General features: G+C 66.3%; 79 protein-coding genes, 3 tRNA genes and 1 pseudogene (1 of these 83 cut by a window edge). 64 read left to right on the forward strand and 19 right to left on the reverse strand.

Annotated features, from left to right (window positions below; genetic code table 11):
• Positions 1 to 994 carry the 5' portion of an alkaline phosphatase gene (locus tag RYM47_RS08835; RefSeq protein WP_315387277.1) on the reverse strand. 710 nt of this gene lie to the left of the window's left edge, so the window shows 994 of its 1704 coding nt (coding positions 1-994); it begins with the start codon at positions 992 to 994; the stop codon falls past the left edge of the window.
• A 151-nt stretch (positions 995 to 1145) separates the two neighbouring features.
• Here RYM47_RS08835 and RYM47_RS08840 point away from each other — a divergent pair, with 151 nt between their 5' ends.
• From RYM47_RS08840 to RYM47_RS08870, 7 genes are all read left to right on the forward strand, one after another.
• Positions 1146 to 2477: a dicarboxylate/amino acid:cation symporter gene (locus tag RYM47_RS08840; protein ID WP_315387279.1), complete on the forward strand. Its 1332-nt coding sequence runs from the start codon at positions 1146 to 1148 to the stop codon at positions 2475 to 2477.
• Between the two features lie 336 nt (positions 2478 to 2813).
• Positions 2814 to 3311, forward strand: a complete 498-nt coding sequence (locus tag RYM47_RS08845) for a hypothetical protein (protein ID WP_315387382.1) — start codon at positions 2814 to 2816, stop codon at positions 3309 to 3311.
• Positions 3308 to 3946 carry a hypothetical protein gene (locus RYM47_RS08850; RefSeq protein ID WP_315387281.1) on the forward strand — a complete coding sequence of 213 codons (639 nt, stop codon included), beginning with the start codon at positions 3308 to 3310 and terminating at the stop codon, positions 3944 to 3946. Before RYM47_RS08845 ends, RYM47_RS08850 begins: the two co-directional genes overlap by 4 nt.
• Before the next feature lie 43 nt (positions 3947 to 3989).
• Complete coding sequence (locus RYM47_RS08855; RefSeq protein WP_315387283.1) at positions 3990 to 5534, forward strand: adhesin; 1545 nt, start codon at positions 3990 to 3992, stop codon at positions 5532 to 5534.
• A gap of 139 nt (positions 5535 to 5673) precedes the next feature.
• Positions 5674 to 6375 (forward strand): C39 family peptidase, encoded by a 702-nt coding sequence (locus RYM47_RS08860; RefSeq protein WP_315387285.1) that lies wholly within the window; start codon positions 5674 to 5676, stop codon positions 6373 to 6375.
• A gap of 8 nt (positions 6376 to 6383) precedes the next feature.
• Complete coding sequence (locus tag RYM47_RS08865; RefSeq protein ID WP_315387287.1) at positions 6384 to 7277, forward strand: hypothetical protein; 894 nt, start codon at positions 6384 to 6386, stop codon at positions 7275 to 7277.
• Positions 7278 to 7319: 42 nt separating this feature from the next.
• On the forward strand, positions 7320 to 8630 hold the full coding sequence (locus RYM47_RS08870) for a transporter (RefSeq protein WP_315387288.1): 1311 nt from the start codon (positions 7320 to 7322) through the stop codon (positions 8628 to 8630).
• A gap of 264 nt (positions 8631 to 8894) precedes the next feature.
• On the opposite strand, the gene RYM47_RS08875 is transcribed toward RYM47_RS08870, so the two are convergent.
• The 3 genes from RYM47_RS08875 to RYM47_RS08885 form a co-directional block, all read right to left on the reverse strand.
• Positions 8895 to 10232 carry a sigma-54 dependent transcriptional regulator gene (locus RYM47_RS08875; RefSeq protein WP_315387290.1) on the reverse strand — a complete coding sequence of 446 codons (1338 nt, stop codon included), beginning with the start codon at positions 10230 to 10232 and terminating at the stop codon, positions 8895 to 8897.
• 243 nt (positions 10233 to 10475) lie between these two features.
• Positions 10476 to 11240 (reverse strand): C40 family peptidase, encoded by a 765-nt coding sequence (locus RYM47_RS08880; RefSeq protein ID WP_315387383.1) that lies wholly within the window; start codon positions 11238 to 11240, stop codon positions 10476 to 10478.
• 146 nt (positions 11241 to 11386) lie between these two features.
• Complete coding sequence (locus tag RYM47_RS08885) at positions 11387 to 11920, reverse strand: C40 family peptidase (RefSeq protein WP_315387292.1); 534 nt, start codon at positions 11918 to 11920, stop codon at positions 11387 to 11389.
• Positions 11921 to 12037: 117 nt separating this feature from the next.
• On the opposite strand from RYM47_RS08885, the gene RYM47_RS08890 reads away from it, so the two are divergent.
• The 6 genes from RYM47_RS08890 (at position 12038) to RYM47_RS08915 (ending at position 18007) form a co-directional block, all read left to right on the forward strand.
• Entirely contained in the window at positions 12038 to 12517 is a 480-nt protein-coding gene (locus RYM47_RS08890; RefSeq protein WP_315387294.1) for a peptidylprolyl isomerase, read from the forward strand.
• Between the two features lie 88 nt (positions 12518 to 12605).
• Positions 12606 to 13823: a DUF418 domain-containing protein gene (locus tag RYM47_RS08895; RefSeq protein WP_315387295.1), complete on the forward strand. Its 1218-nt coding sequence runs from the start codon at positions 12606 to 12608 to the stop codon at positions 13821 to 13823.
• Positions 13824 to 13882: 59 nt separating this feature from the next.
• On the forward strand, positions 13883 to 15238 hold the full coding sequence (gorA, locus tag RYM47_RS08900) for a glutathione-disulfide reductase (RefSeq protein WP_315387297.1): 1356 nt from the start codon (positions 13883 to 13885) through the stop codon (positions 15236 to 15238).
• Between the two features lie 13 nt (positions 15239 to 15251).
• Positions 15252 to 15623, forward strand: a complete 372-nt coding sequence (locus RYM47_RS08905) for an MGMT family protein (protein WP_315387299.1) — start codon at positions 15252 to 15254, stop codon at positions 15621 to 15623.
• A 34-nt stretch (positions 15624 to 15657) separates the two neighbouring features.
• Entirely contained in the window at positions 15658 to 16326 is a 669-nt protein-coding gene (locus RYM47_RS08910) for a rhomboid family intramembrane serine protease (RefSeq protein WP_315387301.1), read from the forward strand.
• Between the two features lie 25 nt (positions 16327 to 16351).
• Positions 16352 to 18007: a DUF4166 domain-containing protein gene (locus RYM47_RS08915; protein WP_315387302.1), complete on the forward strand. Its 1656-nt coding sequence runs from the start codon at positions 16352 to 16354 to the stop codon at positions 18005 to 18007.
• 84 nt (positions 18008 to 18091) lie between these two features.
• Here RYM47_RS08915 and RYM47_RS08920 read toward each other — a convergent pair whose 3' ends face one another.
• The gene (locus RYM47_RS08920) at positions 18092 to 20098 is read right to left on the reverse strand and encodes a M13 family metallopeptidase (protein ID WP_315387303.1); all 2007 of its coding nucleotides are present in this window, start codon (positions 20096 to 20098) and stop codon (positions 18092 to 18094) included.
• 222 nt (positions 20099 to 20320) lie between these two features.
• Complete coding sequence (locus RYM47_RS08925) at positions 20321 to 22435, reverse strand: M13-type metalloendopeptidase (RefSeq protein WP_315387384.1); 2115 nt, start codon at positions 22433 to 22435, stop codon at positions 20321 to 20323.
• A gap of 193 nt (positions 22436 to 22628) precedes the next feature.
• Between RYM47_RS08925 and RYM47_RS08930 the strand changes: the two genes are divergently transcribed.
• The gene (locus RYM47_RS08930) at positions 22629 to 24224 is read left to right on the forward strand and encodes an NAD(P)/FAD-dependent oxidoreductase (protein WP_315387304.1); all 1596 of its coding nucleotides are present in this window, start codon (positions 22629 to 22631) and stop codon (positions 24222 to 24224) included.
• Between the two features lie 82 nt (positions 24225 to 24306).
• On the opposite strand, the gene RYM47_RS08935 is transcribed toward RYM47_RS08930, so the two are convergent.
• Together RYM47_RS08935 and RYM47_RS08940 are read right to left on the reverse strand one after the other, a co-directional pair.
• The gene (locus tag RYM47_RS08935; RefSeq protein ID WP_315387306.1) at positions 24307 to 26337 is read right to left on the reverse strand and encodes a prolyl oligopeptidase family serine peptidase; all 2031 of its coding nucleotides are present in this window, start codon (positions 26335 to 26337) and stop codon (positions 24307 to 24309) included.
• A gap of 95 nt (positions 26338 to 26432) precedes the next feature.
• Entirely contained in the window at positions 26433 to 29402 is a 2970-nt protein-coding gene (locus RYM47_RS08940; RefSeq protein ID WP_315387307.1) for a TonB-dependent receptor, read from the reverse strand.
• Between the two features lie 431 nt (positions 29403 to 29833).
• Here RYM47_RS08940 and apbC point away from each other — a divergent pair, with 431 nt between their 5' ends.
• Both apbC and dcd read left to right on the forward strand, forming a co-directional pair.
• Positions 29834 to 30730 carry an iron-sulfur cluster carrier protein ApbC gene (apbC, locus tag RYM47_RS08945; protein ID WP_315387309.1) on the forward strand — a complete coding sequence of 299 codons (897 nt, stop codon included), beginning with the start codon at positions 29834 to 29836 and terminating at the stop codon, positions 30728 to 30730.
• 42 nt (positions 30731 to 30772) lie between these two features.
• Entirely contained in the window at positions 30773 to 31345 is a 573-nt protein-coding gene (gene dcd, locus RYM47_RS08950; RefSeq protein WP_068853484.1) for a dCTP deaminase, read from the forward strand.
• Between the two features lie 76 nt (positions 31346 to 31421).
• On the opposite strand, the gene RYM47_RS08955 is transcribed toward dcd, so the two are convergent.
• From RYM47_RS08955 to RYM47_RS08965, 3 genes are read right to left on the reverse strand one after another with little or no spacing between them, the layout of a single operon-like run.
• Positions 31422 to 31589, reverse strand: coding sequence for a DUF5668 domain-containing protein (locus RYM47_RS08955; RefSeq protein ID WP_093533394.1), 168 nt, complete (start codon positions 31587 to 31589; stop codon positions 31422 to 31424).
• Positions 31590 to 31605: 16 nt separating this feature from the next.
• Complete coding sequence (locus RYM47_RS08960) at positions 31606 to 32028, reverse strand: HIT family protein (RefSeq protein WP_315387318.1); 423 nt, start codon at positions 32026 to 32028, stop codon at positions 31606 to 31608.
• Complete coding sequence (locus RYM47_RS08965; RefSeq protein WP_315387319.1) at positions 32025 to 32696, reverse strand: dienelactone hydrolase family protein; 672 nt, start codon at positions 32694 to 32696, stop codon at positions 32025 to 32027. The genes RYM47_RS08960 and RYM47_RS08965 overlap by 4 nt, the downstream gene beginning before the upstream one ends.
• A gap of 210 nt (positions 32697 to 32906) precedes the next feature.
• On the opposite strand from RYM47_RS08965, the gene rimO reads away from it, so the two are divergent.
• Both rimO and RYM47_RS08975 read left to right on the forward strand, forming a co-directional pair.
• Positions 32907 to 34274, forward strand: coding sequence for a 30S ribosomal protein S12 methylthiotransferase RimO (gene rimO / locus RYM47_RS08970; RefSeq protein WP_315387320.1), 1368 nt, complete (start codon positions 32907 to 32909; stop codon positions 34272 to 34274).
• 59 nt (positions 34275 to 34333) lie between these two features.
• Entirely contained in the window at positions 34334 to 35146 is an 813-nt protein-coding gene (locus RYM47_RS08975) for a DUF3025 domain-containing protein (protein WP_315387385.1), read from the forward strand.
• A gap of 162 nt (positions 35147 to 35308) precedes the next feature.
• On the opposite strand, the gene greB is transcribed toward RYM47_RS08975, so the two are convergent.
• Together greB and RYM47_RS08985 are read right to left on the reverse strand one after the other, a co-directional pair.
• Positions 35309 to 35815, reverse strand: a complete 507-nt coding sequence (greB, locus tag RYM47_RS08980; RefSeq protein ID WP_315387321.1) for a transcription elongation factor GreB — start codon at positions 35813 to 35815, stop codon at positions 35309 to 35311.
• A complete protein-coding gene (locus RYM47_RS08985; RefSeq protein WP_315387322.1) occupies positions 35815 to 37320 on the reverse strand; it encodes a helicase HerA-like domain-containing protein in 1506 nt (501 codons plus the stop codon). Before RYM47_RS08985 ends, greB begins: the two co-directional genes overlap by 1 nt.
• A 135-nt stretch (positions 37321 to 37455) precedes the next feature.
• Here RYM47_RS08985 and RYM47_RS08990 point away from each other — a divergent pair, with 135 nt between their 5' ends.
• On the forward strand, positions 37456 to 39066 hold the full coding sequence (locus RYM47_RS08990; RefSeq protein WP_315387323.1) for a transglycosylase SLT domain-containing protein: 1611 nt from the start codon (positions 37456 to 37458) through the stop codon (positions 39064 to 39066).
• Positions 39067 to 39083: 17 nt separating this feature from the next.
• Positions 39084 to 39446 (forward strand): ribonuclease E inhibitor RraB, encoded by a 363-nt coding sequence (locus tag RYM47_RS08995; RefSeq protein WP_315387324.1) that lies wholly within the window; start codon positions 39084 to 39086, stop codon positions 39444 to 39446.
• A gap of 69 nt (positions 39447 to 39515) precedes the next feature.
• Here the strand turns inward: RYM47_RS08995 and asd are convergent, their stop codons facing one another.
• Positions 39516 to 40358, reverse strand: coding sequence for an archaetidylserine decarboxylase (gene asd / locus RYM47_RS09000; RefSeq protein WP_315387326.1), 843 nt, complete (start codon positions 40356 to 40358; stop codon positions 39516 to 39518).
• Complete coding sequence (locus tag RYM47_RS09005; RefSeq protein ID WP_315387328.1) at positions 40355 to 41005, reverse strand: SCO family protein; 651 nt, start codon at positions 41003 to 41005, stop codon at positions 40355 to 40357. Before RYM47_RS09005 ends, asd begins: the two co-directional genes overlap by 4 nt.
• 129 nt (positions 41006 to 41134) lie before the next feature.
• On the opposite strand from RYM47_RS09005, the gene prmB reads away from it, so the two are divergent.
• The 12 genes from prmB to RYM47_RS09065 all read left to right on the forward strand — a co-directional run bounded on the left by prmB (position 41135) and on the right by RYM47_RS09065 (position 58763).
• Positions 41135 to 42064, forward strand: a complete 930-nt coding sequence (prmB, locus tag RYM47_RS09010) for a 50S ribosomal protein L3 N(5)-glutamine methyltransferase (protein ID WP_315387330.1) — start codon at positions 41135 to 41137, stop codon at positions 42062 to 42064.
• A complete protein-coding gene (aroC, locus tag RYM47_RS09015) occupies positions 42061 to 43164 on the forward strand; it encodes a chorismate synthase (protein WP_315387331.1) in 1104 nt (367 codons plus the stop codon). Before prmB ends, aroC begins: the two co-directional genes overlap by 4 nt.
• Entirely contained in the window at positions 43157 to 44206 is a 1050-nt protein-coding gene (locus RYM47_RS09020; RefSeq protein ID WP_315387332.1) for a D-glycerate dehydrogenase, read from the forward strand. The genes aroC and RYM47_RS09020 overlap by 8 nt, the downstream gene beginning before the upstream one ends.
• A 113-nt stretch (positions 44207 to 44319) precedes the next feature.
• On the forward strand, positions 44320 to 45345 hold the full coding sequence (locus tag RYM47_RS09025; protein WP_070207204.1) for an aspartate-semialdehyde dehydrogenase: 1026 nt from the start codon (positions 44320 to 44322) through the stop codon (positions 45343 to 45345).
• Positions 45346 to 45398: 53 nt separating this feature from the next.
• Entirely contained in the window at positions 45399 to 47294 is a 1896-nt protein-coding gene (locus RYM47_RS09030) for a FimV/HubP family polar landmark protein (protein WP_315387337.1), read from the forward strand.
• A gap of 2 nt (positions 47295 to 47296) precedes the next feature.
• Positions 47297 to 48070, forward strand: coding sequence for a tRNA pseudouridine(38-40) synthase TruA (truA, locus tag RYM47_RS09035; protein WP_315387338.1), 774 nt, complete (start codon positions 47297 to 47299; stop codon positions 48068 to 48070).
• Positions 48067 to 48723: a phosphoribosylanthranilate isomerase gene (locus RYM47_RS09040; RefSeq protein WP_102944514.1), complete on the forward strand. Its 657-nt coding sequence runs from the start codon at positions 48067 to 48069 to the stop codon at positions 48721 to 48723. The genes truA and RYM47_RS09040 overlap by 4 nt, the downstream gene beginning before the upstream one ends.
• Before the next feature lie 137 nt (positions 48724 to 48860).
• Positions 48861 to 49511 carry a hypothetical protein gene (locus RYM47_RS09045; protein WP_315387339.1) on the forward strand — a complete coding sequence of 217 codons (651 nt, stop codon included), beginning with the start codon at positions 48861 to 48863 and terminating at the stop codon, positions 49509 to 49511.
• A complete protein-coding gene (locus tag RYM47_RS09050; RefSeq protein ID WP_315387341.1) occupies positions 49508 to 51523 on the forward strand; it encodes a hypothetical protein in 2016 nt (671 codons plus the stop codon). The genes RYM47_RS09045 and RYM47_RS09050 overlap by 4 nt, the downstream gene beginning before the upstream one ends.
• Positions 51524 to 51552: 29 nt before the next feature.
• Positions 51553 to 56922 (forward strand): DNA repair ATPase, encoded by a 5370-nt coding sequence (locus RYM47_RS09055; protein ID WP_315387342.1) that lies wholly within the window; start codon positions 51553 to 51555, stop codon positions 56920 to 56922.
• Positions 56919 to 57623 carry a hypothetical protein gene (locus tag RYM47_RS09060; protein WP_315387344.1) on the forward strand — a complete coding sequence of 235 codons (705 nt, stop codon included), beginning with the start codon at positions 56919 to 56921 and terminating at the stop codon, positions 57621 to 57623. The genes RYM47_RS09055 and RYM47_RS09060 overlap by 4 nt, the downstream gene beginning before the upstream one ends.
• Positions 57624 to 57662: 39 nt before the next feature.
• Entirely contained in the window at positions 57663 to 58763 is a 1101-nt protein-coding gene (locus RYM47_RS09065) for a toxic anion resistance protein (RefSeq protein ID WP_315387345.1), read from the forward strand.
• Positions 58764 to 58932: 169 nt separating this feature from the next.
• Here the strand turns inward: RYM47_RS09065 and RYM47_RS09070 are convergent, their stop codons facing one another.
• A complete protein-coding gene (locus RYM47_RS09070) occupies positions 58933 to 59820 on the reverse strand; it encodes a LysR family transcriptional regulator (RefSeq protein ID WP_315387346.1) in 888 nt (295 codons plus the stop codon).
• Between the two features lie 95 nt (positions 59821 to 59915).
• Here RYM47_RS09070 and trpB point away from each other — a divergent pair, with 95 nt between their 5' ends.
• The 5 genes from trpB to glmM all read left to right on the forward strand — a co-directional run bounded on the left by trpB (position 59916) and on the right by glmM (position 65046).
• Entirely contained in the window at positions 59916 to 61142 is a 1227-nt protein-coding gene (gene trpB / locus RYM47_RS09075; RefSeq protein ID WP_315387347.1) for a tryptophan synthase subunit beta, read from the forward strand.
• Positions 61139 to 61822: a hypothetical protein gene (locus RYM47_RS09080; RefSeq protein WP_315387349.1), complete on the forward strand. Its 684-nt coding sequence runs from the start codon at positions 61139 to 61141 to the stop codon at positions 61820 to 61822. The genes trpB and RYM47_RS09080 overlap by 4 nt, the downstream gene beginning before the upstream one ends.
• Position 61823: 1 nt before the next feature.
• Positions 61824 to 62633, forward strand: coding sequence for a tryptophan synthase subunit alpha (gene trpA, locus RYM47_RS09085; RefSeq protein ID WP_315387351.1), 810 nt, complete (start codon positions 61824 to 61826; stop codon positions 62631 to 62633).
• 167 nt (positions 62634 to 62800) lie between these two features.
• Positions 62801 to 63679, forward strand: coding sequence for an acetyl-CoA carboxylase, carboxyltransferase subunit beta (accD, locus tag RYM47_RS09090; RefSeq protein ID WP_315387352.1), 879 nt, complete (start codon positions 62801 to 62803; stop codon positions 63677 to 63679).
• The gene (glmM, locus tag RYM47_RS09095) at positions 63679 to 65046 is read left to right on the forward strand and encodes a phosphoglucosamine mutase (RefSeq protein ID WP_315387353.1); all 1368 of its coding nucleotides are present in this window, start codon (positions 63679 to 63681) and stop codon (positions 65044 to 65046) included. Before accD ends, glmM begins: the two co-directional genes overlap by 1 nt.
• A 54-nt stretch (positions 65047 to 65100) precedes the next feature.
• Here glmM and RYM47_RS09100 read toward each other — a convergent pair whose 3' ends face one another.
• Genes RYM47_RS09100 through RYM47_RS09110 form a run of 3 tightly spaced genes read right to left on the reverse strand, consistent with a single transcriptional unit; the run spans position 65101 to position 68995 of the window.
• Positions 65101 to 65955, reverse strand: a complete 855-nt coding sequence (locus RYM47_RS09100; RefSeq protein WP_315387354.1) for a polysaccharide deacetylase family protein — start codon at positions 65953 to 65955, stop codon at positions 65101 to 65103.
• A complete protein-coding gene (locus RYM47_RS09105) occupies positions 65942 to 67093 on the reverse strand; it encodes a glycosyltransferase family 4 protein (RefSeq protein WP_315387355.1) in 1152 nt (383 codons plus the stop codon). The genes RYM47_RS09100 and RYM47_RS09105 overlap by 14 nt, the downstream gene beginning before the upstream one ends.
• 33 nt (positions 67094 to 67126) lie before the next feature.
• Positions 67127 to 68995, reverse strand: a complete 1869-nt coding sequence (locus tag RYM47_RS09110) for a sulfatase-like hydrolase/transferase (RefSeq protein ID WP_315387357.1) — start codon at positions 68993 to 68995, stop codon at positions 67127 to 67129.
• A 204-nt stretch (positions 68996 to 69199) separates the two neighbouring features.
• On the opposite strand from RYM47_RS09110, the gene RYM47_RS09115 reads away from it, so the two are divergent.
• The 27 genes and pseudogenes from RYM47_RS09115 to RYM47_RS09245 all read left to right on the forward strand — a co-directional run.
• Positions 69200 to 70135: a 2-oxoglutarate and iron-dependent oxygenase domain-containing protein gene (locus tag RYM47_RS09115; RefSeq protein WP_315387359.1), complete on the forward strand. Its 936-nt coding sequence runs from the start codon at positions 69200 to 69202 to the stop codon at positions 70133 to 70135.
• Positions 70136 to 70283: 148 nt separating this feature from the next.
• The gene (gene tpiA / locus RYM47_RS09120; RefSeq protein WP_315387360.1) at positions 70284 to 71039 is read left to right on the forward strand and encodes a triose-phosphate isomerase; all 756 of its coding nucleotides are present in this window, start codon (positions 70284 to 70286) and stop codon (positions 71037 to 71039) included.
• Between the two features lie 32 nt (positions 71040 to 71071).
• Positions 71072 to 71515, forward strand: coding sequence for a preprotein translocase subunit SecG (secG, locus tag RYM47_RS09125; protein ID WP_315387361.1), 444 nt, complete (start codon positions 71072 to 71074; stop codon positions 71513 to 71515).
• Positions 71516 to 71585: 70 nt separating this feature from the next.
• Positions 71586 to 71670, forward strand: a tRNA-Leu gene (locus RYM47_RS09130).
• A gap of 112 nt (positions 71671 to 71782) precedes the next feature.
• Positions 71783 to 72139, forward strand: coding sequence for an NADH-quinone oxidoreductase subunit A (locus RYM47_RS09135; protein ID WP_008265012.1), 357 nt, complete (start codon positions 71783 to 71785; stop codon positions 72137 to 72139).
• Positions 72130 to 72684, forward strand: coding sequence for an NADH-quinone oxidoreductase subunit B (locus RYM47_RS09140; RefSeq protein ID WP_005410463.1), 555 nt, complete (start codon positions 72130 to 72132; stop codon positions 72682 to 72684). Before RYM47_RS09135 ends, RYM47_RS09140 begins: the two co-directional genes overlap by 10 nt.
• Before the next feature lie 33 nt (positions 72685 to 72717).
• The gene (locus tag RYM47_RS09145) at positions 72718 to 73467 is read left to right on the forward strand and encodes an NADH-quinone oxidoreductase subunit C (RefSeq protein WP_010486428.1); all 750 of its coding nucleotides are present in this window, start codon (positions 72718 to 72720) and stop codon (positions 73465 to 73467) included.
• The gene (locus RYM47_RS09150; protein ID WP_057499470.1) at positions 73464 to 74771 is read left to right on the forward strand and encodes an NADH-quinone oxidoreductase subunit D; all 1308 of its coding nucleotides are present in this window, start codon (positions 73464 to 73466) and stop codon (positions 74769 to 74771) included. The genes RYM47_RS09145 and RYM47_RS09150 overlap by 4 nt, the downstream gene beginning before the upstream one ends.
• Positions 74772 to 74868: 97 nt before the next feature.
• On the forward strand, positions 74869 to 75396 hold the full coding sequence (gene nuoE / locus RYM47_RS09155) for an NADH-quinone oxidoreductase subunit NuoE (RefSeq protein ID WP_006381132.1): 528 nt from the start codon (positions 74869 to 74871) through the stop codon (positions 75394 to 75396).
• A gap of 4 nt (positions 75397 to 75400) precedes the next feature.
• Positions 75401 to 76741: an NADH-quinone oxidoreductase subunit NuoF gene (nuoF, locus tag RYM47_RS09160; protein ID WP_005410459.1), complete on the forward strand. Its 1341-nt coding sequence runs from the start codon at positions 75401 to 75403 to the stop codon at positions 76739 to 76741.
• Positions 76738 to 78972, forward strand: a complete 2235-nt coding sequence (gene nuoG / locus RYM47_RS09165; RefSeq protein WP_049437080.1) for an NADH-quinone oxidoreductase subunit NuoG — start codon at positions 76738 to 76740, stop codon at positions 78970 to 78972. The genes nuoF and nuoG overlap by 4 nt, the downstream gene beginning before the upstream one ends.
• Positions 78969 to 80063, forward strand: a complete 1095-nt coding sequence (gene nuoH / locus RYM47_RS09170) for an NADH-quinone oxidoreductase subunit NuoH (protein WP_006381129.1) — start codon at positions 78969 to 78971, stop codon at positions 80061 to 80063. Before nuoG ends, nuoH begins: the two co-directional genes overlap by 4 nt.
• 3 nt (positions 80064 to 80066) lie before the next feature.
• Positions 80067 to 80555: an NADH-quinone oxidoreductase subunit NuoI gene (gene nuoI, locus RYM47_RS09175; protein WP_006381128.1), complete on the forward strand. Its 489-nt coding sequence runs from the start codon at positions 80067 to 80069 to the stop codon at positions 80553 to 80555.
• A gap of 9 nt (positions 80556 to 80564) precedes the next feature.
• Entirely contained in the window at positions 80565 to 81221 is a 657-nt protein-coding gene (locus tag RYM47_RS09180; RefSeq protein ID WP_049437083.1) for an NADH-quinone oxidoreductase subunit J, read from the forward strand.
• Positions 81218 to 81523: an NADH-quinone oxidoreductase subunit NuoK gene (gene nuoK, locus RYM47_RS09185; protein WP_006381125.1), complete on the forward strand. Its 306-nt coding sequence runs from the start codon at positions 81218 to 81220 to the stop codon at positions 81521 to 81523. Before RYM47_RS09180 ends, nuoK begins: the two co-directional genes overlap by 4 nt.
• A gap of 7 nt (positions 81524 to 81530) precedes the next feature.
• Positions 81531 to 83702 (forward strand): NADH-quinone oxidoreductase subunit L, encoded by a 2172-nt coding sequence (gene nuoL, locus RYM47_RS09190; protein ID WP_315387368.1) that lies wholly within the window; start codon positions 81531 to 81533, stop codon positions 83700 to 83702.
• A 23-nt stretch (positions 83703 to 83725) separates the two neighbouring features.
• On the forward strand, positions 83726 to 85234 hold the full coding sequence (locus RYM47_RS09195; protein ID WP_049437087.1) for an NADH-quinone oxidoreductase subunit M: 1509 nt from the start codon (positions 83726 to 83728) through the stop codon (positions 85232 to 85234).
• Positions 85235 to 85249: 15 nt separating this feature from the next.
• Positions 85250 to 86710, forward strand: coding sequence for an NADH-quinone oxidoreductase subunit NuoN (gene nuoN, locus RYM47_RS09200; RefSeq protein ID WP_315387369.1), 1461 nt, complete (start codon positions 85250 to 85252; stop codon positions 86708 to 86710).
• A gap of 109 nt (positions 86711 to 86819) precedes the next feature.
• A tRNA-Met gene (locus RYM47_RS09205) sits at positions 86820 to 86896 on the forward strand.
• Positions 86897 to 87077: 181 nt separating this feature from the next.
• Positions 87078 to 87154: transfer RNA gene (locus tag RYM47_RS09210), tRNA-Met, on the forward strand.
• A gap of 367 nt (positions 87155 to 87521) precedes the next feature.
• Positions 87522 to 88112, forward strand: a complete 591-nt coding sequence (rimP, locus tag RYM47_RS09215) for a ribosome maturation factor RimP (protein ID WP_019660578.1) — start codon at positions 87522 to 87524, stop codon at positions 88110 to 88112.
• Between the two features lie 4 nt (positions 88113 to 88116).
• Positions 88117 to 89628 (forward strand): transcription termination factor NusA, encoded by a 1512-nt coding sequence (gene nusA, locus RYM47_RS09220; protein WP_006458580.1) that lies wholly within the window; start codon positions 88117 to 88119, stop codon positions 89626 to 89628.
• 92 nt (positions 89629 to 89720) lie between these two features.
• Entirely contained in the window at positions 89721 to 92366 is a 2646-nt protein-coding gene (infB, locus tag RYM47_RS09225) for a translation initiation factor IF-2 (RefSeq protein WP_315387371.1), read from the forward strand.
• Between the two features lie 57 nt (positions 92367 to 92423).
• Entirely contained in the window at positions 92424 to 92834 is a 411-nt protein-coding gene (gene rbfA, locus RYM47_RS09230; protein WP_315387392.1) for a 30S ribosome-binding factor RbfA, read from the forward strand.
• 82 nt (positions 92835 to 92916) lie between these two features.
• The gene (truB, locus tag RYM47_RS09235) at positions 92917 to 93825 is read left to right on the forward strand and encodes a tRNA pseudouridine(55) synthase TruB (protein ID WP_315387372.1); all 909 of its coding nucleotides are present in this window, start codon (positions 92917 to 92919) and stop codon (positions 93823 to 93825) included.
• Between the two features lie 163 nt (positions 93826 to 93988).
• Positions 93989 to 94249: a 30S ribosomal protein S15 gene (rpsO, locus tag RYM47_RS09240; RefSeq protein WP_315387373.1), complete on the forward strand. Its 261-nt coding sequence runs from the start codon at positions 93989 to 93991 to the stop codon at positions 94247 to 94249.
• Positions 94250 to 94398: 149 nt separating this feature from the next.
• Positions 94399 to 95221 (forward strand): annotated as a pseudogene (locus RYM47_RS09245) (polyribonucleotide nucleotidyltransferase); the annotation flags it as partial.

Below are 95221 nucleotides of genomic sequence, written 5' to 3' on the forward strand. Positions count from 1 at the left end.
CGATGGCGGCCTTGGTCAGCTCGGCCAGGCTCGGCTCACCGGACGGGTCGTCCTTGCGCTCGATCTCGTAGCGCATGTGGTCCGGCTCGAACAGGCCCAGCAGCGCCGGCGCATTGGCTGCCGCCTTCAGCTGTTCGGCGTTCCACACATACGCGCCCTGCGGGTGCGCCTGCTTCCACTCGCTGACCAGGCTGCGGCCGTCCAGGCGCAGGCCCACCTTGTCGTCGTACTCCGGGTCGGTCTCTTCCACGGTGGTGAACTGCGCACGGCCACCGCCGAGCGCGACCAGCGGACCCTGGCCGTAGCGCGAGGTGGACAGCAACTGCTGGGCGATGTCCTGGCAGCCGGCCGCCTTGGCGGCTTCCGGCAGGTCGGTGTCGTTTTCCCAGTTGCGCTCGGGCGAATGCGCATAGGTAGCCGCCGGTGTGGCATGGGTCAGGCGCGCAGTGGAGACCATGCCGGTCGCCATGCCGGCGCTGTCGGCCAGCTGCAGCCAGGTCAGCAGGCCCTTGTCGAGGCTGTCTGCGCAGTCGCTGCGGGTGCCCGCGCTGACCCCGATCGCGCCCATGTGGGTCTTCACGCCGGTGGTGATGGCGGTCATGGTGCCGGCCGAGTCGGGCGTCTGCGAATCGGTGTTGTAGGTCTTGCTGAACGCGGTGGCCGGGAAGCGCTCCCACGACAGCAGGTTCTCTTCACCCGGATTGCCGTTGCGCTGGCCTTCGAAGATGCGCGCGGCCGCCACGGTGGTCAGGCTCATGCCGTCGCCCAGGAACAGGATCACGTTCTTCGCGCGACCGTCCATCGCGCCGCTGCCGGCAGCGCGGGCGGCACCGCTGCGGTACCACCACTGCGGGGTCTCACCGGCCGGGTGAGCCACCGTCGGTACATCGACCTGAACGGTGCCGGTGGCGCGGGAGGAAGAGGCGGGAGTGGCGCAGGCGCCGAGCAGCAGGGTGGTGGCGACGGCCGCCAGCAAAGGGGTGGAACGGGGCATGGACGCGCGGATCTCATGAATGAAACGGGCATTCATTATGCCCAACGCCGCAAGGCACGCCGATGACACGCTGATTCCCCCTGTACGCCTCGTTCCGGAAGGCCTCTTGGGCTAAGGTGATCTGCTGTATCACTCTCTTCCTGGAATGCTCATGACGCTGGTATCTGCCTGGCTGCGGATCCCGTTCTGGCAGCGTGTACTCGGCGGTTTCGTGCTGGGCGCGCTGGCCGGTTGGCTGCTGGGTCCTGCGGCCGAGGTCTGGTTCGGCCCGCTGGGCGACCTGTACGTGACCCTGATCAAGATGATCGCGGTGCCGCTGGTGTTCTTCGCGGTGATCAACGCGATCTCCTCGCTGCACGGCCAGAAGTCGGTGGCCGCGCTGGGCGGGCGCACCTTCCTGTGGTTCATCATCACCGCGGCACTGGCGGTGGGCATCGGCCTGCTGGTGGGCACGGTGATGCAGCCGGGATCCGGCGCGCTCAGCCTGAGCATGGACCACGGCTACACCCCGCGCGAAGTGCCGAGCGTGGTCAAGGTGTTGATGGACGTGGTGCCGTCCAACGTGTTCTACGCGCTGACCGGTATCGGCACCCGGGTCAACGCGGCGGGCGAGACCGTGCTGGCTGCGGGCCGCGGCTCGATCCTGCCGGTGATCTTCTTCGCCGGCCTGCTCGGCTTTGCCATGGTCAAGCTGGGCGACAAGGTCGCCGAGGCGCGCAAGCTGACCGGGCAGATGAGCGACATCATGATCCAGGTCACCCGCTTCGTGCTGGAGATGACTCCCCTGGGTACCTTCGGCCTGATCGCCGGGCTGGTCGGCAGCTATGGTTTCGAGAAGCTGCTGCCGCTCGGCAACTTCGTGCTGGCGCTGTATGTGGCCTGCGCGCTGCACATCTTGCTGGTCTACGGCAGCCTGCTGCTGGTGCATGGGCTGAACCCGCTGAAGTTCTTCCGTGGCGCCGCGCCGGGCATGCAGGTCGCGTTCGTGAGTTCGTCCAGCTTTGCCGCTATGCCGGCGGCGATGCGGTCGATCACCCACAACCTGGGTGTCAACAAGGACTACGCCTCGTTCGCGGTGCCGCTCGGTGCCAGCATCAAGATGGACGGCTGCGGCGCGATCTATCCGGCGCTGTGCGCGGTGTTCATCGCGCAGTACACCGGCGTGCCGCTCACCCCCGAGCAGTACGTGGTGGTGCTGATCGCCTCGGTACTGGGCAGCTTCGGCACCGCCGGCGTGCCGGGCACGGCGGTGGTGATGGCCACGGTGGTGCTGAGCGCAGCCAACCTGCCGCTGGAGACCATTGGCTACCTGTACGCGATCGACCGCATCCTGGACATGATGCGCACCATGACCAACGTGACCGGCCAGATGCTGGTGCCGGTGCTGGTGGCGAAGGAAACCGGGCTGCTCGACCGCGAGGTGTATGACAACCCCTCGACCAACCTGGGCGTGGACGAAGGCGACGAACCGGCGGCACGCTGAGTTTCTTCGACGCTGCTGCACTGACGGGCCGGCCATGCCGGCCCGTTTTCATTGTGCTGACTGTGTACTGTGACAGCTGTATCGCCGGGTGTAACAGCACTGATACACCCAACTGTGAAGCAAGTGTTATCAAGGTTCTCGCCAATGCGGGTCGTGTTCATGTGATGTGAACATCGACGCCGGTGTAACACCTGCGTTCCAGGCACGGCGCCGGACGGTGCGCAAAGGCCCATGAAACGGGCCTTTCGAAGTTGGCACGATTGCTGCTCCATCCCTCCCGCATCTTGACGGGAGGTCGCAATGGACAGCGTTCGCGTATCAGGCAAGGCAACCACGATGGCATGGCTGGTGGCAGCAGCGGTGCTGTTGGTGCCGGCAGCGGTACAGGCGTCGGGCGCCCGCCAGGGCGTGAAGGCGCAACCGGGCGAAATGGTGCTGTTGCGTGATGTCTCCGCACGGCCGGCCTACCGGCCCGCGCCCCCGGGCGTGGCGTTGATCGCCGACCCGTCCCCGCGCCGCGAAGTGGACGGCGCGCTGGGTACCTCCAGCGGCATGGACGAACTGAGCGACGACGATTACGCCTCGCTCGGCTCCAACGCCGGCATCGCATCGAGCCACCACCAGACCACGGTCGAACGGGTCACTACCGGTACGGTCAACAACACGCTGGGTCGCGCCACCACCAGTGGCGTGCTCTCCGGCAACACGCTCGGCCGCGCCATCGGCGGCCCGATGGGCGCGGTGGGCAATACCACCCGCGGCATCGGCGACCAGGTACGCGGCGCACTGGCCCAGTTCCCGCTGGGCCAGCCTGCAGGTGGGACCGGCAAATGAAACGCGCACCGGTTCTGCTGTTGCTGGGCATGCTGTCCGCACTGCCACTGCCGCTGTTCGCGCAGCAGGCCGATGACTACGCGGGCATGCTCGGCTACCTCAACCACACCCGACTGGACGGCCGTGCGCTGAGCAACGCCGATGGTGCGGTGACGGTCAACATGGCCGCCGGTGACCTCAACCTGCAGGGCAACCTGATGGGCATTGCCAGCGGCGACAACGCGCAGGTGCAGATCGACGCGCGCCAACTGCATTCCAACAACCGGGTGCGCGCCAATGGCGCACTCGACGCCAGCGCCAGCATCGGCGGACAGGCACTCAGCGGCGCCCGCGGCGTCGCCATGATCAACCAGGCCAGCGGCATCGGCAACGCGACGCTCAACATCGTCACGGCCACGCTGGCGCAACAGGGCATACGCGAGACGAACGACGAGGCCCTGGCCGCGTCGGGGGCACTCGCGTCAGCAGGGGGGCAGGGCACCGCAGCACGCGGTGGTTCCGCCGGTACCCGCAGTGTCGCCGTGGAGGACACCGCACTGCAGGGATTCGACGGCGTTCTGCAACTCAATCAAATCGCGGGTTCCGGAAACATCACCGCCAACCAGTTGGGCATATCGGTGCAGTCCACCCCGTGATCTGTTTCATCCACCCGATTGATCCGTGAAGAGAGAGGGCATCATGAACACCATGAACAAGACGGTACTGGCGCTGGCCATCGCTGTAGCGGCTACCGCATCTGCTTCCGCTCAGGACAACCAGAACGCGAGCGCTTTCATCAACCACATCCACAACGTGTGGGAAACGCGCACCAACCTCAACACCAACGCCAACACCAACCTCAACACCGACGTCGACACCAACATCGACACCAACATTGATACCGACGTTGATACCAACATCAACACCGATATCAACACCGCCATCGATACCGACATCGATACCAACATCCGCAACGACTGGGATTCGCGTACCCGCGTACGCAACAACAGCACCACCAATACCAACACCGACACCAACACCCGCACCACCACCAAGAGCTATAGCGACACCAGCGACGTCAATCACACCCGCAATGTGACCGTGAATGAGAACGTCGAGAAGAACAGCAACATCCAGGCCGACGAGCGCAAGGAAAAGAACAACCACGGCGTCGACGTGAACCTGGAATCGGACCTGCAGGTGGGTGCGGACGTCCAGTTCCGCGGCCGTCCGACCGTGTCGGGTGACCTGGAAGTCGACTCGGCGGCGATCGCCATCATCGACAACCGCCAGTCGGTCACCGACAACCACGGCGACAACGAGCTGTTGGACAACAACTCCTCGATCAGCGAGAACACCGCGCAGGACGCCTCGGGCAACCTGGGCTTCAACACCGCCGCCGGTGACAACAACGCCCAGGACAACGCCGCCGCGCTGTCCGCCGCCGATGCCTCGTTCACCTTCGGCATGTCCGACGCCCAGGTGTACGTGAACCAGTACGGCGCGGGCAACCGCACCTACAACGACGGCGTGGCCAACAACTCCAGCCTCAGCGGCAATGCCTTCCGCGGCGCGACCGGCAACATTGGCGTGAACAGCGCGGCCGGCAACAACAACGAGCAGAAGAACGCGCTGGCGGCGTCGGTCTCGACCGCGCGCATGGCCACTGCGAGCATCAGCTCGAACCAGGTGTCCACCGACAACACCGTGTCCAACGAGGGCTACACCAAGGCCATGCGTGACACCACCCAGGTCACCCTGCGTGGCACGGTCCGTGGCGGCACGGCAGCCATCGGCGTCGGCGGCTATCGCGGCGAAGGTGCGGCTTACCAGCAGTCCAATCTGTATGCGGACAGCTGGGAAGGCGAGCGTCACTCCGGCGGCGACTCCACCGGGCACATCGACTACGACAACCAGACCCAGGGCGCGGTACAGAACCCGAACCGCGAAGGCGTGGGCGGCTTTGCCTTCGACACCGAAGAGCAGGGCGTCCTGGCCTACGGCGAAGTCGGCTATGCCGATCTGCACGCAAGCCTGAGCGGTACCGTCTCGTCCACCCAGTGGATTGTCCAGAAGGCCGAAAACAACGCCTCGCTGTCCGGTGACGCCTTCCGTGGCGCCAGCGGCAACATCGGCGTGAACGTTGCGGCCGGCACCGGCAACCTGCAGGCCAACAGCCTGGCCTTGGCCGTGGCCCAGCCGTCCACCGGCGGCGGCACCCCGGGCGGCGGTGGCGGCGAGTAACTGTCCGTTTTCGCAGGCAACACGCGTTGAGCGCAACAAGCCCGGTCATCCGCCAATGGCCGGGTTCCCCCGGGAGCCCCTGTCCCATCCTCCCCCTTTGGGGCAGGGGCTCCTTCCTCAGCTTCCGGAGCCTTCGCCGATGTGGTCGACCCGAGCCCTTTGCTGCCTGATGTCGCTGCTGCTGTTGCCTGCAGGCGCTGCACGCGCCGGTGACGTGGCCTTCAGCGGCGTGCTGCCCAACGGCGCGGTGTTCACCCAGAAGGTGGAGAGCATGCAGGAACGGCGCTTCCGCAACATGGTGCGCCAACACACCGATTACAGCTGCGGCGCGGCCGCACTGGCCACGATCCTGCGTTACGCCTACCACCTGGACGCGGACGAAGGCACGGTGATCGAAGGCATGATGGGGGTCTCCGACCCCGAACTGGTCCACCAGCGTGGTTTCTCGCTGCTGGACATCAAGCGGTACGTGGAATCCCTGGGCATGCGCGGGCGCGGTTACCGCGTCGACGAGAACCGCCTGCGTTCAATGCGCATCCCCGGACTGGTGTTGATGGATGTACGCGGTTTCCGCCACTTCGTGGTCCTCAAGCAGGTCCGTGACGACGTGGTGGACGTGGCCGACCCGATCCTGGGCAACCGCAGCATCCCCCTCAACGAATTTCTCGAGTCATGGCCGTCGCGCGCCGTGTTCGTCGTGATCGGTAGCGATTTCGACCGCAACACCGTGCTGCTGCAGCCCGGCGAACGGCCCAGCGCACGTTCGCTGTATGCCCGGCAGGGGCCGATCACCGACGCGGAACTGGTCGACTTCGGTTTTGCCCACGCCGATCTGTTCTAGGAGGCAACATGAACATCGCACCATGGACGCCCGCTGCACTGCTGCTTGCCCTGGCAGGCATCTCCCCGACCTACGCGGCCAACGCCGCCGACGCGCCGAAGGCAGAGCAGGGGCGCCCCGGCAAGGGATTGAACGAGATCCCCGATCCGGAACTCAATCTGATGCGCGGCCGCTACACGGTCAACGGCAACTCCGTGGCCTGGTTCGGCGTGACCATGATTTCGCAGTGGCAGGCCGGCAACCAGTCGGCGCAGGCCGCGCTGACCCTGGGGATGGACTTCCGCAACAGCACCAGCACCCCGAAGGTCACGTTTGCTCCCAGCGTCACTGTCACCGCGGCCGACGCCCCGATGCCGGTTACGCCGGGACGCAACGTCGACTCCAGCGGCCTGCAGAACGTAGCGGGCCTCAACCAGAGCGTGCAGGTTGCCGGCGACAGCAACGTGGCCAGCAACTCGACTCAGTTGAACGTGCGTGACGGCAGTGCGCCGCCCGCTACCGAAACGCCCGCAGCGCAGCCGGCGGTCGCGCAGGCGGCCACGCAGGAGGCCACGGTCCAGCAGCCCGCTGCACAGCCGGCGAGTGTCGAGCAGGTTGCCGCACAGCAGGCGCCCGCCCAACAGGCAACCGCGCAGCAGGGCGGCGTCAGCGCCGTGGCCCAGCAGGACGGCAACAGCGCCAGCGTGAAGCTGGACATCCAGGGCGTGGGCCAGGTCCAGCAGTGGATCCGCAACGGCAGCGTCGGACAGAGCATCGCGATCAGCAGCGACGGACAGGCGGTCCGCAACCGCATGCAGATCGACCTGGTCCGGCAGACGCTGGCCAGTGGTGCATCGTTGAAACAGAACGTAGCCCAGGCGATGAACCTGGTGCGCGGTGTTGGCATGGGGCCCGGCCAGTAACCCTGGCCGGTGGGGGAACGACACAGAACTCAGGGCAGGGACATGCACACCTCGATACGTAGAACCCCGCTGGCGCTGGCGGCGCTGGCACTGATGGCATCGGCCAGCGCAGGCGCGCAGAACGCCCCGGCCACGCCGACCGACGAAGCCGACGTCAAGGCACTCATCCAGCAACTGGAACTGCTCAAGGCCAACTACGCCCAGGAAGTGCGCAGGCTGCGCGAACTGGACATGCAGGTGCAGGCCATGCAGGCCCGCCTGAGCGGCAAGACCGCGCCGCTGGCCGGCGCCGCGCCCGCCGCGCCGCAGCCGTCCAGCGCGCCGGCCGCACCGCCCAGCGGTGACGGCTATGCCAGCACCGCCTCCGAAGCACAGGAGGCCAAACAGGCCTCACGGCGCAGCGTCGACGACGTCAAACAGCAGACCTCCACGCTGTTCACCCGTCGCTTCACCCTGGAAAACAGCCTCACCTACGCGCGGTACGACCGCAAGCAGCTCACCCTCAACGGCTTCCTCGCGCTCGACGCGATCTTCCTGGGCAACATCGCCATCGAAAACGTCGAGTCCGACACCCTGACGTACAACCTTGCCGCCCGCTGGGGCCTCACCCCGCGCCTGGCATTGAACCTCGACGTTCCCTACCTGGCCCGCAAGACCGTGTTCCAGAAGGGCGGCGCCGGCGGCGCGGCCGCGGCCATCGCCCAGGAAGAAACCACCGGCAACGGCATTGGCGACGTCAGCGTCAGCGCGAACTACAAGCTTTTCTCCGAACAGGGGCGCTGGCCCGAAACCGTGCTGACCGTGGGCGCTACCGCACCCACCGGCCGCGAGCCCTACGGGCTGGACTGGAAGGTGTTGCAGCGCGACGACGACGACTTCATCCGCTTCGCGGTTCCCGCCGAACAGCCCACCGGCAACGGCGTCTGGCAGGCCAACGTCGGCCTCTCCGCCGTCAAGACCGCCGACCCGGCGATCCTGTTCGCCAACATCGGCTACATCCACTCTTTCGAACGCAGCTTCGACGACCTCGACGCCAACCCCGACACCATCAACCCGGGCGATGTGAAGCTGGGCGGCTCGTACTACTTCGGTGCAGGTGTGGCGTTCGCCTTCAACGAACGCACCAGCCTGAGTATTTCCTTCAGCGACAAGCTCAGCGCACGCGCATCCACCCGGTTCCAGGGCGGGCAGTGGGTGAAGATCGTGGGGAGCGATGCGAATGCAGCGACGTTGAATCTGGGCATTACGTATGCGTTGAACCAGAGGACGACGCTGGTGAGTTTGCTGGGGATTGGGCTGACGCCGGATGCGCCAGATTTCACGTTGGCGTTCAAGGTTCCTTACATGCTGTGAGCTGACACGCGTGGCGTGTCACTACGCGGTTGCCGACATCCCCCGACGTTACCGACGTTACCGAGGAGCCGGGCAGAGCCCGGCTCTACCGCGTTTGAATGACTGACCGACGCGCTATCGGAGGGTCGGCGGGGGTGGGTTTGTGGGGGAATGAGCCGCATGGATGCGGCGACTTAGCCCCCATGGATGGGTTTACGGCGTCCCCCACAAACCCACCCCCGCCGGCCCAAGCCAGGCGGACCCCGACGAGTAGGGCTTTTGCTTTCAACGCAACTCAGGCAGAGCCAACTGGTGCTTGCGGCACAGCCGATAAACCGTAACGCGAGAAACCTGCATGGTCCGAGCACACGCCGTAATGTTGAACGCGTTGTCGCGCAGGGCCTGCAACAACGCATCCCGCTCCGCCGCCTGGCGTGCGTCGTGCAGCATCCGCTGCGGCATCTCCACCTGCGGCGGCAGCAGCTCCAGATCGGCCACGCTGATCAGTTCCGCCTCGCTCACGATCGCCGCGCGCTGCACCCGGTTCAACAGCTCGCGCACATTGCCCGGCCAGTTGAAACGCTGCAGCGCCCGCGCCGCCTCCGTGCTGAACCCCCGCGCCCGCGTCACATGCCGGCGGCGGAAGCTCGCCAGGAAATGCTCCGCCAGCAACAGGATGTCCGTCCCGCGCTCACGCAGCGGCGGCATCGGCAGACGCAGCACATTGAGCCGGTAGAACAGATCGCGGCGGAACTGCCCGCGCTCCACCGCCAGCTCCAGGTCCACATGCGTCGCCGCCACAACCCGTACATCCACCGACACCGGATGGTTGCTGCCCACCCGCTCGATCGTGCCCTCCTGCAGCACCCGCAGCAGATTGGTCTGCGCGTCCAGCGGCAGGTCCCCGATCTCGTCCAGGAACACCGTCCCGCCCGTCGCCGTCTCGAACAATCCCAGGCGCCGCGTCGCCGCTCCCGTGAAGGCCCCGCGCTCGTGCCCGAACAGTTCCGACTGCACCAATGCCGCCGGAATCGCACCGCAGTTCACCGCCAGGAACGGACGCCCATGGCGCGGCGACAGCGCATGCAGCGCCTGCGCCGCCAGCTCCTTGCCCGTACCCGTTTCCCCGGTGATCAGCACCGGCAGCTCCACCGGCGCGAACTTGCGCAGCGCCGCCCGTGCCACCTGCAGGACCGCGCTGTCGCCCACCAGCGCCTGCGCACCGGCAGACTGCCCCGCCGCATCGCCATCGGCCAGCTGCTGCAGCCGCAGCACCAGCCCGGTTACGTCCAGCGGCGCCGTCCAGGTCTCCACGCAGCAGGCCACCAGCGCCTGCAGCACCGTATCGGCCGGCAGTAGACCGGCCGGCAGGATCGCCAGCAGCCGCATGTGCCGATGCTGCTCCAGCAGGCCCTGCAGATGATCAAGGTTACGGGGGGGCGCGCCGCGCAGGTCCAGCAACCCGACCACCAGGTCGTTGCTGCGCATGCCGATCGACACGCACTGGTCGCTCGCGACCCCGCGGACCTGCCAACCTTCCGCTGCAAGGGCGGCCCGCTCGGCCGCGTGGGGGTGCCCAAACCAGATTACACACCGGGCCGGAAATTCAGGGACTGCCGCCATGCGTCACCTTTGAGGAAAACATCCCGGGCGGTGTCTACTGGTCGGCGCGCCCCGGCGGGCCGCCCCCCACCGGGATCAACAGACCCTGCCGACCCCGGCCGGGACTGGTCGCGTGCAAAGCGATTTGCTCGAACGACAGTAGGGACAACGCCGGTTGCCGCCCACACCGGCCACCGGCGGCCCCAACGAAAAAGGCCGCTGCAGGGCAGCGGCCTTCACGGCAGGCGGGTCAGTCGGGTCGGCTCAGAGCTCGACGCGGCGGGCCTGCATGAACTTGCCGCCCCAGTAGCCCGAGACCAGGCTGTCCACGCGGACGTCCTTGCCGGTGCTGGGGGCGTGCAGGAAGCGGCCTTCGCCCACGTAGATGCCGACGTGGTCGACCCGGCCCTTGCGGCCGAAGAACACCAGGTCGCCCGCGGCCAGCGCGTTGCGGTCATTGATCAGCTGCGCTTCGCCATCGTGGGCCATTTCGCGCGACACACGCGGCAGCTCGATGCCCAGCGCGGTCTTGAACACATAGCCCACCAGGCCGCTGCAGTCGAAACCGCTGTCCGGCGACGTGCCGCCCCAGCGGTACGGCGTGCCCAGCAGGGTCATCGCGCGGCGCAGCAGCGACTGGACCTTGCCGTTGTCGGCCTCACCGCCGACCACGGCGCCGTTGGCGCCGGTGCTGGCATCGTAGTTGGCCAGCAGGCGGCTCAGGTCGCCGGCGAACATCGCCGAGCGGTCCATCAGCGGAATGGTGTCGTTGGCGGCCAGGTGCGGCAGCAGGGCGGCGAGGGTGGCGCTGGCAGCGGCATCGGCCTTGCTGCGGGCCGGCGCTTCAGCCTTCGGCTTGGCGGCGGAGGGTGCTTCGGCGACGGCGGCAACGGCAACCGGCACGGCATCGACGACGGTCGTCGGTGCGGTCTGGGCCCAGGCCGGAACACTGGCCAGGCAGAGGGCGAAAGCGAGAAGAGCGGGGCGGGCAGTGCGCCGGAAAGTGGCGGTCTGGCCTTGGCACGTCAGGTCGGCTGTCGTCACGCGGCGGTCACTGAATAAAAACGATGGGTGATGATGCCGTGTAAGTCGTGTGATTTGGTACAAATTCCGTTAAATGTTCGTTAAGAACAACGTGATTCAAGTCACATTTTTACACCTTTGCCCCATTCATTTCAGTGAAGTACGCGTTTCGCTCCCGTGTAGTGCTGCTTCCAGTACGTCCCGGCCAGCGAGTCCAGCCGCACCGTTCCGCCGGTGCTCGGCGCGTGGACGAAGCGACCTTCACCTACATAGATGCCGACGTGGAACACGTTGCCGCGGTCGCCGAAGAACACCAGGTCGCCCGGTGCCAGCCGCTGCGGGTCGATTTTCGGGCCCTGCACGGCGGCCAGGTCGCGCGACGTGCGCGGAAGCTTCAGGTCGAGCATTTCCCGGTACACATAAGCGACCAGCCCGCTGCAGTCGAAGCCCGACTCCGGCGTGTTGCCACCGTAGCGGTAGGGCGTGCCGACCAGTCCGATCGCGCGTATCAGCACGGCATTGGCCGCCTGCGGATCGTTCGGTATCACCGTCGGCCAGGCCTGGGTGGAGGCCGTCGGCGCGCTCGGGCGGGTGGTCCTGCCACCGCCGCAGGCGGCCAGCAGGGCCAGGCAGAGCAGGGCGGCAACCCGGGCGAACGGGCCGATCAGGCGCGGAACTGGCGTCATGTGCGTGATGTCCGGATAATGCGCGACCTCAGAAGGCCGTCATGATGGCGGCGTATCCGGCGGGCGACAACCCGTCCCACCCGTCTGCCCTGGCAGCCTCAGAACAAGAGTTCCCGCATGAAGATCGAAAAAGACCGCGTCGTCCGCTTCCACTACACCGTTGCCGAGCAGGGCCAGGAGCCGATCGAAAGCTCGAAGGACCGTGACCCGCTGGCGATCCTGATCGGCCACGGCAACATCATTCCGGGCCTGGAAAACGCCATGATGGACAAGGAAGCCGGCGCGACCTTCGAGGTCGACGTCAAGGCGGCCGATGCCTATGGCGAGCGCCGCGAAGGCCTGACCCAGCGCGTGCCCAAGAAGCACTTCGGCAACACCAAGCTGATCCCGGGCGCCCAGGTCGTGCTGCAGACCAACTTCGGCCCGCGCGCAGTGACGGTGCAGAAGGTCGGCATGAGCGTGGTCGACGTCGACCTGAACCATCCGATGGCCGGCAAGGACCTGCACTTCTCGGTGGAGATCGTGGATGTCCGCGAAGCCAGCCCGGAAGAAATCGAGCACGGCCACGTGCACGGCGACGGCGGCCACCAGCACTGAGTGCAGGCTACCGCGTAAGACCGACGGCCCGCTTCGGCGGGTCGTTGCGTGTCTGCCCCATACTGTCCGCCCCATTCGCGAGTCGCCTGTGAAGCCTGCCACCCAGTCGCTGCAGCCCTTGGCCGGTGGCGACCGCATTGAAGTCATCGACATCCTGCGCGGGGTCGCGCTGCTCGGCATCCTGTTGATGAACATGGAAGCGCTGAGCGGTCCGCTGGACCTGGCCTTCACCGGGATCGACCCGCACTGGACCGGCCTGGACTACTGGGTCGACGCAGCGGTGTACGTGCTGGTGCAGGGCAAGTTCTTCACCCTCTTCTCGCTGCTGTTCGGCGCCGGCTTTGCGATCATGGCGCAGCGTGCCGAAGCCGCGCGTCGCGACTTCACCCCGTTCTACCTGCGCCGCAGTGCTGGCCTGCTGGCCATCGGTCTGTGCCATGCGCTGCTGGTCTGGTCCGGCGACATCTTGGTGATCTACGCGCTGGTTTCGCTGCCGCTGCTGGCCACCCGCGAAGCGCCGCAGCGCTGGCTGCCGGCCATGGGGGTGCTTACCTATCTGTGCGCGGCCGCCATGATGCTGCTGCTGGGCGCCGTGGTCGGCCTGGCCGCGCAGGCGCAGGGCGAAGGCGGCAGCATGGCCAGCGCCATCGCCCAGGGCCAGCACACCGTTGAGCTGCAGCGGCAGGCCTATGGTCATGGCACCTTTGCGCAAGCCGTGGCGCAACGTGCCAGCGATCTGGGTACCGCCCTGTCTGGCGCCCTCATCATCGGCCCGGAAGTGCTGGGCATGTTCCTGCTGGGTAGCTGGTTCGCGCGCAGTGGCGCGCTGGCCGAGCCGGATCGCTTCGAACGGTTGTACCGCAGGCTTCGCCTCGTCGCGTTGCCGGTCGGGCTGGGGTTGATGCTGCTAAGCGCCCTCTGGGTGCCGTATCTGGCACCGGGTACCTTCACCCCGACCACGGGTGCGGCCTACGCGCTGTCGTCGCTGGCGAGCCTGTTGATGTGCCTGGGCTACCTGGCGTGGATCGTGCACTGGCACCAGCGCCTGCGCGTGCTGGCGCCGATGGGGCGCATGGCACTGACCCAGTACATCCTGCAGTCGCTGGTCTGCACCTGGCTGTTCTACGGCTATGGGCTGGGCGCGTTCGAAACGCTGCCACGCGTCTGGCAGGTTCCCTTCGCGCTGGCGCTGTTCGCGCTGCAGGTGCTGCTCAGCCATGTGTGGCTGCGCCACTTCCGCTTCGGCCCGCTGGAATGGGTGTGGCGTGCGATGACCTACGGACGCTGGCCAGCGTTGCGGCGGTGAGACGCAATTTGCCGCATCCTCACGCCTGAGGCGCAGGCGGGCGTGGCATGCTTGCGCCCATGACTACGCACTTTGATTACGACCTGATCGTGCTCGGCGGCGGCTCCGGTGGACTGGCTGCCGCGTTCCGCGCCGCGCAGCACGGCAAGCGGGTGGCGATGCTGGAACCGGGTGAACTCGGCGGCACCTGCGTCAACGTCGGCTGCGTGCCGAAGAAGGCAATGTGGCTGGCTGCCGACCTGTCCAGCCGGGTGACGCTTGCGGCGGCAATGGGCTTCGACGTCCCCACCCGGCCCACGCTGGATTGGAAGGAACTGGTGGTGCACCGCCAGGGCTATATCGCCAACATCCATGCCAGTTACCTCAAGCGCCTGAACGACACCGGCGTAGTGCGCGTGCCGCGCAGGGGCCGGCTGATCGACGCACACACGGTGGAATGCAGCGACGGCATCCGGATCAGCGGCGAGCACATCCTGCTGGCCACCGGCGCGCACCCGCAGCGCCCGGACATTCCCGGTGCCGAACTGGGCTCGGTGTCCGACGATTTCTTCAATCTGTGCAGCGCACCGGAGCGCGTGGCGATCGTCGGTGGGGGTTACATCGCGGTCGAGCTGGCGGGCTTGCTGCAGGCGCTGGGCAGCCGGGTCACGCTGCTGGTGCGAGGCGAGCGCCTGCTCGAACGCTTCGATGCCGAATTGACCGCGCAGCTTGGCGAGAACCTGCGCCACCACGGCGTGCAGCTGCACTTCAATTACCGCCTGCGTGAGCTGCGCCGCGATGGCGACGACGTCATTGCGTATGGCCACGACGGCCCGACGGAACCGCGTTTCGACCAGCTGTTCTTCGCCACCGGCCGACGTGGCAACAGTGCCGGACTGGGTTTGGAAGCGCTGGGGATCGTGGTGGGCGAGAAGGGCGAAGTGGAGGTCGACGACTGGCAGACCACCGCAGTGCCCAGCGTGCACGCGGTCGGCGACATCGCCGGCAAGGTCGGACTGACTCCGGTGGCGATAGCGGCTGCGCGCAAGCTGATGGACCGCCTGTTCGGTGGCAAGCCGCAGGCGAAAATGGACTACGAGAACATCGCCAGCGTGGTCTTCTCGCACCCGGCGCTCGGTGCGGTAGGCCTGACCGAGCAGGAGGCGCGCGAGCGCCACGGCGACGTGCGCGTGTACTGCACCAATTTCCGGCCGATGGCCCAGGCACTGGCCGACGGCTCCCAGCGCAGCCTGTTCAAGCTGGTGTGCGTAGGCGAAGACGAGCGCGTGGTCGGCGTGCACCTGCTCGGCGAAGCCGCCGACGAGATCCTGCAGGGCTTTGCCGTGGCGGTGAAAATGGGCGTGACCAAGGCGCAGCTGGATGACACGGTGGCCATCCATCCGACTTCGTCCGAAGAAATCGTGCTGATGCGCTGAGGAGGCGCTGCACATGAAAAAGTCGAAGCCCGGTGCCGACGACGCGACCGATGCCGCAGCACAGGCGCGTGCGCGGATCCTGGCGGTGATCCGCGCGATTCCCCGCGGCCAGGTGATGGGCTACGGCCAGGTCGCGGCCGAGGCCGGCCTGCCGGGTCGGGCCCGGCTGACCGCGCGGGTGCTGGGCATGAACGACGACCCCGACCTGCCCTGGCACCGGGTGCTGCGTTCGGACGGACGGATTGCCATGCCGGAAGGCTCGCGCGGCTGGCGCGAGCAGAACCAGCGGCTGCGCGCCGAGGGTGTGGTGATGGAGCGCGGCCGGGTCAAGCACATGTCCCGGGCCGAAGACGACCTGGATGCTGCGGTGTGGGGCCCGACCTGACGTTATGATGGGCCCGGTTCCAAAGGATGCCCCCATGTTTCCGCGACTGCCCACCGTTACCAAGGCACTGTTGATCGCCAACATCGTGCTGTTCCTGCTGCAGCAGCCCTTCCTGCTCGGCAACGGCACCTTCGAGCCGTTCATGCTGCAACCGCTGCGCGGTGACTTCGATCCGTTCTCGCCGGGTGGCAACTTCCAGCCGTGGCAGCTGCTCACCTATGGCTTCCTGCATGGCAGCTTCGGCCACCTGTTCTTCAACATGCTGGCGCTCTTCATGTTCGGCGCGCCGCTGGAGCAGACCTGGGGCGAAAAGCGCTTCCTCACCTATTACCTGGTCTGCGTCGCCGGCGCCGGCCTGTGCCAGCTGCTGGTCGGCGCGATGCTGACCGACCCGGCCACCGTGCTCGGTGCCTCCGGTGGCGTGTTCGGCCTGTTGCTGGCCTACGGCATGCTGTTCCCAAACCAGCGCGTGATGCTGCTGTTCCCGCCCATTCCGATGAAGGCACGCACCTTCGTGATCGTGTTCGGCGTAATGGAACTGGTGCTCGGCGCCACCGGCTGGCAGCCGGGCGTGGCCCATTTCGCGCACCTGGGCGGCATGCTGTTCGGCTGGCTGCTGATCCGCTACTGGCGCGGCCAACCGCCATTCAAGCGGCGCCCGCCGGGCGGACCGAAGCGACCCAACCACCTGCGCAGCGTCTGACATCAACGCCAGGGATGGCACACCCATGAAAATTCTGATCCTCGGCGGTTACGGGGTGTTCGGTGGCCGACTTGCACGCCTGCTGTCGGACCTGCCCGGCTTGGAGCTGCTGATCTGCGGGCGCAGCCTGGTCGCTGCGCAGCGTTTCTGCGCGGACTACCGCGGCGCGCCGCTGGTTCGCCCTCTGGCGGTGGACCGGCGTGACATCGAGGGCGTCCTGCAGGCCGAGCGACCGGATCTAGTGGTGGATGCGTCCGGGCCTTTCCAGGACTATGGCGACCGCAAATACAACGTGGTCGAAGCCTGTATCGCGCTGCGCATCGACTATCTCGATTTTGCCGACGCCGCCGACTTTGTTTTCGGTGTGGCCCGGTTCGATGCGGAGGCGAAGGCGGCAGGCATTTTCGTCCTATCCGGCGTCAGCAGCTTTCCGGTACTTACTGCCGCTGTCCTGCGCGAAATGGCGCAGCGCATTACGCTGGTATCGGTGGATGGTGGCATCGCGCCTTCGCCATACGCGGGCATCGGACTGAACGTGATGCGGGCCGTGGTGGGGTATGCCGGCGCACCGGTGAAGCTGCAGCGCGGTGGCGCCCCCGGGCATGGAGTGGGACTGGCGGAGACGCGCCGTTTCACCGTCGCCGTTCCGGGCCGCCTGCCGTTGCGCAACCTGCATTTCTCGCTGGTGGAAGTACCGGACCTCCAGGTCATTCCGCCCGAGCATCCTTCCCTGACCGACATCTGGATGGGCGCCGGTCCGGTGCCGGAGGCGCTGCACCGGGTGCTGAACCTGCTTGCCCGTGCGCGTGCCCGGTTCAAGCTGCCCTCGCTGGAGCCGTTGTCGCCGCTCTTCTACCGCGTGCTCAACCTGATGAAATTTGGCGACCATCGCGGCGGCATGTACGTGCGCGCGCGCGGCCTGCGCGACGGGGTCGAAACCACCCTGAGCTGGCACCTGCTCGCCGAGGGCGACGACGGCCCGTACATTCCGTCGATGGCGATCGAAGCGGTGGTGCGCAAGCTGCTGGCGGGCTCCCGCCCAGCTGACGGCGCACGCCCGGCCACGCACGCATTGGAACTGGCCGACTACCAGACGCTGTTCGCCGGCCGCGACATCCACACCGGGTTCCGCCACGACGATCCCACCGCCAGCCTGTACCGGCAGGTCCTCGGCAGCGCCTTCGATGCGCTGCCACCGCAGGTGCAGGCGCTGCATGAGGCGACCGGCGCACGGCAGTGGAGCGGCGTGGCCCGGATCCGGCGCGGTACGGGGCTGTTGTCGCGGCTGGTGGCGGCGGTGATCGGATTCCCGAAGGCGGCAGAACAGGTGCCGGTAACGGTCGCCTTTACGCCGGAGCGCGGCGGGGAACGCTGGACACGCAGCTTCGCGGGCAGGCGCTTCACGTCGTGGCAGCGTCGTGGGGCAGGACGAAACGACGCGTTGCTGGTCGAGCGGTTCGGTGCGATCGACGTCGCCCTGGCACTGGTGGTGGACGGCGACCGGCTCACGCTGGTGCCGCGCCGCTGGTCGTGCCTGGGCATTCCCCTGCCGAACGCGCTGCTGCCGAAGGGCACGACGTTTGAAACCGAGGTGGAGGGGCGCTTCGTGTTCGACGTGGAGATCGCCGCGCCGATCGTCGGATTGATCGTGGCGTATCGGGGGGCGTTGTTGCCGGATTGAAACGCAGAACAAAAAAAGCCGCGATCATGATCGCGGCTTTTTTCATGGTGCAGCCGGGCAGAGCCCGGCGCCATGGCGTTGCGGTCAGCGCCAGACCTTGATCTGGTCGCCTTCCACGCGCTGCATCGGCTGGCCCGGCTTGCAGCTGTAGGTGGCACCGAACGACGGCAGGTTCGACAGCGGACCATTGGTGCGCCACTTGCCCGGCGCCATGGTGTCCGAGGTCAGACGCTGCGCGGCTTCGTTCGGCGACAGCTGCTGAGGCCACAGGGCAGCCCAGGCGCGGAAGAATCCCTGCTGGGTGGCCGGCTTGGCGCCCGGCTCCACGGCGTTGTAGGCGGCCCACGCCAGTTCCAGCCCGGCCAGGTCGGCCAGGTTTTCTTCGCGGGTCAGTTCGCCGTTGACCTTGGCACCCTTGACGCCGGGGAACTCGTAGCCGCTGAACTGCGCGGCCACGCGGTTGCCCAGCAGGTTCCAGGCGGTCTTGTCGGCCGGCGTCCACCAGCTGCGCAGCTCGCCCTTGGCATCCACCAGCGAGCCCTTGGCGTCGATCGCACGGGTCAGCTCATGCGCCACCAGCGCGCCGTAGCTGCCGTACTTGTCGGCGGTATCGGCCTTGGCGTTGAAGATCGGACCCTGCAGCGCGGCGGCGGTCACGATCAGGCGGTTCTGCGCGATGTCGTACGCGAGCGCCGGCTGCTGCGGCAGCACGTCCCAGCGACGGTCGGCGTTGCCCTTGCCGATCCGCTTCATTTCTTCGCGGTGGCGCCAGGTCGAGGCGATCAGCATGTTGCTGCCGAAGCTGCCGCGGCCCATCGGCTGCACGCTGTAGTCCAGGTCGCGCAGCGGGGTGCCGATCTCGATCTTCATCGCGGCCAGCTTGGCCTGCGCTTCGGTCTTGGCTTCGGCGCTCAGCCAGCTGTTGGCCTTGACCGCTTCGATCTGGGTTTCGCGGATCTGGTCGGCGATCACCGCGGCCTGGCGGCGGTCTTCGGCCGACAGGTGGCGCGCCGCGTATTCGCGGCCCACCATCGGGCCGGCGGCCACGTTGATCGCGTCCAGCACCTGCTCCCAGCGCGCCGGGGCGATGGTTTCGCCACGGATCACGCGGCCGCGGAATTCGAATTCGGCGTCGCGGTAGGCCTTGGACAGGTACGGCGCCATCGCATCGCCCACGCGCCAGCGCAGGTAGGCCTTCCACTGCTCCGGCTTGATCCGGGTGACCATGCCGTCGAGCGTCTTGAACAGCGCCGGGTCGGACAGCGAGACCAGGTCGTCATTGACGCCCTGCGCCTTCAGGAAGGCGTCCAGCTGCAGGTTGCGGTAACGGCTGTTGAGCTCCTTGGTGGAGATCGGCGCGTAGTTGTTGAACGGGTTGTTGATGCCGGCCAGCGACTGCGCATTGCGTGCCAGCTCGGTTTCCAGCGCGATCACCGCCTGCGACTCGGCATCCAGCTTGGCCGCCGGGGTGCCGGTCAGCGCCAGGATCTGCTTGACGTAGTTGCGGTAGCGGCCCATCAACGCCACGGTGTCGGCGTCGGTGCGGGTATAGAACGCCGGGTCCGGCAGGCCCATGCCGCCCTGCATGAAGTAGCCGATGTGACGGTCCAGCGCCTTCAGATCGACGTCCGGGCCGAAGTTGAATGCCACCGGGATGCCGACCTGGTGCAGTGCGGCGATCGACGCCGGCACATCCTTGGCCTTCTTGATGGCATTGATGCGGGTCAGCAGCGGGGCGATCGGGTTGGAGCCGTCTGCTTCCACGGCAGCTTCGTCCAGGCCGCTGGCCCAGAAGTCACCCAGCAGTTTCTGCACGTTGCCCTGCGGCGCTTTCATCGCGGCGTCGAGCAGTTCACGCTGCTGCTGGCGGCTGCGGTCGACCAGCTGGCCCAGCGCGGTGGTGGCGCCGGTCTGCGGCACCGGGTTGGCCTTCAGCCAGCCTGCATTGGTGGCGTCATAGAAGTCGCTGCACTGGGCACTGACAGCCGGGGCACGCGCGGCCTTTTTCTTGGCAGCGAACGCGTCGTGGGTCGGGACCAGGGTCGCCAGGCTGATGCCCAGGGCGATGGCAAGCGGACGGAAGTTGGGCATGTGGAACGAATCCGTGATGGATTGAGGGCGCGCGCACTATAGCAAGCCGGGCATCGACGCGGCATGCACGCGTCGCGGTGCATTCGCCGACCAAGGTCGGCAGCTACCGGGGAGCGCCGGGATCAGTAGATCCACGCCATGCGTGGATGAAAGACACCCCAGAAAAACAAAGGCCCGGGAATTCCCGGGCCTCTGCAGGTCTGCCTTGGCGTCAGCCGTGGCTTACCAGATCACCACCTGCTGCTCGCCAGTGCGGGCCATCGGCGAACCGGCCTTGCACTGGAATGCCGCGGCGAAGGTCGGCAGGTTCGACGGCGCCCCCATGGCGCGGAACTGCGCCGGCGCGTGCGGGTCGGTCGCGAGGCGGACCTTGGCGTTTTCCGGGGTGTACTTGGTGCGCCACACGGTAGCCCAGTTGAAGAAGAAGCGCTGGTCACGGGTGAAGCCATCGACCTTTGCATCTTCCTTGCCGGCGGAGGCCTTCTGCAGCGCGTCGTAGGCGGTAGCCAGGCCACCCAGGTCGGCGATGTTCTCGCCCAGGGTCAGGTGGCCGTTCACGGCCTGGCCGTCGACCTTGTACTGGTCGAACTGCTTGACCAGCTTGCCGGTGAGGCCTTCGAAGTTCTTCTTGTCAGCGGCGGTCCACCAGTCTTCCATGTTGCCGGTCGGCCCGAAGCGTGCGCCCTGGTCGTCGTAACCGTGGGTCATTTCGTGGCCGATCACCGCACCGATGCCGCCGTAGTTCAGCGCGTCGTCGGCCTTCGGGTCGAAGAACGGCGGCTGCAGGATGGCGGCCGGGAACACGATCTCGTTCTGCAGCGGGTTGTAGTAGGCGTTGACCGTCTGCGGGGTCATGCCCCACTCGGTCTTGTCCACCGGCTTGCCGATCTTGGACAGGTTGAACTTGTAGTTGAACTCGCTGGCCGCGCGCACATTGCCCAGGTAGCTGTCGCGCTGGGTCTGCAGGCCCGCCCAGTCACGCCACTTGTCCGGGTAACCGATCTTCGGGGTGAAGGTTTCCCACTTGGCGATGGCCTTGGCCTTGGTTTCATCGCTCATCCAGGTCAGGCCCTGGATGCGCTCCTTGAGGGAGGCGGCCAGGTTCTTGACCAGCTCTTCCATCTTGGCCTTGGATTCGGGCGAGAAGGCGACCTTGACGTACAGCTGGCCGAACGCTTCGCCGGCATCGTTTTCGATGGTGCCCAGCACGCGCTTCCAACGCGGCTTCATTTCCTTCTGGCCGTTGAGGGTCTTACCGTAGAACTGGAAGTTCTGGTCGGCGAAGGCGTCGGACAGGTACGGCGAGGCGCCGTCGATGGTGCGGAAGCGCAGGTAGGAACGCCACACCGACGGGTCGGTGTCGCCCAGCGCCTTGCTCACTTCCTGGTGGAAGCTCGGAATGGCCAGCGAGAACTTCTCCGGCGCAACGATGCCCTGCGCCTTGAAGAATTCGGTCCAGCTGAAGTTCGGGGTGAGCTTGTCGGCGTCGGCAACGCTGACCGGGTTGTAGTACAGCGACACGTCGCGCGAGAGCTGCTCGCTCGACTTGGAGGCCTTGGCCAGGCGGGTTTCGAACTTGACCACGTCCGCAGCCTGCTTGGCGGCGTCTTCAGCGGTCGCGCCGGAAAGTTCCAGCACCTTGGCCACGTGCGCCTGGTAGGCCTTGAGCTTGTCGGCGTTCTTGGCGTCGGTGTAGTAGGTGGTGTCGGGCAGGCCCAGGCCGCCCTGGCTGGCGTAGGCGATGTTCTGCGAGGAGTTCTTGAAGTCCGCTTCCGGACCGAAGCCGAACAGCACGTTCTCGCCCTTGGCCGCGCTGGTGCGCAGGTAGTTGGCGATGGCGTCCTTGTCCTGCAGGCCGTCAATCGCGGCCAGGTCGGCCTTGATCGGCTCGATGCCCTGCGCGTTGATCTTGGCCTCGTCCATGCCGGTGGCCCAGAAGTCGCCGACGATCTTTTCGATGCCGGTCGGGTTCTTCACCGCCGCGACCTGTTCGGCGAGCTGGTGCTGCACGGCGACCGAACGCTCGTCCAGGATGGTGAAGGCGCCCCAGCTGGTGCGGTCGCCCGGGATTTCATTGGCGGCCAGCCACTTGCTGTTCACGTAGTCGCCGAACGCGGTGCAGGCGTCCAGGCTCTTGTCCAGGTCGGACGGATGGAAGGCGTTGTAGGCCGGCAGCTTGCTTTCGTCGAGCTTGAACTCGGTGGCGGCCGGGGCAGCGGCGGTCGGGGTGGCGGTGGAGGCCGCGCTGTCCGTAGCCGGTGCTTCGTTCTTGCCGCAGCCGACCAGCGCGGCCGAAACGGCCAGGGTCAGCAGAATCATTTTGGGAGTGCGAGAGATCACGTGTTGGCCTCCGGGCCGAAGAATCTTTCAGGATGGCCCCACCGGGGCCGTGGGCCAGACGATACGCCGCTGGACCAGCCTGCAAGGGTGTCGAAGGTCATGGCCGAAGGCAAGCCGCCACCGCGTGAGAGGTCTTCACAAGGCTGCTACCGCAGGACAAGTCGCCGCGCGCCGGTGTATACAACCGTCCATGGGCACTTCCAACGCGCGTGGGTGGGATGCGGTCATCATTGGCGGCGGGCACAACGGCCTGGTCTGCGCGGCCTACCTGGCCCGGGCCGGGCGCCGCGTGCTGGTGATGGAGCGGCGGGGCGTGGTCGGTGGCGCGGCGGTCACCGAGGAATTCCACCCCGGGTTCCGCAACTCGGTGGCCTCTTATACGGTGTCGCTGCTGCAGCCGCGCATCATCCAGGAGCTGGCACTGGCCGACCATGGTCTGCGCGTGGTTCCCCGCCGGATCAACAACTTCCTGCCGCTGCAGGGCGACTACCTGCTGGCTGGTGCCGGGCTGACCCAATCCGAGGTCGCGCGCTTCTCCGCGCGCGACGCCGAGCGCCTGCCGGCGTTCGAACGGCGACTGGAAGCCTTTGCCGATGTGCTGCGCGACCTTGCGCTGCAGGCGCCGCCGAACGTGGGTGATGGTCATTGGCTGACCCAGCTGCCGGCGTTGTGGCAGGCCGGGCAGCTCGGCCGACGCCTGCATGGGCTGCCGCCCGCGCTCCGCCAGGAACTGCTGGACCTGTTCACCATTTCCGCAGCGGAATACCTGGACCGCTGGTTCGACAGCGAACCGATCAAGGCGCTGTTCGGTTTCGATGGCATCGTCGGCAACTACGCCAGCCCGGAGGCAGCAGGGACTGCGTATGTGTTGCTGCACCACGCGTTCGGCGAGAGCAACGGGGTCAAGGGCGCCTGGGGCCACGCCATCGGCGGCATGGGTGCGATCACCCAGGCGATGGCGCGGTCTGCCATCGCTGCCGGTGCGGAGATACGCACCGACTGCGGGGTGGCGCGGGTGCTGGTCGAACACGGCCGTGCCGTCGGAGTGGAAACCCTGCAGGGCGAGGTGATCCACGCGCGTGCAGTCGTCGCCAACGTCAACCCGAAGCTGCTGTACGAACAGCTGTTCGCGCCGGACCAGGTGCCGATCGCCACGCGCGAACGCATGGCCAACTGGCGCTGCGCATCCGGCACCTTCCGCATGAACGTGGCGCTGTCGGCGCTGCCGTCGTTCAGCGTATTGCCCGGGGCAGGGGACCACCTCACCGCCGGTATCATCATTGCGCCGAGCCTGGCGTACATGGAGCGCGCCTACACCGACGCGCGCCAGTTCGGCTGGTCGCGCGATCCGATCGTGGAAATGCTGATTCCCAGCACCCTGGACGACTCGTTGTCACCGCCCGGGCAGCATGTAGCAAGCCTGTTCTGCCAGCACGTGGCACCGGTGCTGCCGGGTGGGCGCAGCTGGGATGAGCATCGCGAAGAAGTGGCGGACCTGATGATCGCCACCGTGGACAAGCACGCGCCCGGGTTTGCCGATCTGGTGCTGGGGCGGCAGGTGCTGAGCCCGCTCGACCTGGAGCGGACGTTCGGCCTGATCGGCGGCGACATCTTCCATGGCGCGCTGAGCCTCAACCAGTTGTTCAGTGCGCGGCCGATGTTGGGGCAGGCGGACTATCGCGGGGCGCTGCCCGGGTTGTATCTGTGCGGGGCGGGCACGCATCCCGGTGGTGGGGTGACCGGTGCGCCCGGGCACAATGCGGCGAAGGTGATTCTCTCGGGCTGAAATGACATCGGCCACCCGAAGGTGGCCGATGTTGGGTCCGCGAGGACACGCCACGCGTGTCCCACGGGTACCAACCGGCGCCTTAAAGCCCGCCGCCGCCGCAACCCTTGCCGAGGTAATCGTCGATCAGCTTGAGCTGGTCGCCCATGATGGCGCGGGTCCAGGCCGGGCCGTGCGCGTAGTCGGCGATGGCGTGGTATTCGACCGGTTGGCCAGAGGACTTGGCCTTGGCCACGAACCATTCGGACTGTTCGATCGGCACGGTGCGGTCGCGGTCGCCGTGGTAGACCATCAGCGGGATCTTCATCTCGCCGGCCTTGTCCAGCGGATTCAGGCCGTCCACGGTCTTGGCCTGGGCCTGGCGGAAGAACGGGTTGGTGTAGAACCGCGACCAGATCTTCTTGATGTCCGACACGCCGGCACCGGCAATGGCGCACTTGTACAGGCCATTGGGGCGAACGGACGCGGCAAAGGCCGAATAGCCGCCATAGGAGAAGCCGAACATGGCGATGTGGCCGGGCTGGGCGATCTTCTGATCGATCATCCACTTGGCGCCATCGTCCTTGTCATCCTGCATCTTCTGGCCCCACTCGGCGTCGCCGGCCATCCAAAGCTTGCGGCTCCAGTCGGCCGAACCGCGGAATTGCGGGCGCAGCACCGCCATGCAGCGCGAGGCCATCAGCGGCACCCACATCGAACCGTCGAAATCCATGCCGTCGCGTGCCCAGGGGCCGCCATGCGGATGCACCACCGCCTTCCACGGGCCGGCACCGCACAGCTCGGTGTTCGGGGTGGTCAGGAAGGCCGGGATGTCCAGGCCATCGCGGGCCTTGTAGTACACCAGCTTGGTGGTGCCCAGCGCGGCAGGGTCGATCTGGGGGTAGGTCTTGGCCAGCTCGGTCAGCTGACCGTTGTTGAACAGGTAGTAGACCGGCGGGTTGGACGGGCCGGAGACCGAGACCAGGAAGGTCTTGAGGTCGGCGCTGTAGTCCAGCAGGCGGATGGACTTGCCGCCGTCGAGCTGGGTGGTGGCGTGCTGGCCGGTGGCCGGGTCAACCAGGTTCACCGTGCTGGACTGGATGCCCAGCGCCTGGCGCAGGCCCTGTTCCAGCGACTTGAAGGCCGGATTGGTCCACTGGATTTCGTTCTCGCGCGGACCGCTGTAGCCCACCCCGAGCAGGGCACCAAACGGCACGCCCTCCACGTTCCTGTAGCGGTTCATCACAACGCTGCCGGCGTTGAAGAACTTGTGCTCGAACAACACTTCCTTCTGCTTGCGGGCGTTGATGTCGTATTCGTAGATGATGGTCTTGTCGCGGCCGACGTTGCTCTGGATGAAGGCGATGTTCGGGTCATCGGCGAAGCCGACCACCTGGGTGACGTCGCGATCCTTCACGTACGAGCGGAAGTGCTCTTCCCAGGTGTTGGTGGCCGGGTTGCGGAACTCGGTGGCGACGTACGCGCCGGTGCCATCCACGTCCTGGCGCAGGCGTGCGCGCAGCTCGCTGTTGAGGTCGGTCACATAGCCGGCCACGCGCTCTTCGGTTTTCTGGATGCGCTGGGACGTAAAGCTGCGCAGGTTGACCTTGTACACGTCACCGGAGTTGCTCCCCGACCCGTTGACCACCAGGATGTGATCCGGGTCGTTGGGCAGGGTGTCGAGTACCGTCGAATTGGAAAGCGCCTGTTCCAGCTCCTCGTTGCGGCTGGTGGCGCGCGGCAGGGAGATCGGTTCCTTCCACTGCTTGCCTTCGGTGTCGGTGATCAGGAACTTGCTGATGAAGGTTTTGTTGATCCGGTCCGTGCGCAGGTCGTACGGCTGCCACAGTGTGACCGCCAGCAGGCCGTTCTTGATGAAGCTCACACTCTGGAACTTCATGCGCCCGGCGCCGATCACGGTCGGCGCCTTGTTCAATGCGTTGGTGTCCCAGACCACGATGTTGCGCTCTTCACCGTCGGCGCGGAGCCCAGCGATCTGCTTGCCGTCGGGCGACAGGGTCAGGCTGGAAACGGCCGGGAACGCGGCCATCTGTTCGATGGTGGGTGCCACCGGCGCGGCATGCAGCAGGGAAGAAGCACTGGCCAACGCGGCCAGGAGAAGAATCCGTTTCATTCATTGACCTCTGTTCGTGGTACGGGCCGGCCACCGGTTTACCAGCGCCGGAAACGAAACCGCCGCCCCGAAGGGCGGCGGCTCGTGAAGCGCTATCAGAAGTTGTAGCTGACGTTCATGAAGTAGCTGCGACCGAAGTAGTCATAGCCACTGTACAGCGGGGCATTGCCGACGGTGTTGTACACACCCTGCGAAATGGTCGGCGGCGCCTTGTCGGCCAGGTTGCGTACGCCACCGGTGACCGACCACTTGTCGGCGTCGTACTGCACCGAGAGGGCCTGCAGGAAGTAGTTGGGCGTGTACAGCTTGTACTGCGAGGTCGCCGGATCGAACAGGCCCGGGTTGTTTTCCTCGTAGTAGTCGTAGCTGTCGGTCTTGTCGATCCAGTCCAGGCCGTAACGGACCTGCCAGTTCTTCCACTTGTAGGCCAGATCCAGGGTGGCGGTGTTCTGCGGCGAACGGATCATGCCCACCGAGTCGACCTTCGGATCTTCCGGGAACAGCTGGTCGGTCTGCTCGATGTAGTGGGTGACCTGCAGGGTGGAACGCAGTTCACCCGGGCCGACATCGCGGACATAACGCAGGGTGAAGTCGACGCCACGCACGTGCTCGGTAGCCACGTTGATGAAGCCGTTGGTCACGGTCAGTGCGTTGTTGTCCGGGTTGCGCGAGATCAGGCGGCAGACGCCGTTGCCTGCCGCGAAATCGGCGGCCGAGCTGTTGTAGCAGTTGGTCAGGATCGCTGCACCGCCGGCATCACGCACGCCGTTCTCGACCTTGATGTCGAAGTAGTCGATCGCCGCGGACAGGTCGCCGAACGCGCCCAGCTCCGGCTGCAGCACGATACCGGCGGTCTTGGCCTTGGAGGTCTCAGCCGACAGGCCGGTTTCCGCGCCGCCCTGGGTGATGACGGTCACGCCGGAGGTCTGGATGAACTCCGGGTCGAAGCCCTGCGAGGCGCAGTTGATGTAGCGCATCGAGTTCGGGCTGGCTTCGATGTAGGTGTCGCACGGATCGGCCGCGGCGGACAGGAAGCCGGTGGTGCCACCGAGGAACTGTTCGAACAGCGCCGGAGCGCGGTAGGAGGTGCCGTAGGAGGCGCGGAACGACAGCCACTTCACCGGGGTCCACAGGCCGCCGATCTTGTAGGTTTCATCCGAACCGTACGAGTCGTAGTCGGTGTAACGACCGGACACGTTCATGGTCAGTTCTTCGGCGCCGGTGACGCCGGAGAGCAGCGGCAGTTCCAGTTCGCCGTACGCTTCGAACACCGAGTCCTTGCCGCGGGTCGGGGCAGAAGCGGTCAGGTTGAACAGGTCCTGGTCGATCGAGTACGGCGACGGGGTGTCGTCGATCTTGGCACGACGGTATTCCACGCCGAAGGCGCCACCGGCCGAGCCGTAGGGCATGTCGAACAGCGGACCGTTGACGTTGAAGTTGAAGGTCGACTCTTCATACACGGTGTTGCCGGTGACCGGCACGAACACCCAGTTCTTCCAGTCCTGCGGCAGGCGGCCACCGATGGTGTTGCTGTTCAGCGCCGGCGCTGCGACGCAGCCGTTGGACGGGTCGACGCAGGAGTAGCCGCCTGCACCGTTGGACACCACGTTCAGGCTCTGCGCCAGGCGGCTGGTCAGGAAGCTCTGGAAGGTGTAGTCGGCGTCGCTCTTCGAATGCATCGCATTGAAGTCGTAATTCCATTCCGAGCCCAGGTGGCCACGCAGGCCAGCGTTGAAGCGCAGGAAGTCGACGTTCTGCTTGCTCTGGTCATTGCCGAAGCCAATGAAGGCGCGCACGCCCATCGGCTGGCCATTGGTCAGGTTGGTGGCCGAGCCGGCAACACTGTCGCGCAGGTTGGCCGGGATCAGCGGGCTGCCCACGGCGTAGTCCAGCGACAGCTGGCGGTAGCCGGTCTGGGTCGACTTGCGCTTGTTGCCCAGGAACTCGTAGTACAGCTCGGCATCACCCAGCACGCCGGTGTCGAAGCCGCCCTGGAAGTACAGGGTGTGGGTGTCGGCGGGCGAGATCAGCGACTGGTTCAGCATCGCGTCGTCGAAGGTGTCGCGCGACCAGGTGTTGACGCCTTCATAGCCGACCAGGCCGGTGGTGACGGCGGCATTCGGACGCCAGCGGTTGAAGCGCGTGCCGGTGGTGCCCGGCGCGGCCACGCCGGTGCGGGTGTTGGTGCCGATGGTGTTGATGGTCACGCCACCTGCGTCCAGCGTGTAGCACTTGGACTTGCCGGTCAGCGGATCGATGAAGTCGCCGCTGCCCCAGTAGTCGCCCGCGTCGATATCGCGGTACTTGTCGGTGGCGCAGCGGGTCCACTCGCGGTCGCGCAGGGTCAGTTCGTTACGGGTGTAGTACTCGTACGAACCCGAGAAATGCGAACGTTCGCCAGTGTTGCCGAACACGATCGAGTAGCGGCGTTCGTCGCCGCCCCCGCCGTCGGTGGCGTTGTGCTGCGCTTCGAAGCTGAAACCATCGACCTTGTTCTTGGTGATGATGTTGATGACGCCGGCAACAGCGTCGGAACCGTAGATCGACGAGGCGCCGTCCTTCAGGATTTCGATGCGGTCGACGATGGCGTTCGGCAGCACGTTCAGGTCGGTCGAGCCGACCGCACCGCGCGCACCAGCCGGCGAAATGCGGCGGCCGTTCATCAGGATCAGGGTACGGGTCGGGCCGAGGCCGCGCAGGCCCAGGGTATTGGCGCCCGGGCCGCCGTCGGTGACGTAGCCGCCGTACGCATTGTTGATCTGCGACGAACCGGCGGTCACGGCGGTGCTCTGCAGCGCGGCGGTGGTCGAGTTGAAGCCGGCCAGCAGGGTTTCCTGGCGGGTCACGACCTGCACCGGCGACACCGAATTGAAGGTGTCCTTGGCGATGCGCGAACCGGTCACGGTCACAGTGTCGAAGGTGGTGGTGGAAGCGCTCTTGGCGGCTTCTTCGGCCGTCTGGGTTGCGCTGCTGTCCTGCGCGAACGCCGGTGCCGCCGCGAACACCATGGCGGTGGCCAGGGCGAAGCTCAGCGGATTCCGGCTGAGCGACTTGCGATTCATCATGTGTGGATCCCCTTGGAACGATCGATTGCGTCAAACACCGGTGACATGGACCAGCAGGCGTCTCCGTGTGCCCTCGAATCAGGTCTTGGCAGCTGACTGCCCCCTGTCTGACCAGCTTCACGAGCTGATGATTCGAGGTTAACACGGCCTTAACGCGAGCTGTCAACTGTTCATCAAGAGGTCATAAAGACAAGTTAGGCAAAGCGCCGCTTTCGTTCTCATTTGTTCTGTAATTTATTGAATTGGAAGATGTTTTATTTGGTTTGAATGAAACCAATTTTCCAATACTGTGACGTATGTAACACTCGATTTTTGGCCGGGTACGTCATTGGAATTCGTCGATGTCCGCCTGATGGCCCGTCGAGAGCACCCAGGACAGCGCGGAGACAGCGCAGGACAACCCGCCGCGCCGCCCGACTGGCTGCTCTATCATGGTCGGCTTCCCGCAATGCTTTTCCGGAGTGCCCGCAGTGAGTGCCAGCCCGTCTCGACGTCCCCATGCCAGCCAGGTGCAGAAGGGGCTCTCCCTTCATCCGCGCGTCCGCAACGTGATCGCGGTCGGGTCGGGCAAGGGCGGGGTGGGCAAGTCCACCACGGCAGTGAACCTGGCGGTGGCGCTGGCAAAGCTCGGGGCCCGGGTCGGGCTGCTGGACGCGGACATCTACGGCCCCAGCGTCCCGATGATGCTGGGCCTGAGCGGCCGTCCGGAAAGCCCGGACAACAAGTCGATCGAGCCGCTGCGCGCGTTCGGGGTGGAGACCATGTCGATCGGCTACCTGATCGAGGACGAGACGCCGATGATCTGGCGCGGTCCGATGGCCACCTCCGCCATGACCCAGTTCTTCAACGACACCCTGTGGGACGACCTGGACTACCTGCTGATCGACCTGCCACCGGGCACCGGCGACATCCAGCTGACCCTGACCCAGAAGATTCCGCTGGCCGGGGCGGTGATCGTCACCACGCCGCAGGACATCGCCACGCTGGACGCGAAGAAGGCGTTGAAGATGTTCGAGAAGGTCGAAGTGCCGGTGCTCGGCATCGTCGAGAACATGGCCGTGCACACCTGCAGCAACTGTGGCCAGGTCGAGCACCTGTTCGGTGACGGCGGTGGTGAGCGCATGGCCGCGCAGTACGGCGTTCCGCTGCTGGGCTCGCTGCCCCTGGACATCGGTATTCGCGAGCAGGGCGATGTCGGCACCCCGATCACCGCGGCCGCGCCGGACTCCACGGCGGCGCAGGCTTACCTGCGCGCCGCGCAGCGGCTGGTGGACGAGGTGGCCAAGCGCCCGCGCGCCAGCATCCCGATCCTGTCCTCGCTGCTTTGACCTGTAGAATCATCGCCCACCGCGCCCACACCCAGGACCCCCATGAGCATCAAGAGTGACCGCTGGATCCGCCGCATGTCCGAACAGCACGGCATGATCGAGCCGTTCGAAGCGGGGCAGGTCAAGCAGGCCAACGGCCAGCGCATCGTCAGCTACGGCACGTCCAGCTACGGCTACGACGTGCGTTGCTCGCGTGAGTTCAAGGTGTTCACCAACATCAACTCCACGATCGTCGACCCCAAGCATTTCGACCCGGGCAGCTTTGTCGATATCGTCGGCGATGAGTGCATCATTCCGCCGAACAGCTTCGCGCTGGCGCGCACCGTGGAGTACTTCCGCATTCCGCGCGACACCCTTGTGGTGTGCCTGGGCAAGAGCACCTACGCGCGCTGCGGCATCATCGTCAACGTGACCCCGCTGGAGCCGGAGTGGGAAGGCCACGTCACCCTGGAGTTCAGCAACACCACGCCGCTTCCGGCGCGCATCTACGCCAACGAAGGCGTGGCCCAGATGCTGTTCTTCCAGGCCGACAGCGACGACATCTGCGAGACCTCGTACAAGGACCGCGGCGGCAAGTACCAGGGCCAGACCGGCGTGACCCTGCCGCGTACCTGACGTAGAGCCGGGCTCTGCCCGGCTGACTCAAACAAAAAAACGCGGATTCCTCCGCGTTTTTTTATTGCCGGCGGGTTTATTTCCCGCGGCCGAACAGCAGCCCGATCCCCACCGCCACCAGGATCACCGGCCACCAGGTAAGGATCAGGCGACCGAGGTTCATGTTGGTCCAGCCCAGGTTGCTGGCCAGCAGGAACAGGCCGACGAGGATCAGGACGATGGCAGCGACGAGGTTGGAGCGCATCAGGGGCAGGGTCCGCTTAGGGCTGGGGCGAATATCCTAGCCGTTCCTTCCACATCGCGACATGCTCTCTGAGCACGGCGTCGTCGAACTTGCGCGGCTGGCCATTGCCCCACACCGGTCCCGGCCACAGGGGATCGCCGTTGTGCCGGCCGACCACATGGAAGTGCAGCTGCGGCACGATGTTGCCCAGGGTGGCGATGTTGATCTTCTCGACACCATCGGTGCCCTTGAGCGCCCGGCTGGCGCGGGAAAGTTCAATGCGCAGCTTGTCCTGCTGATCGCCGCTGAGCTCCATCCACTCAGTGATGCCGGTCACGCGCGGCACCAGCACCAGCCAGGGGAAACGTTCGTCGTTCATCAACCGCACTTGCGACAGCGGGCCTTCGTCCACCAGCACGCTGTTGGCGGCAAGGCGTGAATCCAGTTCAAAATCGCTCATCCAAGATGCTCCGAAAAGAAGTCCAGGGTGCGTTGCAGCGCCAGGGCGGCGCTGTCTGGATCATACGCGTGTCCGACGCTGCGGTTGAAGGCGTGGTCGGCCGGGTAGACGAAGGTGGCCATCTGCGGCAGCTTCTCGCGGTGGGCCTGGATGGCCTCTGGCGGGATGCTCTTGTCCAGGGCGCCGAAGTGGAACATCACCGGGGCCTTGGCCGGCTCGTCCAGGAACTGGGTGTTCCGCGCGCCGTAGTAGCTGACCGAGGGCAGGCCCAGGCGCAGGGCCGCAAGCAGGGCGACGCTGCCGCCCCAGCAATAGCCCACGGTGCCGACCTTGCCGGACGGGGCCAGCCGCGAAGCGGCCGCGCGGACCACCTCCAACGCCTTTTCCATGCCCAGCGCCGTGACATGCGCCAGGCCCTGCTTCACCCCGTCCTGGTCGTAGGGCAGGGCGTCGGGATCGGCCCCGGTGCCGTCCAGCAGGTCGAAGAACGAGGGCGCCAGCACCGCATAGCCTTCAGCGGCGAAGCCCTCTGCCACCTCGCGGATGTGCGCGTTGGCGCCGAAGATCTCCTGGATGACTACCAGGCCCCCGCGCGGCTTGCCTTCCGGCAGGGCCTGCCAGGCCCGGACCGGACCATGATGCGTATCGAACGTAACCCACTCACCCATTGCCGGACTCCGATTGGTTCAGGCGTTCATTATCGGGCCCGGCCGGGTTAGCGGGGTGTCGTGGCCATGCACGCCTTGGCGGTTGGCCTTGCCCGGACAGTCGATGCATTCAGGGCCGACGGCTCAACGCCGGTATACTTGCCGCCGTTTCCGGCCCCAGGTCCCCGCGCCATTCCGGCGTGGGCCCAGGCCCCCAGAGTCCCGCGATCCATGTCCCAGCTGAACCCCAAAGTCGGCTTCGTCAGCCTTGGCTGCCCGAAGGCCCTTGTCGATTCCGAGCGCATCCTCACCCAGCTGCGGGCCGAGGGCTACGACATCGTTCCCTCCTACGATTCGGCCGACGTGGTGGTGGTCAACACCTGCGGCTTCATCGATTCGGCGGTGACCGAGTCGCTGGACGCCATCGGCGAGGCGATGAACGCCAACGGCAAGGTGATCGTCACCGGCTGCCTGGGCAAGCGCCCGGAAGAGATCCGCAAGGCCTATCCAGACGTGCTGGCCGTCTCCGGCCCGCAGGACTACACCAGCGTGATGGAAGCGGTGCATGCCGCGCTGCCGCCCAGGCACGACCCGTTCGTGGACCTGGTACCGGACTACGGCATCAAGCTGACCCCGCGTCACTACGCCTACCTGAAGATTTCCGAAGGCTGCAACCACCATTGCAGCTTCTGCATCATTCCCTCGATGCGCGGCAAGCTGGTTTCGCGCCCGGTGGACGAGGTGCTGCGCGAAGCCGAGCGGCTGGTGCGCGGTGGGGTCAAGGAACTGCTGGTGGTGTCGCAGGACACCTCGGCCTATGGCGTGGACGTGAAGTACGCCGAGCGCATGTGGCGCGACAAGGCCTACCAGACCCGCATGAAGTCGCTGTGCGAAGGGCTGTCCGAACTGGATGCGTGGACCCGCATGCATTACGTGTACCCGTACCCGCACGTCGATGACGTGGTACCGCTGATGGCCGAGAACCGGATCCTGCCGTACCTGGACATTCCGTTCCAGCACGCCAGCCCGCGCATCCTGAAGCTGATGAAGCGCCCGGGCGCGGTCGACAAGACCCTGGAGCGCGTGCAGCGCTGGCGCCAGCTGTGCCCGGACATCACCGTGCGCTCGACCTTCATCGTCGGCTTCCCCGGCGAGACCGAGGCGGAGTTCGAAGAGCTGCTGTCGTTCCTGGACGAGGCGCAGCTGGACCGCGTGGGTGCGTTCGCCTACTCGCCGGTGACCGGTGCCACCGCCAACGACCTGCCCGGCGCGGTGCCGGAAGAAGTGAAGCAGGAGCGCCTGGCGCGCTTCATGGCCCGCCAGGCGGAGATTTCCGCCGCGCGCCTGGAAGCAAAGATCGGCACGGTGCAGCAGTGCCTGGTCGATGCGATTGAAGACGGTATCGCCGTCGCCCGCTCGAAGGCCGATGCGCCGGAGATCGACGGTCTGGTGCATATCCAGAACGCGGACGAGGCGAAGCTGCGCGTGGGTCAGTTCGTCAACGTGGAGATCACCGAAAGCGACGAGCACGACCTGTACGGCGATGCGCTGATCGAGGCGAATGCCGTGGGCCGTCAGCTCGACCTCAAGGTGCTGTGACCGACGCGGCCGCCGCTGCGGCGGCCGAGGCCGGCGCCGAGCCCGACAATGGGGCTGCGGTGCGGCGACGCTTTGTTGCACCCGCGCGTGATGAAGTGGATCGCGGGTGCTTCACGTATCCGCTGTTCGCTGGCGTTACGGCATTCCATGACCTGTTGGCCGCCGAGGCGTGGCCGACAGTGGTCGCACTCGATGCGCGCCTTGCGCTCTCTGGCAAGCGGCTAGTGCCGCAGGACGAGGCCCTGCTGGCCGACGGCTTGCACTACGAGCAGCGCATTGCACAGGGACGCATCGCTACCCGCGTCGAGAACTGGCACGACCTGTTCAACGCGCTGGTCTGGGCGCGCTACCCGGCAATCAAACAGGCGCTCAATGCGCGGCAGTGCGAGCGTATCCAGGCCCATGGGCCGAACGTGCGTGACCGTGCGCAGGCGGCGCTGACCCAGTTCGACGAAACCGGTGTGATCGTGCGGGTGGAGGATACAGCGCTTGTAAGTGCCTGGGACCGGCATGACTGGCGGGCGTTGTTCGTGGATGCCGAAGCCGCCTGGCAGGACGGACGCATCGCCGTGGCGGCGGTCATCGGCCACGCCTTGATGGAACAGGCACTGCTGCCCGGCCGTCTGCTGGTCGGCAAATGCGTAGTAGTGCAGGGAAGTGACGACGCGCTGGCGGTGCAGCAGGTTGCAAAGGCCATCACGCGTGGGGACCTGCTCCGCGACCCGTTGGAGTTGCGGCCGTTGCCGTTGATGGGTATCCCGGGGTGGGAGGTTCGGCAGGATGAGGCGTTTTATGCGCAGGACGCGTATTTCCGGCCATTGCGGGACGGTAGGGAATATCCGTCGATTTGCGGGAGTGCGGTGTTCCGTTGATTGTCATGGCCCAAACGAACGTGGCGGGGTTCTTGGCGGTCGATTGGGATGCGACCCTACCGGCGATGCTGCGCTTTGGTAGGGTCGGTTCCCGAACGACCGCCGATATCACTTCAACGTTCTTTAACGCATGACCTCGAACGCGGGCGCGCTCTTACCCCATCACGCCGCGCCGTATTCCACCGCGATCACCGCAAACCCGGTCCTGCCACTCGGCAGCTCCACTTCGAACTCCTCGTCCACGCGCTTCTTCAACAACGCGCGCGCCAGCGGCGAATCGATGCTGATCCAGCCGGCACCGGCGTCGGTCTCATCCGGTCCGACGATCCGGTAGCGGCTGACGTCGCCGCTGTCCACATTCTCCAGCTCCACCCACGCGCCAAAGAACACCGCTTGCGGATCGGTCGGCACGGTGTCGACCACGCGCAGCGATTCCAGCCGCTTGGTCAGGTAGCGCACGCGACGGTCGATCTCGCCCAGCTGCTTTTTGCGGTAGGTGTACTCGGCATTTTCCGAACGGTCGCCCTCGGCGGCCGCAGCGGCCAGCGCCTTCACCACCTCCGGGCGACGCACCCGCCACAGATCGTCCAGCTCGGTCTTCAGGCGCTGGTGCCCCTGCGCGGTGATCAGCGCGGTGCTTTTTTCCGCCGGCGGACGCCAACGCGACATCAGCGCTTGCCGCCGAAGATGCCGCCCAGGATCCCGCGCACGATCTGGTTGCCCAGCTTGGTGCCCACCGTACGGGTGGTCTGCTTGGCCATGGTCTCGATCATGCCCTGGCGGCGCTTGGTGCCGAAGATCGCATCCTTGATCGACTGGCCGAAGCCGCCTTCCTGTTCCTCGTCCTGCTGGCGCGTGCGCGCCTTCGGCGCATCGGCCTGTTCCACCGCCTTGGCCGCGCGCTGGGCCAGCAGCTCGGCGGCCGACTCACGGTTCACCGCAGTGTCGTAGCGCGTGCCGACCGGACTGCCGGCACGCACCTGCGCGCGCTCGGCTTCGGTAATGGCGCCCATGCGGCAGCGCGGCGGCGCGATCCGGGTCTGCTGCACCGGCGAAGGAATACCCTTGTCCTGCAGGGTGGACACCAGTGCCTCGCCGGTGCCCAGCTGCGACAGCGCCGCCACCACGTCCAGCTTCGGGTTGGGCACGAACGTTTCCGCAGCGATCTTCACCGCCTTCTGGTCGCGCGGGGTGAACGCGCGCAGCGCATGCTGCACGCGGTTGCCGAGCTGGCCCAGGATGTTGGCCGGCACGTCGTCGGGGAACTGCGAACAGAAGTACACGCCCACGCCCTTGGAGCGGATCAAACGCACCACCTGCTCGATGCGCTGCACCAGCGCGGCCGGGGCGTCGTCGAACAGCAGGTGCGCCTCATCGAAGATGAAGACCAGCTTCGGCTTTTCGAGGTCGCCCACTTCCGGCAGTGTCTCGAACAGCTCCGAGAGCAGCCACAGCAGGAAGGTCGAATACAGGCGGGGCTTCAGCACCAGCTGGTCGGCGGCCAGGATCCCGATCACGCCGCGGCCGTCGTGGTTGACCCGCATCAGGTCGGCCAGCTCCAGCGCCGGTTCGCCGAAGAACGCCTCGCCGCCGTCCTGTGACAGCCGCAGCAGCGCTCGCTGGATCGCCGCCACGGTCTGCGCGCTGACCAGGCCGTATTCGGTGGAGATGTCCTTGCGCTCATCGGCGACCAGGCCGAGCAGGGCGCGCAGGTCGTCCAGGTCGAGCAGCAGCAGGCCACGGTCGTCGGCCAGCTTGAACACGATGTCCAGCACGCCGGCCTGGGTGTCGTTGAGCTCCAGGATGCGCGCGAGCAGGGTAGGGCCCATTTCGCTGACCGTGGTGCGTACCGGGTGCCCAAGCTTGCCGTAAAGATCCCAGAAGACGGTCGGGCTGCCAGATGGCGCGTAGTCGGTCACGCCGATCTCCTGCGCACGCTGCAGCAGCGCCTCGGTCCCCGTGCCGGGCACCGCCAGGCCGGAGACGTCGCCCTTCACATCGGCCAGGAACACCGGCACGCCGATCCGCGAGAAGCCTTCGGCCAGGGTCATCAGGGTGACCGTCTTGCCGGTACCGGTGGCGCCGGCCACCAGGCCGTGACGGTTACCCAGCTTCGGCAGCAGGGTCACGGGGATGTCGTCGGTAATGCCTTTGCCGAGCAGGATCGGATCCATGGTCAACTCCCTGAGTGGACGGCCTATGTGAATGGGCAGGATTCTAAACCCGAGCGGGTGCAGGTGGGCTGACCGGGTTGCCCCGATACAAGCGGCACGGCTACTCTGCCCTGTCTTTCGCCCACAGTGCCAAAAATGCCCGTTCCTGTCCTGCTTGCCCGTGGTTGGCCGTTGTTGGCGCTCGCGTCCCTGTTGTCCTTCGTGCCCGAGGCCCACGCCCAACGGGTCTCGGCCCGCGACAAGGCGAAGATCGAGGTGCTGCAGCAGCGCATGACCGCTGCCGAGAAGCGGTATGCCGACGCACTGGTGCTGGTCACCAATGCAGACCCCAAGGGCAAGAACGAAGGCGACGCCGCGCTGGAGGACATGGAAGATGTGATCAGCGACTGCGTGGCCCAGAAGGGCTGCCAGGTCAGCAACCTGCTGGTGACCTACAAGCGGCTGCTCAAGAACAACGCCGACACCCGCGACAGCGACGACAGCGATGTGATCGCCAACGACGGCGGACTGCTCGAAGCCGACCCGGACCACGTCGGTCCGTTGGCTGCAGACGTGCCCGAAGCCGCGCGCGCGGCCGCGCTGCTCAACGACAAGCGCCACGCCTTCGACAACATGGTCGAGTACAACCCGGCGGTGCAGGCCGGCATCCGCCGCTGGCTGACCGACATGCGCCCGGCGTTGATGAACACCTACGAGAACTACCAGACCCTGCGCGCGGTGATGTGGCCGGAGTGGGAGAAGCGCGGCCTGCCCGAGGCGCTGCTGTTCGGGATCATGGCCAAGGAATCCAACGGGCGCGTGCACGCCTCCTCGCGCGCCGGCGCCGCCGGCCTGATGCAGTTCATGCCGGCCACCGGCCGCCGCTTCGGGCTGGGCCCGGACGGCACCGGCTTCGACACCCGCTTCGACGCGCGCAGCGCCGCCGAAGCGAGCGCCAGCTACCTCAACGAACGCATGCGCGAGCTCAACAACAACGTGGAACTGTCGCTGGCCGGCTACAACGGCGGCGAAGGCCGTGCGGGGCGCGTGTACCGCCAGAATGTCGGCCAGAGCTTCTGGGTGGACAACGTGTACAACCAGTTCCCGGCCGAAACCAAGGACTACGTGCCGATGGTGATCGCCGCGGCCTGGATCTACCTGCACCCGCAGCAGTACGGCGTCGACTTCCCCAAGGTCAGCGCGCAGCCGGCCACGATCCGCCTGGCCAAGTCCACCACCATCTATGAGCTGACCATCTGCCTGGGCAGCACCGGCACCCGCGACGGCTACATGCGCGCGCTGCGCAACCTCAACCCGCGCTACGAGGCGGACGGCTGGATACCGGCCGGCACGATCATCAACGCCACCACCCGCATTGCCGGCCTGTACAACCGTTACTGCGTGAGCGGCCCGCGCGCCGACCTGGCACGCACCCTGATCACCGCCGACCTCAACGCCGCCATCGTTCGCCCGACCGCCGCCAGCTACACCGGCAACGTCGCAGTGGGCAGCGTGGTGCCGATGGCCGGCGTGCAGTCCAGCACCCCGGTGCCGACCGCCCCGGCCGCGCCGGTGGCCGTGCCGGCCGCCAAGGCCAAGCCCAAGGCGGTGAAGAGCCACAAGGTCGGCAAGGGCGAGACCCTGGGCCGGATCGCCGACAAGTTCGACTGCGACGTCCGCGAACTGGCCAAGGCCAACGGGCTGAAGGCGCCGGCGTATGCGCTGCGCCAGGGCCAGTCGATCAAGCTGCAGGGCTGCGGTAAATAACCCCCGAGGGACTACAGATGGATATCACCGCAATCAACGACATGTTCGCCAACATCCGCGAGAACACCGACTGGGATCTCAACGGTGACCTGGTGTGGGGCTACTTCTTTGTCAACACCACGCCCGAGCCGCTGCACGGCCTGGCCAAGGTGCTGGAAGGGCAGGGCTACACCGTGGTCGAAGTATTCGAACCGGAGCTGGAAGCCGACGAACCGCCGTACCACGTACTGCACGTGGAGCGGATTGAAGTTCACAACGAAGCGTCGCTGGACCAGCGCAACCATGAGCTGCAGGCATTGGCCGAGGCGAACGGCGTAGAGGATTACGACGGCATGGATGTAGGGCCCGTAGAGTTCGCCCACGACCCGGACAACCCCTGAAAACCAGACGCCCCGCAAATGCGGGGCGTTTTTCAGGGTGCGTAGTGACACGCCATGCGTGTCAGCACGTCACCGCAACGTAGCCAGCGCTTGCCCCAGCTGCACCGCATGCTCCGCATCCAGGTGCGGCGCGAAATCCGCCACGCCGGGCGGCAGCAGCACGATCACGGTCGACCCGTAATTGAACCGCGCCATCTCGGCAAATCGCTCCAGGGTAATGCCCTTCCCACGGTAATCTTTGCGGGTGATGCGGTCGCCATACGCCGGAATCTCTTCACCGCCCCACACTGTCTCCACGCCCGACACCAGCAGCGCGCCCACCATCACCTGCACCATCGGGCCGAAGTCGGTGTCGAAGTGGCAGACCAGCCGCTCATTCCGGGCAAACAACCCGGGCACGTTGTTCACCGCCGCTGGGCCCACGCTGAACAACCGCCCCGGTACATGGACGGTTTCGCGCAGGGTGCCGGTCCACGGCATGTGCACGCGGTGGTAGTCCTTCGGCGACAGGTACACCGTGGCGAACAACCCATGCCGGAACACTTCGGCGTCGCCCGCATCGCCCAGCAGCTCGGCGGCGGTGAACGACTGGCCCTTGGCCTGGAAGATGTTGCCGTCCTCGATCGCGCCTAGCTGGCTGATGCGGCCGTCGGCCGGCATCACCAGGGTGCGGGCACCGGCGTCTGGCACGCGCGCGCCCGGCTTCAGGGCGCGGGTGAAGAACTGGTTGAAGGTGGGGTAGCTGCGCGGATCGGGGTTGGCTGCCTCGGCCAGGTTGACCCCGAACTTTTCGGTCACCGTGTCGATCAGCCAGCGCGAGATCCGCGGGTTGCTGGAATACGCCAGGCGCCGCGCCATCGACGACAGCAGGCGGTGGGGCAGGACGTAGCTCAGCGTGGTGGTCAGGCTCATGGGGCGGATTTCTCGGTCAACAGATTCAGGTCGCGGGCAATCGCCTGCGCATTGAAAGGAGGGCGGATCAGGCCGGCCAGGTTGCCGTCCGGGTCCAGCACGGCCAGGCTGGCCGAATGTTCCAGGGTGTAATCCTGGGAGTTCGTCTCGAAGTCCTTGCCCGGCACCTTCTGGAACACGAAGCCCAGCGAGGTGGCGAAGCGCTCCAGCGAGGGCACGTCGGCGGTGGCCGCCAGGGTGTCCTTGTGGAAGGCATGCACGTACTCGCCCAGCCGGGCCGGGGTGTCGCGCTCGGGGTCGACCGAGACGAACACCAGCCGCGGGCGCAGGGTCTCGGGCAGGGCTTCCCACTGTTTCTGGGCCTGGGCCAGGTCGGCCAGGGTGGTCGGGCAGATGTCGGGACAGGCCAGGAAACCCAGGAACACCAGGGTCCAGTGGCCCTTGAGCTCGCCGGGGATCAGCCGGGTGCCGTCGGACTGGCCCAGGTTGAAGTCCGGCAGCGGGCGCGGCTGCGGGTAGAAGGTGATCGATTCGGTGGCCGGACGGTTGCCCACGGCCTTGGGCGCGAACACTTTCTGGGCCACGACCAGGCCGAGACCGGCGGCCAGCGCGATGAGCAGGATGATGCCGACATTGCGATTGAACATGTAAGCCCGTTCCCGAAGGGGGCCACCATGATAGGGGATGGGGCGGCGGCCGCACCGTTTCGCCTGCAACGGATGCCGTGCTGCGCCGCAGCGCCTATAATCTGGGGCCACTTTGTCTGTTGCCCTGCCATGACCGCCGAAACGGCCGCCGAACTCCATACGATCATCGACCTGATCCGCTACGGCACCAGCCGTTTCAACGCCGCCGGGCTGACCTTCGGGCACAGCTATGACAACGCCCTGGACGAAGCCACCCAGCTGGTCCTGCATGGCCTGCACCTGCCGCACGACCTGGGTCCGGCCTATGGCCAGGCGCGCCTGCTGCGTGAAGAGAAGCTGCAGGTGCTGGAGCTGTTCCAGCGCCGCATCGACGAGCGCATCCCGGCGGCCTACCTGACCGGTGAGGCGTGGTTCGCCGGCCTGAGCTTCAAGAGCGACACCCGTGCCCTCGTGCCGCGTTCGCCGATTGCCGAGCTGATCGAGTCCGGCTTCGAGCCGTGGCTGGCCGGGCGTGACGTGACCCGCGCGCTGGACCTGTGCACCGGGTCGGGCTGCATCGCCATCGCCATGGGCCACTACTACCCGAACTGGGAAGTGGACGGCGTGGACCTGAGCGACGACGCGCTGAGCCTGGCCGAAGAGAACAAGGAACGCCTGCAGGCGCACAACGTCACGCTGCTCAAGTCCGACCTGTTCAACGGCCTGACCGGCCGTCACTACGACCTGATCGTGACCAACCCGCCGTACGTCACCAACGACGAAACCGACGCGCTGCCGCAGGAGTACTCGTACGAGCCCGAGATGGGCCTGCGTGCCGGCGACGACGGCCTGGACCTGGTCCTGAAGATCCTGCGCGACGCCCCGCTGCACCTGAGTGAAGACGGCCTGCTGATCTGTGAAGTGGGCGAGTCCGAACAGCACCTGATCAAGCTGCTGCCGGAAGTCGATTTCGCCTGGGTCGAGTTCAAGGTCGGCCAGATGGGCATCTTCGCGGTCGAATGCCGTGAACTGATCGCGCACAGCGCCCGCATCACCGAACTGGCGGCACAGCGGCCGTGAGTTCCAACACCTTCGGCAAGCTTCTTTCGGTCACCACCTTCGGCGAATCGCACGGTCCGGCGATCGGCTGCGTGATCGACGGTTGCCCGCCGGGGCTGGAGATCAGTGCCGACGAGTTCGCCCACGACCTGCAGCGTCGCGCCACCGGCAAGAGCCGGCACACCTCGGCGCGCCGCGAGGCCGACGAGATCGAGATCCTCTCGGGCGTGTATGAAGGCCGCACCACCGGTACGCCCATCGCTTTGCTGATCCGCAACACCGACCAGCGCAGCAAGGACTACACCAACATCGCCCAGCAGTTCCGCCCGGGCCATGCCGACTACAGCTACTGGCAGAAGTACGGCATCCGCGACCCGCGCGGTGGCGGCCGCTCTTCCGCGCGCGAGACCACCATGCGCGTGGCCGCCGGCGTGATCGCCAAGAAGTGGCTGCTGCAGCGCTACGGGGTGACCGTGCGCGGTTTTCTCTCGCAGCTGGGCGAGATCACCCCGACCGGGCACGACTGGTCGGCGGTGGAAGACAATCCGTTCTTCTGGCCGGTGGCCGACCAGGTGCCTGCGCTGGAAAGCTACATGGACGCCCTGCGCAAGTCCGGCGACTCGGTCGGCGCGCGGGTGAACGTGGTTGCCGACGGCGTGCCGCCGGGTTGGGGCGAGCCGATCTACGGCAAGCTCGACGGCGAACTTGCCGCCGCGCTGATGAGCATCAATGCGGTCAAGGGCGTGGAGATCGGCGACGGTTTCGCCAGCGCTGCGCAGAAGGGCACCGAACATCGTGACCTGATCACCCCGGAAGGCTTCGCCAGCAACCATGCCGGCGGCATCCTCGGTGGTATTTCCACCGGCCAGCAGGTCACCGCCTCGATCGTGCTCAAGCCGACCTCCAGCCTGCGCCTGCCCGGCGCGACGGTCGACGCCAGCGGCGCGGCGGTGGAGGTGATCACCACCGGTCGCCACGATCCCTGCGTCGGCATCCGCGCCACCCCCATCGCCGAGGCGATGATGGCGCTGGTGCTGATGGACCAGGCGCTGCGCCACCGGGCCCAATGCGGCGACGTGGGCGAGATCGCGCCACGCATTCCGGGGGCCATCGATGGCTGAGGCGCGGCCGAAGGTCTGGGTGAGCCAGCCGCTGTTCGATGACGTCATCGAACAGCTCGGGCAGCATTTCGATCTCACCACGACCGACGCCGTGACCCGCTACACGCCCGAGACCCTGGCCGCGCAGCTGGCCGGGGTCGACGGTGCGCTCATCACCCTCAACGAGCGCGTGGGTGCGGCGGAAGTGGCGCAGGCGCCGCAACTGCGCGCCATCGCGAACGTGGGTGTCGGCTACAACAACCTGGATCTCGACGCGCTGAGTGCGGCCGGCATCCTGGCCAGCAACACGCCCGACGTCCTTACCGAAACTACCGCCGATCTGGGCTTCGCGCTGCTGATGGCGACCGCGCGTCGCATCACCGAATCCGAACGCTGGCTGCGCGAAGGCCAGTGGGGCCAATGGTCGTTCCAGACCATGCTCGGCGCGGATATCCACGGCAGCACGCTGGGCATCCTCGGCATGGGCCGGATCGGGCAGGGCATTGCCCGCCGCGGCGCGCTGGGCTTCGGCATGCGCGTGCTGTACCACAACCGTTCGCGCCTGCCCGAGGCCATCGAAGCGGAGGTGGGCGCGCAGTACGTGGACCTGGACACGCTGCTTGAGCAGGCCGACCACCTCGTGCTGGTGCTGCCGTACAACGCGTCCTCGCACCACATCATCGACGCTGCCGCGCTGGCGAAGATGAAGGCCACCGCCACCCTGGTGAACATCGCCCGTGGCGGCATCGTCGACGAACTGGCCCTGGCCGATGCATTGGCGCACGGCCGGCTCGCCGCGGCCGGGCTGGACGTGTTCGAAGGCGAACCCACCGTGCGGCCTGAACTGCTGGCGCTGCGCAACATCGTGCTGACCCCGCATATCGGCAGTGCCAGCCAGGCAACGCGCCGGGCGATGGTGCAGCTGGCGGTGGACAACCTGACCGCCGCGCTGGGGCAGGGGCCGCATGCAGGCCACCCGCCGAGCGCGCTCAACGCCGACGCCGTCGCTGCCGTGAAAGCCGGCGGCACCACCGTGGGCGGTAAAAAAGACGCAAAACGATAGGGAACCGCGCGGCCATCACGTGAGGTTCCCCGACCCCAGTCCGTTGTGCGCAACCCTTCCAGACACGCGTCATGTATCGATCGCCGATCGGTACACCTTCAACGAGAATCCCCATGAACAACCCTGATCGTCGCTTCCACGTCGCTGTCGTCGGTGCCACCGGCGCCGTTGGCGAAACCATGCTGTCCATCCTGGCCGAGCGCAACTTCCCGATCGCCACCCTGAGCCTGCTCGCCTCGTCGCGTTCGGCCGGTGGCGAGATCGAGTTCGAGGGCCAGAAGATCAAGGTCCAGGACCTGGCCACGTTCGATCCGAGCGGGGTGGACATCGCTCTGTTCTCCGCCGGCGGCAGCGTGTCCAAGGAATTCGGCCCGAAGTTCGCCGCGGCCGGTGCGGTGGTGATCGACAACTCCTCGGCCTTCCGGTACGACGACGACGTGCCGCTGGTGGTGTCCGAAGTAAATCCAGAAGCGCTGAAGAACCGCCCGCGCGGTATCGTCGCCAACCCGAACTGCTCGACCATGCAGATGCTGGTGGCGCTGGCGCCGCTGCACCGCCAGTACGGCATCCAGCGCATCAACGTGGCTACTTACCAATCGGTCTCCGGCGGTGGTCGTTCGGCGCTGGAGGAACTGGGCAAGCAGACCGGCCAGCTGCTCAGCTTCCAGGACATCGACCCGCAGCGCTTCCCGGTGCAGATCGCGTTCAACCTGATTCCGCACATCGACGACTTCCAGGACAACGGCTTCACCAAGGAAGAAATGAAGCTGGTCTGGGAAACCCGCAAGATCCTCGGCGACGACAGCATCCTGGTGAACCCCACCGCCGTGCGCGTGCCGGTGTTCTACGGCCACTCCGAAGCGGTCAGCATCGAAACCCGCGACAAGGTCACGCCGGACGCGGCGCGCGAGCTGCTGTCGCGTTCCCCTGGCGTGGAAGTGGTCGACAAGCATGAGGCCGGTGGTTATCCGACCCCGGTGACGCATGCGTCAGGCACCGACGCGGTGTATGTCGGCCGTATCCGTGAAGACCTGTCGCACCCGCGCGGCCTGAACCTGTGGATCGTGTCGGACAACATCCGCAAGGGTGCTGCGTTGAACGCGGTGCAGTTGGCCGAGCTGGTCGCCGCCGAAGGGTGATCCATGCGCATTCCCGCGTGGCTGTAATCGCCGGGAATCGCTATATTGCCGCCATGAAGAAACGAGCTTCGGGCGCAACGCGCCCGCTCAAGGTGGTATCGACCCTGCTGCTGGCCCTGGCCAGCAGCTCCGCCATGGCCCTCGGGCTGGGCGACATCCGGGTCCTGTCCAAACCTGGCCAGCCGCTGCTGGCTGAAATTCCGGTCATCTCGGCCGACCCCGCCGAACTGGAAAACCTGCGCGTCGCCCTGGCCTCGCCGGTGACCTTCGCCCGGGTCGGGCTGGAACGGCCCACCGGGCTGGTCAGCGAACTGCAGTTCGAGCTTTCCCGCGATGCCAACGGCCGGGCCGTGGTGCGGGTCAGCTCGCAGGCGCCGGTGACCACGCCGTCGCTGAATTTCCTGATCGAAGCCGATTGGGGCCAGGGCCGCCTGGTCCGTGAATATTCGGCGCTGGTCGATGCACCCGACAGCGCCCTGGCCGTGGCCGAGCCGGAAATCGTGGCGCCCGCCGGTGCCATGTCCAATGCCATCGCCCGCGAAGCCGAGGCCATGCAGGCGCCGGTCCCTGCCGCCGAAGCCCCAGCGCCCCGCGCTGCGCCGGCACCGGCCCGTACCGCTGCTCCGTCGCGCCCGGCTGCGGCACCGGCGGCCACCGTGTCCGCCGACGGCAGCATCACCGTACAGCGCGGCCAGACCCTGTCGCAGATTGCCGGAAGCGTGGCCCGCGAGCAGGGCATCAGCCGCGACCAGGCGATGATCGCGCTGTTGCGCGCCAATCCCGAAGCCTTCATCCGCGGCAACCTCAACCTGCTCAAGCAGGGTGCAGTGCTGCGCAATCCGGGCGCCGACGCCTCGATCGACCCGGGCCAGGCCGCGGCCATGGTCCGTGAGCACGCCGCGCAGTGGCGCCAGGCGCGCTCGACCATTCCGCAGCCGGCCAGCAGCGGTGCCGCCACGGCCCCGCCGGCGACGGCCGCCCCGGCTTCCGGGAGCGGCGCCCCGGCTGCGGGCGGGCGCCTGGAGATCGCCCCGGCGGTCGCCGCCACCGACAACAACGCAGGTACAACCACCGGCACCGCCGCCGGCAGTGAGGGTGACATGCTGGGCAACGAACAACTGCGCCAGGCCAAGGAAGACGTGGCCACCCGCGATGCCGAGATCCAGGAGCTGCGCAACCGCGTGGCCGAGCTGGAGAAGCTCAAGCAGCAGCAGGCTTCGCTGATCGCGATGAAGGACACCGACCTGGCCGCCGCGCAGCAGCGCCTGGCCGACGCGCCGGCCGCACGCGAAAGCAGCGGCGGTGGCTGGGCCTGGCTCGGCCTGCCGGTGCTGCTGCTGGCCGTGGCTGGCTGGGCGATCTCGCGCCGCCGCAAACCTTCGCCGCTGCCGCCGCTGCGCCGTGACGGCCTGGATGCGGCCAGCCTGGCCGCGGCGGTACCCGCTGCAGACTACGTGGACGAACTGGCCGCGCAGCGCGAGGTCGAGGCCGACGCGCAGGACCTGCGCGATGCGCCCGACTACGTGCTGGCAGGCGAGGGCGACGATTACGGACGTCGCGAGCCGGTGTTCACGCTCGAGCCGGAGCCGGTCCAGGCTGCCCGGGACGTGCAGCAAGCGCCCGTAGCAGACCCCGCGGCTGCGCCGGACGATGAAGTCGTACCGGCCTATGCACGGGAAGCTGCCGCGCAGCCTTCGTTCCGCGGCGTGTTCGAGATCCCGGAATGGAACCCGCCGCAGGCCGTCGCCGAGGAAGAGACGCCGCCAGCGGCTGCGGCGCCGGTCGTCGCTCCGCTCGGCGCACCGGGCCGCGACCGCCTCGAACTGGCGATCGCCTACCTCGACCTGGGCGATGCTGACACCGCCCGCACCCTGCTGCTGGAAGTGGCCCAGGCCGGCGACTTCCACAGCCAGCAACAGGCCCGTGAACTGCTGGCCCGGCTCGGCTGAGCATGCGCTACGCACTAGGGGTTGAATACGACGGCAGCGAGTACAAGGGCTGGCAACAGCTGGGTGAAAGCGGCTGTCCCAGCGTGCAGGCGAGCCTGCAGGACGCCCTGTCGTCGATTGCCAATGCGCCGATCCAGGTGGTCTGCGCCGGCCGCACCGACGCCGGCGTGCACGGCGAATGCCAGGTCGTCCACTTCGACACCGACGTGGTCCGCGACCCGCGCAGCTGGACCCTGGGCACCACCACCCGGGCGCCGCGCTCGATCGCGGTGCGCTGGTGCGTGCCGGTGGCCGACGATTTCCATGCCCGGTTCTCCGCGCGGGCGCGGCGTTACCGCTACCGCCTGCTCAATCGGGCGATCCGCCCGGCGCTGTACCGGCAGAGCCTGAGCTGGGAACGGCGCCCGCTGGATTCGACCCTGATGCATACGGCCGGGCAGGCCCTGCTGGGCGAAAACGACTTCAGTGCATTCCGCAGCGTCCAGTGCGAGGCATTGCATGCCCGGCGGGACCTGCAGGCGATCAGCGTGACCCGCCAGGGCGAGATCATCGAGGTCTGCGTTCAGGCCAATGCATTCCTTCATCACATGGTGCGCAATATCGTCGGTTCATTGATCCTGATCGGCAGTGGGGAAAAGCCGGTGTCGTGGATGGCCGAGCTGCTGGCCGGCCAGGACCGCACCGTGGCTGGCCCCACCGCACCGCCGCAGGGATTGGTTTTTGTTGGCCCGTTGTATCCCGACAACTGGCACCTTCCTGCCGAGGTCACCCTATGAGCCGCTCCTTCTATCGCACCCGCATCAAGTTCTGCGGCATGACCCGCGCCGGCGACGTGCGCCTGGCCGGCGAACTGGGCGTGGACGCGGTAGGCTTCATCTTCGCCCGCGAAAGTCGGCGCCGGGTGGCCCCGGCCGAAGCCCGCGCCATGCGCCAGGCGATCGCACCGATGGTCGACGTGGTCGCGTTGTTCCGCGACAACAGCAAGGAAGAGGTGCGCGAAGTGCTGCGTACGGTGCGTCCCACCCTGCTGCAGTTCCACGGCGACGAGGACGAATCGTTCTGCCGCAGCTTCAACATGCCGTACCTGAAGGCGGTCGCCATGGGCGGCCGTGAAGAGGTCAACGCGCGCCAGCTGCAGCTGCGCTATCCCAGCGCGGCCGGCTTCCTGTTCGACAGCCATGCCCCGGGCGGCGGCGGCGGGACCGGCGTGGCCTTCGACTGGACCCGCCTGCCGACCGGCCTGCACCGCCCGTTCCTGCTGGCCGGCGGCATTACCCCGGACAACGTGTTCGACGCCATCGTCGCCACCCTGCCGTGGGGCGTGGACGTCTCCAGCGGCATCGAAAGCGAGCCGGGCATCAAGGACGGCTACAAGATGCGCAAGTTTGTCGAAGAAGTCCGCCGCGCGGACTGCCACGAGGCGGATTAGTCCAGAACGGGACGTCGCTTTCGCCTCTGTGCGTACGCCCTGTATTTCACGTAGCATCGACAGGACAAGGACAGGCCGGAGCGCCTGTCCGGATCCGCAGCGGTGGGGACCGCTGCTCCGATGCAAGGAAGACGTGGATGGCCGAATTTCTCAATGTCGCACTCAGCTTTCCCACGCTGCCGTACAGCATCGTGCTGGCCTTTGCGGTGGTGTACTGGATGCTGGCGGCCTGCGGTGTCATTGACGACGGGTTCGCCACCGATGGCATTGAAATCGGCGACGACGGCCTGCAGGGCATTTCCGGCATGTTTTCACGGCTCGGCCTGGGCGGCGCCCCGGTCATGCTGGTGATCGCGCTGCTCGCGTTCTTCGGCTGGACCGCCACCTATTTCGTCCATCTGTTCCTGCTTCAGCCGCTGCCTGCGCCGATGCGCTGGGCAGGCGGCAGCCTGGCGGCGGTGCTGGCGCTGGTGCCCGCCGTGCCGCTCACCGCGCTGATCCTGCGCCCGTTACGACGCCTGCTGCTGCGCCTGCGTCCGGTGGCCCAGACCTCGCTGCTGGGGCGTGTTGGCGTGATTGCCTCGCCCCAGGTCACTGCGAGCACCGGATTCGCCACGGTCGAAGATGGTGGCGCCGGATTGATCCTGCAGGTGCGTCTGCCAGAAGGCCACACACTGCCGCGCGGTCGACGCGTGGTGTTGCTGGACTACCACCCCGAACACAACCACTACCTGGTGGCCGCCGAAGGCGACCATCCCGCATTGTTAGATAAGGAGATCCACCGATGAGCGTTGCAGCCTTGGCCCCCTTCCTGATCGGGGTCGGCGTCCTGCTGGTCCTGCTGCTTGGCCTGGCCGGCCTGTTCAAGGCCTTCTACCGCAAGGTGGACCAGGGCGTAGCGTTGATCGTCAACGACATGAGTGCACAGCCCAAGGTGCATTTCACCGGTGCGTTGATCATTCCAGTGCTGTACCGCGCGGAGCTGATGCGGATCAGCCTGATCACCCTGCAGATCGACCGTCGCGGCAAGGAAGGCCTGATCTGCCGTGACAACATGCGGGCCGATATCGCCGTGGCCTTCTACCTGCGTGTCAACGAAACCCAGGCCGATGTCCTGCGCGTGGCCAAGGCTATCGGTGCCGACCGCGCGTCGGACAAGCACGCAGTGGATGAGCTGTTCAACGCCAAATTCTCCGAAGCGCTGAAGACCGTCGGCAAGAAGTTCGAATTCACTGAACTGTTCGAGAAGCGCCAGGAATTCCGCGACGAGATCATCGCGGTGATTGGCAACGACCTCAACGGCTACGCGCTGGAAGACGTGGCCATCGACTACCTGGAGCAGACTCCCAAGCTGCTGCTGGACCAGAACAACATCCTGGATGCCCAGGGCATCCGGAAGATCACCGAGCTCACCGCCACCCAGAACGTGGTGACCAACGAGCTGGAGCAGAACGAAAAGCTGGCCATCACCAAGAAGAACGTCGAAGCGCGGGAAGCGCTGCTGGCGTTGGAACGCCAGCAGGCCGAAGCCGAAGCCCGCCAGAAGCGCGAGATCGAAACCATCCGCGCCCGTGAAGAAGCTGAAACCGCCAAGGTCCAGGAAGAGCAGCGCCAGCTGTCTGAACAGGCCCGGATCGAAGCGCAGGAGGTGATCGACATCCGCGAGCAGAACCGTCTGCGCGAAGTGGAAGTGGCCGAACAGAACCGCCAGCGTGCGGTGGCCATTGAAGCCGAGCGGGTGGAGCGCGCGCGCCAGCTGGAGCAGGTCACCACCCAGCGTGAAGTCCAGTTGCAGGGCGTGGAACGCGACAAGGTGGTCGAGTCCGGCAAGATGGACGTGGCCAACATCACGCGCGAACGCATCGCCATCGACAAGACCGTGGCCCAGGAAGAAGAGCGCATCAAGGAAGTGCGGGAAGTCTCCGAGGCCGATCGCCTGAAGCAGGTGCTGATCCTGGAGGCCGAAGCCAAGGCGCAGGAACTGATGGTGCGCCAGGTCAAGGAGGCGCAGGCCGCCGAAGCGTCGGCCAAGCACCGCGCGGTTGAAATCACCACCCTGGCCCAGGCCGAACACGAAGCGGCAGGCAAGCAGGCCGAAGCCAAGCGCCTGCTCGCCGACGGTACCCGTGCCGAGCGCGCGGCCCCGGGACTCGCAGACGCGCAGGTGCGTGAAGCCTCCGCGCTCGCCATTGAAAAGGTCGGTATCGCCGAAGCCCGCGTGATCGAGGCCAAGGCCGACGCAACCCTCAAGCAGGGCACCAACGAAGCCCGTGTGCTGGCCGAGACCCTGCAGGCGCAGGCCCAGGGCGAGGAGCAGATGGGCCTGGCCCGTGCAACGGCGACCGAATCGGTGGGCGGAGCCGAAGCCGGCGTGGTGCAGAAGAAGCTGCTGGCCGAAGCCGAAGGCCTGGTCCGCAAGTTCGAGGCCATCGCCTCGCTCAGCGACACCGCGCGCGGCCACGAAGAGTTCCGCATGATGCTCGACAACAGCCTCAAGCAGGCCCTGGCCTCGATAGAGGCCGGCAAGGAGGTCTCGCGCGAGAACGCGGGCGTCATCGCCAGCGCGCTGCGCAACGCCGACATCGACCTGGTCGGTGGCGACGGCGGTATGTTCGAGAACCTGATCAAGGCGGTCTCGCTTGGCAAGTCGATTGAAGGCCTGGCCGGCAAGAGCCCGATCGTGCAGGACCTGATGCAGCGCTACCTGGGCGTGACACCACGCGAGGAAGCGCCTCGCCAGGAGGCTCCGCGCCAGATCACCGACGAGCACGCCACGGCCGCCGTGGTCGAGGCGCGCTGAAGCACTGCACGTGACCCGGAAGGAAGCCGATGTCTGAACCCAACCGTCCCGATCCGTCGTCGCCCGACGCCACCGCCACCGTCGACCAAGCGGTCGCCCAGGGCGGCGCTTACGAGGTACTGCGCCGCCGCCTGATGGAGCAGGGCGGCCGCCTGCGCGGCCTGGCCGATGTCCTGAACCAGCAGCGCCTGGTCGAGTTCGGTGACAGCCGCCTGGAGGTCACCGGCCGTTTCCGCATCCGCAGTGAAAACAACTGCGTGGGCCGCGACATCGTCCAGGTTGGGCCTGACCTGCTGCTGTTCGGCTACAACGTGTTCCTGGGGCTCAAGACCCAGACCCGGGTTGAAGACGTATTCGGTCTGTACCGCCTGGTGCAGGCCGGCGACGGCTACGACGTTACTCCGGTGGACGCCAAGGGCAGCTTCCTGGCCCAGCCGGGCTTCGTACACGACTTCAGCGAGCTGTACGCCTACTACAAGCATGCCCGGCTGCTGCAGCTCATCAAGGTGGGCGACAAACTGCTGGCCTCGTTCCAGATCGGCGAGCGCAGCACCGACGTGCGCGTGTTCCGCTGGGCCGTCGCGCGCGATGGCGCGTTGACCTACCTGGATGCACGCGGCGAGCGCGATATCGCGCTGCCGCCGCCGTTCGACTTTGAATGGGCCCGCGCCACGCGCGACATGGCGGTCAGCGGCCGCCATTCGCACCTGAACATCCTCGACACGTTGTTCGTGGAGACCACCGGCGGCGACCTCACCGTCAAGGTCGAAAACAACACCGAAAGCGGGCAAGGGCTCTACAGCGAGCCGGTGGACGACAGCACCCAGTCGCTGGACGACGCCCAGTTCGATTACGCCCGGGTCGGTTCGCTGGTGCTGCTCAAGGTGCTGCCCTACCGTGAGACCGTGTGGCGCGGGCTGATCTACAACACCCTGACCGGCACCATCGTGCGCAACGACGCCATCGTGCAGGCCTGCGTGCAGCTGCCTGAAGACCACGGCATCATTTTCCCGGGCGGCTATTACCTGCAGAGCGGCGAGCACAAGGCGTTCGACGCGTCCATGCAGGGCATGCAGTTCAAGCGCGCGATCCGCTCACCGAACGGTGAGGATGTGCTGTACATCTTCTACGAACGCGAAGGCGGGCGTTCGGCGCTGTTCGTCTACAACACCATCCAGCGCGTCCTGCAGAACCCGGTGTTCGGGCATGGCTATGCCTTCCTGCACGACGGGCGCATGGTGCTGTTCCATGCCGAAGGCACCGAACCCACCCGCATCCATCCCATGCAGGTCTGGCAGACCCCGTTCAGCAGCGACGAGTTCGCCGCCAGCCGTCCGCCGGGCAACACCTTCATGGGCCGGATCGGCAACGCCGAACTGGTGCGCGGGATCTCCAACCTGTTCGACCTGGCCCGCGGCATCGAAGGCCAGGATGTCTCCGTGCAGCGCTACCAGCGCCTGGTGCAGGACACCCGGCGCCTGTTCGACGCCCATCATTGGCTGGACGACGCGCACTGCGACGGCGCGGCCGCGCTGCTGCGCGAGATCAGTGGCACCGGCGAGTCGGTGCTGGACGAATACGAGAAGGTGCAGTCGATCCGGCAGCAGTCGTCGCAGGCCATGGCCAAGGCACAGGCCGTGCAGAAATCACTGCTGGCCGGCCTGCAGCCGTACAACTGGAACGAGGTGCAGTCGTTCGTCGAGGCCCTGAACGCGATTTCCACCCAGCGCGGCCACCTGCTGACGATCCGCGACTACCGCTACATCGACACCGACGCCATCGATGTGATGACCACCGCCCTGCAGGAGGCCCACGACCGCATCGGCGCGGCGACCGGCCAGTTCCTGGGCGGCGAGACCGCATTGGCGCCGCTCGGCGAGCGGCTGCAGGGGCTGGACACGGCGGCCCAGCAGGCCGAAAGCGCGCGGGTACTGGACGAGCAGCTGGCTGGCATGCGCGGCATGGCCGCCGACCTGGACATGCTCTCGGCGCTGATGGCCGGGCTCAAGGTCGACGATGCCACCGCGCGCACGCGCGTCGTGGAATCCATTTCAGCGGTCTATGCGCGGCTCAACCAGAGCCGGGTGCGCGCCGAGCAGCGCCGTCGCTCGCTGGGTTCGGCCGAAGCGGTAGCCCAGTTCGCCGCGCAGTTCGCGCTGTTCTCGCAGGCCATCACCAGCGCGCTGGCGATGGCCACCGACCCCGAGCGTGCCGACGAGCAGATGTCCCGCCTGTTGGTCCAGCTGGAAGAACTGGAAAGCCAGTTTGGCGAGCATGAGCAGTTCCTCGGCGACATCCTGGCCAAGCGCGAAGAGCTGATTGAAGCCTTCGAAACGCACAAGCAGGCGCTGCTGGACGAGCGCCAGCGCAAGGCGCGTTCGGTGCTGGACGCGGCCTCCCGCATCCTTGAGGGCCTGGCCAAGCGCACCGAGCGCTTTGCCGGTGCCGATGAACTCAATGCGTTCTTCGCCGGCGACCCGCTGGTGCTCAAGCTGCGCGAACTGGCCGGGCGACTGCGCGAGCTTCGCGACAGTGTGAAGGCCGACGATGTCGAAGCGCGGCTCAAGGGCGTGCGCGACCAGGCCGTACGCGCGCTGCGCGACCGCAGTGAATTGTTCGAGGCCGGCGGCAACGTGGTGCGGCTGGGCCCGCGCCATCGTTTCAACGTCAACACCCAGGCGCTGGACCTCACGCTGTTGCCACGTGGGGATGAACTGGCGATCCACCTGACCGGCACCGACTTCCTCGAAACGCTGCACGATCCGGAGCTGGCCGGGCTGAAGGCGTACTGGCAGCTGGGCCTGGATTCCGAATCGGCGCAGCTGTATCGGGGTGAGTACCTGGCCGGCAGCCTGCTGCTGGCGGCCATGGAGGGACGTGACGGTCTGGACCTGGCGGTCCTGCAGCATGCGGCCGCCGAACCGGACGCGCTGGAGCGGATCGTGCGCGACTTCGCCGCGCCGCGTTACCGCGAAGGCTACGAGCGCGGCATCCACGACCACGACGCCAGCCGCGTACTGCACGCCATGCTGCCCTTGCAGCAGGCTGCCGGCACCCTGCAGCATGCGCCGCGCGCGCGTGCGCTGGCCCTGCTGTTCTGGGCCGCGCATCAGCGCCGCGACGACGTGGCCCAGTGGGCCAGTCGCCAGGCCGGTGCCGATGCGATTGCGCATCTGTTCCGATCGCACGAAGGGCAGCAGGCCCTGCTGTCCGAAATCGACCGTGCAGTGGCGGGCTTCGTCGACGAGCGTGCGCTGCCCTTCAGTGCTGCCGATGCACAGGCCGCAGCAGCCTACCTGGCGGCCGAGCTCAGCGCCGGTGACCCGGTGTTCAGCACCAGCCGGTATGCGCAGGCATTGCTGGAGGCACTGGGCCAGCACCTGCAGGCCGCCGGGCAGCGCGAGGCCTTCGACCGGGCACTGCAGCGTGAGCAGGACGGCCTGGCCGCGCGCTGGGCGCTCGCCGGACAGTGGCTGCGTGCGCTGTGCCGGTTGCCTGCGTTCATCGACCATGCCGGCTATGCCGACGAAGCCGCAGCGCTGCTGCTGGTGGCGCGCGTAATCCGCACCCGCCCCAGCGATGTTGCGCTGCTGGTGCAGGTGGAGGGCCTGCTGGGCGAGCATGCACGCATCCAGCAGGGGCGAGTGTCGCTGTCGCTGGACGACTTCCTGGCTCGCCTGCGCGAACATCTTCAGGTGTTCGTGCCGGCGTTCCATGCCTACCAGGGCGTGCGCCAACGCATCATCGCGCGCGAGCGCGACGCGCTGCGCCTGGCCGAGTTCAAGGCGCGGCCGTTGTCCTCGTTCGTGCGCAACAAGCTCATCAACGACGTCTACCTTGGCGTGATCGGCGACAACCTGGCCAAGCAGATGGGCACGGCGGGCGAGAACAAGCGCAGCGACCTGATGGGCCTGTTGATGATGATCTCGCCGCCGGGCTACGGCAAAACCACGCTGATGGAATACGTGGCGCACCGGCTGGGCCTGGTCTTCATGAAGATCAACGGCCCGGCGCTGGGTCACGAGGTGCGCTCGCTGGACCCGGCCCAGGCACCGGATGCCACCTCGCGGCAGGAGCTGGAGAAACTCAACCTCGCACTGGAGATGGGCAACAACACCATGCTGTATGTCGACGACATCCAGCACACCCACCCCGAGTTCCTGCAGAAGTTCATCTCGCTGTGCGACGGCACCCGCCGCATTGAAGGTGTGTGGCGCGGCCGCACCCGCACCTACGACATGCGCGGCAAGAAATTCTGCGTGGTGATGGCCGGCAACCCGTACACCGAATCCGGCGAGGTGTTCAAGATTCCGGACATGCTCGCCAACCGCGCCGACATCTACAACCTGGGCGACGTGCTGGGCGGCATGGAGGATGCGTTCACCCTGAGCTATGTCGAAAACAGCCTGACCTCCAATCCGGTGCTGGCACCCCTTGCCACGCGCGAGATGGCCGACCTGTACCTGCTGGTCGACCGCGCGATGGGCAAGGAGGTGTCCACCAATGGACTCAGCCATGCTTACAGCGGTGCCGAGATCAACGAGATCGTCGGCACCCTGCAGCGCATGCTCACCGTGCGTGACGTGGTCTACCGCGTCAACCAGCAGTACATCGCCAGCGCTGCGCAGGACGACTGCTACCGGACCGAACCGCCGTTCCGCCTGCAGGGCAGCTACCGCAACATGAACAAACTGGCCGAGAAGCTCTCGCCGGTGATGAACGAGGCCGAGCTGCAGCAGTTGATCTCCGACCACTATCTGGGCGAGGCGCAACTGCTCACCACCGGTGCCGAAGAAAACCTGCTCAAGCTGGCCGAGCTGCGTGGCGTTCTCACCGACGACCAGCAGCAGCGCTGGGCGCAGATCAAGCGCGACTTCCTGCGCAACAAGGCGATGGGCGCCGGGGACGCCGATGTCGGCGGGCGGGTGGTGGCACAGCTGGCCGATATCGCCGGCGCCCTGCAGCGCACTGCCGAGCCCGTGCCCGTAGCGGTGGCCGACCCGGCACCGTGGCCGGCGCTGCTGGCCGCGCTTGAGCGGCTGGCGCAGGCACAGGTGGAAGCGGCCGGCGTGGCGGCATCGCAGGCGACGGTCGACGCCGTCGCGCCCGCCGATGCGGTACCGCTGTCCCAAGGCCTGCGGGAAGGTCTTGCACCGTTGTTGCAGCTGCTCGGCCAGTCCAATGCCGAGCAGGCACGTACCGGCGAAACCCTGGCGCTGCTGGCCGGCTGGGTGCGCCAGCAGATGGAGCGTGAACCGGCGGCAGCCCCGCGTGCGCGCGTGCGGCGCGCCAGCACGCCGGAAGAGCGCGCACTGGACGAGGCGCTGATGCGTCATTTCTACGGTGCCGCTTCGGTGCCGCCGCGCGACACCCCGGCACCGGACGATGCGCGCGTATGAGTGCAGGGTGGCCCAAGCCGCAGCCGCCCGCCCCGGACGCGTCCAGCCTGGCGCGCTATGGCGACGCGTTGCTGGCAATGCTCGACCAGGGCGGGGCGCCGGCCGCCGCGGTGGACAGGGCAGGGCAACCGCTGCTCCAGGTATTGGACCAGCTCGCCCAGGTGATGCAGTCGGCCAGCCCGGGCGGCTTGCGCCGCCAGGCGGGCTGGTGGGACCGGCTGTGGGGCCGTGATGTGGAGCGCGAACTGGACGCGCAGGCGTGGCAGCCGCGCCTGGGCGTACTACTGGTGCAGGCCGAAGTTGCCCTGCAGGCGGTGCGCGACCAAAGCGCGGTCCGCGACGCAGCGCAGGCCCGCGCCGCCACTGCCGTGCAGGCGTTGCAGGCGTGGGTCGCAGCCGGGCAGGCACAGCTGGCGAGCTTGCCTGCACCATTGCAGGCGGTGCTGGCCCAGCGTCTGGATCATCTTCGCCGACTAGGTGCCTTGCAGCAGGTCGAAGCTGGCCAGTGGCAGTTGCTGGTCGACCAGGATGGCGCACTGCTGGCACGCGGCCAACGCATCATCGAAACGCTGCTGCCTGCCTGGCGCCAGGCCGTACTGGTCCGGCACGCCGGCGACCAGCAGCAGCGCGACCAGCAGGCCGCGCTGCTGCACGCGCAGATCAGCGCCGAGCTGGCCTCGGTGCAGGCTAGACTGGACTGACCCGCGCACCCCAATGACCCTCTTCAAGGAGATCGCAGCATGACCCAGGATACCCAGGCCACCGCGGTGCTTGCCGTGGCACCCACCGCCGTGGACGACGCCAGCCTGCAGGCCTTGGGGCTGGTGCGCGAAGATCTGCCGCGCATCGCGGAGATCGGGCGCAGCCTGGAGGACATCCGCCCGGGCAACCTGCAGGTGTTCGGGCGTGATGCGGCCGCCAAGACCGCCGCGTTCTCCAGCCAGCTGCTCGACCAGGTGCGCAACCGCGACCTGGATGCCAGTGGCGACAAGCTGGGTGAAGTGGTGCGCATTGCGCGCACGCTCAACCTGGATGCCTTGACCCAGCGCTCCAAGCTGCCGGTGATTGGTGGCTTGATCGACAAGCTGCGTGCGTCCAAGGGCGAACTGGTGCAGAAATTCAGCGACACCAACCGCCAGATCGAACAGCTGCTGGGTGACGTGGGCGGCCAGCAGGCGTTGATGGGCCAGCGCGTGGGCGAGTTCGACCGCATGCACGATATCGTGCGCGAGGAACGCCATGCGCTCGGGCTGCACATCGCGGCGGGCAAGCAGCGGTTGGACGAGCTGCGCCTGGAGCAGGGGCAGAACGCGGGCACCGAGGACCCACAGCTGCGCATCCGCCAGAATGAGCTCGACAACGCTATCCGCCTGCTGGACAAGCGCGTGGGCGACCTGCGGGTGATGCAGCACGCGGCCGACCAGTCGCTGCCGATGATCCGCCTGATCCAGGCCAATGCCATCCAGCTGATCGAGAAGTTCAATACGGTCCGCGACATCACCATCCCGTCGTGGAAGCGCCAGTTCGCCATCCAGCTGTCGCTGAGCGAGCAGAAGAATGCGGTCGAGCTGTCCAACGCGATCGACGACGCCACCAACGACCTGATGCGTCGCAATGCCGACCTGATGCGCCAGACCTCGGTGGAAACCGCCAAGGCCAACCAGCGCGCCGTCATCGACGTGGCCACCCTGCGCCATGCCCACGACCAGCTGATTGCCACCGTGGAAGAAGTGCGCAGCATCCATCGCGACGGCATGCAGCAGCGCCAGCAGGCCGAGGTGGAGCTGGCCAGGCTGCGTGATGAAGTGCAGCAGCGGTTGGCGCAGCCAACCGCCGCGTAGTGCCGGCCGCTGTGAACGCAGGCCACCCCGGTAGGGTCGCACCCCAGTCGATCGCCGATGCAGGTTCAACGCCCGGGGAGGCATGACCGTTGAGCGGAGAGTCTTGCCTGGCGCGGTCCATGCCCTAAAGCGCCGATCACCGTTATCGGCGGTCGATCAGGATGCGACCCTACCGAAGCTGTTCCGTCAGCCATTCCGATAGCGCATCCACCCGCGCATCCTGCCGACCCGCCGGTGTTGCCAGCACCCAGAAACCGCCCGTCGCGCCAAATCCCCATGGCGCCAACAGCCGCCCGGCCGCCAGCTCATCGGCCACTAGAGGTTCCGGTGCGATTGCCACGCCCAGCCCGGCCACCGCCGCTTCCAGCAGGAAATACAGATGCTCGAACCCGGTGCCCAGCTGCAGCTGCTTCGGGTCCAGGCCATGCGACAGCGCCCAGTCCGGCCACGCCTGCGGGCGCGAGGTGGTGTGCAGCAGCGGTTCGCCCAGCAGTGCACGCGGCGGGTGTTGCCGCAGTCGCGCGGCAGCAGGATGCTGCGGGCTGACCACCACGCCCACCCGTTCCGGAGCCAGTTCGCGCACCTGCCAACCGCGCGGCCACGGCGGCTGGGCCAGCAGCAGCACCGCGTCCAGCGCCTCCTGCTGCCCGGTGAAGCTGCCGTCCTGCGCCGACCAGTGCAGTGACAGCTGCGGCAGCTCGGCCTGCAGGGTCGGCAGGCGCGGAATCATCCAGCGCGCCAGGATGCTGCCGCTGCAGCCCAGCACCAGCGCGTCGGGGCGCTGCTGCCGCTGCAGGCGGTCCACCGCGTCGCGGATCTGGGTGAAAGCTCCGTCGCATGCGGCCTGCAGCGTGACACCCGCTGCGGTAAGCCGCACCCCGCGCCCCTCGCGCTCGAACAGGGCCAGGCCCAGGTGCTCCTCCAGCAGCCGCAATTGCCGGCTGATCGCCCCGTGGGTGACATGCAGGGCCTCGGCGGCCCGGCCAACCCCGCCCAGCCGGGCCGTGGCCTCGAAGCTGCGCAGGGCATTGAGCGGGGGTAGGGACGTCTGGCTCATGTGAGTTTTCCTGACGGATTGATGCAGATAATATCGATATTCCGGGCAGGACATGTGCGTTAGATTGTCAGCCTGTCTCCAATGGCTGTCGCGTCATGTCCGCATCCCCCGCATCCCCCATCGCAGATTTCCACGCCTATCCCGACGCCAACGGCCATTTCGGTCGCTACGGCGGCAGTTTCGTCGCCGAAACCCTGATCGGGCCGCTGCAGGAGCTGGCCGCGGCCTATGACGAGGCGCGCCGCGATCCGGCGTTCATTGCCGCCTACGACAAGGACCTCACCCATTACGTGGGTCGGCCCAGCCCGATCTACCACGCCGAGCGGCTCAGCCAGCAGGTCGGCGGGGCGCAGATCCTGCTCAAGCGCGAGGACCTGAACCACACCGGCGCGCACAAGATCAACAACACCATCGGCCAGGCCCTGCTGGCCGCGCGCATGGGCAAGAAGCGCATCATCGCCGAGACCGGCGCCGGCCAGCACGGCGTGGCCAGCGCCACGGTCGCGGCACGGCTGGGTTTGGAGTGCGTGGTGTACATGGGCGCCACCGACATCGAGCGGCAGAAGATCAACGTCTACCGCATGAAGCTGCTCGGCGCGACGGTGGTGCCGGTAACCTCCGGCTCGGCCACGCTCAAGGACGCGCTCAACGAAGCGATGCGCGACTGGGTCACCAACGTGCGCGACACCTTCTACATCATCGGCACCGTCGCCGGTCCCGACCCGTATCCGCGCATGGTGCGCGACTTCAATGCCATCGTTGGCCGCGAAGCGCGCGCGCAGATGCTCACCGACTACGGCCGCCTGCCCGATGCGATCACCGCGTGCGTCGGTGGTGGCAGCAATGCCATCGGCCTGTTCCATGCCTTCCTCAACGATCGCCAGGTCCGCATCGTCGGCGCCGAAGCCGCCGGTGACGGCATCGAAACCGGTCGCCACGCCGCCTCCATCGCCGCCGGTCGCCCGGGCGTGCTGCACGGCAACCGCACCTACGTGATCTGCGACGACGACGGCCAGATCATCGAAACCCATTCGGTGTCGGCCGGCCTGGACTATCCCGGCGTCGGGCCGGAGCACGCGTTCCTCGCCGACAGCGGCCGTGCCGAGTACCTGGGCATCACCGACGACGAAGCGCTGGCCGCGTTCCACCAACTGGCGCACAGCGAAGGCATCCTGGCCGCGCTGGAATCCAGCCATGCGGTGGCCCAGGCGATCAAGCTGGCGCGCGAACTGCCCAAGGACAAGCTGGTGCTGTGCAACCTGTCAGGTCGCGGCGACAAGGACGTGCACACCATTGCCGCGCGCGAGGGACTGATCCTGTGAATCCAGCGCTGCGCCAGGGAAGTGCGCTGCTCATGGTGGCCAGCCTGGCCGGCTGCACCGCGCCGGAGCCGCCTGTGCTGGCGCCCGCAGCCGCGGTGAGCGCCCCGGCGCCGACCGGCAGCGACGATGCGGCGCAGCGCCCGCTCGGTGAGACCCCACGCGCCGCCGGCGATTCGACCACCGATGCCGATGCCGATGCTGCAGCACCTGCAGTGGTCTCGGTTGCACTTGACCATGCCGGCGACGTGCTGGTCGGCCAGCGCTTCAGCGAAGTCGACGCCGAGGGCGAATGGCACTCGGCTGGCCTGAGCGACGGCGAGCCGGCCGGCGCCTGTGAATACTACGAACGCGGCAGCCTGCCCGAAGGCGTGGCGATGATGGTCGAGGACGACCACGTGCAGCGTTTCGACCTGGCCAGCATCGACGGCTCGACCGAGGCGATTGCACAGCCTGGACCGTTCGGGCTGCGCCTGGGCATGTCCGAAGCCGAGGCGCTCAAGCGCCTGCCGCCGGGCAGTACCCGCGCGCCGCATGCCTACGACCCGGAAACGGGTCATTACCTTACCTGGCAGGACCCGGGGTCGGATCTGGCGATCCGCCTGGAGATCTTCGACGGGATGATTTCGACGATGTATTGGGGCGCCAGTGGCGCCGTTGAACTGAAAGAAGGATGTGCCTGAAATGCCTGTCGACCGTATCGATGCCTGTTTCGCGCGCTTGCGCGCCAGCCGCCGCAAGGCGCTGATTCCATTCATCACCGCCGGCGATCCCGGCCTGGAGGCAACCGTGCCGGTCATGCACGCCCTGGCTGCCGCAGGCGCCGACGTGATCGAACTGGGCGTGCCATTTTCCGATCCGATGGCCGACGGTCCGACCATCCAGCGCAGCTCCGAGCGCGCGCTGGCCCGTGGAGCGGGCCTGCGCTACGTGCTGGAAACGGTCACCGCGTTCCGCCGCAGCGACACCACCACCCCGGTGGTGCTGATGGGCTACCTGAACCCGGTGGAGATCCACGGCACTGCGCGCTTCGCCGATGCGGCCATTGCCGCAGGCGTGGATGGGGTGCTGCTGGTCGACCTGCCGCCGGAAGAGGCCGAAGAAACCCTGGCGGTCTTCAACGCGGCCGGGCTGGCGCTGATCCTGCTGGCCTCGCCGACCACCGCCGACAGCCGCCTGGACCTGCTCGCGGGCATGGCCCGGGGCTATCTGTACTACGTAAGTTTCGCCGGCGTCACCGGCGCCTCCGAGCGCCTGGACAGCAGCGCGGCCGGCGCCCGCCTGCGCGATCTGCGCAGCCGCTCCTCCGCCCCGGTCGTGGCCGGTTTCGGGATCAAGGACGCCGCCAGCGCGGCAGCGATGGCGGCCGAGGCGGACGGGGTGGTGGTCGGCAGCGCACTGGTCGCGGCGCTGGCAGAGGCGGGCAGTGCAGAAGCAGCGGCCGCTACGGCCAAGGCATTCCTGCATCCGCTACGTGAAGCCCTGGATCGCTGACCGGTAGAGCCACGCCCTGCGTGGCCTGGCGGTTCCGGGTGGGTCCGCAGCCACGCAGGGCGTGGCTCTACCGGACGGTGGCGTAGGGATCCCGGCTCCACAGCCGGTGAGCTAGACTGTCCGCCTTTGCGGCTTACGGGCCGCCCTGAACGGAAGTGTCATCCCGCATGAGTTGGCTCAGCAAGTTGATGCCGTCGGGCATCCGCACCGACAACGTCCCCAGCAAAAAGCGCAGCGTCCCCGAGGGCCTGTGGGAAAAGTGCAGCAGCTGCGGCAGCGCGCTTTACGGTCCTGAGCTGGAAGAAAACCTGGAAGTCTGCCCCAAGTGTGGCCACCACATGGCGATCCGCGCCCGCGCGCGCCTGGCCTCGCTGTTCGATGCCGACAGCACCACCGAGATCGCCGCGCGACTGGGGCCGACCGACCTGCTCAAGTTCAAGGACCAGAAGAAGTACAGCGAGCGCATCAAGATCGCGCAGAAGAACACCGGCGAATATGACGCGCTGATCGCCATGCGCGGCCTGCTCAAGGGCCGTGCGCTGGTGGCCTCGTCGTTCGACTTCGCCTTCATGGGGGGCTCGATGGGCTCGGTGGTGGGTGAGCGTTTCGCGCTGGCCGCCGAAACCGCAGTCGAGATCGGTGCCCCGTACGTGTGCTTCTCGCAGAGTGGCGGCGCGCGCATGCAGGAAGGCCTGTTCTCGCTGATGCAGATGGCCAAGACCTCGGCCGCGCTGGGCAAGCTGCGTGAGGCCGGTCTGCCGTACATCTCGGTGCTGACCCACCCGACCACTGGTGGCGTGTCGGCCTCCTTCGCGATGCTGGGCGACATCAACATCGCCGAGCCGCAGGCGCTGATCGGCTTCGCCGGCCCGCGCGTGATCGAGCAGACGGTGCGCGAAAAGCTGCCGGAAGGCTTCCAGCGTTCGGAGTTCCTGCTCGAGCACGGTGCCATCGACCAGATCTGCGACCGCCGCGAAATGCGCGACCGCTTGGCCGAACTGCTGGCCATGCTGGGCCGCCAGTCCGCTCCGGACGCGGCTGCCTGATGGCCGCGCGCAGGTATTTCGGTACTGACGGCATCCGCGGTCGGGTCGGGCAGGGGGTGATCTCCGCCGATTTCGTGCTGCGCCTGGGCAATGCGCTGGGCCGGGTGTTGACCAAACGCAGCACCCATGCCCCCGGCGTGCGCCCGGTGGTGGTGATCGGCAAGGACACCCGGATCTCCGGCTACATGTTCGAAGCGGCGCTGGAAGCCGGGTTGGTGGCGGCCGGTGCCGACGTGCAGCTGCTGGGCCCGATGCCGACCCCGGCGGTCGCCTTCCTCACCCGCACGCTGGGTGCCGACGCCGGCATCGTGATCAGTGCGTCGCACAACCCGCATTACGACAACGGCATCAAGTTCTTCTCCGCCGACGGCGAGAAACTCGATGACGAAACCGAGCTGGCGCTGGAGGCGGCGCTGGACACCGAATTCACCACGGTCGATTCGGACCGGCTCGGCAAGGCGGCGCGCGCGCGCGACGCGGTCGGTCGTTACATCGAGTTCTGCAAGGCCAGCGTGCCGCGCGGTTTCGACCTGCGCGGCCTCAAGGTCGTGCTGGACTGCGCACATGGCGCCACGTATCACATTGCGCCGCTGCTGTTCCGCGAGCTGGGTGCGGAGGTGGTGGCCATCGGGGCTGAACCCAATGGCGTGAACATCAACGATGGCGTCGGTTCGATGCATATCGACAACCTCGCCGCGAAGGTGCGCGAGGTCGGTGCTGACCTGGGCATCGCTTTCGACGGGGACGGCGACCGCGTGCTGATGGCCGACGACCAGGGCAACCCGGTCGACGGCGACGATCTGCTGTATGTGCTGGCGGCCGCCTGGCAGAAGAACGGCCGCCTGCGCGGCCCCGTGGTGGGCACGCTGATGACCAACTTCGGGCTGGAGCAGGCGCTGGAGCGGCTGGGCCTGCCGTTCGTGCGCAGCAACGTAGGCGATCGCTACGTGCACCAGGCCTTGGTCGAAGGCGGCGGCGTGCTCGGTGGCGAAGCTTCGGGCCACCTGCTGTGCCTGGACCGTGCGACCACCGGCGATGCGATCGTCAGTGCGCTGCAGGTGCTGGAAGTACTGCGTCGCGACGGCACCACGCTGCGAGCTGCACTGTCGGACGTGACCAAGGTACCGCAGAAGACCGTCAACGTGCGCCTGGCCGGGGTATCGGCGAAGGCCATCGTGCAGTCGGAAGGCGTGCAGTCGGCGCTGGCCAATGCGCAGCAGGCGGTCAAGGGCCGCGGTCGCGCATTCCTGCGTCCGTCCGGCACCGAGCCGGTGGTGCGGGTGACGGTGGAAGCCGATACCGCCGAGCTGATGCAGGGCACGCTGGACAGTTTGTCCGACGCGGTGAAGGCAGCGGCTGCGGCGTAACACGCAGCCGTGCTGATATGAAGAACCCGGCCAAGGCCGGGTTTTTTGTGTGCGTCACGGCCCAGGCGCCATCTTCTTCTGCTTCGCCTTGAAACGATTGAATACCGGTGCGATCAGCGGGTGGTAACTCCACGCGATGCGCTTGCGCAGCCAACTGGCCGGCCGGTTCCGGATCGCGAAACGGTAGATGTGTTCCGGATCGCCACCCACCACATTGCGCCCGAACGGGTGCGTGGTGTGCAGGTAACGGTAGCCCTGCGCACGCGCGATCGGCAGGTAATCCTCGTCGAAATCGCCGTACGGCCAGCATAACGTATCGGATGCTTCGCCGAGCTGCTCCTGCAGCACCGTGCGCGCCATTTCCAGGTCGCGGGTGATGCCCTCGCGCTTCTGCGCGCGGGTGATGTCCTGCTTCATCCAGCGCGTGTGGGTATGCGTATGGCAATGCACTTCGAAGGTGCCGGCCTCGATCATCGCGCGCGCTTCGCTCCAGCGCATCATCACGTCGTCGTGGCGGTCCTCGCGCAGGATCGCGTCTTCGCAGCCGCGATGGTCCGGGGTGCCCGGCAGCGCCGCGCCGGGCTGGCCGGCGTGGGGGCGGACCGGGCCTTCGCCCATCCAGCCGGTGACCACGAACACCACCGCGTGCATGCCGTACTTCTGCAGGATCGGGTGGGCATACACCCAGTTGTCCAGATAGCCGTCGTCGAAGGTGATGACGATGGACTTTCGCGGCACCGGCCTGCCGGCCAGGAAGTCGGCGTACTGGGCCAGGGTCAGCGAGGTCCAGCCATTGCGGGCCAGCCACGCGATCTGGCTCTCGAAATTCTCCGGCGACACCGTGATCATCCCCGGGGACGGCGACACATGGTGGTGCATCAGCACCGGTACGGTTCTAGCGTTTGCCATGGCCCAGTTCCTTCAACCACTGGTGGTAATAGTACTCGGTGGCCTCGGTATGGCCGGTCGGGGTGAAGCGGTGTGCGCCGCGCATCCAGTCCCAGCCGGCCTGGCCCATCTGTCGGCGGCGTTCGGGTTGCTCCACCAGGGTCTGCAGTGCAGTGGTCAGCGCGGCCTGGTCGCCGAGCGGGGCGAGCAGGGCGTTGCTGCCTTCCACCAGCATTTCAGGCACGCCACCCACGCGGGTGGCGACGATGGGCACACCCACGTAGGCCGCCTCCAGGAAGACCGTGCCGGCAGCTTCCTTGTGGCTGGCCAGCGCGAAGATGTCGAAGGCGGTCATCAGCCGGCACGCTCCCAGTCGGTAGCCGAGCAGGTGCACCTGCGCGGCAATGCCCAGTTCGGCGCGCAGTGCGGTCAGCCGTTCCATCACCGGGGCGCCGTCGCCCACGATCACCAGCTGCAGGTTCGGGTGCTGGCGGCACAGCGGCGCGATCGCCCGTAGCAGGTCGGCATGGCCCTTGGCCTCGCGCAGTACGGCCACGCAGCCGACCACGATCTGGTCGTCGGCGAAGCCCAACTCGCGGCGGACCTCGGCACGGGTGTCCTGCAGGCACTGCCAGGCGTCGCTGCTGGTGGCCTGCGACCACTGCGGCGGCACCGCGATCGGTGGCACGATGCCGATATGGGCGTCGGCAATCCCGCGATGGACCAGCAGCTGTTTGACGAAACTGCTGACGGTCAGCACGCGGTGCGGCAGCCCGGTGTAGGTGAGCAGCGAATTGACCGGGCTCATCAGGTGCCGGGAGCGCACCACCAGCGGTACACCGCCCAGGCGGGCACCGGCGGCGGCGATGAGGGCATCGCGGCGGCTGGTGGTGTTAACCACGTCATAGGTGTGCTGCCGCACCAGGCGCGACACCGACCAGATGCCGCGCAGCATCCGCAGCAGTCCGCCCATCTTCAGCGCGTGCACGGTGAAGCCGGCTTCGCGGGCCATCTCGCCCAGGCGGGCGCCGGGCTGGCACAGCAGCGAAACATCGTGGCCGCGCTCGCGCATGGCCAGCATGTGGCGGTAGATGTAGATCTCCTGCCCGCCAAATCCCTTGGCGGCTTCAGTGTGCAGGATCTTGAGTGGCTTGTTCATCGTGAACGTTCCAGGGGTTCCAGACAATCAACGTCATTGCTTGCGGAAGTGGGTCAAGGCTTCCCAGGCACTGCGCACGGCGGCCGGATCCGGTGGCTGGTCGGGCAGCGGCAGGTAGTTCGCATCCAGGGTGGTGGCAGTGCCGAACTTGTCGAACACGAACGTGCGCGCGCCCTGGCGGATGCCGCGCTGCGACCAGCTTTCCACCAGCAGCGGGCGCCCGGTGCGGGCGGTGTCGAACAGGTCCTGGCCGGTGCTGAAATCGGCCAGTGCGTTCTCGCAGCCAAGCCCATGGCGCATCAGCGTCGGTACCCAGTCCTCGTGGCTGCTGGCGGCGGTGATCCCGGCCGGCGTTCGGCCCGGCCAGTGCAGCACGAACGGCACCTGCATCTGGTAATCGGAGAAGTTGCCGTTGTGACCCCAGTAGTTCAGGCCCAGGTCGTTGAACTCTTCCGCATGGTCGCCGGTGACCAGCACGATGGTGTTGTCGGCCTGGCCGCTGTCCCGCACGGTCGCCAGCAGTTGGCCGAGCAGCGCGTCGGTGTAGTGCACGGCGGTGCGGTAGCGGTTGCGTTCCGGCGTGGCGTCGTGGTCTTCGTCGAAGGCGAGGAAATTCACCGTGGACGCCATCGGTGTGGCCAGCGCCGGGTAGCCGTCCGGCAGGTGGTAGGGCGCATGGGTGCTGTCCAGGAAGGCCATGCCGAACCACGGGCGCTCGCCCGCGCGCTGCTGGATGTCCCTGCCCAATGCAGCGACGATATGCCGGTCGCGCTCGGCCACGGGCAGCGCCGAGGGAGCGGCGTGCAGCTGGTCGCGCACCTGCGCGAACACAGTGCGGTCGAACTCCGGGCTGTACAACGGCGCGCTGCCGTACAGGTGCAGGTCGTACCCCTGTTGCTGCAGCACGTCGAACAGGAGCGAGCCGCGCTGCTCGGAAAGCATGCTCGACCAGTAGCCGCCGGGCAGGCCGTACAGCAGTCCGAACAGGCCATAACGGGTGGCGTTGCCGCTGCTGTAATGGTGCTCGAAGACCTCCGACTGCGCGGCCAGCGCCCAGGTATTGGGCATGACCTCCGGCGCCAGCGCGTCATGCCGGAGCGACTCCAGCACGACCACCAGGACATTGGGGCGGGTGTGGCTCTGGCAGCGCAGCGGCCGCAACGGGTACTGCAGCTGGCTGTGGCGCGGGTCGGGCAGGTTGGCCTGGGGCAGGCTGCGTACGCCAAGCCGGTGCATCTGGCGCTTGGCCGTGATCGGCTGCGCCCAGGGCAGGTAGGTCCATTGCCCGGTGACCGCGCGTTCGCCCAACGCGTCGTAATAAGCCGTTGCCACCTGGCCGGTGGCCATCAGTGCCAGGCCTGCCGCCCACGCCAGCAGCACCGGGCGGCGCCGCGCAGTCCCGGGCAGCAGTTTCCAGCAGGCCCAGGCCAGCAGCACTTCGGCCGCCGCCACCGCAGCAAGTACGCCCAGCGATTGCAGCCAGCTTTGCCAGGACAGTGCCACCTGGTCCTGCAGCGCGCCGCCGAACACCATGTTCAGCACCATCGCATTGAGGTGGAAGCGGTACAGGGCGAACACCTTGGCATCCACCAGCAGCAGGCACAGCCACAGCCCCTGCAGCAGCACCGCGCTCACCACCAGTGGGCGCGGCGAACGTGGCCACAGGCCCACTGCAAGCGGCAGCAGCGACACCAGCGTGCCGAAGGCGAGAAAGTGGCCGGGCAGGGCAAGCGCCAGATAGCCCAGCCCCAGCGCACCCCCCGGGTTGTCGTCGACCGGTGTGTTGCCCAGCGCAATGACGATGGCTACGCCGGCATTGATGGCGGTGAACAGGCTCAGCCACGCCAGGCGCGTCCAGCGCGCCGGTGCGGGCAGAGGGGCAGGGGAACGCGATACGTCCATGCAGGATCGGGCACGAAAAAAGAGTGGATCGGAAGACGTGGCGGCGGCGGCGTCCCTGGCCTCCCGGCAGCGTCGCGGCTGCGGGCCGGCGCATTGTATCGGTTTGTATCAATGTATCGTCAGTGCATTTCCTCCGATCTGGCACAATGTTCAGCCGGGCCACAGCCGTGACCCACCTCCACCCCGAACCAGCCAGGAATCGCAGTGAGCCAGATCCCCACCCTCGACATCACCCGTTTCGACAGTGACCGCGATGCATTCGTCGCCGAGCTGGGGGCGGCCTACCGTGAGTGGGGTTTCGCGGGCATCCGCAACCACGGCATCCCGCAGGCCGACATCGACGGTGCGTACGAGGTCTTCAAGGCCTTCTTCGCGCTGCCCGAAGCCACCAAGCTGCAGTACCACCTGCCCGGTACCGGCGGCGCGCGCGGCTATACCCCGTTCGGCGTGGAAACCGCGAAGGGCTCCAAGCACTTCGACCTGAAGGAGTTCTGGCACATCGGTCGCGAGATCCCGGACGACTCCAAGTACCGTGACGTGATGGCGCCGAACCTGTGGCCGACCGAAGTGCCGGGCTTCCGCGAGAAGGGCTACGGCCTGTACCAGGCCCTGGACCAGCTGGGTTCGCGCGTGCTCTCGGCGCTGGCGCTGCACATCGGCCTTCCGATCGACTTCTTCGCCGACAAGACCAACAACGGCAACTCGATCCTGCGCCCGATCCATTACCCGCCGATCACCGCCGACGACATCCCCAACGTGCGCGCCGGCGCGCATGGCGACATCAACTTCATCACGCTGCTGGTCGGTGCCAGCGCGGCCGGCCTGGAAGTGCAGTCGCACGAAGGCAAGTGGGTCCCGTTCACCTCCGATGCGGACACCATCGTGGTCAACATCGGCGACATGCTGCAGCGCCTGACCAACCACGTGTACCCGTCCACCATCCATCGCGTGGTCAATCCCCCGGGCGAGCAGGCGCGCCAGCCGCGCTACTCGGTGCCGTTCTTCCTGCACCCGAACCCGGACTTCCTGATCGACGTGCTGCCGACCTGCATCACGGCGGAAAACCCCAGCCGCTACCCGGAGCCGATCACCGCCCACGGCTTCCTCGAGGAGCGCCTGCGGGAAATCAAGCTGAAGTAATGTAGGTACCGACTGTCAGTCGGTACGCTTCAAAGGCCGCCTCCGGGCGGCCTTTTCCATTATCCAATTGAAATGTAAGCGTTTTCCTGAAACGCGGATTCGTTACATCCGGTATCATCACCGGTTGATACCCAACTGGAGCCCGCCCATGCGCCGCAAGATCGTCGCCGGTAACTGGAAGCTGCACGGCAGCCGCCAATTCGCCACCGACCTGGTCAGCGACATCGTCGCCAGCCTGCCCAAGGACGGGGTGGAGGTCGTGATCCTGCCGCCGCTGCCGTACCTGGGTGAACTGGTGGACGCCTTCGAGGGCCGTGCTGTCGCTTTCGGCTCGCAGGACGTCAGCTCCAATGAAAAGGGCGCCTACACCGGCGAGGTGTGCGCGGCCATGCTGGCCGACGTCGGCGCCCGCTATGGCCTGGTCGGCCATTCCGAGCGCCGCCAGTACCACAACGAGACCAGCGAGCTGGTCGCCCGCAAGTTCGCCGCCGCCGTGCATGCCGGGCTGGTCCCGGTGCTGTGCGTGGGCGAAACCCTGGAGCAGCGTGAAGCCGGCCAGACCGAGCAGGTCATCGCCAGCCAGCTGACCCCGGTGCTCGACCTGGTCGGGCCCGAGGGCTTCCAGCACGCCGTGGTCGCCTACGAGCCGGTCTGGGCGATCGGTACCGGCCGCACCGCCAGCAAGGAGCAGGCCCAGCAGGTCCATGCCTTCATCCGTGGCGAAGTGGCCAAGCGGGATGCTAGAATCGCCGATTCGCTGCCGATCCTGTACGGCGGCAGCGTGAAGCCCGACAACGCCGGGGAGCTGTTCGCACAGCCCGATGTCGATGGTGGGCTGGTAGGCGGCGCCTCGTTGGTGGCCGCGGATTTCCTGGCCATCGTCCATGCGGCGGCCGGGCACTAACAAGACAAGAATTGTCCGAGGACGGATTCGAAATGCTGATGTTGATCCTCAATGTGGTCTACGTGCTGGTGGCAGTCGCCATGATCGCGCTCATCCTGATGCAGCGTGGTTCCGGCGCGGCCGCAGGGTCGGGGTTCGGCGCCGGTGCCTCGGGCACGGTGTTCGGCGCGCGCGGCGCGTCCAACTTCCTGTCCAAGTCGACCAAGTGGCTGGCCGTTGTGTTCTTCGGCATCAGCCTCTTCATGGCCTGGTACGCCAGCCATGGCGCACGCCCGGCGGTCCAGCAGGACCTCGGTGTGATGTCGGCCCCGGTCGCGCCCGCCGCGCCGGCGGTCCCCGCCGGTGAGCTGCCGGCCGTGCCGAAGGCCCCGGAAACCGCTGCGCCGCAGCCGGTTCCGCAGGCCGCTGTGCCGGCTCAGGCGGAAACGCCGAAATCGGGTGAAGAAAAGCCTTCGGAAGGCACCCAGACTCGCTGAAGACGGTTACAATATGCGGCGCGTTGGGGGGTTCGGTAGGAATCACGCCCAGCGCGATACGTAATGCAATGCCCAGGTGGCGGAATTGGTAGACGCACTACCTTGAGGTGGTAGCGACTTAGGTCGTAGGGGTTCGAGTCCCCTCTTGGGCACCATTTTGTTTGTAAGCGGAATCGTCTGGCGCGCATCGCGCCAGTAGCGTTTTCCGTCCACTCCCCCATGCCAAGACGCCTGCAGGCGTGGCGGCAGAGGCAAGAGAGAATCGCTGTGCTGGCCGAATATTTGCCGTCTCTGCTGTTTCTGATCGTTGCCACCGGTATCGGCATTACGCTGATGCTGGTTGGTCGATTCCTCGGTCCCCGCCGCCCCGATCTGGAAAAGCTGTCGCCGTACGAGTGCGGCTTCGAAGCCTTCGAAGACGCGCGCATGAAGTTCGACGTGCGCTACTACCTGATCGCGATCCAGTTCATCGTCTTCGACCTGGAAATCATCTTCATCGTGCCGTGGACCCAGGTCTTCATGGAGCTGGGTGCCCGTTCGCTCATCACCATGGGCCTGTTCGTCGGCATGCTGTTCCTCGGTTTCATTTACGTCTGGAAGAAGGGAGCGCTGGAATGGGAGTGATTCAGACTCTCGATGGCCTCATGAACAACCCCACGCCGGAAGGCCGGGTTGATGACATCCTGCGGCCGGAAGGCGACAACCCGCTGCTGGAAAAGGGCTTCGTCACCACCAGCGTCGATGCACTGCTGAACTGGGCGCGCACCGGCTCGATGTGGCCGATGACCTTCGGTCTGGCCTGCTGCGCGGTCGAGATGATGCACGCTGGCGCCGCGCGCCTGGACCTTGACCGCTACGGCGTGGTGTTCCGCCCGTCGCCGCGTCAGTCCGACGTGATGATCGTGGCCGGTACCCTGGTCAACAAGATGGCCCCGGCGCTGCGCAAGGTCTACGACCAGATGCCGGACCCGAAGTGGGTCATCTCGATGGGTAGCTGCGCCAACGGTGGCGGCTATTACCACTACTCCTATTCTGTGGTGCGCGGCTGTGATCGCGTGGTGCCGGTGGACGTCTACGTCCCGGGCTGCCCGCCGACCGCCGAGGCGCTGGTGTACGGGATCCTGCAGCTGCAGAAGAAGATCTGGCGTACACAGACCATCGCCCGCTGACCCCTTCACCTGACAAGAGCGCGCCAAGCCCCCATGGCAGAGCAAGCATCCTTCATCGACCGACTCTCCGCACGTTTCGCAGGTGCGAAGGTCATCGTGGTCGAACCCCGCGGCGAAGTGACGCTGGAAGTGCCTGCCGCCGAGTGGCACGCCACCGCCCTGGCGCTGCGTGACGAGTTTGGTTTCGAGCAGGCCGTGGATCTCTGCGGCGTCGACTACCTCGGTTATGGCTCCGACGAATGGGACACCGCCGACGTGTCCTCGCAGGGCTTCAGCCGTGGCGTCGAAGGCAAGGCCCAGGGCCGCTTCGCGTGGGGCGAGTTCCCCACCGAGGAAAACGGCGCCGACGGTGCCCGCCCGCAGCACATGCCGACCCAGCGCTTCGCCGTGGTCGCCCAGCTGCGTTCGTACCAGCACAACCTGATGATGCACCTGCGCTGCTTCGCTCCTGACGAAGCGCTGCCGGTGGTGTCCTCGCTGACCAGCATCTGGCCGGGCCTGAACTGGTTCGAGCGCGAAGCGTTCGACCTGTACGGCGTGATCTTCGAAGGCCACCCGGACCTGCGCCGGATCCTGACCGACTACGGTTTCGTCGGCCATCCGTTCCGCAAGGACTTCCCGCTGATCGGCAATGTCGAAGTCCGCTACGACGAAGAAAAGAAGCGCGTGATCTACGAACCGGTCACCTCGGTGGAGCCGCGCGTCGGCGTGCCGCGCGTGATCCGCGACGACGCCCGTCTGCAGACCGCAGAAGGTGAGCGCGCGCAGGAGGCAGTGAAGTGAGCCACGTACACCAGGCCGGCGAAGCATTCGCCAGCAACGCCGCCGAAAGCCGGCAGGAAATCCGCAACTACACCATGAACTTCGGCCCGCAGCATCCGGCCGCGCACGGTGTGCTGCGCCTGATCCTGGAGATGGACGGCGAAACCATCATGCGCGCCGACCCGCACGTGGGTCTGCTGCACCGTGGTACCGAAAAGCTGGCCGAGTCCAAGCCTTTCAACCAGTCGATCGGCTACATGGATCGCCTGGATTACGTGTCGATGATGTGCAACGAGCACGCCTACGTGCGCGCGATCGAGACCCTGATGGGCATCGAGGCGCCGGAGCGTGCGCAGTACATCCGCACCATGTACGACGAAATCACCCGCATCCTCAACCACCTGATGTGGCTTGGCTCCAATGCGCTCGATCTGGGGGCGATGGCGGTGATGCTGTACGCCTTCCGCGAGCGCGAAGAGCTGATGGACTGCTATGAAGCGGTCTCCGGCGCGCGCATGCACGCGGCGTACTACCGTCCGGGCGGTGTCTACCGCGACCTGCCGGACCACATGCCGAAGTACAAGGAATCGCGCTGGCACAAGGGCAAGGCGCTGAAGCAGCTCAATGCTTCGCGTGAAGGCTCGCTGCTGGACTTCCTGGAGAACTTCACCAACGAATTCCCGGGTCGTGTCGACGAATACGAAACCCTGCTGACCGACAACCGTATCTGGAAGCAGCGTACCGTCGGCATCGGCGTGGTCACTCCGGAACTGGCCCACCAGTGGGGCATGACCGGCGTGATGCTGCGCGGCTCGGGCGTTGCCTGGGACCTGCGCAAGAAGCGTCCATACGCCAAGTACGATGCCGTCGATTTCGACATCCCGCTGGGCAAGGAAGGCGACTGCTACGACCGCTACCTGGTCCGCGTTGCCGAAATGCGCGAGTCCAACCGCATCATCAAGCAGTGCGTGGCGTGGCTGAAGGCCAACCCGGGCCCGGTGATGGTGAAGAACTTCAAGGTCGCTCCGCCCAAGCGCGAGGACATGAAGGACGACATGGAAGCGCTGATCCATCACTTCAAGCTGTTCAGTGAAGGCTATTGCGTGCCGGCCGGCGAGACCTATGCGGCAGTGGAAGCGCCCAAGGGCGAGTTCGGCTGCTATCTGGTCTCCGACGGCGCCAACAAGCCGTTCCGCGTGCACCTGCGCGCACCGGGCTTCGCCCACCTGTCCTCGATCGATTCGATCGTGCGCGGCCACATGCTGGCCGACGTGGTGGCGATGATCGGTACCTACGACCTGGTGTTCGGCGAGGTTGACCGGTAATGCCGTCCGCCACGCCAACGCCCGCTGCAGGCAGCCGGCGCAAGCCGGCGCCGCAGTTTCTGGAATTTCACGTTATGCATTTCGCTGAGGTCGGCCGATGAAGGCGACAGGTAATTTCGAGGCGGCGCGCGACGTCGACCCGATGGTGGTGCTGAGCGACAAGACCCGCGCTCACATCGATCACTGGCTGTCCAAGTTCCCGCCGGACCGCAAGCGCTCTGCCGTGCTGCAGGGCCTGCATGCGGCCCAGGAGCAGAACGAGGGTTGGCTGACCGACGAGCTGATCGCCGGCGTGGCCAAGTACCTTGATCTGCCGCCGGTGTGGGCCTACGAGGTCGCCAGCTTCTACTCGATGTTCGAGACCGAGAAGGTGGGCCGCAACAACGTGGCCATCTGCACCAACATCAGCTGCTGGCTCAATGGCGCCGAGGACATCGTCCGCCATTGCGAGAAGAAGCTGGGCATCAAGCACGGTGAATCGACCCCGGACGGCCGCGTCTACCTCAAGCGCGAGGAAGAGTGCCTGGCCGGTTGCGGTGGCGCGCCGATGATGGTCATCAACGGTCACTACCATGAGCGTCTGACCCTGGAAAAGGTCGACGAGCTGCTGGACGGGCTGGAGTAAGGGCATGGCACATCACCACGAATCCAAGGGTCCGGTCGGCCCCGCGCCGCTGCCGCACCAGGTGGTCTACACCACCCTGCATTACGACACCCCGTGGTCGTACGAAAGCTACCTGAAGACCGGTGGCTACGCCGCCCTGCGCAAGATCCTCGAAGAGAAGATCCCGCCGGAGCAGGTCATCGAGATGGTCAAGGCCTCGGGCCTGCGTGGCCGCGGTGGCGCGGGCTTCCCGACCGGCCTGAAGTGGTCCTTCATGCCCAAGGGCAACATGCAGAAGTACATCCTCTGCAACTCGGATGAATCCGAGCCGGGCACCTGCAAGGATCGCGACATCCTGCGCTACAACCCGCATTCGGTGGTGGAAGGCATGGCGATCGCCTGCTACGCCACCGGTTCGACCGTGGGCTACAACTACCTGCGCGGTGAGTTCCACCACGAGCCGTTCGAGCACTTCGAGCAGGCCCTGGCTGACGCCTATGCGAACGGCTGGCTGGGCAAGAACGTGATGGGCTCGGGCGTGGACATCGACATCTACGGCGCGCTGGGCGCCGGCGCGTACATCTGCGGTGAGGAAACCGCGCTGATGGAATCGCTGGAAGGCAAGAAGGGCCAGCCGCGTTACAAGCCGCCGTTCCCGGCCAATTTTGGCCTGTACGGCAAGCCGTCGACGATCAACAACACCGAAACCTATGGTTCGGTGCCGGCGATCATCCGCAACGGACCGGAGTGGTTCAAGGGCCTGAGCCTGACCGCCAACGGCGGCCCGAAGTGCTTCTCGGTGTCTGGCTGCGTTCAGAACGGCGGCAACTTCGAAGTGCCGCTGGGCACCAAATTCCACGATCTGCTGGAAATGGCCGGTGGCCTGCGTCCGGGCCGCACCCTGAAGGGCGCGATCCCGGGCGGCGTGTCGATGCCGGTGCTGACCGCGGCCGAGCTGAAGGACCTGCCGATGGACTACGACACCATCCGTGCGCTGGGCTCCGGCCTGGGTTCGGGTGCGATCGTGGTGCTCGACGACAGCGTGTGCTGCGTCAAGTTCGCCTGCCGCATCAGCCAGTTCTTCCACAAGGAATCCTGTGGCCAGTGCACCCCGTGCCGTGAAGGTACCGGCTGGATGCACCGCGTGCTGGAGCGCATCGTCGCCGGCAAGGCCACGATGGAAGACCTGCACCAGCTGAAGGCGGTGGCCGGCCAGATCGAAGGCCACACCATCTGTGCGTTCGGTGAAGCGGCTGCATGGCCCATCCAGGGCTTCCTGCGCCAGTTCTGGGACGAATTCGAGTACTACATCGTCAACGGTCATTCGATGGTTGACGGCAAGAAGGTGGAGGCAGCCGCCGCATGAGCGCGCAACCCGTAAACCCGAACGTGCCACCGGATCACGTGACCATCGAAATCGATGGCAAGTCCCTGGTCGTGCCCAAGGGTTCGATGATCATCCAGGCGGCCGACAAGGCCGGCATTTCGATTCCGCGCTTCTGCTACCACGAGAAGCTGCCGATCGCCGCCAACTGCCGCATGTGCCTGGTGGACGTGGAGAAGTCGCCGAAGCCGGCGCCGGCCTGCGCCACCCCGGTGATGGATGGCATGAAGGTCGCCACCCGCAGCGAGAAGGCACTGAAGTTCCAGCGCTCGGTGATGGAGTTCCTGCTCATCAACCACCCGCTGGACTGCCCGATCTGCGATCAGGGCGGCGAGTGCGAGCTGCAGGACGTGTCGCTGGGCTATGGCCGTTCGGTCAGCCGCTTCAACGAGCGCAAGCGCGTGGTGCCGGACGAGGACATGGGCCCGCTGGTCGCCACCGAGATGACCCGCTGCATCCAGTGCACCCGCTGCGTCCGCTTCACCGCCGACGTTGCCGGTACCTACGAACTGGGCGGCATGTACCGCGGTGAGAACCTGCAGATCGGTACCTTCGACGGCAAGCCGCTGACCACCGAGCTGTCGGGCAACGTCGTCGACGTGTGCCCGGTCGGTGCGCTGACCAACAAGGTGTTCCAGTTCCGCGCCCGCCCGTGGGAACTGACCGCGCGCGAATCGCTGGGCTACCACGACGCGATGGGTTCGAACCTGTTCCTGCACGTGCGTCGCGGCGAAGTGCTGCGCACCGTGCCGCGCGACAACGAAGCGGTGAACGAGTGCTGGCTGTCCGACCGTGATCGCTACTCGCACCAGGGCCTGTACAGCGAAGACCGTGCGGTCAAGCCGCTGCGCAAGGTCAATGGCGAGTGGAAGGAAGTGAGCTGGGCCGAAGGCCTGGCCGCGGCCGCCGAGATCCTCAAGGCCAACCAGGGCGACAACCTGGGCGTGCTGGTGCATCCGTCCACCTCGAACGAGGAAGGCGCGCTGCTGGCCCGCCTGGCCAAGGGCCTGGGCTCGAGCAACATCGACCACCGCATCAACAACCGCGATTTCTCCGACGCCGCCACCGCCGAAGTGTTCGGCCTGCCGCTGGCCGAGATCGAAGGCGCCGACCGCATCGTCGTTCTGGGCAGCAACATCCGCCACGAACTGCCGCTGCTGCACGCACGCCTGCGCAAGGCGCAGACCACCAACGGCGCGGAGATCCACGTCGTCAACCCGGTGGACTTCGACTTCGCCTTCAGCATCGCCGGCAAGCAGATCGTTGCACCGTCGAAGTTCGTCGACGCGCTGGCCAACGCAGAGCTGCGTTCGGCCGTGCAGGGCGGCAACAACACCGTGCTGATCGTCGGTGGCATCGCCGAGAACCACCCGCAGGCTGCCGCGATCCGCGCTGCCGCGCGTGACTTCGCTGCCGCCACCGGTGCCAAGCTGTGCCGCATCCCGCAGGGCGCCAACGCTGTTGGCCTGACCCGCGCCGGCGTACTGCCGGCCGGCAAGGACGTCGCCGCGATGCTGGCGCAGCCGCGCCAGGCCTACGTGGTGTACGGCCTGGAGCCGGGCCTGGACTTCGCCGATGCACCTGCCGCGCGCAAGGCGCTGGTCGGTGCCCAGGTGGTGGCCTTCAGCCAGTTCGCCTGCGTCTCCACCCGTGATGTTGCCGACGTGATCCTGCCGATCGGTACGCTGCCGGAAATCGACGCCACCCTGACCAACCTCGATGGTCGCGAGCAGTCGGCCCGTGCCGGCGGCAAGCTGCCGGGCGAGGCCCGTGAGGGCTGGCGCGTGCTGCGCGCCCTGGGCGGCGACATGGCGCTGGCCGGTTTCGACTTCACCGACCTGGCCGGCCTGCGTGCCAGCCTGGCTCCGGTGTCGGTCGCCGTTGCCGCTTCGGCACAGCCGGTGGTTGCCGGCGAAGGCCTGGAAGTGGCTTCGACCGCTGCGATCTACCGCACCGATGCGGTGGTCCGTCGTGCGCCGGCGCTGCAGTCGCATCCGCTCAACAACGCCCCGCGCATCGTGCTGAACGCTGAAGATGCCGTTCGCCTGCAGCTGCAGGAAGGGCAGATGGCCAAGGTCGGCACCGATGCCGGCAAGGCCACCCTGCCGGTGGTGGTCGACGCCCGCGTCGCTGCGGGTTCGGTCTGGATTGAATCGGGCCACGGCGCGACCGCGCCGCTGGGTGCCGCTCGCGTAACGGTGGTGGCTGCATGAACGAATTGCTGTTGAACGCGGTCGACCCGCTGCACCAGTGGCTGCTTGGCCTCGGTGACATCGGCGCGCTGATCTGGATCATCCTGAAGATCCTGGTGATCACCGTTCCGGTGATCATCTCGGTGGCCTTCTACGTGGTCTGGGAACGCAAGCTGATCGGCTGGATGCACGTCCGCCACGGCCCGATGTACGTGGGCATGGGCATCTTCCAGGCCTTTGCCGACGTCTTCAAGCTGCTGTTCAAGGAAGTGGTCCAGCCGAGCAGCGCCAACAAGGCGATCTACCTGCTGGCACCGCTGATCACCCTGGCCCCGGCCTTCGCGGCCTGGTCGGTGGTCCCCTTCGATTCGCAGATCGTGCTGTCCAACGCCAATGCCGGCCTGCTGTACCTGCTGGCGATGACCTCGCTGGGCATCTACGGCATCATCCTGGCCGGTTGGGCATCGAACTCGAAGTACGCGTTCCTGGGTGCGATGCGCGCCTCGGCGCAGATGATCAGCTACGAAATCGCCATGGGCTTCGCCCTGGTCGGCGTGATGATCGCGTCGGGCAGCCTGAACCTGAGCAACATCGTGATGGCGCAGGCCGGCAATTCCGGTTTCTTCGACTGGTTCCTGCTGCCGCTGTTCCCGCTGTTCGTCATCTACTGGGTGTCGGGCGTTGCCGAAACCAACCGCGCGCCGTTCGACGTGGTGGAAGGTGAATCGGAAATCGTCGCCGGTCACATGGTCGAGTACTCGGGCGGTGCCTTCGCGCTGTTCTTCCTGGCCGAGTACGCCAACATGATCCTGATCAGCTTCCTGATCTCGATCTTCTTCCTTGGTGGCTGGCTGAGCCCGATCCAGGGCTGGGTCAACTTCGGCGATGTCTCGCCGCTGGTCGACTGGATCTGGAAGGGCGGTGCACCGTGGCTGTTCGTCAAGGTGTTCTTCTTTGCCAGTGCCTACATCTGGTTCCGTGCCAGCTTCCCGCGCTTCCGCTATGACCAGATCATGCGCCTGGGCTGGAAGGTCTTCATCCCGCTGGCCATTCTGTGGATCGCGGTTACCGCCGTCATGGTGTTCTTCGGCGTGATTCAAAAGGGCGTCTAAGTGATGAACAGGATTACCCATTACTTCAAGAGCCTGCTGCTGCTCGAACTGCTGGGCGGCCTTTGGCTGACGCTGAAGTACAGCTTCAAGCCCAAGTACACGATGATGTACCCGATGGAGAAGTTCCCGCAGTCGCCGCGCTTCCGTGGCCTGCACGCCCTGCGCCGTTACCCCAACGGTGAAGAGCGCTGCATCGCCTGCAAGCTGTGCGAAGCGGTGTGCCCTGCATTGGCCATCACCATCGACTCGGCCAAGCGCGAAGACGGCACCCGCCGTACCACGCGCTATGACATCGATCTGTTCAAGTGCATCTTCTGCGGCTTCTGCGAAGAAAGCTGCCCGGTGGACTCGATCGTCGAAACCCACATCCTCGAGTACCACTTCGAGAATCGTGGCGAAAACATCGTTACCAAGCCGCAGCTGCTGGCCCTGGGCGACCGTCTCGAGTCCGAGATCGCCGAGCGTCGCGCCGCCGATGCCGCTTACCGCTGAGGTCGAGAGATGGATTGGGTAAATATCGCTTTCTGGGTGTTCGCCATCGCGGCAACGGTTTCGGCCGGTGCGGTGATCAGCGTGCGCAACCCGGTTCACGCCGTGCTCTGCCTGGTGCTGACCTTCTTCTCCATCGCCTGCGTCTGGCTGCTGGTCGGCGCCGAGTTCCTCGGTGTGGCGCTGGTGCTGGTGTATGTCGGCGCGGTGATGGTGCTGTTCCTGTTCGTGGTGATGATGCTGGACATCGACCCCACCAAGATGCGTGAGGGTTGGGTGCGCTACCTGCCGGTCGGCCTGATCGTTGCCGTGGCCATGCTGGTGCAGATGCTGATCCTGATCGGCGTGAAGGGCAGGGCGGTCACCCCGTTCCCGGCCGACAACGCCGCTGCGCTCGCCGCCGACAGCTCCAACGTCACCTGGCTGGCCCGCACGCTGTTCACCGAATACCTGCTGCCGTTCGAGTTTGCTGCGGTCATCCTGACCGTGGCCGTGGTTGCCGCCGTGATGCTGACCCTGCGTCGCCGTACCGGCGTGAAGAGCCAGAACCCGGGCGAGCAGACCATGGTCAAGGCCGGCCAGCGCCTGCGCATGGTCAAGATGGGCGCCGAGGCGCCGGTCGTGCACAGCAACAGCAAGCCGGCCGCCGGCGAGGAGACCCAGCCGTGATTACCCTTGGCCACATGCTTGCGCTGGGCGCGGTGCTGTTCGCCATCAGCCTGGCCGGCATCTTCCTCAACCGGAAGAACGTCATCGTCCTGCTGATGTCGATCGAGCTGATGCTGCTGTCGGTGAACGTCAATTTCGTCGCGTTCTCGCGTCAGCTGGGCGATCCGTCCGGCCAGCTGTTCGTGTTCTTCATCCTGACCGTCGCCGCCGCGGAAGCCGCCATCGGCCTGGCGATCCTGGTGACCCTGTTCCGTACCCGCCGCACGATCAATGTCGGCGAAGTCGATTCGTTGAAGGGCTGATCCACAGATGGAAATCACTCTCTCCAAGAGTCTGTTGATCGCAGTGGTGCTTGCACCGCTGTTCGGCAGCATCATCGCCGGCCTGTTCGGTCGCCAGGTCAAGCGCTTCGGCGCGCAGACCATCACCATCCTCGGCGTTGCGGTTGCCTGCGGCCTGTCGATGTACACGCTCTACCAGCTGCTCTGGGGCGGTGCGCAGCCGTTCAACCAGAACATCTACACGTTCTTTGAAGTCGGCCAGTACTCGGCCCACGTCGGCTTCATGGTCGACAAGCTGACCGCGATGATGATGGTGGTGGTGACCTTCGTGTCGCTGCTGGTCCACATCTACACGATCGGCTACATGCAGGACGATCCGGGCTACCAGCGGTTCTTCAGCTACATCTCGCTGTTCACCTTCTCGATGCTCACCCTGGTGATGAGCAACAACTTCCTGCAGCTGTTCTTCGGCTGGGAAGCGGTGGGCCTCGTTTCGTACCTGCTGATCGGTTTCTGGTTCAAGCGCCCGACCGCGATCTTCGCCAACATGAAGGCGTTCCTGGTCAACCGCGTCGGCGACTTCGGCTTCATCCTCGGTATCGCCGGCGTGCTGTGGGTGTTCGGCACCCTGGACTACGCCACCGTCTTCGCCAATGCCTCGATCCTGGCCCATCCGGAGGCGCAGCTGCAGGTGTGGTCGGGCTCGCTGACCCTGTTCGGCCAGAACGTCCAGCTGATGAACGAGCCGGTCATCTGGTCGATCGCCACCATCATCTGCATCTGCCTGTTCATCGGTGCGATGGGCAAGTCGGCCCAGGTGCCGCTGCACGTGTGGCTGCCGGACTCGATGGAAGGCCCGACCCCGATCTCGGCACTGATCCACGCCGCGACGATGGTGACCGCCGGTATCTTCATGGTCACCCGCATGTCGCCGCTGTTCGAGCTGTCGCAGACCGCGCTGAACTTCATCCTCTTCATCGGTGCCACCACCGCGTTCTTCACCGGCCTGATCGGCATCGTGCAGAACGACATCAAGCGCGTCGTCGCGTACTCCACGCTGTCGCAGCTGGGCTACATGACCGTGGCGCTGGGCGTGTCGGCCTACTCGGCCGCCGTGTTCCACCTGATGACCCACGCCTTCTTCAAGGCGCTGCTGTTCCTGGGTGCCGGCTCGGTCATCATCGCGATGCACCACGAGCAGGACATGCGCAAGATGGGCGGCCTGCGCAAGTACATGCCGATCACCTTCATCACCATGTGGATCGGTACGCTGGCCCTGGTCGGTACGCCGTTCTTCTCCGGCTTCTATTCGAAGGACACCATCATCGAGGCGGCCGAGATCCACGCCCACATGCAGAACAGCTGGGTGGCCACCTATGGCTACTGGGCGGTACTGGGTGGCGTACTGGTGACCAGCTTCTACAGCTTCCGCCTGCTGTTCATGACCTTCCATGGCAAGGAACGCTTCCGCGACGCGCACGACGATCATGGCCATGGCCATGACGATCACCACGCCGCCGACGCCCACCATGGCGATGCCCATGACGACCACGGCCATGGCCACGGTCCGCATGAGCCGCATGAAACCCCGTGGGTGGTGACCCTGCCGCTGATCCTGCTGGCCATCCCGTCGATCGCCATCGGTTTCTTCAGCATCGGTCCGATGCTGCACGGTACCGACTGGGCCGGCCACCATGCGCACGAGGCGATCAAGGGCCAGGCACAGACGTTCTTCACCGGCATCGTCGACTTCTACGATCCGGCCAAGAACACCGTTGCCTTCCTGGGCGAAGAGTTCCACGGGCCGGTGGCGTTCGCGCTGCACGGCATGATGCTGCCGCCGTTCTGGCTGACCCTGGCGGGCTTCCTGCTGGCCGCGCTGTTCTACCTGTGGAAGCCGGACCTGTCGGGCAAGGCACGCAAGACCTTCGCCCCGATCGTTTCGGTGCTGGAAAACAAGTACGGCTTCGACAAGCTGTGGATCGATGGCTTTGCCGGCGGCAGCGTCAAGCTGGGCAAGGTCTCGCGCTGGATCGACAGCAACATCGTCGACGGCGTGGTCAATCTCTCGGCACGTGTTGTGGACGTTGCAGCCGGCGTGCTGCGTCGTACCCAATCCGGTTTCCTCTATCACTACGCCTTCGCGATGATCATCGGCCTGATTGCCCTGTTGGGCGTGCTGATGCATTACCTGCGTTGATGACCTGTACGGAATAAGAAGACGTGTCGAACTGGCCTCTACTCAGTGTCCTCATCTGGCTGCCGATCATCGGTGGCGCCCTGATCCTTGCGATCCGTGATGCACAGACCGCCCGCTGGGCGTCGCTGGGCGTCGCGGTACTCACCTTCGTTGCAAGCCTCTCGCTGCTGAGCGGCTACAACGCGGGCATCGACGGTCTGCAGTTCGTCGAGACCCATGCCTGGATCCCGGCGTACAAGATCGGCTACAACCTGGGCGTGGACGGCATTGCCGTGGCGCTGATCCTGCTGACCACCCTGGTCAGCGTGCTTGCCCTGATCGGCGCCTGGAGCGCCATCGACAAGCGCGTGAACCAGTATGTGGCGGCCTTCCTGATCCTGGAAGGCGTCACCGTCGGTATCTTCTCGGCCACGGACGCGATGCTGTTCTACGTGTTCTTCGAGGCGATGCTGATCCCGATGTTCCTGATCATCGGTGTCTGGGGTGGTCCGCGCCGCATCTACGCCGCGCTGAAGTTCTTCCTGTACACCTTCCTCGGCTCGGTGCTGATGCTGGTGGCGCTGATCTACCTGTACATGAAGGGCGGCAGTTTCCAGCTGGCCGACCTGTACGCGCTGCCGCTGTCGGCCAAGGAACAGACCTGGATCTTCTTCGCCTTCCTGATCGCCTTCGCGGTCAAGGTGCCGATGTTCCCGGTCCACACCTGGCTGCCGGACGCCCACGTGGAAGCGCCGACCGCCGGTTCGGTGATCCTGGCCGCCATCGCGCTGAAGATCGGTGGCTACGGCTTCCTGCGCTTCAACCTGCCGATCGTCCCGGACGCGTCGCAGGAATGGGCCTGGCTGGTGATCGCGCTGTCGCTGATCGCGGTGATCTACGTCGGCCTGGTCGCCCTGGTGCAGGACGACATGAAGAAGCTGATCGCCTATTCGTCGATCGCGCACATGGGCTTCGTCACCCTGGGCACCTTCATCGCCCTGTGGCTGGTGCGTGAGGCCGGCAACGCCGATGCCGCCCGCCTGGGCCTGCAGGGCGCCATGGTGCAGATGATCTCGCACGGCTTCGTATCCGGTGCGATGTTCTCCTGCGTCGGCGTGCTGTACGACCGCATGCACAGCCGCCGCATCGCCGATTACGGCGGCGTGGTCAACGTGATGCCGTGGTTCGCCACCTTCGCCATGCTGTTCTTCATGGCCAATGCGGGCCTGCCGGGCACCAGCGGTTTCGTTGGCGAGTTCATGGTCATCCTGTCGGCCTTCCAGCGTAATCCGTGGATCGCACTGGGCGCGGCCACCACCCTGATCATCGGCGCCGCCTACACCCTGTGGCTGTACAAGCGCATCTTCTTCGGCGAAGTGGCCAACAGCCACGTGGCCGAACTGAAGGACATCAACGGCCGCGAATGGCTGGTGCTGGGCGTGTTCGCCATCGGCGTGCTGGCCCTGGGCATCTACCCCAAGCCGCTGACCGACCTGATGGAGCCCTCGATCGCGAAGCTGGCGATGCAGATCGCATCCAGCAAGCTGCTGTAATTCCAGGATTTGATGATGACCACCTCGCCGCTGTTGCCATTGACCGCCGCTGACCTGCCGCCGCTCGCTCCGGAGCTGGTGCTGATCGGCAGTGCGTTCGCCCTGATGATCCTCGACCTGTTCATCAGCAAGCAGAACAAGATCTGGACCCACCTGTTCTCGGTTGCCGCGCTGGCAGTCGTGCTGTTCATGCTCGCCACGGGCGTGGGCGGGCAGGGCGAGGTCTTCCACGGCATGTTCGTCCGCGACACCGCGGCCGATGTGATGAAGGTCGTGGTGGTGCTGTGCAGCGGCCTGACGCTGATCTACGGCTGGAGCTACCTGCGCGAACGCGACCTGTTCCAGGGCGAAATCCCGGTGCTGGTGATGTTCGCCACCGCCGGCATGATGATCCTGGTCTCGGCCGGCAGCCTGCTGATGGTGTACCTGGGCCTGGAACTGCTGGCGCTGTGCTCCTATGCGCTGGTGGCGAGCAACCGTGACAACGGCCTGGCGACCGAAGCGGCGATGAAGTACATCGTGCTGGGTTCGCTGGCCTCGGGCCTGCTGCTGTACGGCATGTCGCTGATCTATGGCGCCACCGGCTCGCTGCACCTGGATGCGATCAACGCGGCCATCCCGCAGTCCGACGAAAAGATGCTGCTGCTGACCGGCGCGGTGTTCATGATCGCCGGCGTCGCCTTCAAGCTGGGTGCCGCCCCGTTCCACATGTGGCTTCCCGATGTGTACCAGGGCGCGCCGGCACCGGTCGCGCTGTTCATCAGCTCGGCACCGAAGCTGGCCGCCTTCGGCATGGCCTACCGTCTGCTGGAAATGGGCATCGGCCCGCTGTCGGACGAGTGGAAGTACCTGATCGGTGGCCTGGCCGCGCTGTCGCTGGTGGTCGGTAACCTGATGGCGATCGCGCAGAGCAACCTCAAGCGCATGCTGGCCTATTCGACCGTTTCGCACATCGGCTTCCTGCTGCTCGGCATCGCCGGTGGTGGCGAGCGCGGCTACGCCGCAGCGCTGTTCTATGCGCTGAGCTACGCGATCATGTCCACCGCCGGCTTCGGCGCGATCATCGCGCTGTCGCGCAATGGCTTTGAAGCCGAGAAGATCGACGACCTGAAGGGCCTGAACGCCCGCAATCCGTGGATGGCCGGCCTGGTGCTGTGCATCATGGCCTCGATGGCGGGCATTCCGCCGTTCCTGGGCTTCTGGACCAAGCTGGCCGTGCTGGGCGCTGCGATCAACGGCGGCATGCTGTGGCTGGCGATCCTCGGCGTGATCTGCGCGGTGATCGGCTGCTTCTACTACCTGCGCGTAATCAAGGTCATGTACTTCGACGAGCCGGTGGGCGAGCCGTTGCCGGCCAACAACGACCGCGTGCTGGGCGTGGTGCTCGGCGTGAACGCCCTGGCACTGCTGGCGCTCGGCCTGGCCTGGAACCCGATCATGGTCTGGTGCCAGCAGGCTTTTGCACATCTCGCATAAAAAGCGATACAAAACTGCGTTAATAGTGTAATATTCGTTTCCTGAGTTGTTGATGCAGCGGTTTCGCCAGAACATCGTTGCGGTAACAGATCAACTCAACCACTTCTGCTGCGGGGTGGAGCAGTCTGGCAGCTCGTCGGGCTCATAACCCGAAGGTCGCAGGTTCAAATCCTGCCCCCGCTACCAAATTGTCCCGGTGCAAACCGGTGACTGGAACGACGAAGGCGATCCCGGCAACGGGGTCGCCTTTCTCGTTCCAGGACGGACGTCGGTAGTGCCACGCCCTGCGTGGCAACCCCAGCCAAAATGATCGATACGTGCCTGGGGTTGCACGGATAGTCATATTCCCTTACAATTCCGCTTCTGCTGCGGGGTGGAGCAGTCTGGCAGCTCGTCGGGCTCATAACCCGAAGGTCGCAGGTTCAAATCCTGCCCCCGCTACCAAGTAAAGAGATCGCCTTCGAAGTCCTGCTTCGAAGGCGTTTTTCTTTGCAGTTTGCGTCGTTTCCGTCCGATTGGGGTCAGATCCCTTTTCCTGCGGAAATGGGATCTGACCCCAGGCCTCGCACCTTGCACCAGCGCGGTGCAGCCGCTATCATCAGCGGCCTAGCAATACCCCTGAAGGTGGCCTCCCAGCGGGAGTCCAGACCCGGAAGGAGGGCCGCAACCGGCAGGCAATGCAGGTTGCAACCGGAATCCAGTCACCGGAGTCTTTCCGGAAAAGGGGCCCAGCGGGCCCTTTGTCGTTTCCGGGGCGTCATGTTTTCACGCCGGCCAAGGCCGGCACCCAACCAAGAGATCAAGGCAGGCTGTGAGCGACAAGGCAACCGACATCGCGAATCTGCTCGCCCCGACCGTTGTGTCGCTGGGCCTGGAGCTGCTGGGCGTTGAGTATCTGCCGGCCCCCGGCGGTGCGACCCTGCGCCTTTACATCGACGTGCCGCTGGCTGAACAGCCCGAGCGCATCATCAATGTCGACGACTGCGAGCGGGTCAGCCGCGAAGTGTCGGCGCAGCTGGACGTCGAAGACCCGATCAGCGGCAATTACACGCTGGAAGTGTCCTCGCCGGGCGTGGATCGCCCGCTGTTCAACCTGGAGCAGTTCGCCCGCCACCAGGGTGAATCGGCCAAGGTCACGCTGAAACTGCCGCAGGACAACCGTCGTCGCCTGCAGGGCCGCATCGAAGCGACCGACGAGGCCGCAGGCACCATCACCTTCATCGTCGACAAGGCTGAAGTGGTGGTGTCGGCCGACAACATCGACAAGGCACGGATCATGCCCGACTGGGTGGCGCTGGGGCTGGCCCCGAGCAAGCCGACCGGTCCGGCACCGAAGCGTCCGAAGCCGAACACGAATTCTTCTTCCAACGAGCCGGCGGCAAAGAAGCCGCGCGCGGAGTGAGCCAATGAGCAAGGAACTGTTGCTGGTAGTCGACGCAGTCGCCAACGAGAAGGGCGTGCCGCGTGAAGTGATCTTCGATGCCATCGAGGCCGCCCTGGCCTCGGCAGCGAAGAAGCGCTATCCCGACGAGGAAGTGCTGACCCGCGTGGTCATCGACCACAAGGATGGCAGCTACGAAACCTACCGCCGCTGGGAAGTGGTGGCCGATGACGTGGTCATGGAATCGCCGGATCGCCAGATCCGCCTGATGGACGCCGTCGATGAAGCCGAAGGCGTGGACGTCGGCGACTACATCGAAGAGCAGATCGAGAACCCGGACTTCGGCCGCATCGCTGCCCAGGCCGCCAAGCAGGTCATCGTCCAGCGCGTGCGCGAAGCCGAGCGCCAGCAGGTCGTGGATGCATGGAAGGATCGCGTGGGTGAGCTGATCACCGGTGTGGTCAAGCGCGCGGAGCGCGGCAACATCTACGTCGACCTCGGTGGCAACGCCGAAGGTTTCATTCCGAAGGACAAGGGCATTCCGCGCGACGTGCTGCGCGCCGGCGACCGCGTGCGCGGTTACCTGGCCGAAGTCCGTTCGGAACCGCGTGGCCCGCAGCTGTTCATCAGCCGCGCCGCCCCGGAATTCATGATCGAGCTGTTCAAGCTGGAAGTGCCGGAAGTCGGCCAGGGCCTGGTGGAAATCAAGGCCTGTGCCCGCGATCCGGGCGACCGCGCCAAGATCGCCGTGCTCGCCCACGACCAGCGCACCGATCCGATCGGCGCCTGCATCGGCATGCGCGGTTCGCGCGTGCAGGCCGTGTCCAACGAGCTCAATGGCGAGCGCGTGGACATCGTGCTGTGGAACGACAACCCGGCCAACTTCGTCATCAACGCGATGGCGCCGGCCGAAGTGCAGTCGATCATCGTTGATGAAGACAAGCACTCGATGGACCTGGCTGTCGCTGAAGACCGCCTGGCCCAGGCGATCGGCAAGGGCGGCCAGAACGTGCGCCTGGCCAGCCGCCTGACCGGCTGGCAGCTCAACGTGATGACCCAGGACCAGGTCACCGCCAAGTCGGAAGCCGAGCAGGCTTCGGCCCGCCAGCTGTTCATGGACAAGCTGGAAGTGGACGAAGAGATCGCCGGCATCCTGGTCAGCGAAGGCTTCGGCACCGTCGAGGAAATCGCTTATGTCCCGGTCGGCGAACTGCTGGCCGTGGAAGGTTTCGACGAAGACATCGTCGAAGAGCTGCGCGCTCGTGCCCGCGATGCGCTGCTCAATGAGGCCCTGGCAGTCGAGGAAGGCCTTGAAGACGGCCAGCCGGCGCAGGACCTGCTGTCCCTGAAGGGCATGGACGAAGCCACCGCATATGCGCTGGCCGGCCACGGCGTGCGTACCAGCGAGGACCTGTCCGACCTGGCCGCCGACGAGGTCATGGACTTCGGCATCGAAGGACTGGATCAGGCGCGCGCCGCTGCGCTGATCCTGGCCGCCCGTGCCGAAGAGATCGCCCGACTGGAACGCGGCGAATGAGCCGGCAATGAACAGGGCCCTGAGCCGCTCAGGGCGTAGAATCCGCGCCACCTCCAGATGCGGGGGGGCGCCCACAAGATCATAGGATCCGAATGTCGCAGCAAACCACCATCCGCAAGCTTGCCGAACTGGTCAACACGCCGGTCGAAAAACTGCTGGAACAGCTGGCCGGTGCCGGCATGAAGTTCAGCGGTCCCGACCAGGTCGTGACCAGCTCCGAGAAGGTGAAGCTCCTGGGCTTCCTTCGTCGTTCGCACGGCAAGCCCGAGCAGGCCCCGGAAGAGACCGATCAGTCTGCAAAGAAGATCACGCTCAACCGCCGGAAGCAGCAGGAAGTGACGGTCAATTCCGGTCGCAGCAAGACGACCGTGAATGTCGAGGTGCGCCAGAAGCGCACCTACGTCAAGGATGGTGCGCGCGCCATGACGCCGGACGAAGAGCGCGCCGACATCCTGCGCAAGCTGGAAGAGTCGCGCGCGCGCAATCTGGCCGAACAGCAGGCGCTGGCCGAAAAGGATCGTCTGCGCGACGAAGCCATCGTCCGTGCCCGTGAGGAAGAGATTGCGGCCAAGGAACGCGCAGAGGCCGAGAAGAAGGCGGCCGAGGAAGCTGCGGCCGCCGCCAAGGCTGCCGAGGCACTGGCTGCCACCAAGCCCAAGCGCGCTCCGATCGATGAAACCGCGCCGCGCCCGCCGCGTGCTCCGGCCGCCGCGCCGGCTGCGCCGCGCAGTGCGCCGCAGCCGCCGCGCAACGACGACCGCAACAACCGCAGCGCGCCGCGCAACGAGCGTGGCCCGGGCGACCGTTTCGCCGGCCAGATGCACTTGTCGGCTGCCGACCGCGCGCGTCGTGGCAACAGCAACAACAGCAACACCCGTGGTCGTCCGGGCGGGCGTAACCAGGCGGGTGGCCGTCGCGACATGTCGCGCGGTGGCAACAACGCCGGTCCGCACGCCTTTGAGCGTCCGACCGCGCCGGTGGTGCGTGAAGTGGCGATCGGCGACACGATCACCGTGGCCGACCTGGCGCAGAAGCTCGCGCTGAAGGGCGGCGAGGTGGTCAAGGCGCTGTTCAAGATGGGCGTGATGGCCACCATCACCCAGTCCATCGACCATGACACCGCCGCGCTGGTGACCGAAGAACTCGGCCACAAGGCGATCCGTGCCAATGACAACGACGCCGAAGACGCACTGCTGGCCTCGACCGGTGAAAACCAGGGCGAAGCCACCCAGCGTCCGCCGGTGGTCACCATCATGGGCCACGTCGACCACGGCAAGACCTCGCTGCTGGATTACATCCGCCGCACCAAGGTCGCCACCGGCGAAGCCGGCGGCATCACCCAGCACATCGGTGCGTACCACGTTGAAACGCCGAAGGGCGTGATCAGCTTCCTGGATACCCCGGGCCACGCCGCGTTCACCTCGATGCGTGCCCGCGGTGCCAAGCTGACCGACATCGTGGTGCTGGTGGTGGCAGCCGACGATGGCGTCATGCCGCAGACCAAGGAAGCGATCCAGCACGCCCGTTCCGCCGGTGTGCCGCTGATCGTTGCAATCAACAAGATGGACAAGTCCGGCGCCGACCCGATGCGGGTCAAGAACGAGCTGCTCACCGAGCAGGTCGTGGCCGAAGACTTCGGTGGCGACATCCAGATGGTGGAGATCTCGGCCAAGGCTGGCACGGGCGTCGACAACCTGCTGGACGCCATCTCGATCCAGGCCGAACTGCTGGAGCTGAAGGCCGTGGCCGAAGGCCGCGCCAGCGGCGTGGTCATCGAGTCCTCGCTGGACAAGGGCCGTGGCCCGATCGCCACCGTGCTGGTGCAGCAGGGTTCGCTGAAGAAGGGCGACTACCTGGTCTGTGGCATCCAGTACGGCCGCGTGCGCGCGCTGTTCGACGAAACCGGCAAGCAGCCGGACCACGCCGGTCCGTCGATTCCGGTGCAGGTGCTCGGTCTGTCCGGCGTGCCGGACGCAGGCGACGACTTCGTCGTGGTCGAGGACGAGCGCCTGGCCAAGGACGTCGCGCAGCAGCGCGAAACCAAGCGCCGTGAATCGCGCATGGTGCAGTCGGCCGGCAGCCGCATGGAAGACATCATGGCAACCCTGGGCAAGGGCAATGGCCAGCAGGTGCTGAACCTGGTGATCAAGGCCGACGTGCAGGGTTCGGTGCAGGCGCTGAGCCAGGCCCTGGTGGGCCTGTCCAACGACGACATCCGCATCAACGTGATCCACTCCGGCGTGGGCGGCATCACCGAATCCGACGCCAACTCGGCCGTCGCCTCCAAGGCCACTGTCATCGGCTTCAACGTGCGTGCGGACGCTTCGGCGCGTCGCATCATCGAATCCAATGGCGTGGACCTGCGTTACTTCTCGATCATCTATGACGTGATCGATCAGGTGAAGCAGGTGGCCTCCGGCCTGCTCGGCGTGGAAATCCGCGAAGAGATCATCGGTATCGCCCAGGTCCGCGACGTGTTCCGCAGCTCCAAGTTCGGTGCAGTGGCCGGCTGTATGGTCATCGAAGGCACGGTCAAGCGCAGCAAGCCGATCCGCGTCCTGCGCGACAGCGTGGTGGTGTTCGAAGGCGAGCTGGAATCGCTGCGTCGCTTCAAGGAAAACGTGGAAGAAGTCCGCAACGGTACTGAATGCGGTATTGGCGTGAAGGCTTACAACGACGTGAAGGCCGGCGACCAGATCGAATGCTTCGAGCGTATCGAAGTGCCGCGTACCCTGTAACAGCGGAACGGGCCCGACCCACGGTCGGGCCCTACTGAAAACCAACAATCCAAGAGACTGCCTGTGCCCAAAACCTTCCATCGAACCGACCGTGTTTCCGCCCAGATCCGCCGTGAGCTGGGTACGCTCGTGCACAACGCGGTGCGTGAACACGGCCTGCCTTCGGTGAGTGTGTCCGACGTGGAAATCACGCGCGACATGGCACACGCCAAGATCTTCGTCACCGCCCTCATGCCGGAACGTTCGGACGAGGCGATGAAGGGCCTGAAGGAAATCGCCTGGGGCCTGCGCATGGAACTGGCCAAGGCCATGAAACTGCGCCACGTGCCGGAGCTGCACTTCCACTACGACGACTCGGTCGACCGGGGCGAGCGCATCGACAACCTGTTGCGTGACCTGCCTGACACGTTGGCGGCGGAAAAAAGCCGCGAAGCCGACGCCGAAGACGACGACACCGAGACAAAATGATTCACAGCCAACAGCCCGAAAGGGCTGTTGTCATGTAGAGCCAGGCCCTGCCAGGCTGCGCGACCCATCCCGACGAAACACCATGACCCGAATCACCTTCCGTCGCCTCGACGGCATCCTCCTGCTCGACAAGCCTGCCGGCATGAGCTCCAACGCCGCACTGCAGGTGGCACGCCGCCTGTTCCGCGCCGACAAGGGCGGCCACACCGGCAGCCTCGACCCGCTCGCCACCGGCCTGCTGCCGCTGTGCTTCGGCGAGGCCACCAAGATCGCCGGCCTGCTGCTGGGCTCGGCCAAGGCCTACGACGCCGAGGTGGTGCTGGGCCAGACCACCGACACCGACGATTCCGACGGCAGCGTGCTGCTGGAACGCCCCGTGCCCGCCATCAGCCGTGAGCAGCTCGAGGCCGCGCTGGCGCCGCTGAAGGGCCGGATACGACAGCGCGCGCCGATCTATTCCGCCCTCAAGCAGGGCGGCGAACCGCTGTACATGAAGGCGCGCCGGGGCGAGACCATCGAAGCGCCGGAGCGCGACGTGGAGGTTCACGCCATTGAGGTGCTGGACCAGCAGCCGACCCGGCTGTCGCTGCGGGTGACCTGCGGTTCAGGCACCTACATCCGCAGCCTGGCCCGCGACCTGGGCGAGACCCTGGGCTGCGGCGCCCACATCGCCGGGCTGCGCCGCTTGTGGGTGGACCCGTTCCGCGACGCCCCCATGGTCACCCTGGACACGCTGCGCGAACTGGCGGGGCAGGGCGACGAAGCCGCCCTGGAAGCCCTGCTGCTGCCCTTGGAGGCCGGCCTGGCGGACTATCCGCGAATCGACCTCGATGCTGAACAGGCACCCCGATTCTCGGTGGGGCAGCGGCTGCGCAACCCGGCATGGGGCGCCGGCACCGTCGCGGTATACGGCCCGAACGGCCCGATCCTGGGGCTTGGCGAGGTCGACGAGACCGGCCGGCTGTCCCCGCAGCGCTGCTTCAACCTCTGACCCCGACCTGCCCGGCGCTTGTCCCGGGAGGCCGCGACCGTTACAATTTCGCGGCCTTTTCAGGCTTCCCGCATCCGCGGGTTCATCATTTCGTTAACGGCGAGTCGCGCGGTACGTCAATGGGACGTTTCTGCGGGCCACGCATCTAAAAGAGAAGAAAGCAATGTCGATCGACACCCAGAAGGTCATTGAAGACAACAAGCGCAGCGCCGCCGACACCGGCTCCCCGGAAGTGCAGGTCGCCCTGCTCACCGCCCGCATCGAGCTGCTGACCGGCCACTTCAAGGCCCACAAGAAGGATCACCACAGCCGTCGTGGCCTGCTGCAGATGGTCAACCGTCGCCGCAGCCTGCTTGACTACCTGAAGAAGAAAGACGCTCCGCGCTACAAGGCCCTGATCGAAAAGCTCGGCCTGCGTCGCTAAGCAGGACTCCCGACCGCGGCGCAGGAATGCGCCGCGGTTTTGTTTTGGCAGTACCGAATACATCGCTTGGACCGGACTACCGGTCACCCGTCGGCGGCAAGGGTCGCCTGCGGTCCATTCGAAGACAGCATCATCCCAAGGAATCCCCCGTGGCAAAAATCACCAAAACCTTCCAGTACGGCAAGCACACCGTCACGCTTGAAACCGGCGAAATCGCCCGTCAGGCCGGTGGCGCCGTCATCGTCAAGTTCGACGACACCGTGCTGCTGGTCTCCGCCGTGGCTGCCAAGAGCGCGCGTGAGGGCCAGGACTTCTTCCCGCTGACCTGTGACTACCAGGAGAAGTTCTACGCCGGTGGCCGCATCCCGGGTGGCTTCTTCAAGCGCGAAGGCCGCGCGACCGAAAAAGAGACGCTGATTTCGCGCCTGATCGATCGCCCGATCCGTCCGCTGTTCCCGGAAGACTACAAGAACGAAGTGCAGATCATCGCCACGGTGATGTCGCTGAACCCGGACATCGACGGCGACATCGCCGCGCTGATCGGCGCCTCGGCTGCACTGTCGCTGGCCGGCACCCCGTTCAAGGGCCCGATCGCCGCCGCCAAGGTCGGTTACAAGAACGGTGAGTACATCCTCAACCCGACCGTGACCGAACTGAAGGATTCGGAGCTGGAGCTGGTTGTGGCCGGTACCGCCAACGCCGTGCTGATGGTCGAGTCCGAAGCCGCGCTGCTGTCTGAAGACGTGATGCTGGGCGCCGTGACCTTCGGTCACCGCGAAATGCAGAAGGTCATCAACGCCATCAACGAGCTGACCGTGGAAGCCGGCACCAAGCCGTCGACCTGGGTTGCCCCGGCCAAGAACGACGCGCTGATCAGCGCCCTGCAGGAAGCCATCGGCCCGCGCCTGGGCGAAGCGTTCCAGGTGCGCGACAAGCTGCAGCGCCGCGACGCCATCTCGGCGATCAAGAAGG

It is taken from the genome of uncultured Stenotrophomonas sp. (genome assembly GCF_963519125.1).
Taxonomy (GTDB): Bacteria; Pseudomonadota; Gammaproteobacteria; order Xanthomonadales; family Xanthomonadaceae; genus Stenotrophomonas.

Coding starts and splice junctions, on each gene's coding strand:
- RYM47_RS08840 (WP_315387279.1), top strand. CDS start 1,146: ATGACGCTGGTATCTGCCTGGCTGCGGATCCCGTTCTGGCAGCGTGTA.
- RYM47_RS08845 (WP_315387382.1), top strand. CDS start 2,814: ATGGCATGGCTGGTGGCAGCAGCGGTGCTGTTGGTGCCGGCAGCGGTA.
- RYM47_RS08850 (WP_315387281.1), top strand. CDS start 3,308: ATGAAACGCGCACCGGTTCTGCTGTTGCTGGGCATGCTGTCCGCACTG.
- RYM47_RS08855 (WP_315387283.1), top strand. CDS start 3,990: ATGAACACCATGAACAAGACGGTACTGGCGCTGGCCATCGCTGTAGCG.
- RYM47_RS08860 (WP_315387285.1), top strand. CDS start 5,674: ATGTGGTCGACCCGAGCCCTTTGCTGCCTGATGTCGCTGCTGCTGTTG.
- RYM47_RS08865 (WP_315387287.1), top strand. CDS start 6,384: ATGAACATCGCACCATGGACGCCCGCTGCACTGCTGCTTGCCCTGGCA.
- RYM47_RS08870 (WP_315387288.1), top strand. CDS start 7,320: ATGCACACCTCGATACGTAGAACCCCGCTGGCGCTGGCGGCGCTGGCA.
- RYM47_RS08875 (WP_315387290.1), bottom strand. CDS start 10,232: ATGGCGGCAGTCCCTGAATTTCCGGCCCGGTGTGTAATCTGGTTTGGG.
- RYM47_RS08885 (WP_315387292.1), bottom strand. CDS start 11,920: ATGACGCCAGTTCCGCGCCTGATCGGCCCGTTCGCCCGGGTTGCCGCC.
- RYM47_RS08890 (WP_315387294.1), top strand. CDS start 12,038: ATGAAGATCGAAAAAGACCGCGTCGTCCGCTTCCACTACACCGTTGCC.
- gorA (WP_315387297.1), top strand. CDS start 13,883: ATGACTACGCACTTTGATTACGACCTGATCGTGCTCGGCGGCGGCTCC.
- RYM47_RS08905 (WP_315387299.1), top strand. CDS start 15,252: ATGAAAAAGTCGAAGCCCGGTGCCGACGACGCGACCGATGCCGCAGCA.
- RYM47_RS08910 (WP_315387301.1), top strand. CDS start 15,658: ATGTTTCCGCGACTGCCCACCGTTACCAAGGCACTGTTGATCGCCAAC.
- RYM47_RS08915 (WP_315387302.1), top strand. CDS start 16,352: ATGAAAATTCTGATCCTCGGCGGTTACGGGGTGTTCGGTGGCCGACTT.
- RYM47_RS08920 (WP_315387303.1), bottom strand. CDS start 20,098: ATGCCCAACTTCCGTCCGCTTGCCATCGCCCTGGGCATCAGCCTGGCG.
- RYM47_RS08930 (WP_315387304.1), top strand. CDS start 22,629: ATGGGCACTTCCAACGCGCGTGGGTGGGATGCGGTCATCATTGGCGGC.
- RYM47_RS08935 (WP_315387306.1), bottom strand. CDS start 26,337: ATGAAACGGATTCTTCTCCTGGCCGCGTTGGCCAGTGCTTCTTCCCTG.
- RYM47_RS08940 (WP_315387307.1), bottom strand. CDS start 29,402: ATGATGAATCGCAAGTCGCTCAGCCGGAATCCGCTGAGCTTCGCCCTG.
- apbC (WP_315387309.1), top strand. CDS start 29,834: ATGGTCGGCTTCCCGCAATGCTTTTCCGGAGTGCCCGCAGTGAGTGCC.
- dcd (WP_068853484.1), top strand. CDS start 30,773: ATGAGCATCAAGAGTGACCGCTGGATCCGCCGCATGTCCGAACAGCAC.
- RYM47_RS08955 (WP_093533394.1), bottom strand. CDS start 31,589: ATGCGCTCCAACCTCGTCGCTGCCATCGTCCTGATCCTCGTCGGCCTG.
- RYM47_RS08960 (WP_315387318.1), bottom strand. CDS start 32,028: ATGAGCGATTTTGAACTGGATTCACGCCTTGCCGCCAACAGCGTGCTG.
- RYM47_RS08965 (WP_315387319.1), bottom strand. CDS start 32,696: ATGGGTGAGTGGGTTACGTTCGATACGCATCATGGTCCGGTCCGGGCC.
- rimO (WP_315387320.1), top strand. CDS start 32,907: ATGTCCCAGCTGAACCCCAAAGTCGGCTTCGTCAGCCTTGGCTGCCCG.
- greB (WP_315387321.1), bottom strand. CDS start 35,815: ATGTCGCGTTGGCGTCCGCCGGCGGAAAAAAGCACCGCGCTGATCACC.
- RYM47_RS08985 (WP_315387322.1), bottom strand. CDS start 37,320: ATGGATCCGATCCTGCTCGGCAAAGGCATTACCGACGACATCCCCGTG.
- RYM47_RS08990 (WP_315387323.1), top strand. CDS start 37,456: ATGCCCGTTCCTGTCCTGCTTGCCCGTGGTTGGCCGTTGTTGGCGCTC.
- RYM47_RS08995 (WP_315387324.1), top strand. CDS start 39,084: ATGGATATCACCGCAATCAACGACATGTTCGCCAACATCCGCGAGAAC.
- asd (WP_315387326.1), bottom strand. CDS start 40,358: ATGAGCCTGACCACCACGCTGAGCTACGTCCTGCCCCACCGCCTGCTG.
- RYM47_RS09005 (WP_315387328.1), bottom strand. CDS start 41,005: ATGTTCAATCGCAATGTCGGCATCATCCTGCTCATCGCGCTGGCCGCC.
- prmB (WP_315387330.1), top strand. CDS start 41,135: ATGACCGCCGAAACGGCCGCCGAACTCCATACGATCATCGACCTGATC.
- RYM47_RS09020 (WP_315387332.1), top strand. CDS start 43,157: ATGGCTGAGGCGCGGCCGAAGGTCTGGGTGAGCCAGCCGCTGTTCGAT.
- RYM47_RS09025 (WP_070207204.1), top strand. CDS start 44,320: ATGAACAACCCTGATCGTCGCTTCCACGTCGCTGTCGTCGGTGCCACC.
- RYM47_RS09030 (WP_315387337.1), top strand. CDS start 45,399: ATGAAGAAACGAGCTTCGGGCGCAACGCGCCCGCTCAAGGTGGTATCG.
- truA (WP_315387338.1), top strand. CDS start 47,297: ATGCGCTACGCACTAGGGGTTGAATACGACGGCAGCGAGTACAAGGGC.
- RYM47_RS09040 (WP_102944514.1), top strand. CDS start 48,067: ATGAGCCGCTCCTTCTATCGCACCCGCATCAAGTTCTGCGGCATGACC.
- RYM47_RS09045 (WP_315387339.1), top strand. CDS start 48,861: ATGGCCGAATTTCTCAATGTCGCACTCAGCTTTCCCACGCTGCCGTAC.
- RYM47_RS09050 (WP_315387341.1), top strand. CDS start 49,508: ATGAGCGTTGCAGCCTTGGCCCCCTTCCTGATCGGGGTCGGCGTCCTG.
- RYM47_RS09055 (WP_315387342.1), top strand. CDS start 51,553: ATGTCTGAACCCAACCGTCCCGATCCGTCGTCGCCCGACGCCACCGCC.
- RYM47_RS09060 (WP_315387344.1), top strand. CDS start 56,919: ATGAGTGCAGGGTGGCCCAAGCCGCAGCCGCCCGCCCCGGACGCGTCC.
- RYM47_RS09065 (WP_315387345.1), top strand. CDS start 57,663: ATGACCCAGGATACCCAGGCCACCGCGGTGCTTGCCGTGGCACCCACC.
- RYM47_RS09070 (WP_315387346.1), bottom strand. CDS start 59,820: ATGAGCCAGACGTCCCTACCCCCGCTCAATGCCCTGCGCAGCTTCGAG.
- trpB (WP_315387347.1), top strand. CDS start 59,916: ATGTCCGCATCCCCCGCATCCCCCATCGCAGATTTCCACGCCTATCCC.
- trpA (WP_315387351.1), top strand. CDS start 61,824: ATGCCTGTCGACCGTATCGATGCCTGTTTCGCGCGCTTGCGCGCCAGC.
- accD (WP_315387352.1), top strand. CDS start 62,801: ATGAGTTGGCTCAGCAAGTTGATGCCGTCGGGCATCCGCACCGACAAC.
- glmM (WP_315387353.1), top strand. CDS start 63,679: ATGGCCGCGCGCAGGTATTTCGGTACTGACGGCATCCGCGGTCGGGTC.
- RYM47_RS09100 (WP_315387354.1), bottom strand. CDS start 65,955: ATGGCAAACGCTAGAACCGTACCGGTGCTGATGCACCACCATGTGTCG.
- RYM47_RS09105 (WP_315387355.1), bottom strand. CDS start 67,093: ATGAACAAGCCACTCAAGATCCTGCACACTGAAGCCGCCAAGGGATTT.
- RYM47_RS09110 (WP_315387357.1), bottom strand. CDS start 68,995: ATGGACGTATCGCGTTCCCCTGCCCCTCTGCCCGCACCGGCGCGCTGG.
- tpiA (WP_315387360.1), top strand. CDS start 70,284: ATGCGCCGCAAGATCGTCGCCGGTAACTGGAAGCTGCACGGCAGCCGC.
- secG (WP_315387361.1), top strand. CDS start 71,072: ATGCTGATGTTGATCCTCAATGTGGTCTACGTGCTGGTGGCAGTCGCC.
- RYM47_RS09140 (WP_005410463.1), top strand. CDS start 72,130: ATGGGAGTGATTCAGACTCTCGATGGCCTCATGAACAACCCCACGCCG.
- RYM47_RS09145 (WP_010486428.1), top strand. CDS start 72,718: ATGGCAGAGCAAGCATCCTTCATCGACCGACTCTCCGCACGTTTCGCA.
- nuoE (WP_006381132.1), top strand. CDS start 74,869: ATGAAGGCGACAGGTAATTTCGAGGCGGCGCGCGACGTCGACCCGATG.
- nuoF (WP_005410459.1), top strand. CDS start 75,401: ATGGCACATCACCACGAATCCAAGGGTCCGGTCGGCCCCGCGCCGCTG.
- nuoG (WP_049437080.1), top strand. CDS start 76,738: ATGAGCGCGCAACCCGTAAACCCGAACGTGCCACCGGATCACGTGACC.
- nuoH (WP_006381129.1), top strand. CDS start 78,969: ATGAACGAATTGCTGTTGAACGCGGTCGACCCGCTGCACCAGTGGCTG.
- nuoI (WP_006381128.1), top strand. CDS start 80,067: ATGAACAGGATTACCCATTACTTCAAGAGCCTGCTGCTGCTCGAACTG.
- RYM47_RS09180 (WP_049437083.1), top strand. CDS start 80,565: ATGGATTGGGTAAATATCGCTTTCTGGGTGTTCGCCATCGCGGCAACG.
- nuoL (WP_315387368.1), top strand. CDS start 81,531: ATGGAAATCACTCTCTCCAAGAGTCTGTTGATCGCAGTGGTGCTTGCA.
- nuoN (WP_315387369.1), top strand. CDS start 85,250: ATGACCACCTCGCCGCTGTTGCCATTGACCGCCGCTGACCTGCCGCCG.
- nusA (WP_006458580.1), top strand. CDS start 88,117: ATGAGCAAGGAACTGTTGCTGGTAGTCGACGCAGTCGCCAACGAGAAG.
- infB (WP_315387371.1), top strand. CDS start 89,721: ATGTCGCAGCAAACCACCATCCGCAAGCTTGCCGAACTGGTCAACACG.
- truB (WP_315387372.1), top strand. CDS start 92,917: ATGACCCGAATCACCTTCCGTCGCCTCGACGGCATCCTCCTGCTCGAC.
- rpsO (WP_315387373.1), top strand. CDS start 93,989: ATGTCGATCGACACCCAGAAGGTCATTGAAGACAACAAGCGCAGCGCC.